Raw genomic sequence first — 115343 nt, forward strand, 5'->3', positions numbered from 1 at the left:
CGATTCCCCCGGGTCCCGGGCCACACGGCATCCGAGGGCGGCCTACGCTAGGACAACCCCCTCGATCAACGATGAACCCCTTTCGGCAGGTCACCGCCCCGCCTCCCACCCACAGCAGGAGAATCCCGGTGGAGCACTCCGCCCCCAGTGCCCCGGGCACCCTCGACGCCCTCGACCTCAAACTGCTCCACGCGCTCGAGATCGACGGACGGGCCCCGTTCAGCCGTATCGCCGAGGTCCTCGGAGTCTCCGACCAGACGGTGGCCCGGCGCTTCCGGCGGCTGCGTACGACGGCGAGCCTGCGGGTGCTGGGCATGACCGACGCGAGTGTGCTCGGCCGGACCAGCTGGATCGTGCGGCTGCGCTGCACCCCCGACGTGGCCGAGCAGCTCGCGAACGCCCTGGCCAGGCGCTCCGACACCTCGTACATCGACCTGGTCTCGGGCGGTACCGAGGTGGTGTGCTCGATGCGGCCCCGCAGCCAGCGGGAGCGGGACGAACTCCTCTTCGACCGCCTCCAGCGCACACCCCGGGTCGTCTCCGTCAGCGCCCACTGCCTGCTCCACCACTTCTACGGCGGCGCACTGGGCTGGCTGAACAAGAACCGGGCGCTGGAGCCGGCGCAGGAGGACGCGCTGCGTCCGCCCCGGACCGAGCCACCGGCGACGCCCGTACTCCTCGACGAGACCGACGAAGCGCTGCTCGCCCTGCTGCGGCGGGACGGCCGGGCCACGTTCGCCGAACTCCAGACCGGCACCGGCCAGTCGGAGTCCGTCGTCCGACGGCGACTGGAGCAGCTGCGGTCCACCGGTGCCCTGTACTTCGACGTGCAGATCGACAACGCGGCTCTCGGCCAGGGCGTCACCGCCCTGCTCTGGCTGACCGTGAAGCCGTCCGCCCTCGACTCGGTCGGACGGTCACTCGCGGAACACCCCGAGGTGAGCTTCGCCGCGGCGACCACGGGCCAGTCCAACATCGTCGCGGCCGTCAGCAACCGCAGCACGGGCACCCTGTACACGTACCTCACCGAGCGGATCGGCGTCCTCGACGGCGTCCACTCCGTCGAAACGACCCTGGCCCTCCGCCAGATCAAACAGCTCGCCTACGAACCGACCCGCTGAGCCGCCGAGCCAACAGCCGCCGGCCGAGAGCGAGTCAGCCTGCGGCCAGCCCCTCCCCCACCGACGCATACGCCGGCTTCCGCCCGAACTCCTCGTCCATCAGCGTCGCCGCCCCCTGCCCGGCGAACACCCCCGGCACCCACGAGTACTTGTCGCTGAACCCCCACACTGTGAACGACGTGCACCGCCGGGCGTTCAGACAGGCGTCCAGCAGCCCCCGGAAGTACGTCGCCTGCGCCGCCAGCTTCGCCTCCTCCACGGGCAGGATCATGCGTACGTCGACCTCCGTGAACGCCGTCTGCATGCCCAGCTTCTCGAAGCGCGCGAGGTTCTCGGTGACCTGGCCCGGGAAGCCGTACTGGATCGCCAAGTGCCCCTGGATGCCGAAGCCCTGTACCGGCACGCCCTCCGCCCGCAGCCTCTTCGCCAGGTCGTAGTAGGCCGTCGACTTCGCGTTGACGCCCTCGACGTTGTAGTCGTTCAGGAACAGCCTGGCCTTCGGGTCGGCCGCGTGGGCCCAGCGGAAGGCGTCCTCGATGTACGACGGACCCAGCTCACGCAGCCAGATCGAGTCGCGCAGCGAACCGTCCTCCTCGAAGACCTCGTTCACCACGTCCCACTGGTAGATCTTGCCCTTGTACCGCTTCACCTCCTTCGTGATGTGGGCCTTCAGAATCCCGCGCAGCTCCTCCGCCCCGATCGATCCGTCCGCCACCCCTGTCGTCAGCCAGCCCGGCAACTGGCTGTGCCACACCAGCGTGTGGCCCCGCACCGCCTGCCCGTGCGCCCGCGCGAAACGCACCAGGTCATCGGCCTTCCCCCAGTCGTACGTCCCCCGACTCGGCTCGACCGATTCCCACTTCATCACGTTCTCGGCGGTAACTGAATTGAACTCCCGTGCGACTTTTAGGCGATATGTCGTATCGTCAGTCAGCGCCGCCATGTCCACGGCAGTGCCGATGCGTACGCCGGTACCGGCCGCCAACGCCCGCAGCGGGACGGGGTCCGGGTGCGCCGACGCCGGCTGCGCACCCGCGCCGGTGATCAGAAGCGCCACGCCCACCAGCGCCACGGCGGAAACGGGCATGCGGAAGCTGTTCATGTGCGGTCCCTTCGCTCGGTGTACTACCTCTTCAGCGGATGCGGCGACTCTCCAACGGCCCCAGACAAGTCGGCGTCAGCCCACCCGTGTCGATCACCAGCCGCTGCACCACCACCGTCGGATCGACCACCCAGAACTTCAGCCGGTGCACCCCCGCCGCAGCCACCGCATGCCTGGTCGCCGTCACATTCACGTTGTCGGACGTGTGCCGTGCCCACTGCTTGTTCATCAGACCGTCGTCCGCGCCCGTGACGGCGTGGATGTCGACCTGCTGCGGCTCGCCCTCGTCGAACGAGACCGCGTAGCGCAGCCCGCCCGTCGGAAGCGTCGGATTGCGTGGCGACAGATACGCCCACACCGTCACCTCACCCGCCGACAGCAGACCGACCTCGTACTCCAGCCGCGCCGAACCCCCGCCCGGCGTCCGGCGCGGAGCCGTCACCGGCCAGGGCGTCATCCCCGCGCCCGTCCGCCCGATACGGTCCAGCCGCCGCCAACTCCCGACCGCCCGCGAGTGGTTGTCGGCGTCGATCGCCACATAACCCCCCGCCTCCACGAACCCCCGCAGCCCCCGCCGTTCCCTCCGAGACGGCTTCTCCACGACACACCCGACCGCCACCGACGCCCCCGCGCCCGACACCGTCAACGAGGCCTCCGTACGACCGTCCGGCACCCGCGCCCAGTCCACGGTCACCCCCAACCGCACCTGCTGCTCGACCCGCCCCCTCGGCCGGTCCACCACCAGCCACGACACCGACGACTCCACCCGGTACGCGAAGGGCGTACGCCCCCGGTTGAACACCTCGACGTACTGGTCGGGCCGCGTCTGAAACGGGCTGAACACCGGCAGCACGGCCTCCCGCTCCGCACCCCCCGGCCACCACTCCCCCGAGTCCTCCGCGCCGTCGACCGACACCCCCAACTCCCCGTCCACCGGCAGCTCCACGCGCCGCACGGCCGGGAACAGCACGTCCGGGAGTGCCACGTTGTCCTTCTCTGGCTGCTGCCAGGGCGCGTTGGGCCCGTACCGTTCCACATCGCCGTAGTCGATGTGCGGCTGGGTCTGGAAGCCCTCCCATTTGCCGCCGGCCACCGCATGGTTGAAGTGATCGGCGAGCGCGAAGTCCCGTTCCAGGCCGGCTTCCGCCTCCGCCGCGCGGTCGTTGGTCGCCGCGCGCCCCTGAGCCGCGTACAGGAGGTTCTTGAACTCGGCCTCGCGCAGGGCGTACAGGTTGGCGGTCGCCGCCACCTCGTACCCGACCAGCTCGTACCACGCGTCCTGCGCCGACGCGGGCAGCCGCCGCCCCACCCGCTCCGCCTCCCGCGCCAGCCCCCGCCACTCCTCCGTCGCCCGCTCCAACTCCCGGTGACCGAAGCGGAAAGGGGTCTCCTGGTCGTCGTACACGATCGCCGACTCGTCCTTCGTCGGGTCCTTCGCGGGGTTCAGGGTGATGCGGCGGTTGAGCAACTCGGGCTTGCGGCGGGCCTGGAGCTGCCCGTACTCGGCGAGCACCGACGCGATCGCCGCCGCGTGCTCGGCCCCGAAGTTCTGCCGGGCGTACCGCCGTTCCCACTCCTCCAGGGCCGACAGGTCCCAACGAGTGGGATTCCAGGCGTAGTTGAGGAAGAACTCGGTCGGGAGTTCGTTCCCCTTCAGGTCGCCGACGTTCGTCACCCACAGGCCGTGGTTCCCGTACGCGTGCGCCTGGTGGAGCTGGTCCCAGAGGTTCTGGAGGTTGGCCGTGTCCACCCACTTGTAGTTGCGGCCCACGCCGACGTAGTCAAAGTGGTAGTACAACCCATACCCACCGCTCCTCGCCGGTTCCGCCGGGTCGGGATGCTTGCGGATGTTGCCCCAGTTGTCGTCCGTGAGGACGACCGTGACGTCGCCCGGAACCCTCAACCCCCGGTCCCAGTACCGCTGGACCTCCTTGTACAGGGTCCACACCTGCGGGGTCTCCGACAGCGGCCTGCCCGTCACCTCCGCGATGATCCCTCTCTGCGTCTCGATGATCTCCCGCATCAGCTCGATGCCGTCGCCGTCCGGCAGGCTGGTGTCGCCGTTGCCGCGCATGCCGAGCGTGACGACGCCCTCGAAGTCCTCGTCGACCATGCGCTGGATTCCGTCGCGCCAATACGCCCTTACCGCCGCCGCGTTCCGCCGGTACGACCACTCCCCCGTGCCCCCGTACGGGTCCCGGCCCGGCGTCACCACGTTCCCCGCGCTGTCGCGCACCGCCGGTACCGCGTGCCGGTTCCACTCCTCGATGCCGCGCATCATCGGCGCCTCGTGGGACGTACCCATGACGATGCCGTACGCCTTCGCCCGAGCATGGTTCTCCGGGTCGTCCTCGGCGAACGCCCGGCCCCACACGGCCGGCCAGAGGTAGTTGGCCTTCAGACGCAGCAGCACCTCGAAGACCCGCTCGAAGAAGGCGGAGTTGAAGCCGCCGGGGTGGCCCGGCGCCTTCCCGGGGCCGAAGAACCTCGGCGCCCACGTCCCCAGCGCCGGGTTCTCGTCGTTGATGAAGATTCCCCGGTACTTCACGGCCGGGGTGCCCTGCGTGAACCTGCCCGGTAACACGTACACCGCGTCCCGGTGGACCGGCGGGACGTCGTCCCACCAGTACCAGGGCGAGACCCCGATGCCGTACGAGACGTCGTACGCCCCGAAGATCGTGCCGCGCGGGTCGCTGCCCGCGATGACGAACGCCCGGTCGACGCCGGGCATCGGGTGTTCCACGACGGTCTGGAGTGAGGTCTCCCAGCGCCCCGCGATGCCCGTGACGTCGAGCTTGCCGGTGCGGACCAGACCGTCGATCAGCGGACTGCGGCCTATCGTGCCGACGAGGATCACCTCTCGGGCGACGGTCGCGGCCGGACGTACACCTGTGACGCGTTCGATGTCGTCCCGCAGGTCGGCAGCCACTCGTACGACCCCGGGGTGGTCGTCCGTGCTGACCACGACCGGGGCGCCGACCAGCGCGAACGCCCCGCCGGTGAACGAGATGTACGCGCCGGCGTCCGTACGGCGAACGCCGGTCTCCCCCGCCCGCGCGACCCCCGACAACACCGGCACCGCGGCGATACCGGCCCCGAGAACGGCTCTACGGCTGACGGCCCCAGACATGACGTACCCACCCCTCCGCCGAATTTGGTCAGTGGCATGACAAATGGTGGGGTGAGTGCACGGAGTGAACAACGGGTCGTACGCGCCGAATAGTTTCGTAACAGCAAAGGGGCCCGCACGACCGAAGTCGTACGGGCCCCTCTGAAGAACTGCCCGAAGTACCGGGTCAGGCTGTCAAGCCAACAAGACCTACTTGTTGATCTTGATGACCTGGCCGGCGCCCACGGTCCGGCCACCCTCACGGATGGCGAACTTCAGGCCCTCTTCCATGGCGATGGGCTGAATGAGCTCGACGCTCATCTCGGTGTTGTCGCCCGGCATGACCATCTCGGTGCCCTCGGGGAGGGTCACGACGCCGGTCACGTCCGTGGTGCGGAAGTAGAACTGGGGGCGGTAGTTGTTGAAGAACGGCGTGTGACGGCCGCCCTCGTCCTTGGACAGGATGTAGGCCTGCGCCTCGAACGAGGTGTGCGGGGTGACCGAGCCGGGCTTGATGATGACCTGGCCGCGCTCGACGTCCTCGCGCTTGATGCCACGGAGGAGCAGACCGACGTTCTCGCCCGCCTGGCCCTCGTCGAGCAGCTTGCGGAACATCTCGATGCCGGTGACCGTGGTGGTGGTCTTCTCCTGCTTGATGCCGATGATGTCAACGGTCTCGTTGACCTTCAGGACACCACGCTCGATACGGCCGGTGACGACCGTACCGCGACCGGTGATCGTGAAGACGTCCTCGACGGGCATGAGGAACGGCTTGTCGACGTCACGCTCGGGGGTCGGGATCGCCTCGTCGACGGCGGCCATGAGGTCGAGAACCGACTGACCCCACTCGGCGTCGCCCTCGAGCGCCTTGAGCGCCGAGACCTTGACGACCGGCAGGTCGTCGCCCGGGAACTCGTACTCGGAGAGGAGCTCACGGACCTCGAGCTCGACGAGCTCCAGGATCTCCTCGTCGTCCACCATGTCGGCCTTGTTCAGGGCGACGACGATGTACGGCACGCCGACCTGGCGGGCCAGGAGCACGTGCTCCTTGGTCTGCGGCATCGGGCCGTCGGTGGCGGCCACGACCAGGATCGCGCCGTCCATCTGGGCGGCACCGGTGATCATGTTCTTGATGTAGTCCGCGTGACCCGGGCAGTCGACGTGGGCGTAGTGACGACCCTCCGTCTGGTACTCGACGTGCGCGATGGAGATGGTGATACCGCGCTGGCGCTCCTCAGGAGCCTTGTCGATCTGGTCGAAGGCCGAGGCCTCGTTCAGGTCGGGGTACTTGTCGTGCAGCACCTTGGTAATGGCGGCCGTGAGGGTCGTCTTACCGTGGTCGATGTGACCGATGGTGCCGATGTTGACGTGCGGCTTAGTCCGCTCGAACTTTGCCTTCGCCACTGGGGTCCTCCTGCGGAGTGGTTCTGGTACGCCTTACTCATCGGCGCCAGGTGATCTTTGCTGGGATGCCGCCCGCCGGGCTCTGCCCTCCCGGGTGAGCCCCGGCGGTCGGTGTCAAGCCTAAAGCGTGTAAACGGTGTGTGTTACTCGCCCTTGGCCTTCGCGATGATCTCCTCGGCGACGTTCCGGGGAACCTCGGCGTAGGAGTCGAACTGCATCGAGTAGCTTGCGCGACCCGAGGTCTTGCTGCGGAGGTCACCGACGTAGCCGAACATCTCCGAGAGGGGCACGAGGCCCTTCACGACGCGGGCACCGGCACGCTCCTCCATGGCCTGGATCTGACCACGGCGGGAGTTGATGTCGCCGATGACGTCACCCATGTAGTCCTCGGGCGTGGTGACCTCGACGGCCATCATCGGCTCCAGGAGCACAGGGCTGGCCTTGCGCGCGGCCTCCTTGAAGGCCTGCGAGCCGGCGATCTTGAACGCCAGTTCGGAGGAGTCGACCTCGTGGTAGGCGCCGTCGAGAAGAATGATGCGGACACCAGTCATCTCGTAACCGGCGAGGATGCCGAACTGCATGGCCTCCTGCGCACCGGCGTCGACCGAAGGGATGTACTCCTTCGGGATGCGACCACCGGTCACCTTGTTCACGAACTCGTACGACGCGTCGCCGCCCTCGATGGGCTCGATCGCGATCTGCACCTTGGCGAACTGACCGGTACCACCGGTCTGCTTCTTGTGGGTGTAGTCCACGCGCTCGACGGCCTTGCGGATCGTCTCGCGGTACGCGACCTGCGGCTTGCCGACGTTGGCCTCGACCTTGAACTCACGGCGCATACGGTCGACCAGCACCTCGAGGTGCAGCTCGCCCATACCACCGATGATGGTCTGGCCGGTCTCCTCGTCCGAGTGAACCTGGAAGGAGGGGTCCTCCTCCGCGAGACGCTGGATGGCTACACCCAGCTTCTCCTGGTCACCCTTGGACTTGGGCTCGATGGCGACCTGGATGACCGGCGCCGGGAAGTCCATGGACTCCAGGATCACCGGGGCCTTGTCGTCACACAGCGTCTCACCGGTCGTGGTCTGCTTCAGACCCATCACGGCGACGATGTCGCCGGCGCCCACCGACTCGATCTCCTCACGCTTGTTCGCGTGCATACGGTAGATCTTGCCGATGCGCTCCTTCCGGCCCTTGACGGAGTTGAGCACCGCCGAGCCGGACTCCAGGCGACCGGAGTAGATGCGTACGAAGGTGAGCTTGCCGAGGTGCGGGTCGCTCATGATCTTGAACGCGAGCGCGGACAGCGGCTCGTCCACGGACGGCTTGCGCTTGACGACCAGCTCGGGGTCCTTCACGTCGTGGCCTTCGATGGCCTCGACGTCGAGCGGGGTCGGCAGGTAGCGCACGACCGCGTCGAGCAGGGGCTGGACGCCCTTGTTCTTGAACGCGGTGCCACAGAACACCGGGGTGACCGTGACGCCCTTGGACTTGCCGGACGCGATGGTGACGCGACGGATCGCGGCGTACAGCTGCTCCTCGGTGGGCTCCTGGCCCTCCAGGAACAGCTCCATGATCTCGTCGTCGTTCTCCGCGACGGCCTCGACGAGCTTGCCGCGGTACTCCTCGGCAGCCTCGACGTGCGTGGCCGGGATGTCGACGACGTCGTACATCTCGCCCTTGGCCGCCTCGGCGGACCACACGAGCGCCTTCATGCGGACCAGGTCCACAACGCCCTTGAAGTCCATCTCGGCACCGATCGGAAGCTGCATGATCAGCGGAACCGCACCGAGGCGGTCCTTGATCATGTCGACGCAGCGGTGGAACTCCGCGCCGGTCCGGTCGAGCTTGTTGACGAAGCAGATGCGGGGCACGCCGTAGCGGTCGGCCTGACGCCACACCGTCTCGGACTGCGGCTCGACACCCGCGACACCGTCGAACACCGTGACGGCACCGTCGAGGACGCGGAGCGAACGCTCCACCTCGACCGTGAAGTCGACGTGCCCGGGGGTGTCGATGATGTTGATGGTGTAGTCGTCGTCCTCAAGCGGCCAGTGACAGGTGGTGGCAGCAGAGGTGATCGTGATGCCACGCTCCTGCTCCTGCTCCATCCAGTCCATGGTGGCGGCGCCGTCGTGGACTTCACCGATCTTGTAGCTGACGCCGGTGTAGAAGAGGATCCGCTCGGTGGTGGTCGTCTTACCCGCGTCGATGTGGGCCATGATCCCGATGTTGCGGACCCTGGCCAGGTCAAGTGAAGTGGTAGCCATAAGGCTTCGGTCTTCTCTCGGTCTCGATGGGGGTAGCGACTACCAGCGGTAGTGCGCGAAGGCCTTGTTGGACTCGGCCATCTTGTGGGTGTCCTCGCGCTTCTTCACGGCCGCACCGAGGCCGTTCGAGGCGTCGAGAAGCTCGTTGAGCAGACGCTCGGTCATGGTCTTCTCGCGACGGGCGCGGGAGTAACCGACCAGCCAGCGCAGCGCGAGCGTGTTGGCGCGACCGGGCTTGACCTCGATCGGAACCTGGTACGTCGCACCACCGACACGGCGGGACTTGACCTCGAGGGTCGGCTTGATGTTCTCCAGCGCGCGCTTCAGCGTGATGACCGGGTCGTTGCTGGTCTTCTCGCGCAGGCCCTCCATGGCGCCGTACACGATGCGCTCGGCGGTGGAGCGCTTGCCGTTCAGCAGCACCTTGTTGATCAGGGAGGTGACAAGAGGAGAACCGTAGACCGGGTCGATGATGACCGGGCGCTTCGGGGCGGGGCCCTTACGAGGCATTTTCTACTTCTCCTTCTTGGCGCCGTAGCGGCTGCGGGCCTGCTTGCGGTTCTTGACACCCTGGGTGTCAAGGGAGCCGCGGATGATCTTGTAGCGAACACCGGGCAGGTCCTTCACACGGCCACCACGCACGAGCACGATGGAGTGCTCCTGCAGGTTGTGTCCCTCACCCGGAATGTAAGCCGTGACCTCGATCCCGCTGGTCAGACGCACACGCGCGACCTTACGCAGGGCCGAGTTCGGCTTCTTCGGGGTGGTCGTGAACACACGCGTGCAGACGCCACGGCGCTGGGGCGAGCCCTCAAGCGCGGGCGTCTTGTTCTTCTCGACCTTGTCCTGCCGGCCCTTCCGGACCAGCTGCTGGATCGTAGGCACTACTTCTCCGGTTTCTGTGTGCCGATGGTGAAGCTAACCTGGAACATCGCCGACCCACGCGGTCGGGTGTGTCGAATACTGCAGACTCCCGCCGGCAAGGCGAAAAGGGCGCAGATTGCGGTGGCCGCTTACAGCTCCCCGTACGGTTCGAAGGCACGCACGAGGGCCAGGGCACACCCCAGGCACAAGGTCTGAGCGTACCTACCTCAACGACTTCGGTCAAAACAAATGGACGCCGGTACGACAGGCCGGGGTCCGGGCGGCGCCCGAGCCACCGTTTGTTTGCTTCTAGCAGCTTTGCATGCCTTACGGCGGCTTGCTGGCCAAGGTGGCTGATTCGCGCCCTTTACAGCCCGGTGGGCTTGCCCGTTCAGTACCTTGATCCGTCCGCTGCGACGATTCGGGGGCAGAGCGTGATGAGGACGGCGGCGCATTCACTGGACGACGGGGGCCTGGACGACCGGGTGCCCTTCCTGGCCCGTCTGGAACAGGAGGACCGCACGGCCCTCCTGTCCCTGGGCCGCGAACTGAATTTCGCCACCCGGGTGGCCCTGATACATCAGAGCGAGCCCTCCTCCCACGTCCTCTTCCTGGTCCAGGGCTGGACAAAGGTGACGGCCTCGGCCGCCAACGGCTACGAGGCCCTGCTCGCCCTGCGCGGCCCCGGCGACATAGTCGGCGAGTCGGCGGCGCTCACCGGCCGCCCCCGCTCGGCCACGGTGACCGCGCTGGAGGCGGTCCGGGCGGTGGCCGTCGAACACGAGCGCTTCAAGGACTTCCTGGCCCGTTCACCCGCTGTCTCCTTCGCCCTCCTGGGCCTCACCGCCGACCGCACCCGGGCCGCCGACCGCCGCCGCCTGGAGTTCGCGTCCATGAACGTGCGGGAACGCTTCGCGATCCTCCTCCTGGACCTCGCCCGCACCCACGGCCGCCGCACCCCCGAGGGCATCGAACTCTCGGTCCCCCTGAGCAAGCAGGAGCTGGCGGGCTCGGTGGGCGCGTCCAGGGAGATGGTCCAGCGCCTGCTGCGGGAACTGCGCGAGAAGGAGGCGGTGGAGACGGGGAGGCGGGCGCTGCTCATTCGGAGGCCGGACATCTTGCGGAGGATCGCGGCGTCCGACGGTTGAGTGTGCCTTCAGGTACGACGCTCACCTCAACTCCCTTATGTGTACCCCTACACACTCCGACTGCGTCATCCGCCCTCACACCGCACCGTCCCCAACCGCCACGCTGCTGCAAGCAACCCCCACATGCATGTCGAAGGGCGACCATGACCGACCCCGTGAGCCGCACGATCCTGCTGCTGGACATAGAGAGGTTCAGCGACCGGGACGACGTGGAGCAGGCCTACCTGCGGCGCATGCTGTACGACATCACCGACCGCGCACTCGAAAGCGCCGGCATCGACGAGACCCGCCGCCTGCGTGCCGACCGCGGGGACTCCGTGATGGAGCTGATCGACGCGAACGCCCCGGTCACCGCCCTGCTGCGGGCCCTGCTCGTGGAGGTCCCGGCCCAGCTGCGGACCGTCAACCGCATGGCGTCCAGCTCGGCCCAGATCCGGCTGCGCGGGGTCGTCGCCACCGGGTACGTGGCCGTGGACGAGCACGACGGCTGGGTCGGCACCGACCTGAACAACGCCTGCCGGCTGCTGGACGCCCAGCTGCTGCGGGCGGCGCTGCGCGAACGCCCCCACGACTTCGCGCTGATCGTCTCGGACTCCCTGTACGGGGGTGTCGTACGGCACAACCACCCCGGCATCCCGGCCGACGAGTTCCACCCGGTCGGGGTCGACACCAAGAACGGCCGGATGAGGGCCTGGCTGCACGGTCCGCTGCCCGGCGGATTCGAGGCGGCCCCGGCCGGTACGGCCGACCAGGACCACCGTGACACGGGGGTGGGGGAGGCGCCGGGCGGTTCGGGGGACCGCCCGGCGCCGCAGACCCCGCAGTCACCGGAGACGAAGGGGACGCCGGAACCGAGGGTCCCCGCGCAGGGCACCTCGCCCGCGCCGGAGAGCCGACCCGCCCCGGGCCCCGTCTTCAACTTCAACGGTGCCGTCAGCATCGGCGGCAGCGTCGTGGCCGGCGACCAGCACGGCGTCAGCGGCGGACAGGTCACCGGCGACGTCAACATGGGCGGCCGCAACGGGGGTGACGGCTCATGAGCACACCGGACGCACAGGATGCCGCAGACGACCCGGCCGCCTCCGACGACGGCAAGGACGGCAGAGACGGCGCCGCCAAGGAGGCGAAGGAGGCCGAGGGCGCCGAGGGATCCGAGGACCGCGAGCAGGCGCAGACCGCCTGGTCGGCCCGGCGCGACCTGATCGACCACAGCCCCCGGACGATGCGCTTCGGGGGCGATGCCCGCATAGGCGGCAGCGCGATCGCCGGCGACCAGCACGGTGTCAGTGGCGGGCAGGTCACCGGCGACGTGATCATGGGCACGAAGACGGAGATCCACCAGTGGTCGATATCCGGCTTCTCCGCTCCGTCCGCCGCCGCCTCCGCCTCCGGTGAGGTCCCGCAGACCACGCTCGACCGGCTCGCCGCCTCGTTCGTCGCCGCCGACGCGACCGTCGAGGACCTGCTCGCCCGGCTGCGCCGCGACCGCGTCCTCGTCCTGTCCGGCGCCCGCTTCACCGGCAGACGTACGGCCGCCCTGACCCTCCTGCACCGGCTCGGGGCGGCCCCCGTGCACACGCTCGACCGCGACACGGACCCGGGCACACTGGCGGAGAGAGCCACGGCGGCGGGGGAGACCGGCGAACGCCCCCAGGGCCGGCCCCGGGGCTACGTCCTCGCCGACCTGGCCACCCACCGAGGCCGCCCCCTCCGCGAGCACCATCTCCTCGCCGCCCGCGACCGGCTGGCCGCTCAGGACGCGTATCTCGTCGTCACCGTCGGCCACACCGCCGTGCTGGAGGACGTACCGGTCGCCGAATGGCATGCGCCGCCCGCGGCCGACGTACTCGCCGCACACCTCCGTACCCGTGTCTCCGACGAGGAGACGACGGCGAAGCTGCTCGAACTCCCGGACGTGACCGAGTTCCTGAGCCGCAGTCACCAGTTGCGCGAGGTCGCCGCCTTCGCCCAGCTGCTCGGGCGGCACGCGGCGGGCGAGGTCACCGAGGACGCCGTGGCGCAGTTCTCCCTCATATCCCTGGAGAACCAGGTCCAGGAGTGGTTCGAGGAGGACGAGGCGTCGATCCATCTGCGCGACAAGGCGTTCCTGGTCGCGCTGGCCGCGTTCGACGACGGCCCGTACGCCCTCACCGCCGAACTCAGCGATCTGCTCTACCGGTTCCTCCAGAAGACACAGAACCCGGTCGGCATCCCCGAGGTCCCCGTCTTCGGCACGCACATCGGCAAGCGGCTCCAACTCGCCCGCGCCGAGCGGTACGAGGACGACGAGCACACCGAGTGGGGTCCGGTGACCCAGCAGAAGGCCCGGTTCATCGACGACCGCGCCTCCCTGGTCCTCCTGCGCGAGGTCTGGACGGGCCACCCCTCCGCCCGACCCGCGCTGATCAGCTGGCTGCGTCAACTGGCCGACGACGGGCGCCCGTTGGTCCGCACCCGGGCCGCGTCCACGGTGGCCGTCCTGGCCCGCACGGACCTGCCCTCGGCGATGGCCCTGGTCATCGAGCCCTGGGCGACCTCCAACCGCTTCCGGCACCGGCTGGTGGCCGTCAACTCGCTCACCCTCGCGCATCTCATCGACACGCCGAACATCCCGCGCATCCTCGACGAGTGGTCCAGGCACGAGGACCGGCGGCTGCGCTGGGTGGCCGTACGGGCGTACGCGCTGATCGGCCCCGAACGCCCCGAGCAGGCCCTCGCCGCGCTGCGTACGGCGGCCCGCAGTCTGTACGACAACCTCGGCGACCGGGACGCCTTCGACCGCGAGATGGCCGACGAACTGCGGGAGGCCGTCGCCCTGTTGCTGCTCTCCGAGGCCGGTGACACCGTCCTCGCCGAACTGCGCACGCACCTGGACGACGACCGCCCGGTGCACGACCTGACCATCGGCGGCTTCGTCAGCGCCTGCCGCCGCACCCAGGACGACGAGCGGTACGGCCATCCGCTGGTCCTCGGCTGGTACGCGCGGTCGGTCACCGACCGCACGGCCGGCGCGCGGGGCGTCCCGTTCCTGTGGCGGGCGGCGCTGGGCGATCCGAACACGACCCGGTACGCCCTCGACGTGCTGCGCGAGTGGGTCCTGATCGCCGACCGCTCGACGACCACGGAATGGGCCCTCGCTCATCTGCTCCCGACCCTGGTCACCACCCAGGCGGAGTTCCAGCGCCTGGGCCATCTCCTGCGGACGATGCCGGGCGAGGACGGCGCGGCCCCGCCGGCAGTGGCGGCCCGCCTCCTCACGACACTCCCGCTCCGCTAGCAAGTCACATACCGCTCACGCTCACCGAGGAGCAACGCACGATGCCCGCCTTCCACCGCCCGCCCGAGTGGCAGCAGTCCGCGGACCGGCACACCCAGCTGATCGACCCGGTCCTCACCGTGCGGCAACTGTCGCGCTTCGAGCTCTCGTTGAAGTCGACGGTCCGTATCGACCACGCGCTCGTCTTCTCGACCGCCAAGGGCGGCTACGAGGCCTACCTCCCGCCCCGCCGTCCGACGCGCAGCGAGATCGCGGCCCGCCACTACACGGCGGTGTACGAGGTCGACATGGGCGTGCATCCGTTCTCCGGCACGCTCACGCTCCCCAGCGACAACGACGCGTTCGAGTTCTCGGCCGAGGTCGACGTGTCCTGGCAGGTCGTCGACCCGGAGCGGTTCGTGGGCAGCGGCCACCGGGACGTGCCGGGCCTGCTCATCGGCGAACTCCAGCGCGCGGCGCGGCCGGTGAGCCGGCGCTTCCCGATCGCGGAGAGCGCGGCGGCGGAGGGGGAGTTGCTCCAGGCGATCAACGTCCTGGGCCCGCTGGGCGCCCCGGCGGGCCTCCAGACCACCTGGACCCTGCGGCTGCGCCGCGACCAGGAGAACATCGACCACCAGCGCCGCCTCCAGGCGATCGACCACTCGGCGACCGAGCAGGTACGGGCGGCCGAGCGCGGCTCCGAGGTCGACGTGGAGGTGGACCGCCGCAACCGTCAGCAGGACGCCCTCCAGATCGAGCGCGCGATGTCGTACGGCACCCAGCAGCAGCACCTGGCCCTGCAACAACAGCGCTGGGACTACGAACAGGCGGCCCTTCAGAGCAGCCAGCAGCACCAGCTCGCCATCCAACAGGGCCACCAGGAACTGGAGATGCAGAGGATCGAGGCGGAGAAGATCGCCTTCTACCAGTGGCACCTCTCCCAGGGCGGCGTCCAGGCCTGGGCCCTGCACCTCGCCCAGCACCCCGAGGACTCCCGCCTGGTCATGACGAGCATGCGCGACGACCAACTCCGCATGATCCAGGCCCAGATGGACCTGGTGAAGGACCTTCTCCACGGCGACAACGCGGAGAAGTTCGAGCTGGAGGGCCCCAAGCAACTGGCCCTGCGCACAGTGAGCGACATCCTGACCCAACGCCTCCCGGGCGTCCCGCAGACACCGCCGTCGCTTCCGGGCGGGGAGGGGGCTCCGGGGGATCCGTACGGCGATCCGTACGGGGCGGGGTATGGGCAGGGGGTGCCTGGGGTGGCTGGGCAGCCGGGGTTCGTCCCTGGAGCAGCGGGCCAGGCGGGCCTCGTCGCCGGGCAACCGGGCTCCGCACCTGGCCCGCACGGACCTGTCCCCGGCCAACCGGGCTTCTTCCCGGGCCAGTCGGGGCCCGTCCCCGGGCAACCGGCTTCCGGCCCGGGCCAGTCGGGCCCCGTCCCTGGACAACAGGCCTCTGCCCCTGGCCAGTCGGCGGTCGCCCCCGGGCAACCAGGCTTCCCACCAGGTCAGTCGGGTCCCGTCTCCGGCCAGCCAGGGTTCGTCTCCGGCCCGCCGGGATCTGTGCCCGGGCAACCGGATCTCGTCTCCGGCCCGCCCGGACCCGTCCCCGGGCAGCCCGGCTCCATGTACGGGACCCCGGGTCGGCCTCCCAGCGACGCGACCCCGGCTCAGGCGCAGGCTGCCCAGCCGCCGGTGCCTCCGGGCGCCGCGCCGGCCGCCTCCGCCTGGGGCGCCCAGAGCCCGGCGAGCCCGTATCCGGGCGCTCCGCAGGCGCCTGCGGGCCAGGCTCCGATGCCGGGTGCCGGTGGGCCGTACGGGGCCGTTCCCTCGTACGGAGGCCCGGGCCCCGCCGATGTCCCCGGACCGCCCACGGCCGCCCCGTACGTCCCGCCGGGCGCCCCGTACCAGCAGCCGTACGCCGCACCCCAAGCCCCCGCCTGGCAACCGCCCCCCGGCTACGGCAGCACCCCGACCCTCCCCGAGCAGCAGAACGCGTCGGCGGACGAGGCCGGGGACGGAAGCGAGGAGGACAAGGCAGGCGGCGGCGCATGACCACGCTCGATCCGCGCCCCACGCCGACGCCGCTCCCGCCGGACCCGCCCGCCGACCCGACCCAGCTCTGCGAGCGCCTGCTCGCGGACCTCCGTACCGAGATCGCCCGTGCCGACAGCAAGGCGTCCGTCCTGGTCGCCGCGCTCGGGATGACCGCCGGTGTGTTCAGCGGGCTGCTCGCCGGGCGGAACTGGAACCCGGGTGCGCTCAGCACCTTCGGCACCGTCGTCTGGGGCGCCGGGGCCGGCTCCCTGGTGCTGTCGCTGTTCGCGCTGCTCCTCGCCGTCCTGCCCCGCCACCGCTCCGAACCGTGGACTCCGGGCCAGCCCCTCTCCTACTTCGCCGACATCCAACACGCCTTACGGCTCGGCCAGTTGGAGGCAGCGCTCGCCGACACCCAGCGCGATCCCACGGCCGCGCTCACCTCGGCGCTCACCGAGACGAGCCGTATCGCCACGCGCAAGCACCAGTGGATCCGTACCGGCCTGATCTCCTTCTGCACCGGCACGCTTCTCCTCCCCGCCTCGCTGCTCATCGGCTGATCACACCGGACACCGGACCGCTCAGTCACCGTCCCCGTACGTGAAGGAAGACCATGACCCAGCCACCCTCGTCACCACCGGAGTACCCCGAGCCCGCCGAGCAGCCCCTGTCCCCGCCGACGTACCCCGAGACCGCCGCCCACCAGCCTCCGGTCCCGCCGTCCTACCCCGAGACCGCCGCCCAGACCCCGCTCCCGCCGCAGTACCCCGAGACCGCGCCCCGACCTCCGGGCCCACGGGCACACCCCGAGACCGCCCCCCGGCCCCCGGGCCCGCCGACGTATCCCGGACAGGCAGCGGCGCAGCCGTCAGCCCCGCCCGCATACCCCGGGTCGGCAGCGGCCCACTCCTCGGCCCCGCCGCCGTACCCCGGGCAGTCCGCTCCCGCGTACCCGCAGGCGGCGCAGCAACCCCCGCCGTACCCGGACCCGGCCCAGCCGCCCCAGCACGCAGACGCAGCCCAACCGCCCTCGTACCCCGCAGCCGCTCCCCAGGCACCCGCATACCCCGAGTCCGCCCAACCCCCGGCCTACCCGGGCTCGCCCCTGAACCCGGCCCAGCCTCCACCCGCCTACCCGGGCGCGGCCCCCGCCCAGCCCCCGCCGTCCTACCCCCAGGCCGCCACCGCCCAGCCGCCGGTCCCCCCGCAGTACGCGCCCCCACAGCAACCCCCGACCACGACCCCAACCCCAACCCCTCCCACCGAGCACCCCCACCACATCCCCACCGATCCCCGACGCGTCCACATCTCCGCCCACCAGCGCCGTACCGACGGCACCGCCGTGGGGAACCTGCTCCTCTATCTCCCGAACTTCCTCTGTAGCCTCCTCGTCGTCAGCCTCTTCTCCCTCTTCTTCCAGGAACTCGCGTTCCTCGTCGTGATTCTCTGGCTGCTGAGCGGCGCACTCGTGTTCCACCGGCCCACCGAAAGCGCCCTCGCGCGCCGTTTGCTTCATCTGCGCTACCCCACTCCGCAAGAACGAGCCAAACTCGAACCGGTCTGGCGCGAGGTCACCGCCCGCGCGGGCGTCGAGGGCCGCAACTACGAACTCTGGGTCGAGGACAGCGACGGCCTGAACGCGGTCGCCGCCGCCGGCCACATCGTCGGCGTCACCCGCTTCGCCATGAACCAGCTGCCCAACGGCGAACTCGCCGCCGTCATGGCACACGAGCTGGGCCACCACGTCGGCGGCCACGCCTGGTCCGGTCTCCTCGGCTACTGGTACGCGCAGCCCGGCCGGATCGCCTGGCGGGTCCTGCGCGCCCTCTCCGTGATCGTCTTCAAGGTGTCCCGCGCCTTCTCCTGCTTCGGCGTCGCCTTCGTCGTGCTCGTCCTCGGCAGCATCGCCCTGGCGACCATCAGCACCCTGTACGGCCTGCCCCTGCTGATCCTCGGCGTGCCGTACGCCCTCGCCGCCGTTGGCCGCCGCGCCGAACTCCGCGCCGACGAGCACGCGGCCGCCCTCGGCTTCGCGCCGATGCTGGCCGCCGTACTCCACAAGCTGCACCAGGACGAGCAGGCGCAGACGGCGGCGCTCGCCGCGCTCAACGGCGGTGTGGCGCCGGAGGAGAGCCCGCTGAGCAAGCTGCTCTCGTCCCACCCGGACTACCACACCCGGCTGCACCACCTCCAGCCGTATCTCCAGCAGCAGCGCTGAGCACAGAACGAAGGGCGGTCACCTCCCATAATCCGGGTGACCGCCCTTCGGCATCCTCGGCACCTTCAGCGGCTCAGCGTTCCCGTGACCGCCGAGCCGCCGCCCGCGTCGCCCGCTCCGCCGCGAACACGTCCTCCAGCCTGAAGAGCAGGGCACGTCCGGCCCGGCCCGCGGCGGTGAGACGGCCGAGCTGCACCCATTTCCGGATGGTGGCGGGAGCGACCCCGATCTCCCGGGCGGCCAGCTCCCCGGTGATCAGGGTCGGCTGTCCGTCGTACCGCGTCCCCGTCGACGTACTCATCGGCCCGCCCCCATCGCGGAGCCCGCGGCGGCGACCCGCTCCCACTCCCCCTCCGGCCACCTGTGCCGGTGCCCCGGATCGTGGTGGCAGTCGCAGTCGGGGGCGGTGCAGCGGCAGGCGGGGTTGATGCAGAGGACCGACTGGCGGTCGGGGAAGGCCCGCAGGGAGACCGAGTCGCACCAGGGGCAGCGGCCGGACACACGTACGACGATCTCGCTGTCGCCCAGCGCACGGGCGCAGCGCCGGGCCAGCCGACGGGCCTCGTCGCGGACGTGCACGGCCAGTACCGGGTCCGTGGCGATCTCGTCGAGCAGGGCCCCGATCCGGCGCAACCGCTCCGGCACGGGAGCGCGGTCCGGCCGGGGCAGCCCGAGCCGGTCGTGTACGGCCTCCTCCAGTTCGACCACGCCGTCCGCGATGTCGCGGATGGTGTCGGAGATGTGCAGCCGCAACGGAGCCGTTCTGTGCCCGGGCACCGCCAGCCCATGGTGCTGCTGGAGCAGCAGCGCCTCCTCGCGCTCCTGGCGGAGACGTGCGCCGAGTTCGGCCGTGGGTGCGGGTGCCGTTCGGCTCCGGCGGCCGGGCGTACGGCCACGACCGGGGGCCAACTCCTCGTAGAGTTCCGGGAATTGCTGCGCCAGAACGCCGATCCACAGTGCGGCGTGCGCGGTCGGCCGCTCAGCCAACGGAACCTCCCGCACACCTCGACAGATTGCGAGCGCGCGCGCAATGATTTGCTCGTGCGTGCCATACGTCAAACGAACCTCGCATGCCCCCGACCTCTCCCCCGTACTCTTCTGTCACTTTGCTGCGAGCTTGTAATTCCGCGCGCGCAAGCAAGCTAAACTCGCGCCACCCCCGAAGGAAAGCGAGTAGCGCCATGACGACCCCCGAGCTCGACGCGTTCGCGGCATGGGTCGAAGAGCTGATGCGCCGGCGCGGCTACGACATCGACAGCCCACGCGGCGGCGGCAAGTCGCGCATCGCGGACGAGGCGGGCGTACACCGCGCGGCCGTGACCCGACTGCTGCACCGCCAGAGCATGCCGGACCTGGAGACGACGCGACGCCTCGCCCGCGTACTGGACGTCTCCGTCCGCGAGATGCTCATCCGCTCCGGCCGACTGACCGCCGAGGAACTCACCGACCCGCGCGCGCACTTGCCCTCCACCCCTCCCACCTCCGCACCGATCCGCCGGCTCACCGTGGACGAGGCCGCCGACCTCCTCGGCGTACCGACGAACCAGCGCGAGCGCTTCGCCCGAGCCGTGGAGCAGTTCCTGCCACCGACAGCGGACGCGGGGACACCGCTCGCCTCCCACTGACCCCCCGCCCCCTGCCTCTCCATGACCACCCTGCCTCACTAGTTGCGCGCGAGCAAGCAATCTGTCACAGTTGGCGCAGCAGCCGAACTGTGTCCGCACACCAGGGGCTCCTGACTCATCAGGAGCCCCTGTTCGCGTTCCCCGGACCGCCCGGTTGACCCAGTTGACCCAGATGCCCCAGTCGCCCAGCCGCCCGAGGTGATCCGGAATGACCTCAGCCGTACCTCCGCCCGACACCTTTCTCGAAGTCGAGGCGCTGGTCGTCGACATCCTCGAAGCCGACCCGGCCCTCTCCACCGCGCTCGTCGCGGTCGAGCCGCCCAGTGACTTCGACGGCACGGCCGCCGCCGTCCTCGTCAACCGGCGCGGTGGTGCCTGGATCGGCGATCTGCACGTCGACGAACCGCTGATCGAGCTGGAGGTGTACGGGCCGACCAAGGCCGCCGCGCACACCCTGGCCAACGCGGGCCGCCGCGCCGTACTCGCCGCGGCCGGACGGACGTACGGCACGAATCTGATCACCGACGTCGTCGAGGAGGACGGCCCGCGTTGGCTGCCCGACTACCTCTACCGGGCGGCCAATCGGTACGTGTGCGTCCTCAAGGTGTCCGTCAGCGTCTACTGACCCCTCTCCCCGGCACTCCCCCGGCGCTTCCTCCCACCTCTCATTTCCTGTCCCTTAGTTGAGGAGAACCAGCAATGGCAGGTAGCAACACCTCAGAGATCCGCATCGCGGGAACCGGCCGCCTCTACGTCGCCGTCGCCGGCACGGCCGTACCGACCGTCTTCTCCGACACCCCGGCCGCCGACTGGGGCGCCCGCTGGAAGGACCTGGGCTACACCTCCGGCGAGGGCGTCACCTTCAGCAAGAAGGACAAGCTGGAGGCCGTCGACAGCTGGCAGACGATCAGCCCGGTCCACTTCGTCTACTCCGACCGGGACCTGACGCTGAAGTTCTCGCTGCTCCAGTTCAACGAGGACACGCTGCCGTTCTTCATGGGCGGCGGCTCGGTCAAGCCCGTCGAGGGCTCCGCGGGCGGCTCGGGGGTCTTCGAGTACGAGATCGCGGACCGTGCGTACGCCGATGTCCGCGCGCTCGGGCTGGAGTTCACGGACGTACGGGCGAGCGACGGCTCGGTCGTGACGTACCGCTTCGGCATCCCGCGCGGCCAGGTCACGGCGTCCGACGACATCAAGCTCGGCCGCAAGGCCCCGGCCCAGCTCGGCATCACCTTCCAGGCCCTCGCCTCCGTCGAGGGGGAGGCCCTGGGCGGCTTCGTCATGAAGGACGCGGCGTACGCGGTCTGACCCACCCGATCCACCCGTTCCACCCCACCCGCCGGACACCGGGGGCGATCCCTCCGCGCCGCCGGTGTCCGGCCCATCACCCCACCCCACCGCCCCACCCCACTGCCTGACCGCCTCTGACAAGGAGTACGACCGAGATGGCCTCTTTCGACGTCAACGCAGCCCGCGCCCAGCGCCTCGAATCCTTCGGCCGCAGCTGGTCCTTCAACCTGGACGGCGACACCTTCACCCTGCCGACCGAGCTGACCCGGGCCACCGCCAAGGCCCTGCGCAAGCTCGACGACAACGACGTGGACGGGCTGCTCGCGCTGCTGCTGGGCGAGGAACAGTTCGCCCGGTTCGAACGGCACGAGGTCACCATGCAGGACATCGCCGCGATCCTGGAGGCGTACGGCAAGGAGACGGGCCTCGGCCTGGGGGAAGGCTGAGCCTCGGCGTGTTCGTCGACGAACACGCCGAGGCCCTGGAAGCCGACCTGCTCCGCTACTACGGCACCGACCTGCTCGACTGGCACCGCGGCCGGCTCTCCTCCCGTCGGCTCGCGGTGCTGGTCAAACACCTGCCGCGCGACTGCGCCCTCAACCGCGAACTCCACGGCGAGGCCGCCGAGTGGACGGTGACCGACCATCTGCTGGCCGCCACCGTGGACCATCTGGCCGCCGCCAACTGGATGTTCGCCTCCGTCAACTCGGCCGAGGACGCGGATCCGCCGGAGCTGCCGGTGCCGGTGCCCCGCCCCGACGACCCGAGGGTGGGGCGGCGGGACGAGGACGATCACGGGGACGAGGCCGGCAATGGGGACAGTGCGGGGGCGGCACCGTCACCGCCGACACCCTCCCAGGTCGCCCGCTTCTTCGGCTGACCCGGACCCACCGTCAGGAGGGCTCCTGAGGCGTCTCCTCCTGTACGGGAGGCGCCCCGGCCGGCCTGTCGTCGAGCGGGGGCACACTGGGCCGCCCCTTGCGCCGGACCACCTTGCGCCGGTCCCGTTCCGCACGGCGCTCCCGCACCTCACGGGCCGAGAGCAGGATCTCGGCCCGGGGATCGGGCGAGGCACCGGCGTCCGGGCCGGCCTCCGTTCCCGGTTCCCGGTCGGCCACGGCCCGCTCCCGCTCGCCCCGCTGCTCCACGCCGGTCACCGCGGGCGGGGGTTCGAGCAGTTGGACGTACGGCAGCGGAATGACCTCGCCCTCGCGTTCGCCCTCGGCCCTCTTCGACGGTCCCGTCCGCCGGGGCCGGCGCCCCGTACGCGCGTCCTCCTGGCCCTGGAGGTAGGCGGCGGTGATCCGGACCTCGTACTCGCGCCGTATCCCGGGAAGCTGCTCGGAGACGACGTCCGCCCAGCCGGCGCTGTAGGCGGTCAGTTCACGCCGGTCGAGTTCGGCGCGGGGCATCACGACGAGGTCTTCGGGGTCGTAGCCCAGCCGGAGGACGAGTTCGGTCACACGGGCGATCAGCTGGGCCAGGTCCTGGGACTGGTCGAGCCAGTCGATCACATGGTCACGCCGAACTCTGTTCGCTTCCCCGTCCACCCCACTGGCCTTGCCCTCGTGCGTCAAGTCCCTTCAGCAACACGGTAGTTCACCTGAGACCCGAAATCTAGACAACTTCTTCACCGCATCGACACGGCAGCCGGCCCGCAACGAAGGGAAGTTCCCATGACGCGAGATCTTGCACAACTGGACTCAGACCTGACGGGATTGCAGCGAACCACCATTCAAAACATCACACGCATTGACACCAACATATTCAGAATCTTCATCACCCAACAGTTGAATTACGCAGAATTCGGGAAACTCAAGAAGGCTTACGACGATTCCCAAACCGCCCAGAACGAAATATGGAAAAAAATCACCGGAAGCCTGACAGGAGTAGCCCTCAGCTTTACCGTACTCACCGCCGCACTCACCATTTTCAAGATCGACATCGCCCTGTTCAAGCTCGACGAACACGGGATCACCATCCTCGGCGTAACCCGAGAGTTCCCATGGAAGAAGCGGCTGGACAAACTCCAAAAAATTATCGAGTCGGACGCCCAGAAAAAGGATCGCGAAAATATGGAGGACATGGAGAAAACGGTCAAAGAAATCAAGAGAAGACTCGAAATCATCGGCGCTGCCAGCAGAGATCGACAAACCGACCCCACCAAGAAAACCGACCGCGGGATCGATACATCCAGGCCCCTCGTAAGGGGTGTGGTCACCGACGTGAAGATCCTGCGGGCCGCTCTCGACCAACTCGCCGCGGCATTCTAATAACGGAGCGAACATGTCACTGGCCTCAGCAGCGAACCGGTCAGCCAATTCTCTACAGCGATTCAAGAGCCAGGTCTCCGCTGCTGCCGCTGCCACACAGAGCATCGGCCGTGCGGCAGTGGCAGGTCAGAGCGGAATGACCAAACTCCGCTCCGCGGCCCAGGGCTCGACAACCGCCCTGAAGAACATGAAAACCGCGGCCGACCAGACCGAGAAGTCCCTCACCAAAACAGGCAAGGCAGGCCAGACCGCCGGTACCAACCTCGGCAAATACGAGTCCGGCGCCAACAAGGCCGCCAAGGGCCAGGACAAGATGAACAAGTCGATGAAGGGCAACTTCTTCGGCATGCTCATGAGCCTGCTCGCGCCGCTCATCCAGAAGGTCATCGACATGGCGACCCAGTCGAAGACCATGCAGAAGATCCTCAAGACGGCTTTCGAAGTCATCAAGTCCGTCATCAGCACGGTCATGAAGGCCATCGGACCCATCATGAAAACCGCGGCCGACCTGATAAAGAAGATCTGGGACGGGATAAAAACGGCGATCTCCGCCGTCGTGCAGGCCGTGGCCACGGTCATCCGGACGTACTTCAACATCTGGAAGACCATCATCACCACCGTCCTCAACGCGATCAAAAGTGTCGTCAGCGGTGTGTGGAACGGCATCAAGGCCGTGATCACACCCGTCGTCAACTGGGTCAAGTCGGTGATCCCGAACGCCTTCCAGGCCGTCAAGGACAAGCTCACCAGCGCCTGGAACGGGCTCAAGGACATCGCGGGCCGCGCCTTCGACGGCATCAAGAACGCCGTGAAGGCACCGATCAACGCGGTCATCGGGCTCATCAACTCCGCGATCGGCAAGCTCAACAGCATCAAGGTGACGATCCCGGGCTGGGTGCCCTTCGTCGGCGGCAAGACCTTCGGCCTCAGCCTGCCGAAGATCCCCACGCTCGCGACCGGCGGTGTCGTCCTGCCCCGTTCCGGTGGCGTACCGGCGATCCTCGCCGAGGGCGGAGAGGCGGAGGCCGTGCTGCCGCTGAGCAAGCTGGACCGCATGCTCAGGACAGCTGCCGCGCAGGGCCGCATCGGCGGCGACGGAGCCACCGGCACGGGCGGGGCCCTGCGGATCGAGAACTACTACGCGGCCTCCTCCAGTGACCCCCAGCGGACCGCCGACGCGCTGATGTTCCTGGCCAAGGCACGCGGGTGGCGGGGATGAGTGCCGCCGCGGCGACAGCGGGCGTGACGCCGGCCGACCTGCTCGCCCCGGTCTTGCCCGCGCTGCGTGCCTTCCGGACACAGACGGCGCAAGGCACCGGCGCCATACGGCAGTTCGTCGGCCAGATCAGGAGCGCCGCCACGGCCACCGACGGCTTCCACACCGCCGTCACCGGCAGCAGCCCGGCGGTGAGCCAGGTCAAATCGGCCGCCGAAGCCGCCGCCCTCTCCGTCACCAGGACCGGTCAGTCGGCCGCGACCGCCGCGACCGGCGTGAAGTCGCTCGGCGACAGGGCCAGGGGTGCCACCAGGGCTGTCGGCATGCTCAAGTCCGGACTCGCCACGGTGGCGACGCTCATCGTCGGCCTCGTCGGCCCCATGGCCGTCATAGGCGACCTGATGGGGGCCTTCGGCCTCGCCATGACCATCGGCGCCGGGGTGGTGATGGTCATCAACCTCCTCACCCGCGCCAACCCGATCGGCTTCGTCGCGGGCCTGCTCCTGCCCGTCGCCGGATGGCTGATCGACCTCGCCGTGAACTCCGAGGCCGGACAACGGATCATCGAGCAGCTCGCGACGCTCGTACTGAAGTACGTCGAGGGCTACCTCGCCGTCATCACCCCGATCCTCCAGTTCATCGGCACGCTGGTGAGCACGTACTTCGGCGCGATCCTCACCATCGTCACGACCGTCCTCTCCGTCGTCGGCGCGGTCGTCGGCACCGGCTTCGCCGTGCTGCACGCGCTCACCACCGGAAACGTGGAGGCGCTGCGCGAGAAGGTGGACGCCGTGTGGCGCGGCTTCCAGGGGGTCCTGGAGTCCGCCGTCGGCTGGATCACCCGGACGATCCCGGACATGTTCCAGCGGATCAAGGGCGCGATGTCGAGCACGCTCGGCGGGATCGGGAAGTTCGTCAGTACGGGCGTGGAGATGGTCGCGGGCCTGGTCAAGGCCCCGATCAACGGCCTGATCGCCTTCGCCAACTGGATCATCGACGGCCTCAACTCACTCAGCGTCAACATCCTCGGCAAGACGTTCGGCATCAACATCCCCAAGATCCCGATGCTCGCCGAGGGCGGTGTCGCCGTACCCGGGATCACCCGCCGCACGGGCAAGGTGCTGCCGCTCACCGCCCTGGAGCGGCAGCGGGCCCTCGCCGGCAGGACCAAAGCCCCCTCGTCCTCGCCGTACCGGATGGCCGAGTTCCGCGAGTCCGAGGGCGCGGGCCCCCGGGCCACCGCCGAGGACCTGCTGTTCCTCTCCTCGGCCCACGCATACCCGTGAATGTCCCCGACAGTGAGGTGACTGCCCCCATGGCCCAGACGCCGGCCCAGACAACCGCGTACCCCGACTCCACCACGGACCCGGACCCGCCCCCCGGCTCCCTCATCACCCGCGAAGGCCAGATCCAGTGGGCCGGCCTGCTGCTGGGCCCCGGCACGGCGTACGAGATCGACCGCGGCGGACTCACCGGCTGGGAGGACCTCCCGGACTTCGACACCGGCGACGCCGACCACCCCACCGCCCACGGCGCCTGGGCGGGCGCCCGCTACGCCAAGCCCCGCAGGATCGGCGGCACGGTGTGGACCGTACCGGCGACGGTGGGCAGCCCCCAGTCCGCACTGACCGCGACCCGCGTCCTGCGCCAGGCCCTGCTGCTCGCCGACGAGGAGCGCTGGCTCGCGGTCCGGCTGCACGGCGAGACCCTGGCCGTCCGGGCCCGGGTCAGCCAGCGCGTCCTGGCCGCCGACCGGGTGTACGCGACCCAGGGTGTGTCCCGGGCGGCCGTGCAGTGGTACGCCACCGACCCGCGCCGCTACCTGGTCGCCGAGCAGACCGCGGTCACCGGGCCGCCGCAGCCGGAGAGCGGGCTGACCTGGCCGCTGACCTGGCCGCTGTACTGGGGCCAGACCGTCTCCACCGGCGATGTCGTCGCCGCGAACGACGGCTCCGCGCCCACCCACCCGGTGATCACCTTCAGCGGGCCGTGCGTCAACCCCACGGTGACCGACCGCACGACCGACCGCCGGCTGCGCTACACGATCCGCCTCGCGGCGGGCGACCAGCTCGTCGTCGACACCGGCGCCGGCACGGTCACCCTCAACGGCACCGCCTCCCGCCGGCACACCGCCGCCCCGGACAGCGGCCCGGAGGAACTGTTCACGTTCGCCCCCGGCCGTGCCCAACTGGCCTTCCGCCCGGACGACTTCGACTCCGGCGCCCAGATGTCGGTGCGCTGGCGCAGCGCGGAGTGGTGACCCCACCGGGCTCCCGCACTCTCCCGACTCCCGCCATCCACAGAAGGACTTGGTATGAACGCACGCTCCGCCTGGCTGTCCCCGAACGGCCAGACACGGGAGGACACCCGCGTCGTCCAGACCGGCGCGGTCACCCCCGCCACCAACATCCGGGGCCGCTCCGGCGTCTTCCCGGGCTCGTCCGACGGGGCCTTCCGGATCACGGGCTTCGCGCTGACCGGCACCTCCGGCGGTATGACCGCCACCGTAGGAGTCGGCCGGGGTGTGGTGCAGGCCGAGGACGACCGGGGCGCCTACCCGGTGGCCGTCACCGAGCCGGTCACCCTCACGTTCGGCGGCGGTACGGACCAGAGCCGCCGGGATCTCGTCGTCCTGCGGATCTACGACGACCAGTACGACGCGTCCGGCCGCACCGAAGCCGTCGTCGAGGTCATCCCCGGCACCCCCACCGCCACCGACCCGGCCCCGCCGGCGACCCCCGCCGCCGCTCTGCCCCTGTACACCGTCCTGGTCCCGGCGAACGCGAGCGCGGGCAACGGCGGGATCATCTGGGCCTCCACCGCCACCGTCACCGACCTGCGCACCAGTGTCGTGGCCGTCGGCGGCATCCTCCCGACGGAGAACGACTCCCGCACCGGCGCCTACCCCGGCCAGTACCGCGACACGGCCACCGCCCTGCAACGCTGGAACGGCACGGTCTGGATCCCGTACCCCCGGGAGACGGGCGGCATCGCCCCGGGCGGCGCCCTCACCAACGGCAGTTACGCCGGCCAGTACCGGGACGGCCCCAACGGCCAGCTCCAGCGCTGGAACGGCACGGCCTGGCTGCCCGCCGTGCCGGGCCCGGCGTTCGTCAACTCGTTCAACGCCGGGTACACCTCCTCGACGACGTACACGGCCGCGCTCACCGGTACGCCCGTCTCGGCACTGACGCTCAGCTTCACCGCTCCGCCGTCCGGCGCGGTCCTCCTCGGCCTCGGCTCGCGGATGGAAACCCCCGGCAGTACGACGGCGTCCGCGTATCTGACCCCCCAGGTCACCCTGGGGACCACCGTCATCTGGACGGCGGTGGACCAGTACGCCGCGGTGTACTCGGGTTCCCCCGGCGCCTCGGTGGCGACCACCGTCCGGCTGGGATCACTGACCGCCGGAGCCACCTACACGGTCACGGCGATGCACAGGTCCACCGCCTCGGGAGTCAACTGCTGGTTCGCCAACGCGTTTCTGCGCGTCGACCCGCTGGCCTGAACACCCCACCGCGACACAGGAGTTGACCGCCGTATGGCGACCATCACCACCCCGTACCGCGCGATCTTCTGCGACCTGCGCACCGACCGCACCATCGACATCCTGCCCGTACGGGACGTCACCGTCGACGACTACATCGGCAAGGCCGGATCGTTCTCCGGCACCATCCCCGTCCCCACCGCGGCCCTCGCCGCCCGGGTCCGGCGTATCGAGGAGGGCCGCACGGCGGTCTACCTGGAGCGCGGCAGCGACCTGTGGTGGGGCGGGATCATCTGGACGAGCACCCTACAGAGCGACGAACGCGGCGTCCTCACCCTCGGCATCCAGGCGGCGACCTTCGACTCGTACGCGGGCCGCCGCCGTATCCGCGCCGACCTCACCTACACGGACACCGAGCAGCTGACGCTCGCCCGGAACCTGTGGCGGCACATGCAGACGTCGCTCCCGGGCGGCGACATCCGTGTCACCTACGGCACCGAGACCTCCTCGGCGACCCGGACCGTCTCCTACCGCGACGGCGACGAGATCGTCTACTCCGAGGCGCTCGACGCGCTCGCCTCGATGGACAACGGCTTCGAGCACCACATCGCCGTCTACCGCGACCCGGCCACCGGCGAACGGATCCGCCGGCTGCGCCTGGGCAGCCCGATGATCCGCACCGGAACGACCGACCTGGTGATGGACCGTCCGGGCACGATCCTGTCGTACTCCTTCCCGCGCGACGCCACCCGCGGCGGCACCACCGCCCGCGCGCGCGGGGCCTCCGTCAACGACAACCAGGCCGAGGAGTCCCGCCCGCTGTACGCCGACGCCCCGCCGGCCACGGCCCTGATCGACGCCGGCTATCCGCTCATCGACCTGACCTCGGACCACAACACGGTCACCGACGTCGACACACTGCGCTCCCTGGCCACCGCCGAACTCGCCACGGCCGCCGGAGCGGTCGTGATCCCCGAGATCACCGTCCGCCTCGACGACCTGGTGCCGCCCGCGCTGCTCGGCCGGACCGCCCGGATCCGCATCACCGACGAGTGGTGGCCCGAGGGCCTGGACGTCCGCTACCGGATCATCGGCGTCAAGGTCAGCCCGGCGCAGCGCGGCCGTCCCGACACCGCCGAGCTCTATCTGGAGGAACCCTGATGCCCCAGCTGCCCGAGGACATCATCGACCGGCTCACCGCGATGGAACGCCGGATCCAGCAGCTGTCCACGGCCGTCAACTCCCGGCCCGCGCTCAACAGGGTGTCCGGCGGCGGGGTGGAGATCACCGACGGCGGCTGGCTCCACGTACTGCCGCGCTCGGGTGGCCCGGCCGTCTTCTCCGTCGGCGCCGGAGGCCTGGCACGCCCCTGGCTGACCATGCTGCCCCCGCAGGACACGACGGTCACCCGCTGGCCGCAGACCACCGCGACCGCCTGGACGACGATCGCGGTGTCGTCCAACCCGGTGTGGCAGCCCAGGATGCGCCTCCGCCTGGCGACCAGGATCGCCACGGGCACCACCGGTACGGTCCGCGTGCTCGTGGCCGGCACCCCGTGGGGCCCCGAGGTCGCCGCGGGCGCGGACTTCGACCACACCGCCGCCGTCGACGCCGACTTCGGCACGCTGCTCACGGTGGAGATCCAGGCGCTGGTGACGAGCGCCTCCGGCACGGTCTACGCCCAGCCGCAGCTCATGTACGGCTGCGGGGACTGAACGCCGAAGGGCGGCCACCCCGAAACCGGGATGACCGCCCTTCGTGCAAGCAACTACCAACTACCGCTTACTGGTTGTACGGACCGTAGTCGTAGTCCTCCAGCGGAACGGCCTGGCCGGAGCCGGTGCCGAACGGCGAGTAGTCGATGTCGTCGTAGCCGACGGCCGAGTACATCGCGGCCTTCGCTTCCTCGGTCGGCTCCACCCGGATGTTGCGGTAACGGGACAGACCCGTACCGGCCGGGATGAGCTTACCGATGATGACGTTCTCCTTGAGGCCGATGAGGCTGTCGGACTTGGCGTTGATCGCCGCATCCGTCAGGACTCGGGTCGTCTCCTGGAAGGAGGCGGCCGACAGCCAGGACTCCGTCGCCAGCGAGGCCTTGGTGATACCCATCAGCTGCGGACGGCCGGAGGCCGGGTGGCCGCCTTCCTGGACCACACGACGGTTCTCGGTCTCGAACTTGCCACGCTCGACCAGCTCGCCGGGCAGCAGCTCGGCGTCGCCGGACTCGATGATCGTCACGCGGCGGAGCATCTGCCGGATGATGATCTCGATGTGCTTGTCGTGGATCGACACGCCCTGCGAGTTGTAGACCTTCTGGACCTCGCCGACCAGGTGGACCTGGACCGCGCGCTGACCGAGGATCCGCAGCACGTCGTGCGGGTTGGTGGCACCGAAGGTGAGCTTCTGGCCCACCTCGACGTGGTCACCCTCACGCACCATGACCTTGGCGCGCTTCGAGATCGGGAACGCCGTCTCGTCGCTGCCGTCGTCCGGGGTGATGACGATCTTCTTGGTCTTCTCGGTCTCCTCGATACGGACGCGGCCGGCCGCCTCCGAGATCGGGGCGACACCCTTGGGCGTACGAGCCTCGAAGAGCTCGACGACACGGGGCAGACCCTGGGTGATGTCGTCACCGGCCACACCACCGGTGTGGAAGGTACGCATCGTCAGCTGGGTACCGGGCTCACCGATGGACTGGGCGGCGATGATGCCGACCGCCTCACCGATGTCGACCAGCTTGCCGGTGGCCAGCGAGCGGCCATAGCACATGGCGCAGGTGCCGACGGCGGACTCGCAGGTCAGGACCGAGCGGGTCTTGACCTCCTCGACGCCGTGCTTGACCAGCTCGTCGATGAGGACGTCACCGAGGTCGGTGTTGGCCGGGGCCAGCACACGTCCGTCGATGGTGATGTCCTCGGCCAGCGCACGGGCGTACACCGACGTCTCGACGTTCTCGGTCTTGCGCAGCACGCCGGCCTCGTCGCGCTCGGCGATGGCCAGCTTGAGGCCACGGTCGGTGCCGCAGTCCTCCTCGCGGATGATGACGTCCTGCGAGACGTCCACCAGACGACGGGTGAGGTAACCCGAGTCGGCGGTACGCAGGGCGGTGTCGGCGAGACCCTTACGGGCACCGTGGGTGGAGATGAAGTACTCCAGCACGGACAGGCCCTCACGGAACGACGCCTTGATGGGACGAGGAATCGTCTCGTTCTTGGCGTTCGACACCAGACCACGCATACCGGCGATCTGCCGCATCTGCATCATGTTTCCTCGGGCACCCGAGTCAACCATCATGAAGATGGGGTTCGTCTTGGGGAAGTTCGCGTTCATCGCCTCGGCGACCTCGTTGGTCGCCTTGGTCCAGATCGCGATGAGCTCCTGCGTGCGCTCGTCCTTGGTGATCAGACCGCGCTCGTACTGCTTCTGGACCTTCTCGTCCAGCGCCTCGTAGCCCTTGACGATCTCCTTCTTCGCCTCGGGAACGACGACGTCGGAGATGGCCACGGTGACACCGGAGCGGGTCGCCCAGAAGAAGCCGGCCGCCTTCAGGTTGTCGAGCGTCGCCGCCACGATGACCTTGGGGTAGCGCTCGGCGAGGTCGTTGACGATCTCGGAGAGCTGCTTCTTGCCGACCGAGTAGTCGACGAACGGGTAGTCCTCGGGCAGCAGCTCGTTGAAGAGCGCGCGGCCCAGCGTGGTGCGCAGACGGAACGAGTCCCCCTGCTGCCACTCGGGCTCGCCCTCCTCGCGGGCCGGCGGGGTCCAGCCGCGCGGCGGGATGGTGCCCACCGGGAAGCGGATGTCGACGGCCGACTGAAGCGCCAGCTCACCGGCGTCGAACGCCATGATCGCCTCGGCCGAGGAGCCGAACGCGCGGCCCTCGCCCTTGACGTCACGCAGTTCACCGTCGGTGGTGAGGAAGAACAGACCAAGGACCATGTCCTGGGTCGGCATCGTCACCGGACGGCCGTCGGCGGGCTTGAGGATGTTGTTCGAGGACAGCATCAGGATGCGGGCCTCGGCCTGCGCCTCCGCGGAGAGCGGCAGGTGGACGGCCATCTGGTCACCGTCGAAGTCCGCGTTGAACGCGGTGCAGACGAGCGGGTGGATCTGGATGGCCTTGCCCTCGACCAGCTGCGGCTCGAAGGCCTGGATGCCGAGGCGGTGCAGCGTGGGCGCACGGTTCAGCAGAACCGGGTGCTCCGCGATGACCTCTTCCAGCACGTCGTACACGACGGTCCGGCCACGCTCGACCATGCGCTTCGCGGACTTGATGTTCTGCGCGTGGTTGAGGTCGACCAGCCGCTTCATGACGAACGGCTTGAACAGCTCCAGCGCCATGGCCTTCGGCAGACCGCACTGGTGCAGCTTCAGCTGCGGACCGACGACGATCACGGAACGCGCGGAGTAGTCCACACGCTTGCCGAGCAGGTTCTGACGGAATCGACCCTGCTTGCCCTTGAGCATGTCGCTCAGGGACTTCAGCGGGCGGTTACCGGGACCGGTGACCGGACGGCCACGACGACCGTTGTCGAACAGCGCGTCAACGGCCTCCTGAAGCATGCGCTTCTCGTTGTTCACGATGATCTCGGGAGCACCGAGGTCGAGAAGCCGCTTCAGACGGTTGTTCCGGTTGATCACACGGCGGTACAGGTCGTTCAGGTCGGAGGTCGCGAAGCGGCCACCGTCCAGCTGCACCATCGGGCGAAGGTCCGGCGGGATGACCGGGACACAGTCGAGAACCATGCCCTTGGGGCTGTTGGAGGTCTGAAGGAACGCAGACACGACCTTCAGCCGCTTCAGGGCGCGGGTCTTCTTCTGGCCCTTGCCGGTACGGATGATCTCGCGGAGGCGCTCGGCCTCCTCCTCCAGGTCGAAGGACTCCAGGCGCTTCTGTAGCGCCGCGGCACCCATCGAACCGTCGAAGTAGGTCCCGAAGCGGTCGCGCAGCTCGCGGTAGAGCAGCTCGTCGCCCTCCAGGTCCTGGACCTTGAGGTTCTTGAACCGGGTCCACACCTCGTCGAGGCGGTCGATCTCGCGCTGCGAGCGGTCCCGCAGCTGCTTCATCTCCCGCTCGGCACCTTCGCGCACCTTGCGGCGTACGTCGGCCTTGGCGCCCTCGGCCTCCAGCTCGCCCAGGTCGCTTTCCAGCTTCTTGGCGCGGGCTTCGAGGTCGGAGTCACGCCGGTTCTCGATCTGCTGCCGCTCGACCGAGACGTGCGCCTCCAGCGAGGGCAGGTCACGGGTACGGCGCTCGTCGTCGACGTACGTGATCATGTACGCCGCGAAGTAGATGACCTTTTCCAGGTCCTTCGGGGCGAGGTCGAGCAGGTAGCCCAGACGCGACGGAACGCCCTTGAAGTACCAGATGTGGGTGACGGGAGCGGCCAGCTCGATGTGGCCCATCCGCTCACGGCGCACCTTGGCGCGAGTGACCTCGACGCCACAGCGCTCACAGATGATGCCCTTGAAGCGGACACGCTTGTACTTGCCGCAGTAGCACTCCCAGTCCCGGGTCGGACCGAAGATCTTCTCGCAGAAGAGTCCGTCCTTTTCGGGCTTGAGCGTGCGGTAGTTGATCGTCTCGGGCTTCTTGACCTCGCCGTGGCTCCACTGACGGATGTCGTCAGCGGTGGCCAGACCGATCCGGAGCTCGTCGAAGAAGTTGACGTCGAGCACTATGCGTCAATCCCTCTCAGGGTTGTAAGTCATGGGGTCTGATACGGGGGTCCTGGGGCCGGAGGCCTTCATGGTGAAGGCCTCCGAACTCCCGTCAGACCTCTTCGACGCTGCTCGGCTCACGCCGGGACAGGTCGATGCCGAGCTCCTCCGCCGCGCGGAAGACGTCCTCGTCGGTGTCACGCATTTCGATGGACATACCGTCGCTGGACAGCACCTCCACGTTGAGGCAGAGAGACTGCATCTCCTTGATGAGCACCTTGAAGGACTCGGGGATGCCGGGCTCGGGGATGTTCTCGCCCTTGACGATGGCCTCGTAGACCTTCACGCGGCCGGTGACGTCGTCGGACTTGATGGTCAGCAGCTCCTGGAGGGCGTAAGCGGCGCCATAAGCCTCCAGCGCCCACACCTCCATCTCACCGAATCGCTGGCCACCGAACTGGGCCTTACCACCCAGCGGCTGCTGGGTGATCATCGAGTACGGACCGGTCGAACGCGCGTGCAGCTTGTCGTCGACCAGGTGGTGGAGCTTGAGGATGTACATGTAGCCGACCGAGATCGGCTCCGGGAACGGCTCGCCGGAGCGGCCGTCGAACAGCGGTGCCTTGCCGGTCGGGAGCACCATGCGCTCGCCGTCGCGGTTCGGGATCGTGTGGTTGAGCAGACCGGCCAGCTCGTCCTCACGCGCACCGTCGAAGACGGGGGTGGCGACGTTCGTGCCGGGGGCGACCACGTCGGCCTCGATGGCCTGGAGGCGCTGCGCCCAGTCGTCCGCGAGCCCGGAGACGTCCCAGCCGCGGCTGGCGAGCCAGCCGAGGTGGATCTCCAGCACCTGTCCCGGGTTCATTCGGGACGGCACACCCAGCGGGTTGAGGATGATGTCGACCGGGGTCCCGTCCTCGAGGAACGGCATGTCCTCGATGGGCAGGATCTTGGAAATAACACCCTTGTTGCCGTGACGGCCGGCGAGCTTGTCACCATCGGTGATCTTGCGCTTCTGCGCAACATACACACGGACCAGCTGGTTGACGCCGGGCGGCAGCTCGTCGCCCTCCTCACGGTCGAAGACGCGGACGCCGATGACCTTGCCGATCTCGCCGTGCGGCACCTTCAGCGAGGTGTCACGGACCTCGCGCGCCTTCTCACCGAAGATCGCGCGGAGCAGACGCTCCTCGGGGGTCAGCTCGGTCTCACCCTTGGGCGTGACCTTGCCGACGAGGATGTCACCGGCGACGACCTCGGCACCGATACGGATGATGCCGCGCTCGTCGAGGTCGGCGAGGACCTCCTCGGAGACGTTCGGGATGTCCCGGGTGATCTCCTCGGGGCCGAGCTTGGTGTCACGGGCGTCGACCTCGTGCTCCTCGATGTGGATCGAGGAGAGGACGTCGTCCTGCACGAGGCGCTGCGACAGGATGATCGCGTCCTCGTAGTTGTGACCCTCCCACGGCATGAAGGCGACGAGCAGGTTCTTGCCCAGCGCCATCTCGCCTTCCTGGGTGGCCGGCCCGTCGGCGAGAACCTGGTTCTCGACGATCCGGTCGCCCTCGTCCACGACAACCTTCTGGTTGACCGAGGTGCCCTGGTTGGAGCGCGAGAACTTCGCGACGCGGTACGTGGTGTACGTACCGTCGTCGTTGGCGACGGTGATGTAGTCCGCGGAGACCTCCTGGACGACACCCGCCTTCTCGGCCTTGATGACGTCGCCGGCGTCGACGGCGCAGCGGTACTCCATGCCCGTACCGACGAGGGGGGCCTCGGCGGTGATCAGCGGCACGGCCTGGCGCATCATGTTCGCGCCCATGAGGGCACGGTTGGCGTCGTCGTGCTCCAGGAAGGGGATCATCGCGGTCGCGACGGACACCATCTGGCGCGGGGAGACGTCCATGTAGTCGACGTCGTCGCCGGGGATGTAGTCGATCTCGCCGCCACGGCGGCGGACGAGAACGCGGGACTCCTCGAAACGCATGTCCTCGGAGAGGATCGCGTTCGCCTGGGCGATCACGAAGCGGTCTTCTTCGTCGGCGGTCAGGTAGTCGACGTCGTCGGTGACGACACCCTCGACGACCTTGCGGTACGGGGTCTCGACGAACCCGAACGCGTTGACCCGGCCGTAGGAGGCGAGCGAGCCGATCAGACCGATGTTCGGGCCTTCGGGGGTCTCGATCGGACACATGCGGCCGTAGTGCGAGGGGTGCACGTCACGGACCTCGAAGCCGGCCCGCTCACGGGAGAGACCACCCGGGCCGAGCGCCGACAGACGGCGCTTGTGGGTGAGACCCGACAGCGGGTTGTTCTGGTCCATGAACTGCGACAGCTGGCTGGTGCCGAAGAACTCCTTGATGGAGGCGACGACCGGCCGGATGTTGATCAGGGTCTGCGGCGTGATCGCCTCGACGTCCTGGGTCGTCATGCGCTCACGCACGACGCGCTCCATACGCGCCAGACCCGTACGGACCTGGTTCTGGATGAGCTCGCCGACGTTGCGCAGACGACGGTTGCCGAAGTGGTCGATGTCGTCGGTCTCGACGACGATCGACGTGCCGTTGTCGCCAACGGTCTCGGTCTCACCGGCGTGCAGCTTCACCAGGTACTTGATCGTCGAGATGATGTCCTCGACGGTCAGCACACCGGCGTCCAGCGGGGCCTCGCCGCCCAGCTTCTTGTTGACCTTGTAACGGCCGACCTTGGCGAGGTCGTAGCGCTTCGGGTTGAAGTAGAGGTTCTCCAGAAGCGTCTGCGCGGCCTCACGGGTCGGCGGCTCGCCCGGACGGAGCTTGCGGTAGATGTCGAGCAGCGCGTCGTCCTGGCCCTGGGTGTGGTCCTTCTCCAGGGTGGCGCGCATCGACTCGTACTCGCCGAACTCCTCAAGGATCTGCTCGGTCGTCCAACCGAGAGCCTTCAGCAGAACGGTCACGGACTGCTTGCGCTTGCGGTCGATGCGGACACCGACCATGTCGCGCTTGTCGATCTCCATCTCCAGCCAGGCACCCCGGGAGGGGATCACCTTGGAGGAGAAGATGTCCTTGTCGGACGTCTTGTCGATGGAGGAGTCGAAGTAGACACCCGGCGAACGGACCAGCTGCGACACCACGACACGCTCGGTGCCGTTGATGACGAAGGTGCCCTTGTTGGTCATGAGCGGGAAGTCGCCCATGAAGACCGTCTGGGACTTGATCTCGCCGGTCTCGTTGTTGGTGAACTCGGCCGTGACGAAGAGGGGCGCGGAGTACGTGAAGTCGCGCTCCTTGCACTCGTCGATCGAGTTCTTCGGAGGCTCGAAACGGTGGTCGCGGAACGTCAGGGACATCGACCCGGAGAAGTCCTCGATCGGGGAGATCTCCTCGAAGATCTCCTCCAGACCGGACTTGGTGGGGACGTCCTGTCCGCTGTCCAGAGCCGCCTCGACACGAGCCTTCCACGCGGCGTTACCGAGCAGCCAGTCGAAGCTCTCGGTTTGCAGCGCAAGGAGGTTCGGAACCTCGAGGGGCTCCTTGATCTTTGCAAAAGAGATGCGCAGCGGGGCAGTGCTGGCGCCGTTGTTCGTATTCGCGGAGGCAGTGCGCGAGGCGGCCAAGAGGGGGTCCTTCCGAGGGCTCGGACTCACTACGCGCGTACCGGCCCCTCACCGGGACACAGAGACAGGCGCTCCACTGACCAGCCGTAAAAGGCCAGGTCGGAGAAGGTCCGATCGTCGGTGCTCAAGCGAGGGCATGCCCCTGGTGACGGGCAGGAGGCAGCTAACAGGCAGCGCAAAGGGTCAGTGTAGCCACTAGGCTCACTGATGTCCAGTGCGGGTTTTTGAAGACCCTCGTTGCTCTCAACCCCTGCTGCAAGCCACGCCCTCGATGCACATCGATCCTGCCCTCTTCGCCACCGATCCATGCCTCGGATTCGGATCGATGTGGCGACGCGTCCTGAGAATTGCGCGCTACGTGCAGTTCGTCAAGGCCTCCATGCCCCGGACCCGGTGCTGCCATCGTCACGTACGGGACGTCACCAGGGGCGTTCGGAGGCACGACGAAGATCACCTTACTCGCCGTCACCGAGCCTGCAAGGCAGCCACGACCCGACCCCTCGAACGCCGAAGAGCGACCACCCAGATGGATGATCGCTCTTCACTGCGTCAGCGTTACAGGGCTCTCAGGAACCCCACGTCAGCTGCCACGAGAGCCCTCAGCGGGCTCCCAAGGGTGTTACTTGACCTCGACGCCCGCGCCGGCGGCCTTGAGGGACTCGGCAGCCTTCTCGGCGGCCTCCTTGGTGACCTTCTCGAGAACGGGCTTCGGGGCGCCGTCCACGAGGTCCTTGGCCTCCTTCAGACCCAGGGAGGTCAGCTCACGCACGACCTTGATGACCTGGATCTTCTTCTCGCCGGCACCCGTGAGGATGACGTCGAACTCGTCCTGCTCCTCAGCGACCTCGGCGGCGGCGGCCGGGCCGGCCGGGCCCGCGACGGCGACGGCCGCGGCGGCGGTGACGTCGAACTTCTCCTCGAAGGCCTTCACGAACTCGGAGAGCTCGATGAGGGTGAGGGACTCGAACTGCTCGAGCAGCTCTTCCTGGGACAGCTTCGTCGCCATGATGGGCGATCCTTCCAGTCAATTCGGCAGGTGCCGATTACGTGTCGGCGGGCGTACGTTCGGCCCGCGTCGACCACCGCGTCAGGCGGCGGTCAAAGTGCGAGCCGAGTTACTCGGCACCGCCCTGCTCGGCGAGCTTGACGCGAAGCGCCTCCGCGGTGCGGACGAACTTCGACGGCAGCGCCTGGAAGAGCGAGGCAGCCTGAGACTGCTTGCCCTTGAAAGCACCGGCCAGCTTGCTGAGCAGAACCTCGCGGGACTCGAGGTCCGCAAGCTTCTTGATCTCGTCGGCGGACAGCGCCTTACCGTCAAGGACACCGCCCTTGATGACGAGGTTCGGGTTGTCCTTGGCGAAGTCACGAAGACCCTTCGCCGACGTCACCGGGTCACCGGTGATGAAGGCAACCGCCGTCGGACCGTTGAACAGGTCGTCGAGCGTCGAGATCCCGGCCTCGTTGGCCGCGATCTTGGTCAGCGTGTTCTTCACCACGGCGTACTGGGCGTCTTCACCGAGCGAACGACGCAGCGTCTTGAGCTGCGCGACGGTGAGACCCCGGTACTCGGTCAGCACAGCGGCGTTCGAGCTGCGGAACTGGTCCGCCAGCTCGGCTACCGCGGCAGCCTTGTCGGGCCTTGCCATAAGCGTGGCCTCCTTCCGGGTGATGAGGACCGCTCAGAAGGAGACTGGGAAAACGAAACGCCCCGGCGCAGGCGCACGGGGCGTGAACTCGACCGAACGAATTCCGTGAGCGGATTCCGTCCAGGAGCACTTCCACAGTCACCTACGCGGGTCGTCCGCAGTTCAGCGGATCCTTCGGCCACCGAGCCCTCGAACGAGGACACAGCAACGACCAGCGGTCTTTGGCTTCAAGAGGAGAGTACGCGAGGGCCTAACGGCCAAGCAAATCGCGCCCCGACAGGGGCGCGGGGAACTGCGCGACAAGCCCCCACCGGACCGGCAGCCAACAACCAAACCCGCTCAGGCGCCCTTCAACATCTCAGCCAGGTCAGCAACATCCTTGGCAGCCGGCGCAGCAATACTCACCGGCTTGTTGAAGTCGTCAAAAGTGATCGTCATGTCGAGCGGACCCTTGTCCGCCGCCCCCCGCATCCGGAACTGCTTCGTCAGCTCGTCCTCACCGACCCACAGATCCATCGTGAACTTCTCGATCCCCAGCTTCTCGTACTGCTCAAGGCTCTTCTCGCGCGTCTCACGAGTCGCCTTGGTCTCCTTCTTGAGGGAGTCCCGGAACTCGTCGAGGGTGACCGTGCCCGCGTAGTGGGTGGTCTTCACCCCGTCCACGGTCTCCGTGCCGACCTCCTTCACGTCCTTGGACCCGGTGAGGAAGGTGGACTCCTGGGCGGGGTTCTTGTCGGCCTGTCCGGCCGCCCCCAGCGACTCGCCGGCACCGGCACCCAGCGCGGACAGGTCGAACTTGATCCAGCTCTTGCCGTCCATCTCGGCGGCGGCCGCCGCGCCCCCGCCTATGAACATCGCCTTGTCGACGAGACGTATCTCGGCGGTGCCGTCCGCGCCCTGGTCGAGGGCCGTGATCTTCATGCTCATGGCCACGTCGGGCTTGAGCCGCATCTTGGCGTCGGCCTTGACGCGCCCTTCCTCGGGCGTGCGGCCGGTCATCCGATAGCTGAGGGAGGTGATGTCCTCCACGTTCTTCGCCGCCTTGGCGACAGCAGCCGCCGGCGTCATCTTCGGCGACTCCTCCGAAGCCCCCTCGGAACAGGCGACAGCACCGGTGCCGAGCAGCAGCACGGCGAGCCCGACGCGCACGGAAGAAGAAGCACTCACGATTCCCCCCAAGGAACTTTGTGAACACACGGTCGATTCACAGAAACGACCGTGAGCCTAACCCGGTGAGGCGGATGAGGCTCCTGAATTCCCCAACAGGTCCTTGAAGTCCGCGGTGTCCTTGCCCGCCGGAGCCGCCACCTCCGCCTTCACGCCGTACGCGCTGTAGTACGCCGTCGACGACATCCGCCCGCTCGACAGCTCACCCTGCTCGACCTTCTTGACCAGCAGATTCCGCTCGTTGACCCAGATGTCGACCGTCTCGGTGCTGACCCCGGCCTGGACGAGCTGCTCCTTGAGCGCGGAGTCGGCGAGCGCGGCCACGTCCACCGTGCCCGAGTAGTGCGTCGTACGTTCACCGCGCACTGTTTCCGTCCCGGCCCTGCGGGCGTCACCGGAGGCCAGCAGGAGCTTCACCGGCTGCACGGGGGCGGTGTTGCGCAGTTGGTCCTTCAGATACGTCCCGGAGCCGCCGGGCAGGTCCGCCAGGTCGTCGTAGTCGTACCGGATCCAGTGCTTGCCCCGCATCTGGGCGGCGAACTTGTCGCCGACCTTGGCGTAATAGGCGTCGGGCAGCAGCCGGGCCTCCATGGAGGAGCTGTTGAGGGCCCGCATGGTGTCGGCCAGCTCACCGCCGGTGTAGGTGATGCTGAGCTTGCCGACCGGCTCGCCGGCCCAGCCGAGGACACCGGCCGTCCGCATGGAGAGCAGGTCGCCCATCACGGAGGACGAGCTGACGCGGGCGGAACCGGCCAGGTCGGTGGCCTTCTCTACGGCGTGCAGCGCGGCGGCCGTACGGGCGTCCGGGCCGGCCGTGCCCCGGGTCTGCTCGGCGTCCCCGTCGTCGGGGTCACCGGAGAAACTGCACGCCGACATGGCCACGCCCACCACCACGAGCGCGGCGGTCACCGCGACCGGCCTGACCGTCCGCCGTACGCCTCGTATCCCCCGTGCACCGCTGTGCCTCATCCGCACCCCTACCCCCTAGTACACCCCGTGATCTTCACGCTAACCCGTCCCTACGACAACGGGCCCCGCACCTCGAAAGGTTGCGGGGCCCGTCGTACAGAACGCGTACGCGCGGCTACCGGGGTGAGCGGAGGGCTCAGACGGCGGCCGGGTCCTCCTCGACGAGGAGGTTGCGGGTGCGGTTGGGGTCGAGCGGAACGCCGGGGCCGATCGTGGTGCTGATCGCGGCCTTCTTGATGTAACGACCCTTGGCGGCGGACGGCTTGAGACGGAGGATCTCCTCCAGCGCCGCGCCGTAGTTCTCCACCAGCTTGGTGTCGTCGAACGACGTCTTGCCGATGATGAAGTGCAGGTTCGAGTGCTTGTCGACGCGGAACTCGATCTTGCCGCCCTTGATCTCGGTCACGGCCTTGGCCACGTCCGGGGTCACGGTGCCCGTCTTCGGGTTCGGCATCAGACCACGCGGGCCGAGGACGCGGCCGAGGCGGCCGACCTTGCCCATGAGGTCCGGGGTGGCGACGACGGCGTCGAAGTCCAGCCGGCCCTTCGCCACCTCGTCGATGAGTTCGTCGGAACCGACGATGTCGGCGCCAGCGGCGGTCGCGGCCTCGGCACGGTCACCGGTCGCGAAGACCAGGACCCGGGCGGTCTTACCGGTGCCGTGCGGGAGGTTCACGGTGCCACGGACCATCTGGTCGGCCTTGCGCGGGTCTACACCCAGGCGGAAGGCGACCTCGACGGTGCCGTCGAACTTGCTCGTGGAGGTCTCCTTGGCGAGACGCACGGCTTCGAGCGGGGCGTAGAGCTTGTCCCGGTCGACCTTGGCGTCCGCAGCGCGGAGAGACTTGCTGCGCTTGCTCACTACTGCTCCTGATGTTGTTCTGAGGAGTCGTGGGGTAACGGGCCGAGCAGGCCCTGCCACGTACTACTGAAGACTTACGGGGTGGGGCTCAGCCCTCGACCGTGATGCCCATGGAACGGGCGGTGCCGGCGATGATCTTCGACGCGGCGTCCAGGTCGTTGGCGTTCAGGTCGGGAAGCTTGGTCGTGGCGATCTCACGGACCTGCGCCTCGGTGATCTTGGCGACCTTGGTCTTGTGCGGCTCGCCGGAGCCCTTCTCGACACCCGCGGCCTTGAGGATCATCTTCGCGGCCGGCGGCGTCTTGGTGATGAAGGTGAAGGAGCGGTCCTCGTAGACCGTGATCTCCACCGGGATCACCCAGCCACGCTGCGACTCGGTCGCGGCGTTGTACGCCTTGCAGAACTCCATGATGTTGACGCCGTGCTGACCGAGCGCGGGGCCGACCGGCGGGGCGGGGTTCGCCGCACCGGCGTTGATCTGGAGCTTGATAAGCCCCGTGACCTTCTTCTTCTTGGGAGGCATTCCGGGTCCTCTATCTTCGTTGGTCTTCGCTGTGCCCGACAGAAGCCAGGCAACCGCACCACGATAAGGGACACCGTGGCGAGGCGTGAAACCGAGCAGGTCAGGCCAGCTCCGGGAGAGCCGACCTGACCTGGACGGAAGCTGGTGACGTGCTAGTTCTTCTGGATCTGGTCGAACGACAGCTCGACCGGGGTCTCGCGGCCGAAGATCTCGACGAGGCCCTTGACCTTCTTCGAGTCGGCGTTGATCTCGTTGATGGTCGCCTGAAGCGTCGCGAACGGGCCGTCGGTGACGGTGACCGAGTCGCCGACCTCGAAGTCCAGCACCTGCACTTCGAGCTTGCGGGCCGGAGCGGGCCTGCCCTCGGCCTCGGCGGCCTCACGAGCGGCCTTCTCCTCGGCCTCCGGCGCGAGCATCTTGACGATCTCGTCCAGGGTCAGCGGGTACGGGTCGTACGCGTTGCCCACGAAGCCGGTGACACCGGGGGTGTTGCGGACGACGCCCCAGGACTCGTTCGTCAGGTCCATGCGGACGAGAACGTAGCCGGGAAGCTTGTTCTGGCGGACCGTCTTGCGCTCGCCGTTCTTGATCTGGGCAACCTCTTCCTGTGGCACCTCGGCCTGGAAGATGAAGTCCTCGACGTTGAGCGAGACGGCACGCTGTTCGAGGTTGGTCTTCACACGGTTCTCGTAACCGGCGTACGTGTGGATGACGTACCACTCGCCGGGGAGCGTGCGCAGTTCCTCGCGGAGGGCCTCGACGGGGTCGACGGGCTCGGCCTCTTCTTCGGCTTCCTCAGCCGCGGCCTCGTCGTCGGTCTCGTCCTCGACCTCGGTGGCGTCGCCGTCCTCATCGTCCTCGATGTGGATGGCGTCTTCCTCGGCGGGCTCCCCCACGGCGGCGTCGGCAGCGTCGACCTCGTCCTCGACCTCATCGGCGCCCTCGACGATGTCCAGCTCGTCATCCACGGACTCGTCCGGCACGATGGCGTCGTTCAGGTTCGGGTCAGACACGGTGGCTGCTTCTTCCTGGATACATGTGGGTGGAACATGCGAAAGGGGCGCCGCACCCGGCGCCCTTCGCTCTTGGCTCAGCCGAAGACGTACTTGGCGGCTTTGTCGAGGCCAAAGTCAATCACAGTCACCAGGCCGATCATGACGATCACAAAGACGATCACCACGGTCGTGTACGTCGTCAGCTGGTTACGCGTAGGCCAGACGACCTTGCGGAGTTCCGCGACGATCTGGCGGTAGAAGACCGCGAGACGCTTCAGCGGACCCTTCTTGGCACGCTTGCCGCCCTTGCGAGTCTTCTTGTCCGACTCGGGCGCCTCGTCCTGGGCATCAGGCATGTCGATGGAGCCCACGGCGTCCGCCATTCATCCTCACCTGTTCCCGGGTCGTGGCCGTGCCGCGCCCGGTCTGAGCCGCACGGCGATGCATTGCAGTACGTACATGCGCACACAGCCTGGTGACAGGCGTGTGTAGCAGGGCCGGAGGGACTTGAACCCCCAACCGCTGGTTTTGGAGACCAGTGCTCTACCAATTGAGCTACGACCCTTTGTGGTTACTCCAACGTACCGTACTCGTCCGGAAGCTCGGTGTGCACCGGATGAGCGCGGGCCGGTGAAGGCCAACGAGGTGAGAGTGTACGTGCTCCAGCGGCGATCGTCGAACAGAAAGCGCCCGCTGGGGCGTTGCCGACGGAAGATCGCCCAGCCCAGCCCCCGGATCCGGACGCTTGTTCAGCCTTCCGCCCCGCCCGGCACGTGTTCTTCTCCCCTTGGGTGATCCACTCCGGTATCCGGTCTGACCAATACGTGAAACCCGTGTGCCGTGGAGGTTTCCGGTCTGAAACGATGGGCACCATGAGCGCTGCAACCCCTTCCACCGAGCGCCGGGTCTCCGCCCGAGTCGGCGCGATCTCCGAGTCCGCCACCCTCGCCGTGGACGCCAAGGCCAAGGCCCTGAAGGCCGCCGGGCGCCCGGTGATCGGCTTCGGCGCCGGTGAACCGGACTTCCCGACCCCGGACTACATCGTCCAGGCCGCCGTAGAGGCCTGCTCGAACCCGAAGTACCACCGCTACACGCCGGCCGGTGGTCTCCCCGAGCTGAAGGCCGCGATCGTCGCCAAGACGCTCCGCGACTCGAACTACGAGGTGGACGCCTCCCAGGTCCTGATCACCAACGGCGGCAAGCAGGCCATCTACAACGCCTTCGCCGCGATCCTCGACCCGGGCGACGAGGTCATCGTCCCGGCCCCGTACTGGACGACGTACCCCGAGTCGATCCGTCTCGCCGGCGGTGTCCCGGTCGAGGTCGTCGCGGACGAGACCACCGGCTACCGGGTCAGCGTGGAGCAGCTGGAGGCGGCCCGCACCGAGCGGACGAAGGTCGTCCTGTTCGTCTCCCCCTCCAACCCCACCGGCGCGGTCTACAGCGCCGAGGACACCGAGGCGATCGGCCGCTGGGCCGTGGAGCACGGCCTGTGGGTCCTGACGGACGAGATCTACGAGCACCTCGTCTACGGCGACGCGAAGTTCACCTCGCTCCCCGCGATCCTCCCCGAGCTGCGCGACAAGTGCATCGTCGTCAACGGCGTCGCGAAGACGTACGCCATGACGGGCTGGCGGGTCGGCTGGATCATCGGCCCGAAGGACGTCGTCAAGGCGGCGACGAACCTCCAGTCGCACGCCACCTCGAACGTCTCCAACGTGGCGCAGATCGCCGCCCTCGCCGCCGTCTCCGGGAACCTGGACGCCGTCGCGGAGATGCGGGTGGCCTTCGACCGCCGCCGCCACACCATCGTGCGCATGCTCAACGAGATCGACGGCGTGGTCTGCCCGGAGCCCGAGGGCGCCTTCTACGTCTACCCATCGGTGAAGGCCCTCCTGGGCAAGGAGATCCGCGGCAAGCGCCCGCAGGACTCGGTCGAGCTGGCCGCGCTGATCCTGGACGAGGTCGAGGTGGCCGTCGTACCGGGTGAGGCGTTCGGCACACCGGGCTATCTGCGTCTGTCGTACGCCCTGGGCGACGAGGACCTCGTCGAGGGCATCAGCCGCGTACAGAAGCTGCTGGCCGAGGCGACGGACTGAGGGTTCTGACAGTTCTGATGAGAAGGCCGCTTCCCTTGGAGAGGCGGCCTTCTTTTCGTTCCCCGGTACGGGCATCAGTGCGAGCAAGACCACGTTCAGGGAAAGCGCTACCGATAGGAGCCGGACGTACGGCAGGATCCTGGAATGGAGCACGTACGTGATGTCTCTGAACTGCCGAAAGCCCATCTGCACCTGCACTTCACCGGGTCGATGCGTTCCGCGACCCTGCTGGAACTGGCCGACAAGTACGGTGTGCGGCTGCCCGAGGCGCTGACCGACGCCCTCACCAGCGGGGAGCCGCCGAAGCTCCGGGCGACCGACGAGCGGGGCTGGTTCCGCTTCCAGCGGCTCTACGACGCGGCCCGGTCCTGTCTGCGCGAGCCCGAGGACATCCAGCGGCTGGTCCGCGAGGCCGCCGAGGAGGACGCGAAGGACGGCTCGGGCTGGCTGGAGATCCAGGTCGACCCGACCTCGTACGCCCCTCGCCTGGGCGGTCTCATCCCGGCGCTGGAGGTCATCCTGGACGCGGTGGAGACCGCGGGCCGGGAGACCGGGATCGGGATGCGGGTCCTGGTGGCCGCGAACCGCATGAAGCACCCCCTGGACGCGCGCACACTGGCCCGGCTGGCCGTGCGGTACGCGGACCGGGGGGTCGTGGGCTTCGGGCTCTCGAACGACGAACGGCGGGGCATGGCCCGGGACTTCGACCGGGCGTTCGCCATCGCGCGCGAGGGCGGCCTGCTGTCGGCCCCGCACGGCGGCGAGCTGACGGGCCCGGCGTCGGTCCGTGACTGCCTGGACGACCTGCACGCGTCCCGGATCGGCCACGGAGTGCGGGCGGCGGAGGACCCGCGTCTGCTGAAGCGCCTCGCGGACCGCCAGATCACCTGCGAGGTCTGCCCGGCGTCGAACGTCGCCCTGGGCGTGTACGAGAAGCCCGAGGACGTGCCGCTGCGCAAGCTCTTCGAGGCGGGCGTGCCACTGGCGCTGGGCGCCGACGATCCGCTCCTCTTCGGCTCCCGCCTGGCGGCCCAGTACGAGATCGCACGCCAGTACCACGCGTTCACGGACGCGGAACTGGCCGAACTGGCCCGGCAGTCGGTACGGGCTTCGGCGGCGCCGGAGGGCGTACGGGCGAAGCTCCTGGCGGGGATCGACGACTGGCTGGCCAACTGAGGGACACCCTCAGAGGCTGACGCCGACCGTCACCGGTTCGTTGACGAGGGTGACCCCGAAGGCGTCCCGGACCCCGGCGACGACCTCGCGGGCGAGGGCGAGCAGGTCCTCGGTGGTGGCCTGGCCCCGGTTGGTGAGGGCCAGGGTGTGCTTGGTGGAGATACGGGCGGGTCCGGTGCCGTACCCCTTGGTGAAGCCGGCCTTGTCGATCAGCCAGGCCGCCGACGTCTTGGTGCAGCCCTCCTCCGCCGGGTAGGCGGGCGGTACGGCGTCGGCGCCGAGCCGCTCCGCCACGCGCGCGTGGAAGGCGGCGAACTCGGCGGGCGTGAGGATCGGGTTGGTGAAGAAGGACCCGGCGGACCAGGTGTCGTGGTCCTCGGGGTCCAGGACCATGCCCTTGCCCGCGCGGAGCTTCAGCACGGTCTCGCGGGCCGCGTCCAGGGGTACCCGCTCGCCGGGCTCGACGCCGAGGGCACGGGCCGTCTCGGCGTACTTCAGGGGCGCCGACAGCCCGTCCGCGTCCTCCAGGGCGAAGCGGACGCGCAGGACGACATGGCGCTCGGGGTCGGCCTTGAAGCGGCTGTGGCGGTACGAGAAGGCGCAGTCGGCGCCCGTGAGGGTGACCGTCTCGCGGGCGATCCGGTCGTAGGCGACGACCTCGGTGATCGTCGAGGACACCTCCTGGCCGTACGCCCCCACGTTCTGGATCGGCGTCGCACCCGCGGAGCCGGGAATCCCCGCGAGGCACTCGATCCCGGCGAGCCCCGCCTCGACCGTGCGTGCGACGGCATCGGTCCACACCTCGCCGGCGGCCAGCTCCAGCCCCGTGCCGTCGAGGTCGAAGCCGGTCGTGGCGATCCGCAGAGCCGTCCCCGCGAACCCCTTGTCGCCGATGACCAGGTTGGAGCCGCCGCCGATGACCAGGAGCGGGGTCCCGGAGTCGTCGGCCTCGCGGACGGCGGCGATCACCTCGGCGTCGGTCGTCGCCGTGATCAGCCGGTCCGCGGGGCCGCCGAGCCGGAAGGTGGTCAGCGGGGCGAGGGGAGCGTCGTGGATTTCCTGCACGCGCCCAAGACTACGAGACCCCACTGACAGTGCCCGCCTGCCGTGCTCAGCCCAGCTGAACGACGGCCCGGGACATGCCCAGCACCTTCTGCCCCGCGCACACGGCGAGGAGGTCGACGCGGACCTTGTTGTCGTCGAGCTTGGCGCCGACCTTGCCGCTGACCTCGATCGTTGCGCCCTTGTCGTCGTTGGGGACGACGACCGGCTTGGTGAAGCGGACGCCGTACTCGACGACCGCGCCCGGGTCGCCGACCCAGTCGGTGACGACGCGGATCGCCTCGGCCATGGTGAACATGCCGTGCGCGATGACGTCGGGCAGACCGACCTCGACCGCGAACTTCTCGTTCCAGTGGATGGGGTTGAAGTCCCCGGAGGCGCCCGCGTACTGGACGAGGGTGGCGCGGGTCACGGGGAAGGTCTGGGCGGGCAGTTCGGTGCCGACCTCGACCTCGTCGTAAGCGATCTGCGTCGCCATCAGGCCTCGCCCTCCTCGGGGGCCGCCGCGCGAGCGACGAGCTTGGTCCAGGCGGTCACGACGTGCTCGCCCGCCTCGTCGTGGACCTCGCCGCGGATGTCGATGATCTCGTTGCCGGCCATGGACTTGATGGTCTCGATGGTCGAGGTGACGGTGAGCCGGTCGCCCGCGCGGACGGGGCGGACGTAGGCGAACTTCTGGTCGCCGTGCACCACTCGGCTGTAGTCCAGGCCGAGCCGCGGGTCCGCCACGACGTCTCCCGCCGCCTTGAAGGTGATGGCGAACACAAAGGTCGGCGGGGCGATCACATCGGGATGGCCGAAGGCCTTGGCGGCCTCGGGATCCGTGTACACGGGGTTGGTGTCACCCACCGCCACCGCGAACTCGCGAATCTTCTCCCGGCCGACCTCATAGGGCTCGGTGGGCGGATAGGACCGCCCCACGAAGGACTGGTCGAGCGCCATGGACTCGGCACCTCCTGAGTGATGTCCTGAGCGACGTTCTGAGTGATGCAACGACGCGAGGCCGCCCCCCAACCAACAGGGGACGGCCTCGACGTACGAGCCTGATTTAACTATCGCGTTTCGCGGTGCGCGGTGTGCGCATTGCAACGCGGGCAGTGCTTCTTCATCTCCAGTCGGTCCGGGTTGTTACGCCGGTTCTTCTTGGTGATGTAGTTCCGCTCCTTGCACTCCACGCAGGCCAGCGTGATCTTCGGGCGGACGTCGGTGGCAGCCACAGGAGTGCTCCTTGACGAACGGATGGGACGATGAACGCATAAAAGAGTAGCCGATCGAAGGACCGACCCCGCAATCGGCTACTGTCAGTAGCGGTGACCGGACTTGAACCGGTGACACAGCGATTATGAGCCGCTTGCTCTACCGACTGAGCTACACCGCTGCGATGCGATCGGACCCCGCCTTGCGACGGGGACCTACCACACCAGAGCCCCAATACGGAATCGAACCGTAGACCTTCTCCTTACCATGGAGACGCTCTACCGACTGAGCTATTGGGGCGAGCGATGAAGACATTACACGCTCGGCTGCCGTTCACCCAAATCCGTTTCGCGGCCGCCGTCCCGCCCTGTTCCGGCCCTCGTTCAGCGCTCCGCCCGCACGCCGAAATCCCCTCCCCCAGGAGCCCCGAGGCCCCCCTCCCGCAACCGCTCGCACACCCCCTCGCCAGGGATCTTTCCCATCCGGCGGACCACACCGGTACGACTATTCCGCTCCTCCGCAACACGGACGGATGCCCGCCCTAGGCTCGACTCACTCTGCGTGATCTTGTGTCCTCTCTTGCGCGCAGCCGCCCCCGAGCACAGGAGCGCGATGCCCGACAGCCAGCCGCAGCCGCCCCACTCCTCGTCGCCCGCTTCCTCGGGCGATCCGGCGGCGCTCCTCCTCTGCGGCGCGCGTCTCACCGACGGCCGGACCGTGGACGTACGGCTGGGCGGCGGTCGTATCGAGGCGGTCGGCACGGTCGGCAGCCTCAGCGCGTACGCCACTCGCGTGGACCTCAGCGGCTACCTCCTCCTGCCGGCCCCCGCCGAGCCGCACGCCCACGGCGACACGGCCCTGTCCGCCGATGCCGACGGCCCGGTCTCGTACGACCCGCAGGACGTCCAGCGCCGGGCCACGGAGGCCGCGCTGCTGCAACTCGGGCACGGCGCCACGGCATCGCGCTCGCACGTGCGGATCGGCGACGTACCGGGACTTGGCGCGCTGGCCGCCGTACTACAGGCGCGGCGGGCGTTGCGCGGCCTCGCCGAGCTGACGGCGGTGGCCATGCCTCGGGTGCTGACCGGCGCCGCCGGGGCGGACGGTCTTGCGATGCTGCGGGACGCGGTGAAGATGGGCGCGTCGGTGGTGGGCGGCTGCCCGGACCGCGACCCCGATCCGACCGGCTATGTCGAGGCGGTCCTGGAGGTCGCCTCCGAGCACGGCTGCCCGGTCGATCTGCACACGGACGGTGACGACCCGGCCCGGCTGGCCCGCCTCGCCGCGATGGCGGGCGGTCTGCGTCCCGGTGTGATGATCGGCCCCTGCGGCGGCCTCGGTCGGCTGCCCGCCGAGGTGGCCTCGCGAGCCGCGGACCAGCTGGCGGCGGCGGGCGTGACGGTGGCGTGCCTCCCGCAGGGCGGCTGCGGGGGCGCCGAGCGCCGTGCGACGGCTCCGGTACGACTGCTGCGGGCGGCCGGGGTCCGGGTTGCGGCGGGCAGCGGCGCGCTGCGGGACGTGGCGAACCCGGTGGGCCGCGGGGACCCCCTGGAGGCGGCGTACCTGCTCGCCTCCCGTCACGGTCTGCGCCCGGAGGAGGCGTACGACACCGTGAGCACGTCTGCGCGGGCCGTGCTCGGCCTGCCGGAAGTCCGCGTGGAGGCGGGCTTCCCGGCGGAACTCCTGGCGGTCCGGGGCGACCGCCTGGCCGGCGCGCTGTCCCTGGCCTACAGCCGAATCGTGGTGCACAGGGGGCGCGTTGTGGCACGGACGAGCGCGGTACGGGAGTACTGCAACACCCCGGCAGCGGCGCCCCTGGATCTGCCGAGGCAGGGGCGTACGGAGTTGTCGTGAGGTGAGTGCGGGCCCCTGTGGGAGCTGTGCGGCGAACGGGGCGGTCCGGGCGTACGGTCGAAGGCATGCGCATTGTCATAGCTGGAGGTCATGGTCAGATCGCGCTGCGGCTGGAGCGTCTGCTCGCCGCGCGCGGTGACGAGGTCGCGGGCATCGTCCGCCGCCCCGAACAGGGCGACGATCTGCGGGCGGCCGGCGCGGAACCCGTCGTGTGCGACCTGGAGTCGGCGTCGGTGGAGGAGGTCGCGGAGCTGCTGCGGGGCGCCGACGCGGCGGTCTTCGCGGCGGGCGCGGGCCCGGGCAGCGGCACGGCCCGCAAGGACACGGTGGACCGGGGCGCGGCGGTGCTGTTCGCGGACGCGGCGGTCCGGGCGGGGGTACGCAGGCACCTGGTCGTGTCGTCGATGGGCGCCGACCCGGCCCACCCGGGCGACGACGTCTTCGACGTCTACCAGCGCGCGAAGGGCGAGGCGGACGCCTACGTCAGCGGCCTGGACGCGCTCGACTGGACGATCCTGCGCCCCGGCGCCCTGACGAACGACGCCGGCACGGGCCGCGTACGCCTGGAGGCGGACACGGGACGCGGCGCGATCCCCCGCGACGACGTGGCCGCAGTCCTCACGGAACTCCTGGACACCCCGGCGACGGCGGGCCTGACCCTGGAGCTGATCAGCGGCTCGATGCCGGTCTCGGTGGCGGTGAAGTCGGTGGCGGGCAACTGAGAAGTGGGCGACGGGCCGGAAGATCTGAAGATCAGAAGAGGGGCAGCTGGCCGGGGAATTCGGGGACGACGTACCCGTCCAACGAGGGCTGGGCCGCCCCGAGTTCCGCCTGCCGCCGAGACCCGGGGCACGAGACGAGTTCACCGCTCCCCCGGGCCCCCGGCGGATCGTGCCGCGCGAACCTCCCGGCGACGACAGCGATCTCCCGCCGGCACTCGGGACAGTGCCGACGACGGGACGACGACGCGAACGACGACCGTGACATCGATGACATGGGGCCACTCTCCCTCATGACCCAGGCCCGCGCCGACAACGAAAAGGCCCTCTTTTCTCTACGTTCCCGCAGAGAAAAGAGGGCCTTCAACGTGGCGGCGCCAGGGTTCGAACCTGGGTAGGCTGAGCCGGCAGATTTACAGTCTGCTCCCTTTGGCCGCTCGGGCACACCGCCAAGGTTTGCTGCCCTTCGAACCGCTTTTCGGCGGTGCTCCGTGGCAACGACGTAAACGATACCCGATGCACAGGGGTGCTTCGCCACTCGATTGAGCGGCGCTCGGGGGGTAAGGGGTGGCTAGGCTTATGCGGATGCGGCCCGGGACGTACGCCGGGCTCGGCTGCTGCCCCCACGCATGCCGAATCGCAACCCACAGATCCCGACAAGCACCCCATACAAGGAGCCACAGGACATGGCCGACTCCAGTTTCGACATCGTCTCGAAGGTCGAGCGGCAGGAGGTCGACAACGCCCTCAACCAGGCCGCCAAGGAGATCTCCCAGCGCTACGACTTCAAGGGCGTGGGTGCCTCGATCTCGTGGTCCGGCGAGAAGATCCTCATGGAGGCGAACTCCGAGGAGCGGGTCAAAGCGGTCCTCGATGTGTTCGAGACCAAGCTGATCAAGCGCGGCATCTCGCTGAAGGCCCTGGACGCCGGTGAGCCGCAGCTCTCCGGCAAGGAGTACAAGCTCTTCGCCTCGATCGAGGAGGGCATCTCCCAGGACAACGCGAAGAAGGTCGCGAAGATCATCCGTGACGAGGGCCCCAAGGGCGTGAAGGCCCAGGTCCAGGGCGACGAGCTGCGCGTCAGCTCGAAGAGCCGCGACGACCTTCAGGCCGTGCAGGCACTGCTCAAGGGCAAGGACTTCGACTTCGCGCTTCAGTTCGTGAACTACCGGTAGTCCATGAGCGGTTGATGAACTGACGAGTTGACGAGGGGTGGGCGCTGCACGGCGCCCACCCCTCCCTTACTGCCGGCTGCGGACCAGGTGCGCGCTCAGTCGCGCGAGTTGCCGAACAGGATGCGGTACGCGACCAGCAGCACGAGCGAGCCGCCGATCGCCGCCGCCCACGTGGTGCCGTCGTAGAAGTCCTTACTGATGGGGTGGTCGAGGAAGCGCGCCGAGATCCAGCCACCGATGAACGCGCCCGCGACGCCGATGACCGTCGTGCCGATGAAGCCGCCCGGGTCGCGCCCCGGCAGCAGGAACTTGGCGATGGCCCCGGCCAACAGCCCCAGGATGATCCAGCCGATAATGCTCATGCCGTGAACCTGCCCCTCTGTGCTGTGCTCGAACTGTCCCGGCACTGTGACTTCGTCGACCTCTGGTGGCGTGATCCCGCCGGTCGGCTTCGCCGGGCTGGTGCCGGTGCGTTCGTGTTGGTGCGTTGTTGGTGTCGCGTTGCTGTACACGACGTCAACGCGCTGCCCGGCGGTTGCACCGGTCAGTAGGGTGCGGCTCATGACACAGCCCGGTGCGGAATCGTCCGCCGAACTGCGACGCACCCTTGGCGTCGGGGACGCCGTGGTCATCGGGCTCGGTTCGATGATCGGGGCAGGCGTCTTCGCAGCCCTGGGACCCGCAGCACGCGCGGCCGGGTCCGGGCTGCTGCTCGGGCTCGGCGCGGCGGCCGTGGTCGCCTACTGCAACGCCATGTCGTCCGCCCGGCTGGCCGCCCGCTACCCCGCCTCGGGCGGCACCTACGTGTACGGGCGTGAGCGGCTCGGCGACTTCTGGGGCTATCTCGCGGGCTGGTCGTTCGTCGTCGGGAAAACGGCCTCCTGTGCGGCGATGGCGCTCACCGTGGGCGCGTACGTCTGGCCGGGGCAGGCGCACGCGGTGGCGGTCGCGGCCGTGGTGGCGCTGACCGCGGTGAACTACCGCGGCGTCCAGAAGGCCGCCTGGCTGACGCGGACGATCGTGGCGGTGGTCCTGGCTGTCCTCGCTTCCGTCGTGGTGGTGTGCCTGGGCTCGGACGCCGCCGACGCCGGCCGGCTGGACGTCGGGGCGTCCGGTGGTGTGGGCGGAGTGCTTGAGGCGGCCGGGCTGCTGTTCTTCGCGTTCGCCGGGTACGCCCGGATCGCGACCCTCGGCGAGGAGGTCCGGGATCCCGCGCGCACCATCCCCCGCGCGATCCCCTCGGCGCTGGGCATCACGCTGGTGGTGTACACAGCGGTGGCGGTGGCTGTCCTTTCCGTGCTGGGGTCGAGCGGTCTCGGCCAGGCGACCGCCCCACTGGCCGACGCGGTCCGGGCGGCGGGTGTACCGGGGCTGGTTCCTGTCGTACGGGCCGGTGCCGCCGTGGCCGCGCTCGGCTCGCTGCTCGCCCTGATCCTGGGTGTCTCACGGACGACGCTGGCCATGGCCCGTGACCGTCATCTGCCCGGTGCCCTGGCCGCCGTGCATCCGCGCTTCCAGGTGCCTCACCGGGCCGAGTTGGCCGTGGGTGCGGTGGTCGCGGTGCTGGCCGCGACGGTGGACGTACGGGGTGCTGTCGGCTTCTCCTCCTTCGGGGTGCTGGCGTACTACGCGGTGGCCAACGCCTCCGCCTGGACACTGAGTTCGGCGCCGGCGTCGCGGGTGGTGCCGGCGCTGGGGCTTCTCGGTTGCGTGACGCTGGCGTTCGCGCTTCCGGGGGTGTCGGTGGTCGTGGGCACGGGTGTGCTGGGTCTGGGGGCGGTCGTGTACGGCGTGCGGCGGCGGTGGTGGCCGGCTTCGGGGTCGTCGGCCTGACCTCACCGCTGACGGAACTCGGGTCGGTTACTCGGTTACGGAGCCTGGACCGGCGGTGTCGCTGTCGCCGTGCGTATGCGGAGGTCGGGCCAGGGCTCCAGATCCATGTCGGCGTTGAGTTCCTCGTACCAGCCCGTGCCGTCGAGCCAGGCCCGCAGCCACTCCGCGAGGCCCGGGGCGTCGGTGTACCACGCGTGGTCGGCGTCGTCGGCGTTCGGCTCGAAGAGCAGGACGGCGCCTTCGGGCGTACGGCAGTCCACACACGCGTACATTCCGCAGCCCCAGTGGGATATCGGCAGGATGCCCTCGGGCCAGGGCCAGTCCGGGTCCTTGCGGGCCTCCTCGCGGTTGGCGAGGTACTGGGCGACGACGGCCGGCTCGCCTGCGGGCGCACTGTCGAGCAGGGGCAACAGGCCGTATTCCGGGCCGAATCCGCCGTCTCCTATCCGGAGATAGAGCGCGGCCAAGAGCGGTGGCAGGGGGAAGCCGAGGGCGGTCTCGGCGCGGTCGAGCGTGGCCGTGTCCACGGGGGCGGGAAGTGAAGGCCAGCCCCACGGCCGGGTGTTGCGGGCCTCGGCCGCCACCCGTGTCAGCAACTGCTCGATCTCGGTCATGGATTCATGATGCAGGCCGCCACTGACAATCGGGCGGGCCTGTGGACAACCGGCGGGCCGGGACGGGAGCCCACCGGCAGCCTGTGGAAAACGGTCGGGCAGGTGCCGACCGTTTCCCCTCCTCCGGCCGGACTACCAGCGCGAGCTGAACGGCTGGTCCGTCGGCACGATTTCGCGGCCGAGCGGCATCAGGGAGACCGGGATGAGCTTGAAGTTGGCGAAGCCGAACGGGATACCGATGATCGTGATGCACAGCAGAACACCGGTGACGACATGGGCCAGCGCGAGCCACCAGCCCGCGAGGACCAGCCACAGCACGTTGCCGATGCAGGAGGGGGCACCCGCGTCGCGACGCTCGACCGTCGTACGGCCGAAGGGCCAGAGGGCGTACACGCCGATACGGAAAGCGGCGATGCCGAACGGAATGCCGATGACCGTGATGCAGAGCAGCGCGCCCGCCAGCACATAGCCGAGGAACAGCCAGAAGCCGCTCAGGACGAGCCAGATGATGTTGAGGATTGTCTTCACTGGGGGCGACCTGCCATCTTTTCGAGCCGGGCGATGCGCTCCGCCATCGGCGGGTGCGTGGAGAACATCTTGGAGAGTCCCTGGCCTGGGCGGAAGGGGTTCGCGATCATCATGTGGCTCGCGGTCTCGATCCGCGGCTCAGGGGGCAACGGGAGTTGTTTCGTGCCCACTTCCAGTTTGCGCAGGGCGCTCGCGAGGGCCAGCGGGTCGCCGGTGAGCTGGGCGCCCGACGCGTCGGCCTCGTACTCTCTGGAGCGGCTGATGGCCAGTTGGATCAGGGTGGCCGCGAGCGGGCCCAGGATCATGATCAACAGCATGCCGAGGATGCCGGGACCGTCGTCGTCGTTCGAGCGGCCGATCGGGATCAGCCAGGCGAAGTTGACCAGGAACATGATCACGGAGGCCAGGGCGCCCGCGACCGACGAGATGAGGATGTCGCGGTTGTAGACATGGCTCAGCTCATGGCCGATGACGCCGCGCAGCTCACGTTCGTCCAGGATCCGCAGGATGCCCTCGGTGCAGCACACGGCCGCGTTGCGCGGGTTGCGGCCCGTCGCGAACGCGTTCGGTGCCTCGGTCGGCGAGATGTACAGGCGCGGCATGGGCTGGCGGGCCTGGGTGGAGAGGTCGCGGACCATGCGGTACAGGGCCGGGGCCTCGAATTCGCTCACCGGGCGGGCGCGCATCGCGCGTAGAGCCAGCTTGTCGCTGTTCCAGTACGCGTACGCGTTCGTACCGATCGCGATGAAGAGTGCGATCACGAGGCCCGTACGGCCGAAGAAGCTGCCGATGACGATGATGAGTGCGGACAGTCCCCCGAGGAGTACGGCTGTCCTGAGCCCGTTGTGCCGGCGGTGCACGGTACGCCCTCCAAGTGGTGCGGCAGGGGAACCCTGGTGTCAGGTCCAGTGGACCCTTCTGTACTGGTCAACGCCAGGCGAGGGTTCGCAGTTCCCTTGCGTGCGCGCAGGCGCGCGTGGGCCGTTCGGGTGAGGGGCCACGCGCGCGTGCGGTCGCGGCGGGTCAGAAGAGTCCGGTGTCGGCGAAGCGCAGTACCAGTTGGGGTGCGCCGGAGAGGGCGATGCCGAGGACGGCTGTCAGGGCGATCGCGGCCGTGAGGGGGGCCGGGGCGCGGTGGCGTTCCTCGGCTCCCTCTGGGGTGCGGAAGAGCAGGGCCGTCCACTGGAGGTAGTAGAAGAGGGCGATCACCACGTTGACGGCCATGATGACGGCCAGCCAGCCGAGTCCGGCGTCAACGGCTGCGGAGAAGACGGTGACCTTCGCGAAGAGGCCGACGATGCCCGGCGGCAGTCCGGCGAGGCACAACAGGAAGAAGCCCAGGACGAGCGCTGCCACGGGGCGGGTGGCGTACAGGCCGCGGTAGTCGCTGACGCGGTTCAGGGGCTTCGTACGGGCCACCAGGGCCGCAACCGCGAAGGCGCCGAGGTTCACGGCGGCGTACATGAGGGCGTACGCGACGGTGGAGCCGATCGACTTCTGGGGGTCGTCGGAGTACGCGGCGGCGGCGATCGGGACCAGGAGGTAGCCGGCCTGGCCGACGGAGGACCAGGCGAGGAGGCGTACCGCGCTGTACGCGCGCGTGGCCTGCTGGCGCAGGGCGCCGACGTTGCCGACGGTCATGGTGAGTGCGGCCAGGGCTGCCAGTGCGGGGCCCCAGACGTCGGCGTACGACGGGAAGGCGACGACGGTGACGAGGATCAGGCCGGAGAAGCCGACGGCCTTGCCGACGACCGACAGATAGGCGGCGATCGGCAGGGGCGCCCCCACGTAGGTGTCGGGTACCCAGAAGTGGAAGGGCACGGCGGCCGTCTTGAAGGCGAAGCCGATGAGGGTGAGGACGACGCCCGCCTGGGCGAGGGTGTGGAGTTGTGGGTCGACGTCCTGGATGCGGTCGGCGATCTCGGTGAGGTAGAGGGTGCCGGTGGACGCGTACACGAAGCTGATGCCCATGAGGCTGACCGCGGTGGCGGTCACGGAGGACAGGAAGAACTTCAGGGCCGCTTCGGAGGACTTGCGGTCGCCGTGCCGGATGCCGACGAGGGCGAAGGCGGGCAGGGAGGCGACCTCCAGGGCGACGATCAGGGTCGCGAGGTCGCGGGAGGCGGGCAGGAGAGCCGCTCCGGCGGCGGAGGACAGCAGCAGGAACCAGTACTCCCCTTCGGGGAGTCCTCGGTCGGCGTCCTTGAGGGCGGTGACCGAGAGGAGGGCGGCGAGCAGCGCACCGCCCAGCACCAGGAACTGGATGACGAGGGTGAAGCGGTCCGCCGTGTAGCTACAGACGTCCGTGCTGCCGGTGAGACAGAAGGTGGCGCGGTCGCCGTCCAGGAGGGGCAGCAGGAGGAGCGCGGAGGCAGTCAGACCTGCGACCGAGGTCCAGCCGAGGACCGCCTTCTTGTTGCCGCCGATGAACAGGTCCGCGACCAGCACGGCGAGCCCCACGACGGCCGCGAGGGTGGGCGGTGCGATGGCGAGCCAGTCGACGGACTGGACGACGGACTGAGCCGTGGACTGGGCCAGGGCGCTCATCGGGGGCCTCCGGAAAGGAGCTGCTGCACGGCCGGGTCGGTCAGCCCGAGGAGGGCCTTCGGCCACAGTCCGGCGACGACGGTGAGGGCGACGAGCGGGGTCCAGGCCGCGAATTCGTACGTCTGTACGTCGGCGAGCTGGGGGGCGTCCGGTTGTGGGGCGGCGCCCATGCAGACGCGGCGTACGACGACGAGCATGTACGCGGCGGTGAGCAGGGTGCCGAACGCGGCGATCGCCGTGAAGGTGAGGAAGGCGGGGCGGCTGAGGTCGTCGGCGGGGTCGAAGGCGCCGAACAGGGCCAGCATCTCGCCCCAGAACCCGGCGAGGCCGGGAAGTCCGAGCGAGGCGACGGCGGCGAAGGCCACGAGGCCGCCGAGGCGCGGGGCGCGGCCGTAGAGGGCGGCGCCGGTGCGGTCGGCGAGGGTGTCGAGGTCGGAGGTGCCCGTGCGGTCCTTCAGCGCGCCGACCAGGAAGAAGAGGAGGCCGGTGATGAGGCCGTGGGCGATGTTGGCGAAGAGCGCGCCGTTGACGCCGGTCGGGGTCATGGTCGAGATGCCGAGGAGCACGAAGCCCATGTGGCCGACGGAGGAGTAGGCGATGAGCCGCTTGAGGTCGCCCTTCGCGCCCTGCCGGGCGAGGGCCAGGCAGGCCAGGGAGCCGTAGATGATCCCGACGACGGCGAAGGCGGCGAGGTAGGGCGCGAAGGTCCGGAATCCGTCGGGTGTGATCGGCAACAGGATGCGCACGAACCCGTACGTGCCCATCTTGAGCAGGACGCCCGCCAGCAGGACCGAGCCGACGGTCGGGGCGGCGGTGTGGGCGTCCGGCAGCCAGCTGTGCAGCGGCCACATCGGCGTCTTGACCGCGAGTCCGATCCCGATCGCCAAAGCGGCGGTGACCTGCACGGATGTGCTCAGTCCAGGGCCGTTGTCAGTGGTGAGTGCCATGATGTCGAACGTGCCCGCCTTGATCCCGATCAGGAGCAGGCCCAGCAGCATGACGACGGATCCGAGCAGGGTGTAGAGGATGAACTTCCAGGCCGCCCGGGTCCGTTGCTCGCCGCCCCAGCGGGCGATGAGGAAGTACATCGGGATGAGCACCATCTCGAAGGCGAGAAAGAACAGCAGCAGGTCGAGGACGGCGAAGGTCGCGAGGGTGCCGGACTCCAGGACGAGCAGGAGTGCGACGAAGGCCTTCGGGGAGGGGCCTGCGGGGAGCTTGAAGTAGGAGTAGAGCGCGCAGAGGAAGGTCAGGAGCGCGGTCAGGACCAGAAGGGGGAGGGAAATGCCGTCGACGCCGAGGTGGATCCGCACGTCGAGTGCGGGAATCCAGCTGATGTCGGTCGTGGCCTGCATCTTCGACGGATGGTCATGGTCGAAGCCGAGCGCGAGGACGATCGCGGCGATGAGCACCGCACCGGTGACGGTCACGCCGTGCCGCAGCACGGCCTGCTCCGGCGACTTCCCCTTCAGCCCGGGCGGGGCCGGCAGGAGAGCGGCGACGGCCCCGATGAGCGGGCCCACGACGAGGAATGCCAGAAGGAACTGCATCACTGACTCGTTGATATCGATCACGCCTGCTCACGCTCCCGTGGCGACGAGGAGGACGGCGACCACCAGGACGACGGTGCCGGCGAGCAGCGCGCTCACATAGGTCTGTACGTTGCCGGTCTGGGCGCGCCGTACGGCGGCACCCAGCAGGCGGGGCACGGCGCTCGCGCCGCGTACGTAGGTGTCGACGACCTCTCGGTCGAGGAACCGGACGAGGGTGGCGCCGGCCTGTACCGGGCGGACGAACAGCACCGTGTACAGGGCGTCCAGGTGGAAGCCGACGGCCGCGTGGCGGTGCAGCGGGCCGAGCAGGAGTCGGCCTGGGTCCGCCGGGTCGGGTGCGCCGGCCATGTCTCCGTAGGCGGGGGTGTGGGTGGCGATGGCCTCGGCCTCGACCAGGCCGCCGTCCGCGTCCGGATGGGCCGCGACAGCGCCCAGGGGGACTCGGGCCGCCAGAGCGGTGGTGTGGCGCCAGGCTCCGTAGGTGACGATGCCGCCGACCAGGGCCACTCCCGTGCCGAGGACGGACGTGGTGAGGGTCGGGGTCAGGTCGTGGCCGTCGAACCAGTCGGGCAGCCTGCCGTAGGCGAACCCGCCCAGGGCGAGGGAGGGGATCGCGAGCACCCAGAGCACGGCGGTCATCGCGACGGGCTGCCTGCCGTGGTCGGGGGCTTCGGCGCCCTTGCCCCGGAAGGCGAGCAGCCACAGGCGGGTCGCGTAGGCGGCGGTGAGCAGGGCCGAGACCAGACCGGCGACGAGGACGATCCAGCCTGCGGCATCCGGGATGCCCTCGGCGTGGCCGGTGGAGACGTGTTCGGCGGCGCCGAGGACGGACTCCTTGGAGAAGAAGCCGCTGAAGGGCGGGATCGCGGCGAGGGCGAGGAGCGCCACGGTCATCGTCCAGTAGGCGTCGGGGACGCGGGCGCGCAGGTTGCCCATGCGGGACATGGCGGCCAGTGAGTTGGTGCCGGCGGCGTGGATGATCACGCCGGCCGCGAGGAACAGCAGCGCCTTGAAGGCGCCGTGGGTGAGGAGGTGGAAGACGGCGGCACCGCGGTCGCCGACGGCGAGGGCGCCGGTCATGTAGCCGAGCTGGCCGATCGTCGAGTAGGCGAGGACGCGCTTGATGTCGTCCTGGGCGAGGGCGGCGAGGGCGGAGCCGGCCATCGTGACGGCGGCCATGACGGCGAGGACGACCAGTGCGGCCGAGGAGGCCGCGAAGACCGGGAGGAGCCGGGCGACGAAGTAGACACCGGCGGCGACCATCGTCGCGGCGTGGATCAGCGCGGAGACGGGAGTGGGGCCCGCCATCGCGTCGGGGAGCCAGGTGTGCAGCGGGAACTGCGCCGACTTTCCCGCCACGCCGGCCAGGAGCAGCAGGGCGACCAGTGTGGGGTGGTCGAGGCCGCCGGTCGCGACGGTGCCGAGGATCTTCGTGATCCGGAAGGACCCGGCGTCGGTGGCGAGCGCGAACAGGCCGATCAGGAAGGGGACATCACCGAGTTTGGTGACGAGGAAGGCCTTGAGGGAGGCGGCGCGGGCCTCCGGGGTCTCCCAGTAGTGGCCGACCAGGAAGTACGAGCAGATGCCCATGATCTCCCAGCCGACCAGCAGCACCATCAGGTCGCCGGAGTAGACGACGAGCAGCATCGCGGAGGTGAAGAGGGAGACGAGAGCGGCGTACGAGGGGTAGCGCGGATCGTCGCGCAGATAGCCCGTCGAGTAGATCTGCACACAGGTCGCGACCAGGCCGACCAGGACGGCGACGAGGGCGGCGAAGCCGTCGATGTACAGGGCGAGTTCGACGGGGACCGAGCCGGTGGGTGTCAGCTCGGTGGCGGCGTCGACGGCCCGGTCGCCGCCCTGGCGTACGGCGACGACCACGGCGAGGGCGAGCGCCGTGAGGGTGGGCAGTACGGCGAGGGGGCGTACGAAGCCGGGGGCCGTGCGGCCCAGGAGCAGACCGGCCGCGGCGCCCAGGAACGGAAGGAGGGGGACGAGGACGGCGAGGGTGGTCGTGGTCACGCGGTGGCCTCAGCCTTCTCGTCTTCCGATGCCGTGCCGTCCGTGCTGTCCGTGGCGTCCGTGCCGGTGGCTTCGTCGGGGCCGTGCGGCTCGGCTGTGTCGCGGAGCTTGTCGATGTCGGCGGTGCCCCGGTTGCGGTGGACGGCGAGGACGATCGCCAGGCCGATGCCGATCTCGGCGGCCGCGATGGCGATGGTGAACAGGGTGAGGGCCTGGCCGGAGTGCAGGGTCTCGCGGGCGGTCCTGCTGAGCCAGACGTCGAAGGCGACCAGGTTGAGGTTGACGGCGTTGAGCATCAGCTCGACGGACATCAGGACCAGGATCGCGTTGCGGCGGGCGAGGACGCCGTAGAGGCCCGTGGAGAAAAGGAGGGCGGCGAGTACGGCGGGATAGGCGAGGTGCATCAGTGGGCACCGTCCTGCTCAGCCGGGTTGTTTCGCCCGATCGGGTGATTCCGGGAATCCGGGACAGAGGGGGAACTACCGGTCACGGCTCGGGAGTTCACAGGGGGAGAGCTCGACTCCGCCTTCGTCTTGCGGGACAGGACGATCGCCCCGACCAGGGCCGCGAGGAGAAGGACGGAGAGGGCCTCGAAGGGCAGGACCCAGTTCTGGAAGAGGCTCGCACCGGTGACGGCGGTGGAGCCGGCGGCGGCTCCGTCCAGGTCGATCCAGGTCGTGCGGAAGGCGTCGACGACGACCCAGACCAGGGCGGCGGCCGAGGAGAGGGCCACGGCGAGGGCGGCCCAGCGGTTGCCGGAGTCGGCGTCCGGGGAGCGTCCGATGGGGGCCCTGGTGAGCATCAGACCGAAGAGAAGGAGGACGACGACGGAACCGACATAGATGAGGACCTGTACCCAGGCGATGAACTCGGCTGTGAGGAGGAGGTATTCGACGGCGAGGCCGCCGAGGGTCACCACCAGCCACAGGGCGGCGTGCACCAGCTGCCGGGTGGTGACGGTGACGAGCGCGGCGCCGAAGGTGACCAGGCCGACGAGGAGGAAGGCGATCTCGACGCCGGTCGGGGAGAGGAAGCCGTGGGTTTCGGAGGCGGCGGTCGTGGTGCGTGCTGCCGTCGCGGCGGCTGCGGCAAGGCTCACGAGTTCCCCTCCTGCGGTTCGGTCTGCTGGGGTTCGGTCTCCTGCGGTTCGGGCTGGGTGGCCGCCAGCTTCTCCGCCGCTTTGCGGGCCGCCGCGATCTCCTTCGGTTCCTCGGCCGCGGGGTCGAGGGCGGGCGGGGCCGGGACCGTCCACATCCACTCGCGGAGCTTGTCGCGCTCGTGGGTGAGTTCGTGGATGTCGGTCTCGGCGTACTCGAACTCCGGGGACCAGAAGAGGGCGTCGAAGGGGCACACCTCGATGCAGATACCGCAGTACATGCAGAGGGAGAAGTCGATGGCGAAACGGTCGAGGACGTTGCGGCTGCGCTCGCGGCCACCGGGAGCGGCGGCCGGGACGGTCTCCTTGTGGGAGTCGATGTAGATGCACCAGTCCGGGCACTCGCGGGCGCACAGCATGCAGACCGTGCAGTTCTCCTCGAAGAGGCCGATGACTCCGCGGCTGCGGGGCGGGAGGTCGGGCTGGGCGTCCGGGTACTGCGCGGTGACGGTCTTCTTCGTCATCGTGCGCAGGGTGACGGCCAGGCCCTTGGCCAGGCCTGAGCCAGGGATGGGGGCCACTAGGAGATCACCACCTTGACGATGCCGGTGAGGGCGATCTGAGCGAGGGAAAGGGGGACGAGGAGGGTCCAGGCGAGCTTCTGGAGCTGGTCCTCGCGCAGGCGCGGGTAGGTGACGCGCAGCCAGATGACGACGAAGGCGAGGACGGCTGTCTTGAGGAGGGTCCAGACCCAGCCGAGGCCGTCGGCGGACCAGGGGCCGTGCCAGCCGCCCAGGAAGAGGACGGTGGTGAGGCCGCACAGGACGACGATCCCGGCGTACTCGGCGAGGAGGAAGAGAGCGAAGCGAAGGCCGGTGTACTCGGTGTAGGCCCCGAAGATGATCTCCGAGTCGGCCACCGGCATGTCGAAGGGGGGCCGCTGGAGTTCGGCGAGGCCGGCGACGAAGAAGACGATCGCGCCGACGATCTGCCAGGGCAGCCACCACCACTCGAAGGCGTCGACGATGCCGGGGAGCGAGACCGTGCCGGCGGCCATCGCGACCGAGGCGGCGGTCAGCAGCATCGGGAGTTCGTAGGCGAGGAGTTGGGCGGCGGTGCGTAGGCCGCCGAGGAGGGAGAACTTGTTGGCCGACGCCCAGCCGGCCATCAGCGAGCCGAGGACGCCGACGCCCATGACGGCGAGGACGAAGAAGATGCCCGCGTCGACGACCTCGCCGACGGCGCCCTCGCCCGGGCCGATCGGAATGGCGAGGAGGACGAGGAGGTACGGGAGGAGGGCCACGGCCGGGGCCAGTTGGAAGATACGGCGGTCGGCTCCGGCCGGGACGATGTCTTCCTTCTGGGCGAACTTGACGCCGTCGGCGACGAGTTGGGCCCAGCCGTGGAAGCCACCGGCGTACATCGGGCCGAGGCGGCCCTGCATATGGGCCATCACCTTGTGCTCGGTCTGACCGACGATCAGGGGGAAGGTGAGGAAGACGACGAAGACGATCAGGAGTCGCAGGGCGACGTCGAGCGCGTCGTTCACTGCGAGCCTCCTGGGGGGTTCTCGGGGGTGCCCTTTTCGGGGGCGGGGTCGCCCGGGGCCGGGGTTTCCGGTGCAGGAGCCTCGGTCGGTTCGGGGGCCTCGGTCGGTTCAGGGGCTTTCGGCGTGGGCTCGTCGAAGGCGGGGCGGGCGTGGTGCCAGGGGGCGTCCGCCGTGGGGGGTGGCTTGGGTGCCTCTGTCGGCGGGGGCTCGGGAGCGGCGGCCTCGGTCGGCGGTGTCTGGGGGCGCTGCGACGCCGAGCCCTGGCTTGCGCTGCGCGACCGGCGGGGGGTGGCCGGCGGGGCGGCCTCCGTGGGGGTGCCCTCCGTTGCCGGGGGCGAGCCCGCCGGGGTCTGGCCCGCCGGGGCTGCCGGGGACGGGTCTGCCGGGAGCTGGCTTGCCGGACCCGCCGGGGGCTGGCCCGCCGGGGCTTGGCTTGCTGAGCCTTCCGAGGTCGTGCGGGTGCGGCGTGGCGGGCGGTCGGCGGGCGTGCGGCCGGCGGCTGCTCGGGTCGGGCGGGTCGGGGCCGGGGGGAGTTGGCCCTTCAGGGGGCCCCATTCGTTGGGGTCGGGGACGCCCGGTGGGAGCATCTGGCGGCGCTTGGGGCCGCCGTGCTCCGACTCCCCCGGTTCCTTGGCGCCCGGCCAGGCCTTGGCTACGCGGGCCGCCAGGACGAAGTCCTTGCGGAGGGGGTGGCCCTCGAAGGTCTCCGGGAGAAGGAGGTGGTCCAGGCCCGGGTGGCCCTCGAAACGTACGCCGAACATTTCGTGGGTCTCGCGCTCGTGCCAGGCGGCGCCAGCGTAGACGTCCACGAGGGAGGGGAGTACGGGGGACTCGTGCGGGACTGTCGTGCGTACGAGGAGGCGGCGGACCGGGGAGAGGGCGACCACGTGGGCTGCGACGCGGAAGCCGGTGCCCGGTTCGTCGACCGCGCTGAGCCAGTCGAAGTAGGTGCAGGAGAGACGGTCGCGCGCTGTCTCCAGGGCCGCCGTCCAGGAGGTCGGGGGTACGTCGACGGTCAGGACGTCGTAGGACTCCTCGGCGGTGGCCTCCGTACCGAAGAGGTCCTCGGTGGGGGCGGGCAGCCAGCCGGTTGCCGTCATCTCTTCGACTCCCCTGCGGCCGGCGGCTGCACCAGGGGGCTCTGGAGTGCGGCCGGGGACGGGCGGGTCGATCGGGCGGACGCGTACCGCTCGCCCAGGGACTCGCGGGCGATCTTCTCCTGAAGTTTGAGGATGCCCTGGAGGAGGGCCTCGGGGCGGGGCGGGCAGCCGGGGACGTAGACGTCGACCGGGATGATCTGGTCGACGCCCTTGGTCACGGAGTAGGAGTCCCAGTAGGGGCCGCCGCAGTTGCTGCACGCGCCGAAGGAGATGACGTACTTCGGCTCGGGCATCTGTTCGTAGAGGCGGCGTACCGCCGGGGCCATCTTGTCCGTGACCGTGCCCGAGACCACCATCAGGTCGGCCTGGCGGGGGCCTGGGGCGAAGGGGATCACGCCGAGGCGGATGAAGTCGTGGCGGGCCATGGACGCGGCGATGAACTCGATGGCGCAGCAGGCGAGGCCGAAGTTGAAGACCCAGAGCGAGTAGCGGCGGCCCCAGTTCAGGACCACCTTCATCGGTTCGGGGGCCAGGCGGGCGAGGGCGCCCAGCCGTTTCGGCTCCGGCAGCAGCACGGGAACCGATTCCCGTGAATTCGTTTCTGGCGTCACGTCCATGTCAGGACGCCCTTCTTGTATGCGTAGAGCAGGCCAACGGCCAGGAAGCCGAGGAAGATGAACATCTCGACGAGGGTGGTCGCGCCGTAGCCCGGGGCGGCGAAGACGGTGGCCCAGGGGAACAGGAAGATCGAGTCGACGGCGAAGATGACGTAGAGGAAGGCGTAGACGTAGTAGCGGACCTGGGTGTGGGCCCAGCCCTCGCCGACGGGGTCGACACCGCACTCGTACGTCATGAGCTTCTCGGGGGTCGGGACCACGGGGCGCAGCAGGCGGCCGGCCCCGAAGGCGACCGCGACGAAGAGCACCCCGACGACGGCGAGCAGGCCGACGACGGAGTAGGAGCGGAAGTACTCCGACGCCACGACGTACTGCGTGTGCTCCGTCGTGGCGGTGGCGGTCGGTACCTGCACGTCCGTCCCTCGCTCCCTGGCGTTCGGCGATCTGTACGGACGGGAGTCTAGGGCCTGCTAAAGAGACCGTAAGCAGCCCGTCACACATGGCCATGCCCGAAGTGATGTGCAAGGTGGGGTTTTCCCCCGGGTCGGCGGGCGGTCCGCCTCATGGCGCCGGGGCGCGGCGGCGGGCAGGCTGGCGAACATGACCGCACGTATCACCGCCACCAGCGCGGAAACCGAGGGCGACCGACTGCCCCCTGTCCGTTTCGCCCTCGCCCCGCACACCTGGAAGGAGATCGCCCATCTCCTGGCCAACCTGCCGATGGCGTTGTTCGGTTTTGTGTATGTGGTGACCGTGGTGTCCGTGGGTTCCTTCCTCGCGCTCACGGTGATCGGCCTTCCGATCCTCGCCGGCGGGCTGATGGGCGCGCGCCTGCTGGGCCGGTTCGAGCGGGCGCGGGCCAGGGCGCTGCTCGGGGTACGGGTGGACGAGCCGAGTCCGCTGCCGTTGCGCGGCGGGCGGGGCGCCCGGGGCCAGGAGCTCGGGTTCTTCGGGCAGTTGTGGATGGCGTTGAAGGACCCGGTCGGCTGGCGGACCATCCTGTACGACTTCGTGCGGCTCCCGTGGGCCGTTCTCACCTTCACTGTCGTGCTCGTGTCGTTGTTCGTGCTGTGGCCGGTGCTGCCGTTCGTTGCGCGGGGGCTCACCAACGTGGACCGGGCGATGGTGCGCGGGCTGCTGTCGCCCTCCGACGAGCTGGAACGCCGTATCGCCGAACTGGAGTCCGACCGGGGGGTCGTGGTCGACACGGCCGCCGCCGATCTGCGGCGGATCGAGCGCGATCTGCACGACGGGGCGCAGGCCCGGCTCGTGAACCTCGCGATGGGGCTCGGGCTGGCCAAGGAGAAGCTGCTGGAGGGCCAGGCCGACGAACATGTGGCAGCGATGGTCGAGGAGGCGCACGGCGAGGTGAAGCTCGCGCTTCAGGAGCTGCGCGATCTGGCGCGCGGGATCCATCCGGCGGTGCTGACGGACCGGGGGCTGGATGCCGCGCTGTCTTCGGTGGCATCACGGTGCACGGTGCCGGTGCAGGTCACGGCCGATCTGCCGGCCAGGCCGGCCGCCGCCATCGAGGGCATCGCCTACTTCACGGTCTCCGAGCTGCTCCAGAACATCAGCAAGCACAGTGGGGCGCGGAACGCCTCCGTCGACGTGTGGCGCACCGAGGACCGGCTGCTGATCCAGGTCTGGGACGACGGCCGGGGCGGGGCGCGGCTGGACGGCGGTACGGGGATGGCGGGGCTCGCGGACCGGCTGGGCGCGGTGGACGGGCTGTTCGTCATCGAGTCGCCCGAGGGCGGGCCCACGACGGTCACGGCCGAGTTGCCCTGGCGGGAGCGGATCGAGCAGTCGTAGGCAGGGCTTCCTTTTCAGGGTCTTGGTAGGGAAAACCCCCGGGGGAAGACGCCTACGTGCTCCATGGTCCGTGGGGGTCGGGGCGAGCAGGCTGATGGCAGGCGAACAGGGCAGCGGCGGGCGCGCCGACTGGGACTCGTAGGACTAGTAGGACGGACTGGGGCGATGGCCATGGAGTACGGACAGGGGTACGGGCAGCAGGGCGGGCCCGGGGCCGGATTCCACGGGACGGGCGACGGGGTTGCCGGAGGCTTCGGGGAGTGGGGGCGGGGAATGGCGGAGGATCAGGAGCCTGGGCGGGGGCGGCGGTTTCGGTTGCCGGCCGCGTTGCGGGCGCCCGTCGAGGCGCGCAGCTGGCGTGAGTTCGCGTATGTGCTGCTGAGCCTGCCGGTCAGCGTGCTGGTGTTCACGTACGCCGTCACCATGGCCTCCACCGGTGCGGGGCTGCTGATCACCTTCCTCGGGATTCCGGTGCTGGCCGTGGGCCTGGCGGGGTGCCGGGGGTTCGGGGTGCTGGAACGGAAGATGGCGCGGGCGCTGATCGGCGCCGACGTTGCCGAACCGGAGCCGGTGCGGACCCGCAAGTCGGGGGCGGCGGCCTGGATGGGGGGCGTGCTCAAGAGCGGTACCTCGTGGCGGCATCTGCTGTTCTCGGTGCTGCATCTGCCTTGGGCGATGTTCTCGTTCCTGGTCGCGGTGATCTTTTGGGTCTATGGGTGGGCGCTGCTCACGTATCCGCTGTGGTTCTGGGTTTTTCCGATGTACGGCGGGCAGGACGGCCTTCAGCTGTACGGCGACGAGACTCACCGGATCTACCTCGACAACCCGTTCGAGGTCACCGTGACCGCGCTGGTCGGGCTGTTGTTCACCATGGCCACGCCCTGGATCGTGCGGGCGCTGACCCTGGTCGACCGGGTCATGGTGCAGGGGCTGCTCGGGCCGTCGCGGCTGGCGACGCGGGTCGTCGAGCTGGAGTCCGACCGGGGGGTCGTGGTCGACACGGCCGCCGCCGATCTGCGGCGGATCGAGCGGGATCTGCATGACGGGGCGCAGGCGCGGCTGGTGGCTCTGGCCATGGATCTGGGGCTCGCGAAGGAGAAGCTCACGGAGGATCCGCAGGCTGCGGCTCGGATGGTGGACGAGGCGCACGGTGAGGTGAAGACGGCCTTGCAGGAGCTGCGGGATCTGGCGCGGGGGATTCATCCGGCGGTGCTGACGGATCGGGGGCTGGACGCTGCTCTGTCGGCGGTGGCTTCTCGGTGTGCGGTGCCTGTGCAGGTGGAGGTGGATCTGGTGGAGCGGCCTGCTGCGGCGATCGAGGGGATCGCTTACTTCACGGTGTCGGAGCTGTTGCAGAACGTGAGCAAGCATGCGTCGGCCGCGTCGGCGTCGGTGGATGTGTGGCGGGTGGAGAACCGGTTGATGTTGCAGGTGGTGGATGACGGGGTGGGGGGTGCGGATGCCTCCGGCGGGTCGGGGTTGGCGGGGTTGGCGGGGCGGCTTGATGCGGTGGATGGGATTTTGGTGGTGGATTCTCCGGTGGGGGGGCCTACTCGGGTTACTGCGGAGTTGCCTTGGCGGGGGTGAGCGGTGGTGCGGGGGCGGTTTTTTTCGCCCCCGCCGCCCCTACCCGTCCCATCCCGTTCCTGGGGGCTGCGCCCCCAGACCCCCCTTCGCGCTGAACGCGCTCGTCCTCAAACGCCGGACGGGCTGGATGGGGCCGGCGTTCGAGGGCAACCGTGCTGAGCCCACCCTTTTCCCCGCCCACCCACCTGCCACCACCCACTCAGCCCGTCCGGCGCTTGAGGACGAGCGCGTTCAGCGCGATGCGGGGGTTCGGGGGCGGCAGCCCCCGAGGATGGGAACGGGTAAGGGCGGCGGGGGCGAGACAACTGCCCGAGCCGTGCAGGAAACCCCTCGACATCTTCCCCCTCCTCGTCCGAATACTGGGATGCTGGAGCCTGGTGTTCGGACGGGGTATGGGGGGGCCGGGGAATCGTGGAGGACAGGGTGCGGGTCGTCATCGCCGAGGATTCAGTGCTGCTTCGGGAGGGCCTGACCCGGTTGTTGACCGACCGTGGGCATGACGTCGTCGCCGGTGTGGGTGACGGGGTCGCGCTGATCAAGACCATTACCGAGCTGGCCGCACAGGACGAGCTCCCGGACGTCGTCGTCGCGGATGTGCGGATGCCGCCCACGCATACCGACGAAGGGGTCCGTGCCGCCGTACAGCTGCGGAAGTCGCATCCGGAACTCGGTGTGCTCGTGCTGTCGCAGTACGTCGAGGAGCGGTACGCGACCGAGCTGCTCGCCGGGTCCAGCCGGGGCGTCGGGTATCTGCTGAAGGACCGGGTCGCCGAGGTGCGGGAGTTCGTGGACGCGGTGGTGCGGGTGGCCCAGGGGGGTACCGCTCTCGATCCCGAGGTCGTGGCCCAGTTGCTGGGGCGCAGCCGTAAGCAGGACGTGCTTGCCGGGCTCACGCCCCGGGAGCGGGAGGTGCTGGGGCTGATGGCCGAGGGGCGGACCAATTCGGCCATCGCGCGGCAGCTCGTCGTGAGTGACGGTGCCGTCGAGAAGCACGTCAGCAATATTTTTCTGAAGCTGGGGCTTTCGCCGAGCGACGGTGATCACCGGCGGGTTCTGGCCGTTCTGACCTACCTCAACTCCTAGCAGTCTGACACCCCGTCAGGGACCGGCCGCACCCGGCAACAGGCGCTCGGTCCGCGGCAGAACCGGAGACCCGGCCGGGAGCGTCTACCGAGTCAGCGCTGCGGGGCAGGAAATCATGACAAGTCAGGGCGCCGAACCGTCTCAAAATGGCGTCCATCATGCGATCGGTCCAGGGAAGGCGACCCTTACCGACGTACTGTTGATCCTGGGAAGGTCCGCGGGAGGGCCGCCCCAGGCCGCCGCCTCGAAGGAGGTCCAGTTCAGTGACCAGCCAGGTCAGCAGTCCAGCGGACAGTTCAGCGAACGGTTCAGCGAACGGGTCAGCGGAGAAGGCCGACTCAGACGTCGGAGCCGTCGGATCCGTCGTGGGAGAGCAGCGCAGTCCGGCCGGTGTGAAGGACGTACGGCGACTCGATCGGGTGATTATTCGGTTCGCGGGGGACTCCGGGGACGGAATGCAGCTCACGGGGGACCGTTTCACCTCCGAGACCGCGTCCTTCGGGAACGATCTGTCCACTCTGCCGAACTTCCCCGCCGAGATCCGAGCGCCCGCAGGAACACTGCCGGGCGTTTCTTCGTTCCAACTGCATTTCGCCGACCACGACATCCTCACGCCCGGTGACGCGCCCAATGTGCTCGTCGCGATGAACCCGGCCGCGCTGAAGGCGAACATCGCCGATGTGCCGCGCGGCGCCGAGATCATCGTCAACACGGACGAGTTCACCAAGCGGGCCATGCAGAAGGTCGGGTATCCGGTCTCCCCATTGGAGGACGGCTCGCTTGACGGGTACAGCCTGCATCCCGTGCCGTTGACCACTCTCACCGTCGAGGCGCTCAAGGAGTTCGCGCTCTCCCGCAAGGAGGCCGAGCGCAGCAAGAACATGTTCGCGCTGGGGCTGTTGAGCTGGATGTACCACCGGCCGACCGAGGGCACCGAGAAGTTCCTGGCCGCCAAGTTCGCCAAGAAGCCCGAGATCGCCGCCGCCAACCTCGCCGCGTTCAGGGCCGGTTGGAACTTCGGGGAGACCACTGAGGATTTCGCGGTGAGTTACGAGGTCGCGCCGGCCTCCACCGCGTTCCCCACCGGGACCTATCGCAACATCTCCGGGAACCTGGCTCTGTCGTACGGGCTCATCGCGGCCGGCCAACAGGCCGATCTGCCGCTGTACTTGGGGTCGTACCCGATCACGCCCGCCTCGGACATCCTGCACGAGCTGAGCCGGCACAAGAACTTCGGGGTCCGGACCTTCCAGGCCGAGGACGAGATCGCGGGTATCGGGGCCGCGTTGGGCGCCGCCTTCGGCGGGGCGCTGGCCGTCACCACCACCTCCGGGCCGGGGGTGGCGCTGAAGTCCGAGACCATCGGGCTGGCCGTTTCGATGGAACTGCCCTTGCTGGTCATCGACATCCAGCGCGGCGGGCCCTCCACCGGGCTGCCGACCAAGACCGAGCAGGCCGACCTGTTGCAGGCCATGTTCGGGCGCAACGGCGAGGCCCCGGTCCCGATCGTGGCCCCGTGCACGCCCGCCGACTGCTTCGACGCGGCGATCGAGGCCGCCCGGATCGCGCTCACCTACCGCACTCCCGTCTTCCTGCTCTCCGACGGGTATCTCGCCAACGGCTCGGAGCCCTGGCGCATCCCCGAGGTCGACGAACTGCCCGATCTGCGGGTGCAGTTCGCCCAGGGACCCAACCACACCCTCGACGACGGCACCGAGGTCTTCTGGCCCTACAAGCGGGACCCGCAGACCCTCGCCCGGCCGTGGGCGATCCCCGGCACCCCCGGGCTCGAACACCGGATCGGTGGCATCGAGAAGCAGGACGGCACGGGCAACATCTCGTACGACCCGGCCAACCACGACCTGATGGTCCGTACCCGCCAGGCCAAGATCGACGGCATCGACGTACCGGATCTCGTTGTCGACGAGCCGTCGGGCGCTGCCAACACCCTTGTGCTGGGCTGGGGTTCCACCTACGGGCCGATCACGGCGGCCGTACGGCGGCTGCGGGCGGCCGGGCAGCCGATCGCGCAGGCCCATCTGCGCCACCTCAACCCCTTCCCGCGCAACCTCGGTGAGGTGTTGAGGCGTTACGACCGGGTCGTGATCCCCGAGATGAACCTCGGCCAGCTCGCCACGCTGATCCGGGCGAAGTACCTGGTGGACGCCCACTCGTACAACCAGGTCAACGGTATGCCGTTCAAGGCCGAACAGCTCGCCACGGCTCTCAAGGAGGCCATCGATGGCTGAGACGTCCACGGAAGGCTCCGGTACCGGCACGATCGAGGCACTCACTCTGGTGCCCAAGGCCGAGGCCAGGCAGTCCATGAAGGACTTCAAGTCCGATCAGGAAGTGCGCTGGTGCCCCGGCTGCGGGGACTACGCGGTCCTCGCCGCCGTACAGGGCTTCATGCCCGAGCTGGGGCTGGCGAAGGAGAACATCGTCTTCGTGTCCGGGATCGGGTGCTCCTCCCGCTTCCCGTACTACATGAACACCTACGGGATGCATTCGATCCACGGGCGCGCTCCCGCCATCGCCACCGGCCTCGCCACCAGCCGACGCGATCTGTCCGTCTGGGTGGTCACCGGTGACGGCGACGCGCTCTCCATCGGCGGCAACCATCTGATCCACGCCCTGCGGCGCAACGTCAACCTCAAGATCCTGCTCTTCAACAACCGGATCTACGGGCTGACCAAGGGCCAGTACTCGCCCACCAGCGAGGTCGGCAAGATCACCAAGTCGACGCCGATGGGCTCGCTGGACGCGCCCTTCAACCCGGTGTCGCTGGCGATCGGCGCCGAGGCGTCCTTCGTGGCCCGGACCGTCGACTCCGACCGCAAGCACCTCACGGGCGTGCTGCGCGAGGCCGCCGCCCACCCCGGGACCGCGCTCGTCGAGATCTACCAGAACTGCAACATCTTCAACGACGGCGCCTTCGAGGTCCTCAAGGACAAGCAGCAGGCCGAGGAGGCGGTGATCCGGCTGGAGCACGGGCAGCCGATCCGCTTCGGCACCGACCACGCCAAGGGTGTCGTACGGGACCGGGCGACCGGCGATCTGAAGGTGGTCGCCGTCACCGCCGACAACGAGGCCGACGTGCTCGTGCACGACGCGCACTCCGCGTCCCCGACCACCGCGTTCGCGCTCTCCCGGCTCGCCGACCCGGACACCCTGCACCACACGCCCATCGGCGTCTTCCGCTCGGTCGACCGGCCCGTGTACGACACACAGATGGCCGAGCAGCTGGACACCGCGATCGTCCAGAACGGCAAGGGCGACCTCGGCGCACTGCTCACGGGCAGCGACACCTGGACCGTCGCCGGCTGACCTGTTCGCGAGCGACTACGAGGCCCGGGTCTTTGCGGCCCGGGCCTCGTCGTACGCCTCGCGGGCCCGGGCCACGTCCGGCATGCGGTCCTTCGTCCAGCCGGCCAGGGCGCTGACCTGGGCGGCGGCCTCGCGGCCGAGGTCGGTGAGCGAGTAGTCGACGCGGGGCGGGATGACCGGCTTCGCGTCCCGGTGGACCATGCCGTCGCGCTCCAGCGTCTGGAGGGTCTGTGTCAGCATCTTCTCGCTGACGCCGTCGATGGCCCGGCGCAGCTCGCTGAAGCGGTACGAGCGCTCCATCAGCTCCATGAGGACGAGCACACCCCAGCGGCTGGTGACGTGCTCCATGACCAGGCGGTACGGGCACCTGCCCTCGGCGTCGACCGCCGTGTACTTGCCCCTGACTTCGGCCTCGCCGCTCACTGCCGCACTTACTGCCATGTAAGTACCTTACTTGAAAGTGGGTACTTTCCAAGAGTTAGCGCTTCTCCTAGGGTTAGTGCCAGCCCGCATCCCACAAGGAGATTCACATCATGAGCATCGTCGTCACCGGAGCCACCGGCCACCTCGGTCGTCACGTCGTCGAGCAGCTGCTGGAGAAGGTTCCGGCCGACCAGATCACCGCCGTCGTACGCGACGCGGAGAAGGCGTCCGGCTTCGCGGCCCGCGGCGTGAAGATCGCCGTCGCCGACTACAACGAGCCCGAGACCTTCGACGGTGTCATAGCCGCCGGCGACAAGGTGCTGCTCATCTCCGGCAACGAGTTCGACAAGGGCCGTGTCGGCCAGCACAAGGTCGTCCTGGAGGCCGCCAAGGCCGCGGGCGCCGCGCTGCTCGCGTACACCAGCGCCCCCGGCACTCTGACCGCCGCGCTCGCCGACGACCACAAGGGCACCGAGGCAGCGATCCTCGAGTCCGGCGTCCCCTACTCGCTGCTGCGCAACGGCTGGTACAACGAGAACTACACCGAGCAGCTCGCCGTCGCCCTGGAGCACGGCGTCACGCAGGCCGCCGGCGAGGGCAAGGTCGCCTCGGCCGCGCGTGCCGACTACGCCGCCGCCGCTGTCGCGGTGCTGACCGGCGAGGGTCACGAGAACTCGACGTACGAGCTGAGCGGCGACACCGCCTGGAGCTTCGCCGAGTACGCGGCCGAGATCTCCAAGCAGTCCGGCAAGGACGTCCCCTACAACGCGGTCTCGGTCGAGGTCTTCACCGGCATCCTGGTCGGCGCCGGTCTGCCCGAGGGCCTCGCCGCGATCCTCGCGGGCGTGGACGCGTCCATCGAGCAGGGCCAGCTGGCCGGCACCCCGGGCGACCTGTCCCGCCTGACCGGCAGCCCGACCACGCCGATCGCCGAGTCGATCGCCGCCGCGCTCAAGGCCTGACGTCACCCACACCCCCTGGACCCCTCAGGGGCACGCACTCCCCCGTAGCACCCCTGAGGACACCACCCCCGGCTGTCATGACCGTATCGCGATACGAGCATGACAGCCGGGGGTGCTCGGCGTTACCGTCAGGGACGCGCACGTCCATATGACGATGTGCTGATACGAGGGGGAGGCACCGGTGGCCGGGAAGCCCACGAGCGAGCAGCGCACGGGTCTGCTGAACGGCTTCGCGGCATACGGGATGTGGGGCCTCGTTCCGCTCTTCTGGCCGCTGCTGAAGCCGGCCGGGGCGGTCGAGATCCTGGCCCACCGGATGGTGTGGTCCCTCGCAGTCGTCGGTATCGCGCTGCTGGTGCTGCGCCGCTGGGCCTGGGCGGGCGAGCTGCTGAGGCAACCGCGCCGACTGGCACTGATAGCTGTCGCGGCGGCGCTCATCACGGTCAACTGGGGCGTCTACATCTGGGCCGTGAACACCGGGCACGTGGTCGAGGCCTCGCTCGGCTACTTCATCAACCCGCTGGTCACCATCGCCATGGGCGTGATCCTGCTGAAGGAGCGGCTGCGGCCGGTGCAGTGGACGGCGGTCGGCGTCTGTCTCGCCGCCGTGCTCGTCCTGACGGTCGGATACGGCCGGCCGCCCTGGATCTCCCTCTGTCTGGCCTTCTCGTTCGCCACGTACGGCCTGGTCAAGAAGAAGGTCAACCTGGGCGGGGTCGAATCCCTGGCCGCCGAGACCGCGGTCCAGTTCCTGCCCGCGCTGGCCTACCTGCTGTGGCTGGGCGGACAGGGCGAGGCGACCTTCGGTCAGGAGGGCCCCGGGCACGCGGCCCTGCTCGCGGCGACCGGCATCGTCACCGCCCTCCCGCTGGTCTGCTTCGGCGCGGCGGCGATCCGGGTGCCCCTGTCGACCCTGGGCCTGCTCCAGTACCTGGCCCCCGTCTTCCAGTTCCTCCTCGGCATCCTCTACTTCCACGAGGCCATGCCCCCGGAACGCTGGGCCGGCTTCGCCCTGGTGTGGCTGGCGCTCGCCCTGTTGACGTGGGACGCGCTGCGGGCGGCTCGGCGGGGGGCGCGGGCACTCAGGGCGGGGGCCGAGGCGATCCCCGCTCCCCGGCCGGCGGAGGCCGCGCAGGACGTACGCGGTTGAACACGCGGGACGTCCGCCTGAACACGCAGGACGTCCGCCGCTGAAGCGGGGCGTTGTCAGTGCGGCACGTTATAAGTGGTTTCCATGACGCTGACGCCCGGATCCACCCAATCCGCCCCCGTCCCCACGCCCACCCCCGTCCACTGGAAGCTGGTCGTCGACTGCGCGGAGCCGCACGCGCAGGCCGGTTTCTGGGGTGCCGCGCTCGCGTACACCGTCGAGGACCACAGTGCGCTGGTCGAGCGGCTGCTGAGCATCGGTGCCGTGCCGGACGAGCTGACCGTCGAGGTGGACGGCCGACACGCCTGGCGGGACCTGGCGGCCGTACGGCATCCCGGTGATCCGTACGAGGAGGAGAGCGGGACCGGGCTCGGGCGGCGGCTGCTGTTCCAGCGCGTGCCGGAGCAGAAGACGGGTAAGAACCGGCTCCACCTCGATCTGCACCCGGGCCCGGACCTGCGCACGCCCGAGGTCGAGCGGCTGACGGAGCTGGGGGCGAGAGTCCTGCGGGAGGTGCGGGAGATGGGCGGTGAGTGGGTGGTGATGGCGGACCCGGAGGGGAACGAGTTCTGCGTCCACTGAACCGAACACACCGGGCGCGTTAGTCATGTCCATGTTCATCCGGTATGCGAACTCGCTGTCCAGATAGCGCTCTTGACGAACAGTTGGCCAGAGCTTCACCATCCAGGCACCTATCCGCTGTGGAATCCCTGTGATTCCCAAGGAATTCGGAGCCCCCCACATGAAGCTCTCGGTTCCCGGACGCGCCACAGCCACCGCTGTGGCCGTCACCGTGCTCGCCACCACCGCGCTCCTCACCACGAGCACGGCGGCCGGCGCGACACCCGCACCCGACTCGTCCGTGAAGCTCGCCGCCGCGCCCGACCTGCCGCTGGCCAACGTCAAGGCGCATCTGACCCAGTTGCAGTCCATAGCCACCGCCAACGGCGGCAACCGGGCGCACGGCAGAACCGGCTACCGTGCCTCGCTCGACTATGTGAAGGCCAAGCTGGACGCGGCCGGATTCACCACGACCATCCAGCAGTTCACCGCGTCCAGCCGTACCGGCTACAACCTGATCGCCGACTGGCCCGGCGGCGACCCCGAGCAGGTGATCATGGCGGGCTCGCACCTCGACAGCGTCACCTCCGGCGCCGGCATCAACGACAACGGCAGTGGTTCGGCCGCCGTCCTGGAGATCGCGCTCGCGGTCTCCCGCGCCCAGTACCAGCCCACGAAGCATCTGCGTTTCGCCTGGTGGGGAGCGGAGGAGCTGGGGCTGGTCGGGTCCCGGTACTACGTCAACAACCTCTCCACCGCGAACCGCGCGCGCATCGACGGCTATCTGAACTTCGACATGATCGGCTCGCCCAACCCCGGCTACTTCGTCTACGACGACGACCCGACCATCGAACAGACCTTCAAGGACTACTACGCGGGCCTCGGCATCGCGACCGAGATCGAGACCGAGGGCGACGGCCGCTCCGACCACGCGCCCTTCAAGAACGTGGGCGTCCCGGTCGGCGGTCTGTTCAGCGGCGCCGACTACATCAAGACGGCGGCGCAGGCGGCCAAGTGGGGCGGTACGTCGGGCCAGGCGTTCGACCGCTGCTACCACTCGTCCTGCGACACGACGGCCAACATCAACGACACCGCCCTCGACCGCAACAGTGACGCGGCGGCGTACGCGGTGTGGGAGCTGTCGGAGTAACGCACGCGGTCCGTTGGTCCAACTCCCCCGTACCGCACCGGCGATGGCATCGGCGGCACCCTACGGATGCCAAGATCGGTCAGTAGATCATCGGTCGGTACGGGGGAAGAGGGTGACAAGTTGAGCCTCCCGATCGCGGAGATCGCCGCCGCCGTACGGGCGCGGGAGGTGACCGCCGTCGAGGCCGTCACCTCCGCGCTCGCCCGGATCGCCGCCGTGGACGCGGAGTTGTGTGCGTTCAGGGAGGTCTGGGGCGAGGCGGCGGTTCGCCGGGCGCGCGAGGTCGATGTCCGGGTCGCGGCGGGTGAGCGGCTGCCGCTCGCGGGCGTTCCGCTCGCGGTGAAGGGGCGGTACGGGGAGCGGGCGGCGGACGCGGTACGGCTGATCGCCGCCGGGTGTGTGCCGGTGGGCGCCACGTCCGTACCTGCGCCCGGAACCCCCTGGCAGACCTGGGGACTTGGGGCCGGTGGACGGACGGTCAACCCGTGGCGGGCGGACCGGGTGCCGGGCGGTTCGTCGGCGGGGGCCGGGGCGGCTGTGGCAGCGGGCCTGGTCCCTCTCGCGACGGGCGCGGACGGCGCCGGGTCCATACGCATCCCGGCCGCCTGGTGCGGGGTGTTCGGCCTCAAGTCGACGAACGGGCGTCTGCCGCATCCCGACCGGACGGGGCTGAGCGCGGTGGGGGCGGTGGCTCGGCGGGCGGTCGACCTGGGGGCGTACTGGCGGTGCGTGGCGGAGGAGGGGGACGAGGAGTGCGAGTCCGTGCGGCGGCCCCTCACCGCTCTCTGGTCCGACTCCCTCGGCTTCGCCCGCTCCGATCCCGGGCCGGCCCTCGTCGCGCACGGGGCCGCGCTGCGGCTCGACGGTGCCGGGGTCGTACGGCTGTTGCCGCCGGACGATGCTGTCGTACGCCTCGACGATCCGGGGCCGGCTTGGCTGGCGCTGCGGGCGCCGGGTGCGGGTGGGGGTGGCGGTGGGGCTAGGGGTGCGAATACGGGCGGCGGCGATACGGCGGCGGCGCACCGGCTGCGTGCCGCCAACGACCGGCGGCTCGCGGAGCTGTTCAGCCGGGCCGACCTGCTGCTGACCCCCACGACGCCGAACCCGCCACACGGCCACGAGGGTCCGGGCGACCGGTACTCGACCGCGCTCACCTGGGCGTTCAACCTCAGCGGGCACCCGGCGGCGAGCATCCCGGCGGGTTTCGGCCCGGACGGCTGCCCGGTCGGACTCCAGGTCGTGGCCCGGCACGGCGAGGAGCAGGTACTGCTGCGGGTCATGGCGGAGGCGGAGGAACAAGCGGGCCTGGCCGGCTGTTGATGCACAGGCCAGTCATTAATGCACACGCATGTACTGTGCGCATTGACTCACCGTGCGCGCCACACCTGCCGTACGCCAACCGCACCGGGGGCCCACCATGAACCGCAGCTTCCTCTTCCTCCTGGGCAGCAGCCGCACCGACGGCAACACCGAGGCGCTCGCCCGCCGGGCCGCCGAACAACTGCCCGCCGAGGTCGAGCAGCGCTGGCTGAGTCTCGCCGAGCATCCACTGCCCGACTTCGAGGATCTGCGCCATGACGCGGACCACGTCCGGCCCACCGGAAACAACACGGCCCTCCTGCTCGACGCGACGCTCGCGGCCACGGACATCGTGATCGTCTCGCCGCTGTACTGGTACTCGGTGTCCGCCCCCGTCAAGCGCTATCTCGACTACTGGTCGGGCTGGCTGCGCACTCCCGGCCTGGACTTCAAGGCCACCCTCGCCGGACGCACGCTCTGGGGCGTCACCGTCCTCGCCGACCCGGACCCGGCGTTCGCCGACCCGCTGGTCGGTACGCTCCGCAACTCGGCCGCGTACATGGGGATGCGGTTCGGCGGGGTGCTGCTCGGCAACGGGAGCAAGCCCGGTGACGTACTGAAGGACACCGACGCGCTCACCCGCGCGAAGACGTTCTTCGCATAGTCCGGCCGGTTCGGCCCATTCGGGCGACTCGGCCCGTTCGGGCGAGGGGAGTTCAGGCGGTGATGTCCTTCGTCGTGAACCGCGCCCAGGCCGCCGAGCCGAACACCGCCGCGTACACGGCCTGGATGCCGAGGTTCTTCACCAGGTCGTCCCAGTAGACCGGTTCGCGCATGAGGTCGGCGAAGGACAGCCAGTAGTGGGAGAAGAAGTACGGCTGGAGCGCGTGCAGTTGGGGTATCTGGTCGAGGATCTGGACGGTGATGAGCAGTCCGACGGTCGTCGCCATCGCCGCGATGCCGCTGCTCGTCAGGGTGGAGATGAACAGGCCGAGCGCCGCCACCCCGATCAGTGACGCGGCGACGACCAGCGCGATCAGCAGCGCCCGCCCCAGTCCCTCCGTGAAGCTGATGCTCGTACCGGAGATCGTCATCAGATCGCCGAGCGGGAAGAGCAGGGCGCCGACCGTGAGCGCCGACAGTGCCACCACCAGCGTCGCGACCAGGCAGAACGTCAGCGTGGTCGCGTACTTGGTGAGGAGCAGGCGGGTGCGGCCGGCCGGGGCGACCAGCAGATAGCGGAGGGTGCCCGCGCTTGCCTCGCCGGCTATCGCGTCGCCCGCGATGACGCCGATGGCCATCGGGAGGAAGAAGGGGAGGGTTGCGGCCAGGGCCGTGAACACCAGGAAGAGGCCGTTGTTGGTGATCTGCGAGATGAAGGCGGGGCCTCCGCCGCCGCCCCCGCCCGGGCCACCGCCGACGCCGGACGAACCGTCGCCGGTCTCGATCTTGATTGCGATGCCGATGAGGATTGGTACCGCCGCCAGTACGCCCAGGAGGGCGAGGGTGCGCCAGCGGCGGAAGGTGGTGAGGAGTTCGTTGCCGAAGAGGGTGCCTCGGACGGTTGTTCGACGGCTGGCGGTTTGTCGTGGCTGGTCGCGCCGTTCCTCGCGCCCCTTTGGGGCACCTGCCTGAACCTCAGCCTGCGACATCGAAGCCCTCCCCCGTCAGCGCCATGAACGCGTCCTCCAGGGACGCCCGTTCGACGCCGAAGCCTCGGACGCGGACGCCCGCGCCGACCAACGCGGCGTTGACGTCGGCGAGTTCGCGGTCCGGAGGTTCTGCGGTCACCTGGTCCTCGGTGATGACGACGTCCGAGGCGCCCTGCTCCTTCAGCACGCGGGCCGCGTCCGCCGTGTCCGGGGTCGTCACGACGAGGCGTCCGCGGGTCCCGGCGGCCAACTCCGCCACCGAGCCCTGGGTGATCAGCCGGCCCTGTGCCATGACGGCCGCGTGCGTACAGACCTGCTCGATCTCGTCGAGGAGGTGGGAGGAGAGGAAGACGGTGGTGCCGTCGGAGGCCAACTCCCTTACCAGGGAACGGATTTCGCGCATGCCCTGTGGATCGAGCCCGTTGGTCGGCTCGTCGAGGACGAGCAGGCGGCGCGGCTGGAGCAGCGCCGCCGCGAGACCGAGCCGCTGCTTCATGCCCAGCGAGTACGCCTTCGCCTTCTTGCCGGCGGCGGCCGTGAGGCCCACCCGGTCCAGGGCGTGCGCGACGCGCGTACGCCGGGTGCGCGGATCGGCGGTCGGGTCTGCGGCGTCGTACCGGACGAGGTTGTCGCGGCCCGAGAGGAAGCCGTACAGCGCGGGTCCTTCGATGAGCGCGCCGACATGCGGCAGCACGGCGCGGGTGGCACGGGGCATCGGCCGCCCCAGCACCCGCGCCGTGCCCGACGTCGGCTCGATCAGGCCCATCAGCATGCGGATGGTGGTCGTCTTGCCGGAGCCGTTCGGCCCGAGGAAACCGAAGACGCTGCCCGCCGGGACGGTGAGGTCGAGAGCGTCGACGGCGAGCTGTCCACCGCGGTAGCGCTTGGTGAGGGCACGGGTGACGATGACCGCGCCATCGTCACCCCGGTGCACCTCTTCCGGCTCTCCCCGCTCCGCGGTGGACGCTTCCTCCATGGGCTCCCCCGGCTCCCTCGGTCGTCTACTCGTACAACAGGGATTCGCGTCCGGAGGTTCCCGAACGGGAGTTACGCGAGTTACCGGTCCGCGTTCGCCGCCTTCACGAGCGCGTCCTTCGTGACGGCGCCGACGTAGAGCTTGCCGTCGTCCGTCATCAGGGCGTTGATCAGGCGGGTCTTGAAGACCGTGCCGGAGCCGAAGTCGCCGGAGACCTTGTCGCCGAAGGAGTCGAGGAAGCCGCCGAACGCGCCGGCGTCCGGGGAGTCACCGGCCGACGGCAGGCCGCTCTCGGCGCCCGAGTCGAAGGCGGCGATGGAGTTCCAGCCCTCGCCGATGATCTTGACGCCATCGCCGCCGTCCTCGGCCCCGTGCGCCCACCCGTGGCCCTCGGTTCCCGAGACGTCGCCGTCGAGTTCCTTGCCGAACTCCTTGCCGAAGTCCTCGTCGGCCTTGGCCGAGCCCTCCTCGGTGACCTTCGTGCCCTTGGGCGGGGTGAAGTCGAAGGTCGAGGCGGCGGGCTTGGCGAAGTCGACGTCGACGAAGCCGGCGTCCACGACGGCCGCGCCGCCGCTCGCCGGGGTGAGCGTGAACTTCAGCGGCGTACCGGTCTTCGAGTCGACCGCGATACTGATCGCCCCGACCGTGGACCCGGACGCCTTCGGCTTGATGACCAGCTTGTACGCGTCGCGGCCGGCGACCTGGGCGGTGCCGTCGACGGTCACGGAAGTCGTGTCGTCGGCCGCCTTCAGGGCCTCCTCGGCGAACTCCTTGGGCGTGGCGGGCACGTCGTCGGGCAGGGCCTGGCCCTTGCCGTCGGCCTTGTCCTTGCCGCTCTCGGATGCGGGGGCCGTCGCGTGGTACGCCTCGTTCGACGAACTGTCGTACGCCCACACCTCGTCGCCGTTGTGGATGACGCTGTACTCGGCGGCCTTCTCCAGCAGCGACACCTTCTGCTTGTCGGGGCCGTCGACGGCGACCCGGACCGTGTGCGTGCCGGAGGCCAGTTCGAGGAGCTTGGCGCTCGGATCGGCGGCCGACCCCGAATCGCCGGAACCCCCGCCGAGGCCGCCCGAGAGCAGGCCGCTCTCCAGACCGCCGAGGTCGGGCAGCCCCAGGTCCGTGCTGATCTTCACCGTGCCGGACAGCTGCTGGGTGTCCGACGCGGCGATCTTCTCGATGAGTTCCTGCGCGCTGATCTTCGGTAGATCGGGGTCACCGGAGCCGGCGAACGCCGGTACCAGCCCGATCGTCGCGGCCGTCAGACCGATCACCACGGCCGGGGCGGCGTACCGCGCGGCCTTGCGGCGCCGCGAGGGCACGTCCTCGGCCTCGGTCTCGATCTCGGCCTCGATCCGGTTGCCGGACTTGGCCTCTTCGTACGGTGCCATGTGTGCCTTACCTCCGTCGTCGGCGGCGGCTGTCAGTCCCACACCTGTCCACCCTGAGCCGCCATTCTCACCCGAACCGGTGAGGAGTGGTGCTTTCCATCTCACCAAATCGACGAAGGGGAATCGTCAGACCTTGGTCTCAACTCCGCGTACTGCTACGGGATGACATGAGGAGGCGGTGCTTCCCCCGACCCGTAGGGGTCGTGTGGTGGTGGTATCCGGGGAAGCCCCGCCTCGATGCCGATCGTCCGGCGACTCCGTGGCTCAGTTCCGCAGGAACACGTAGTCCGCCTGGTAGGGGACGCCCACGATGGTGCCGGGCGAGCAGGAACCGGCCGGTGCGACGCCGCCCACGGTGTTCAGCCGCAGGATCTCGGTCGTACGGGCGAGCAGCCCGCGGTGCTTGCCGGACTGCGTGGCCCTGAGGTCCAGTTCGGGGATGTTCCTGTCGCCGTTCGGGGTCTTGGAGATCAGCGACCCGGTGACCGCGCTGCGGTCGGGGGCGATCCACTGCGGCGTACCGGAGTTGGGCTTCACGAAGGTGTGCGCGATGTTCCCGCCGAGTACGGCGCTGACATCGCGCTGCGCGAAGGCGTACCCGCCGCCCTCGGCCGGCTTGCACTGGTAGATCTGCTTGCCCTTGACGACGGACGCCTGGAAGTTGTCGAGGGCGTCCCGGAAGTCGAAGGAGGCGACGGTGACCTTGTGGAGCTGGCCACGGACGGCTCCGCCCGGGAACTCGGCGGTGTGCAGATTGGCGTAGAAGGCGCCGGGGTCGGACTTGAGCTTCGCGAGCAGGGCGGCGTCATTGACCTTGACAGTCCCTGTGACGGTACGTCCCTTGCCACCACCGCTGCCCTTGCCGAGCAACCCGGTGAAGTCGATCTTGACGCCACCGTTCGTGCCCTTGGCGCCCTGGTGGATGTGGAGGAGGGTCGGCTTGCCGGTACCGCGCCAGGCCACGGCGACGGACACCTTGTCGCCCTTGACCTTGACGAACTCGACGGCGGCCCCGTCCCGGTCCCCGACGGCGGGCCCGCCGGCCACGGGCACCTCGTTGGCACCCCGAAGACTGGCGGCGAGAACGGTGCCACCGCTTCCGGCGCCGACACCCTGGGTGACGATGCCCACGTGGTCGGCGTGGGCGTTGCGATCACCACCGCGATCTCCGTTCGCGGCCACCGCCGGAAGAACGGCGGCGGCGATACCGGCAGCGGCGACCACCGAGACCCCGGAAACGATCAGGCTTTTACGTCCCATGATTCTTTTTCTCCCCGTATCGCAGCTGACGCCCCCTGCGTCAGCTTCTGGAACCAATACGGGAAGAGGTCTCGGTTTGGACTTAGTCCAGCCATGTGACGCGCGCCACATGTTTTTAGCCCGTCCGGCGTTTGAGGACGAGCGCGTCCAGCGCGAAAGGGGGGTCTGGGGGCACAGCCCCCAGAAGGATGGGAACGGGTAGGGGCGGCGGGGGCGAAAACCCTACCCAGCCCGATGCACCACCGCGTCACACATCTCCCCCAACGCCACCTTCGCATCGCACTCCGCCAACGGCACCAACGCAGCCCGCGCCTCCTCAGCGAACCGCACCGTGTCCCGCCGAGCCTGAGCCAACGCAGGATGCACCCGCAGCCGAGCCAACGCCTCCGCATGCCGCGCGTCGTCACTCAGATCGGAGTCCAGCAGCTCGCACAGCGCGACATCCTCGGCCAGCCCCATCCGAGCCACCCGCTCGCGCAACCGCAGCACGGGCATCGTGGGAATGCCCTCCCGCAGATCCGTCCCGGGCGTCTTCCCGGACTCGTGGGAGTCGGACGCGATGTCCAGCACGTCGTCCGCGAGCTGGAAGGCGACCCCGAGCCGCTCCCCGTACTGGGTGAGCACGTCCACGACACTGTCGTCGGCGCCGGACATCATCGCCCCGAACCGGCAGGCCACGGCCACCAGCGACCCGGTCTTCCCGCCCAGTACGTCCAGGTAGTGCTCGACCGGGTCCCGCCCGTCGGACGGCCCCGCCGTCTCCAGGATCTGCCCGGTCACCAGCCGCTCGAACGCCTCCGCCTGCACCCGCACCGCCTCGGGCCCGAGGTCGGCGAGGATGTGCGAGGCGCGCGCGAAGAGAAAGTCGCCGGTCAGGACCGCGACGGAGTTCCCCCAGCGCGTGTTGGCGCTGGGCACCCCGCGCCGCACCTCGGCCTCGTCCATGACGTCGTCGTGGTACAGCGTCGCGAGGTGGGTCAGCTCCACCACCACCGCCGACGGCACGATCCCCGGCGCGTACCGGTCCCCGAACTGCGAGGCGAGCATCACGAGCAACGGCCGGAACCGCTTCCCGCCGGCCCGTACGAGGTGCTGCGCGGCCTCCGTGATGAAGGGCACCTCGCTCTTGGTGGCTTCGAGCAACCCTTCCTCGACAGCCGCCAATCCGGCCTGGACATCGGCTTCGAGAGCCTGGTCCCGCACGCTCAGCCCGAACGGCCCGACGACGGTCACGAGGGATCTCCTGTCTGCTGGTGTCTACTGGCGGTCACACGGTGTGCCGATAGGTCGCTGCCATCACTCAAGTCAGCGTATCCGGTCACGTTTCGATCACCACGAGCGCCCGCCCGTCCAGGCCAGGCGGTATCGGATCACGACCGGAATGTTTTTGATCAGCCCATAAGTATGGACATTCATAAACATCCCGCGCCCCACCCGTCACACCAGTGATCGCACCCGCGCATACGCCACCACCTCCCCGACGGCACCCGCCGTACCCGTCGCTACGACAACGACGCGCATCGCACGAGAGGTTCCACCCTCCCGGCAGACACGCCCACAAGAAGCCTAAAAACCCTAAAAACCCCTATTCACCCCACTCGCCTCGCTCAGGCCACAACTACCCCCACCCCGTGATTCAAGTCACTCCAAATTCCAGCCCCCGCCACCCTCTCCCCCGCAAACTCCCCGTTCGCAAAAGGCAAGTTACTTCCCACCCACTCCACACCTCCGCCCGTTTTGTCCCCAACGGGCGCCCCAAATGACCAAGTCCTGCGTTTCCGCCCCTTGTTCCACCCGTGTGCTCTCGCATACGTTCTCGCCACGCCGGGCGGATCGCCGAATCCTGCCACCGCCCGCAGAGCACCATCCCACCCACCCACACGTGACTCACGCAGGCAGGAGCGGGGGACCCAGGTAAGCCGCCGGTCCGGGCACGACGCCGGAGCGGCTAGGGGTGAAGTCGCGCGCCGACACAGGCGCCCGGCCGGGCATCTCCCGCCCAAACCCGACAGCTCACCTCGTAGGCGTCGGAGAGGACTCACCATGCCCGCACGAGGTCAGCACCAGCGCGCGAGAACCACCCGCCGCCCGCTCACGCTCCCGCGCACACTCGCCATCACCGGAACGGCCGCCGTAGCCCTGGCCTTTCCCTTCCTGACCGCGACAACGGCATCAGCCGCACCGTCGTCCGCCGTGTCCGTGTCGTCGGCGACGAACTACGCGAACAACCTGGACGGCTGGATCCGCGAATCGCTCGACATCATGGCGCAGAACGGAATCCCGGGAACGTACAACGGCATCTACCGCAACATCATCCGCGAGTCGTCGGGCAACCCGAACGCCATCAACCTCTGGGACTCGAACGCGGCAGCCGGCACCCCCTCCAAGGGCCTCCTCCAGGTCATCGACCCGACCTTCGCCGCCTACCACGTCGCCGGCACCTCGTACGACCCCTACGACCCGATCGCGAACATCACAGCGGCCTGCAACTACGCGGCTGCGCGATACGGCTCGATAGACAACGTGTACGGCGCCTACTAGGCCGGCCCGCCCTCACCGCCACGCCCCGTCCGCGCTCCAGTTCCCGTCCCCGTCCCCGGTTCCGGCTCCGAACAGCCGCTCCAGCACGACCGCGATCCCGTCGTCCTCGTTCGAGAGGGTGACCTCGTCCGCCACCGCCTTGAGTTCGGGATGGGCGTTGGCCATGGCCACCCCATGGGCCGCCCAGTCGAACATGGGGATGTCATTGGGCATGTCGCCGAAGGCGATGGTGGCGGACGAGGCCAGCCCGAGGTACTCGGCGGCGAGCGCGAGCCCCGTCGCCTTGGTGATGCCGCATGGCTGGAGTTCGACGGTGCCGGGCCCCGACATGGTGACGGTCGCGAGCGAACCGACCGCTCCACGCGCCGCCGACGCCAACTCGTCGTCGGACAGGGACGGGTGACGCAGCAGCACCTTGCTGATGGGCGCGGCCCACAGGTCGTCCCGGTGCGGCACCCGTACGGCGGGCAGCGTCGGGTGCGGCATCAGATACCCGGGTTCGATGAGCGTCAGCCCGTCGACACCGTCCTGGTCCACGGCGGCGTACACCTGCCCGACCTCCGCCTCGATCTTGCCGAGCGCGGTCTCCGCCAGCTCCTGGTCCAGGGTCACCGACCAGAGCAGACGGTCCGCGCCGGCGTCGTACAACTGCGCGCCCTGTCCGCACACCGCGAGCCCCCCGGCCCCGAGGTCGTCGAGCAGCGGCCGGACTCTCGGCGCAGGCCGTCCCGTCACCACCAGATGCCGGGCGCCGGCGGCCGTGGCACGCGCCAACGCGGTCCGCGACCGGTCGGAGAGCGTGTCATCGGCACGCAGGAGCGTTCCGTCCAGGTCCGTGGCGATAAGTGCGTATGAGGTGGGAGCGGCCATGATCCAGAGAATACGGATCGTTCGGCACATCGGTCTCCGCCCGAACCGGACGACGTTCGGCATCCCGGCAGCAACAGCCTCCCAGCCTGCCCCAACTCCCGCCCCGGGAAGGCCCGAACGGCATGAGATCGCGGTCCGCCGCCGTTGTCGCCCGCCCCCGTCCGCGCCCTATCCGTGCGCGGCCGCCAGATGCCCCACCAGCCTCGGTGACGCGAACTCCGTACCGCACACGAACCGCATCACCGGCCCGTACGAAGCTGCCGCCGGCAACCCCGTGAAGTACAGCCCCGGTACGGAGGAGACATACCCGGCACCGAGCCTCGGCGTGCCCCGGCTCACCGCCAGCTCCGTACGCAGTTCGTGACCGAGGAAGTCCATCGCGGCGATGTCGACGCGGTAGCCGGTCGCGGATATGACGTGGTCGGCCGACAACTCCCGGGTGCGGCCGCCGAGATCCTCCACGGTCAGCACCGGCCGCCCGCCGCCGGAGCCCCCGGTCTCCCCTGCGCCTCCCGTTGCCCGTACGATCCGCGCGACCTCGCTGACCTCCACCTTCCCCTCGAACCGGTCGCGCAGCCACCACGCCCCGAGCGGTCCGAGGACCCGGCGGACCAGATAGTGGCGGGCCTGGGCCGGGAGATGGCGGTAGGGATGCGGGTAGTAGGTGAGGGCCCAGAGCGACCACGCGTTGCCGAACGGCGACTCGGGCCGCAGCCTGGGCTGCCGCCACGGGGGCGCGCCGAAGGCGACGCGACCCCGCCCCCGCGACACCACCCGTACCCGCGCCCCCGCCTCCGCCGCCAGCGCCGCCGTCTCCAGCGCGGACTGGCCCGCACCGACGACGATCAGCTCCCGGCCCGCGAACCGGCCCAGATCATGGTGCTGCGAACTGTGGGACACCGGACCCGTGGGCGAGGGCCCGTCCGGCGCGGCGCCGGCCAGCTCCGGGGGCAGATGCGCGAGCCCCGACAGCCCGGTCGCCACCACGACCGCCCGCGCGGTGAACAACTCGCCCGAGTCCAGCTTGAGTTCGAAGCCACCGCCGCTGCCGCTGCCCGCGCCCTTGTGCTGCCGCCGGTCCACGGACACCACCCGCACCCGCTCCAACTCGGGTACGAGCCGCTGCTGGAACCACTCGCCGTACGCGATGAAGGTCTCCACCGGGACGATGTCCTCGTCCGTGACCAGTCGGCGTATCCCCGCCGCGTCGCAGTAGTCGACCAGGTTGTGGCCCCGCTGCGGGGCGTCGATGCTGGAGGCCGCCGGCGTCGACTTCAGGAGCATTCCGGCGGGCATGTGGTCCCGCCAGCTCACCATGGGCTCGCCGAACACTCTCACCGGAATGCCACGCGCCCGCAGATGCGCGGCGGTTGACAGACCGAACGGTCCCGCGCCGATTACCGCTACCGGATGATTCACGAAGTCCCCTCCCCAGGACGCTGCTTCGCCACTTCGCGCTGTTCTGCTGCTCTACTGCTCTGCTGCTGCCCAACCGGTCAGCAGGTTGTCGCCACTACGCCTTGCCGCCACGGCGGCCGGCCCGCCACAGCTGGTACAGATGCTTCGCGCCCGGCCGTACGAAGCGGGCGAGCATCGTGAGGAACGGCAGCGGGTCGTCACCCGCGAGCCAGGCCAGTTCCGTCCCGCTCGCCCGGGTCGGTGCGTGCGGCGTCGTGTAGCCGCTGCGCCGATAGGCGAGGAGGGCGGGCAGGTCGATGTTCTCCACGATGTACCGGTGCCCGGCGCGCTGTTCCCCCTCCGGAACGGTGCGCCCGGTCAGATCGAGATGCATGGCCCGCACGACGTCCACCCCCGACTCGCTCTCGAAGAGCCGGAACTGGGCGCCCATCCGCGGGTTGAAGTCGAGAAGCTTGTACTGTCCGTCGCGCCGGTCGAAGCGCAGGTCGAGATCGATGATTCCGGTGAAGCCGATCTGTTTGATGAAACGTGCGGCGAGGTCCGCGAGTTCCGGATTGTCGACGACGTACGCATTTGCCGTCATTCCCGCGTGCGGCGGCCAGGAACGGACCTTCACGCCCGTGAACAACGCGCGCGGATTCGAGTCCGCGTCGAAGTAGGCGTGCACGATCCAGTCCTCGGCCTCCTCCCGGGGCAGATACTCCTGAAGGATCACACCGGGACGCTCACCCCAGTCGCGGGCCAGGGACAGCAGCGCCTCCCGGCTCGCGATGCGCGTAGTGCCGTTGACGGCGGGCCGGGCGCGCCGCACGAACGCCTCCCGGTTCTTGGCCACCAACGGGAACCGGGCCGTCCGCGCGAACCGCTCGATGTCCTCGTACGACTGCGGGAACGCGGCGGCCGGAGTCGGTATGCCGTGCTCCACGCACAACTCGTGCAGCCCCTGCTTGCTGGCGAGCCGCCGCGGCAGCGCCGCCTCCACGCGCGGGAAGAGAAAGGCGTCCCCCAACTCCTCCTGCCGCTCGGCGATCAGTACGGCCGCCTCCTCGTCCGTGGGAACGAGGAGAGCGGGACGCCCGATCCGTCGCCCGATCCGCAGCAACCCCTCGACGAGCCGCTCCGGTTCCTCGGTCCCGGTGGTCGGCCAGACGAACGCACGCCGCAGATAACGCGACGAGGCCGCGGGCGTGTAGCGGTCCTCGGTGATCGCGTACATCGGAACGCCCAGCCGTCCCAGACTGCGGATGGCCCCGACGCCTCCGTGGTGCAGCGGATAGTCACCGAACTTCACGATCAGCGCCGGTACGGCATGGTCGGCCGAAAACGGCACAGTGCTGCTCCTGGCCACGGGTCCCCCCACGTGTCCCCCCTACGGACCGGACCCACCCCGTCCGTGTCCCCCCAAAGGACGCTAAGCCGGAATCACCCACTCCGGACAAGGCTTATCCGGACATTACGAACTCTTTAGACACTGGGGACACTGCCCCGAGCCCGCAACTCACCCGTAACCTGTGGCGCGACCACATGGCCACACGGCACGACACACGAGAGCGAGGCAGCACCCCATGCCCCCCTTCGATGTCCCCGAGGGCGACCCCTTCGGCCCGCACAACCTCCCGTACGGCGTGTTCACCCCGACCGGCTCCACGGACCGCCGGGTCGGCGTCAGGCTCGGCGACCACGTCCTGGACGCGGGCGCCGCCGCCGCCGCGCTCGGCTCCCCCTATGTCTCCGTACTGGCCCGCCCGACCCTCAACCCCCTTCTCGCCGCAGGCCGTACGACCTGGTCCGACATCCGGCGCGCCCTCACCGCCTGGGTCACCGTCCCGTCCCACCAGGAGACCGTCGCCCCGTTCCTCCACCCCCTCTCCTCGGTGAGCCTGCACCTCCCCTTCGAGGTCGCGGACTACGTCGACTTCTACGCCTCCGAGAACCACGCCCGGAACGTCGGCCAGATCTTCCGCCCCGACGCCGCGGACTCCCTGACCCCCAACTGGAAGCACCTGCCGATCGGTTACCACGGCCGCTCGGGCACGGTCGTCGTCTCCGGCACGGAGGTCGTACGTCCGTCGGGCCAGCGCAAGGCCCCCACCGACCCGGCCCCGCTCTTCGGCCCGTCGGTCCGCCTGGACATCGAGGCGGAGGTCGGCTTCGTGGTGGGCACACCGTCACCCATGGGCAGCGCCGTGCCCCTGTCCGCCTTCCGGGACCACGTCTTCGGCCTCTGCCTGCTGAACGACTGGTCCGCCCGCGACATCCAGGCCTGGGAGTACGTCCCGCTGGGCCCGTTCCTGGGCAAGTCCTTCGCCACGTCCGTCTCGGCGTGGATCACCCCGCTGGACGCCCTGGAGGACGCCCGGGTCTCCCCGCCCTCCCGCACCCACGCCCCGCTCCCCTACCTCGACGACGCCGAGGACGAGCCCGGCGGCTACGACCTGCGTATCTCCGTCGCCGTGAACGGCCACACCATCTCCGAGCCCCCCTTCTCCACGATGTACTGGACGGCCGCACAGCAACTCGCCCACATGACCGTCAACGGCGCGTCCCTGCGCACCGGCGACCTCTACGGCTCGGGCACGGTCAGCGGCCCCACCGAACGGGAACGCGGCTCCCTCCTCGAACTCACCTGGAACGGCACCGCCCCCATCGACCTCCCCACCGGCAAGCGCACCTTCCTGGAGGACGGCGACGAGGTCACCCTCACCGCCTGGGCCCCCGGTCCGGGCGGCACCCGCGTGGGCCTGGGCGAGGTGACGGGCAGGATCACTCCGGCAGGCTGAGCGCAGCGCCCGGAGCAGCGGGGCCGGAGAAGCGGGCGGGGCAAGCGATTCGGCGCCGCACGGGAAGGGGCCCCGAACGCGCCCCGGCCTCGCCCCGCGCTCCCCCTCTCCGTCCAGCCCCTACATCCAGTCCTCCGGCTCGGGCTCCATCTCCATCTCGGGCCAGTCGTCCGGCCCCAACTGCTCGGCCCGCGCCCCGGATCCCGCACCCCGGCCGCTGTCACTGCCCGAAGAGCCTGATCTGAAGCCGGACTTGGAGCCGGACCTGGAGCCGGACGCCGAGACGGTCTCCGGGACCTGTGGAGCGACCGCGGACACCTCAGGCGCCTCGCCCAGTGCCGAAAGCGCCCCCAACACGCCCTCCCCGTACGTGGCGAGCTTCTTCTCGCCCACCCCGCTGATTCCGCCCAGGTCCGCCACGGACCGGGGCCAGACGCTGACGATCTCCCGGAGCGTGGCGTCATGGAAGATGACGTACGCCGGAACGCCCTGCTCGCGAGCCTGTTCGGCGCGCCAGGCCCGCAGGGCCTCGAACGCCGGCTGTAGTTCCTCGGGCAACGCGACAGCCGCCGCCTTCGCCTTCTTCTCACTCCGGCCGCCGGAGGCCGTGCGCGAAGTCGCCGCCTTCTTCGGCTCCTTGCGCAGCGGCACCTCCCGCTCGCGCCCCAGCACGGCACCGCTCGTCTCGGTCAGCACCAGCGTGCCGTACTCGCCCTCGACCGCGAGCAGCCCCTGGGCCAGCAACTGCCGTACGACACCGCGCCATTCGCCCTCGGACAGTTCCTCTCCGATGCCGAACACGGAGAGCTGGTCGTGGTCGAACTGGATCACCTTCGCCGTGCGCCGCCCGAGCAGGATGTCGACGATCTGCACCGCGCCGAACTTCTGCCGCCGCTCACGATCCAGCCGCCAGACCGTGGACAACACCTTCTGTGCGGCGACCGTACCGTCCCAGCTCTCCGGCGGGGTCAGGCAGGTGTCGCAGTTGCCGCAGCCGCCCGGCACCGGGTCCTGGCCGAAGTAGACGAGCAGTTGCCCGCGCCGGCACTGCACCGTCTCGCACAGCGCCAACATCGCGTCCAGGTGCGCCTGCGCACGGCGGCGGAACGCCTCGTCGCCCTCGCTGCCCTGGATCATCTTGCGCTGTTGTATGACGTCGTTCAGTCCGTAGGCCATCCAGGCCGTGGACGGCAGTCCGTCACGGCCGGCGCGGCCCGTCTCCTGGTAGTAGCCCTCGACCGACTTGGGCAGGTCGAGGTGGGCGACGAACCGGACGTCCGGCTTGTCGATGCCCATCCCGAAGGCGATGGTCGCCACCACGACGAGGCCGTCCTCGCGCAGGAAGCGCGACTGGTTCGCCGCACGGGTGCCCGAGTCCAGGCCCGCGTGGTACGGCACCGCCCGGACGCCGTGGGCGGCGAGGAACTCCGCCGTGCGCTCCACGGAGTTGCGCGAGAGGCAGTAGACGATGCCGGCGTCGCCGTCGTGCTCCTCCTTCAGGAAGGTCAGCAGCTGCTTCTTGGGGTCGGCCTTGGGCACGATGCGGTACTGGATGTTGGGCCGGTCGAAGCTCGCCACGAAGTGCCGGGCGTCCGGCATGCCGAGCCGCTGGGTGATCTCCTGGTGCGTCGCGTGCGTGGCCGTCGCCGTGAGCGCGATCCTCGGGACGTCCGGCCAGCGCTCGCCCAGCAGCGACAGCGCCAGGTAGTCGGGCCGGAAATCGTGGCCCCACGACGAGACACAGTGCGCCTCGTCGATGGCGAAGACGGCGATCTTCCCCCGGGAGAGCAGGTCCAGGGTCGAATCCAGTCGCAGCCGCTCCGGAGCCAGATACAGGAGGTCCAGCTCACCGGCCAGGAACTCGGCCTCCACCACCCGCCGCTCGCCGAAGTCCTGCGTGGAGTTCATGAACCCGGCCCGCACACCGAGCGCCCGCAGCGCGTCCACCTGGTCCTGCATCAGCGCGATGAGCGGCGAGACGACGATCCCCGTACCCGGTCTGACCAGGGACGGAATCTGGTAACAGAGCGACTTGCCGCCACCGGTCGGCATGAGGACGACGGCGTCGCCGCCCGCCACCACATGATCGATGACCGCCGCCTGCTCGCCGCGGAAGGAGTCGTACCCGAAGACCCGGTGCAGCGTGGCCAGCGCTTCGCTGTCCCCCGCCCCGGCCGCCGATCCGACGACCGTGCCCGGACCCTCGCCCGCTTCCGTCATCACACCCGACCCGCCCATCACGCTCATCGCGCTCATCGTCGTGTCCCCCGTACGTCGCGCCTCGACCACTGCGTCCACCATAGGGGCCCGCACCGACAGCCCCGGAGTTATCCACAGGCTGTCCCGCCACACCTGCGGCCCGTGTCACCGGCGCCCTCGGCCGTACCGGGGTGTTCAGCCCAATGGCCGCTTCGCGTGGCGGCCCCGAACACCCCGGGACATGCTGCTCGGGCGGGACGAGGGGGAGGCCCGTACAACGGACCGGCGCCCCGCGCGCCCTCGGACCGGCGCCCTCCGGAGCGCCTCTCCCGCTCAAGGAGTCCCCACATGCCCCGCAGCCGGCTCAAGGTCACCGTCGCCCTCGCCACGGCCGCCGCGTCCCTCTCCCTGGCCGTCGCCCCCGCGCACTCCGCGCCGAGCGATCCCGTCGACCCCGCGGTCTGGACCGAGCTGGCCAAGACGCTCGAAGGCACGGCGAAGTACCAGTACGCCCCGTTCGCCGTCACGGACGGCTACAGGCCCGCCTTCTGCTCGGCCAGCCCGACGCTCGGCGGGATGGGCCACCACTACATCAACGAGAAGCTCTACGGTTCACTCGATCCGGCGAAACCGGCCGCTCTGCTGTACGAGGACCGGGTCAACGAGGACTGGATGGACGAGGCGTCCGACACGAGCTGGCTCGACGACATGGACGCGCTGGACGGAAGCGCCCCCACAGTGAGCGCCGCCCCCGAGTCACGCAGGCTGATCGCCGTCGAGTGGATCGTGGTGGACAAGGACCAGGATCTGACGACCGACGACGACCGCCCCAGCCTGTTCGGTGTCCCCTTCGACGGACCGATGCTCGGCCACGAGCCCGGTATGCCGATCCACTACGACCTGCACGCCTGGGTCTGGAAGAAGAACCCCAACGGCATGTTCGCCCGCTGGAACCCCACGGTGAGCTGCCCGGCCGCCTGACGGACCCCGGACACGCGCCGGCCCCGCTCTCACAAGGAGACCGGGGCCGGCACATTCCACAGAACTCGCTGCTCAGCGCACGAAGACGCCCGCCTGGTTGGCCAGGTCGAGGAAGTACTGCGGCGCCACACCCAGCACCACGGTGACCGCCACCCCCACGCCGATCGCCGTCATGGTCAGCGGCGACGGCACGGCGACGGTGGGTCCTTCGGGCCGGGGCTCGCTGAAGAACATCAGCACGATCACCCGGATGTAGAAGAACGCGGCGATCGCGGACGAGATCACACCGACCACGACCAGCGCGCCCGCGCCGCCCTCCGCCGCCGCCTTGAACACGGCGAACTTCCCGGCGAACCCGGAGGTCAGCGGGATACCGGCGAAGGCCAGCAGGTACACCGCGAACACGGCGGCCACCAGCGGCGACCGGCGTCCCAGCCCCGCCCACTTGGACAGATGGGTCGCCTCTCCCCCGGCGTCCCGCACCAGCGTGACCACGGCGAACGCCCCGATCGTCACGAACGAGTACGCGGCCAGATAGAAGAGCACGGACGAGATCCCGTCCGGTGTCATGGCGATGACACCGGCGAGGATGAACCCGGCGTGCGCGATGGACGAGTACGCCAGCAGCCGCTTGATGTCGGTCTGGGTGATCGCGACGATCGCGCCGCCCAGCATGGTGACGACCGTGACGCCCCACATGACCGGCCGCCAGTCCCAGCTCAGGCCCGGCAGGACGACGTACAGCAGCCGCAGCAGCGCGCCGAAGGCGGCCACCTTGGTCGCCGCCGCCATGAAGCCCGTCACCGGTGTGGGAGCGCCCTGGTACACGTCGGGGGTCCACATGTGGAACGGGACGGCGCCCACCTTGAAGAGCAGGCCCATGACGATCATCGCGGCGCCGATGAGCAGCAGTACGTCGTTGCCCATGGTGTCGGCGAGGGCCGGGTTGACGTCCTGGACGGTGCCGTCGACGACCTGGGCGATCGTCCCGTACGACATGGAGCCCGAGTAGCCGTACAGCAGGGCGATGCCGAAGAGGGTGAACGCGGAGGCGAAGGCGCCGAGCAGGAAGTACTTGACCGCGGCCTCCTGCGACATGAGCCGCTTGCGGCGGGCCAGGGCGCACAGCAGGTACAGCGGGAGCGAGAAGACCTCCAGGGCCACGAACAGGGTCAGCAGGTCGTTGGCCGCGGGGAAGATCAGCATGCCGGCGACCGCGAAGAGCAGCAGCGGGAACACCTCGGTCGTGGTGAACCCGGCCTTCACCGCGGCCTTCTCGCTGTCGCTGCCCGGTACGGACGCGGCCTGCGCCACGAACGAGTCGACGCGGTTGCCGTGGGCCTCCGGGTCGAGCCGCCGTTCGGCGAAGGTGAACAGCCCGACCAGTCCCGCGAGCAGGATCGTGCCCTGGAGGAACAGCGCGGGCCCGTCGACGGCGATGGCGCCCATCGCCGCGATACCGGCCTTGGTGGTGCCGTACCCGCTCGCCGCGAGCCCCACGACCGCGGCGAAGGCCGCGGTGAGAGCGACGACGGACACGAACAACTGCACGTAGTAGCGGGACTTGCGGGGCACGAAGGCCTCGACCAGGATCCCGACGATCGCCGCGCCGATGACGATCAGGGTGGGCGACAATTGCCCGTATTCGATCTTCGGCGCGTCGATCTTGGAGATCGGGTCGGCCGCCGTTGTCCACAGGCTGTGGACGGCTGATGCGCTCACTTGGCCGCCTCCACCTCGGGCTGGGGGTCCTTCTTCTGGACGTCGGACATGGTCTGCTTGACTGCCGGGTTGACGATGTCCGTCAAGGGCTTCGGGTAGACGCCCAGGAAGATCAGCAGCACGATCAGCGGCGTCACGACCACAAGCTCACGCACCCTGAGGTCCGGCATCTTGGCGACCTCCGCCTTCACCGGGCCCGTCATCGTCCTCTGGTAGAGGACGAGGGTGTAGAGCGCGGCGAGGACGATGCCGAAGGTGGCGATGATCCCGACCGCCGGGTAGCGCGCGAACGTGCCCACCAGGACCAGGAACTCACTCACGAAGGGCGCGAGGCCCGGCAGCGACAGGGTCGCGAGGCCACCGATCAGGAACGTGCCGGCGAGCACCGGAGCGACCTTCTGGACGCCCCCGTAGTCGGCGATGAGCCGCGAGCCGCGCCGCGAGATCAGGAAGCCGGCCACCAGCATCAGCGCGGCCGTCGAGATCCCGTGGTTGACCATGTACAGCGTCGCGCCCGACTGGCCCTGGCTGGTCATCGCGAAGATGCCCAGGATGATGAACCCGAAGTGCGAGATCGACGCGTACGCGACCAGCCGCTTGATGTCCCGCTGCCCGACCGCGAGCAGCGCCCCGTAGATGATGCTGATCAGCGCCAGTACGAGGATGGCGGGCGTCGCCCACTTCGACGCCTCCGGGAACAGCTGGAGGCAGAAGCGGAGCATCGCGAAGGTGCCCACCTTGTCGACGACCGCCGTGATCAGCACGGCGACCGGCGCGGTGGCCTCGCCCATGGCGTTGGGCAGCCAGGTGTGCAGCGGCCACAGGGGCGCCTTCACCGCGAAGGCGAAGAAGAACCCGAGGAACAGCCAGCGTTCGGTGTTCGTCGCCATGTCCAGCGAGCCGTTGGCCCGCGCGGCAGCGATCTCCGTGAGCGAGAAGTTCCCGGCCACCACGTAGAGGCCGATCACCGCCGCCAGCATGATCAGACCGCCGACGAGGTTGTAGAGCAGGAACTTCACGGCCGCGTACGAGCGTTGGGTGGACGCCGTTTCCTCGCCGTGCTCGTGGGCACGGTCGCCGAAGCCGCCGATGAGGAAGTACATCGGGATGAGCATGGCTTCGAAGAAGATGTAGAAGAGGAAGACGTCGGTGGCCTCGAAGGAGATGATCACCATCGCCTCGACGGCCAGGATCAGCGCGAAGAAGCCCTGGGTGGGCCGCCAGCGCGTGTTCCCGGTCTCCAGGGGGTCGGCGTCGTGCCAGCCGGCCAGGATCACGAACGGGATCAGCAGTGCGGTGAGCGCGATGAGCGCCACGGCGATGCCGTCCACGCCCAGCTCGTACCGCACCCCGAAGTCCTTGATCCAGGCGCGGGACTCGGTGAGCTGGTAGCGGTCGCCGTCCGGGTCGAAGCGGACCAGGACGATCGCGGCGAGCACCAGCGTGGCGAGCGAGACGATCAGCGCCAGCCACTTGGCGGCGGTGCGCCGCGCGGCCGGTACGGCCGCCGTGGCGATCGCCCCGAGGGCCGGGAGCGCCGCCGTCGCTGTCAGGAGGGGAAAGGACATCGGTATCAGACCGCCCTCATCAGCAGGGTCGCGGCGATGAGGATCGCCGCACCGCCGAACATCGAGACCGCGTACGACCGCGCGTAACCGTTCTGCAGCTTGCGGAGCCGTCCGGACAGGCCGCCCATGGAGGCCGCCGTACCGTTGACGACCCCGTCGACCAGGGTGTGGTCGACGTACACGAGGGAGCGTGTGAGGTGCTCTCCGCCGCGTACGAGGACGACGTGGTTGAAGTCGTCCTGGAGGAGGTCGCGCCGGGCGGCCCGGGTGAGCAGTGACCCGCGCGGGGCGAGGACCGGGACGGGACGGCGCCCGTACTGGGCGTACGCGAGGCCGGCGCCGATGACGAGCACGACCATGGTGGACAGCGTGACCGTCGTGGCGCTGATCGGCGGGTGTCCGTGCGCGTGCTCGGTGACGGGCTCCAGCCAGTGCAGGAAGCGGTCGCCGATGCTGAAGAACCCGCCCGCGAAGACCGACCCGAAGGCGAGCACGATCATGGGGATCGTCATGGACTTCGGGGACTCGTGCGGATGCGGCTCGTGGCCGTGCTCGTCGGGCTGCCAGCGCTTCTCGCCGAAGAACGTCATCAGCATCACGCGCGTCATGTAGAACGCGGTGATGGCCGCACCGAGCAGGGCCACGCTGCCGAGGATCCAGCCCTCGGTGCCGCCCTTGGCGAACGCCGCCTCGATGATCTTGTCCTTGGAGAAGAAGCCGGACAGCCCCGGGAAGCCGATGATGGCGAGGTACCCGAGACCGAAGGTCACGAAGGTGACCGGCATGTACTTCCTGAGGCCGCCGTACTTGCGCATGTCGACCTCGTCGTTCATGCCGTGCATGACCGAGCCGGCGCCGAGGAAGAGCCCGGCCTTGAAGAAGCCGTGGGTCACCAGGTGCATGATCGCGAAGACGTAGCCGATGGGGCCGAGGCCGGCCGCGAGGATCATGTAGCCGATCTGCGACATGGTCGAGCCGGCCAGCGCCTTCTTGATGTCGTCCTTCGCGCAACCGACGATCGCACCGAAGAGGAGCGTGACGGCGCCGACCACGGTGACCACCAACTGGGCGTCGGGCGCCGCGTTGAAGATCTCCCCGGAGCGGACGATCAGATACACGCCCGCAGTCACCATCGTCGCCGCGTGGATGAGGGCCGAGACCGGGGTCGGGCCCTCCATCGCGTCCCCGAGCCAGGACTGAAGCGGTACCTGGGCGGACTTGCCGCAGGCCGCGAGGAGCAGCATCAGGGCGATGGCGGTGAGCTTGCCCTCGCTGGTCTCACCGGTGGCTTCGAGGACCGGCCCGAAGGCGAAGGTGCCGAAGGTGGTGAACATCAGCATGATGGCGATCGACAGGCCCATGTCGCCGACGCGGTTGACCAGGAAGGCCTTCTTCGCGGCGGTCGCGGCACTGGGCTTGTGCTGCCAGAAGCCGATGAGGAGGTACGAGGCGAGGCCGACACCCTCCCAGCCGACGTACAGCAGCAGGTAGTTGTCGGCGAGGACGAGCAGCAGCATCGCCGCGAGGAACAGGTTGAGATAGCCGAAGAAGCGGCGGCGCCGCTCGTCGTGCTCCATGTACCCGATCGAGTACACGTGGATCAGTGAGCCGACGCCGGTGATCAGAAGGACGAACGTCATCGACAGCTGGTCGAGCTGGAAGGCGACGTCGGCCTGGAAGCCCTCGACGGGGATCCAGCTGTACAGGTACTGCGTCAGGGCGCGGTGCTCGGCGTCCTTGCCCAGCATGTCGGCGAAGAGGACCACGCCGATCACGAAGGAGGAGGCCGCGAGAGCCGTGCCGATCCAGTGGCCGACGGCGTCGAGCCGCCGACCGCCGCACAGCAGTACGGCCGCTCCGAGCAGAGGCGCCGCCACCAGCAGCGCGATCAGATTCTCCACGATTCAGCGACCCCTTACAGCTTCATCAGGCTGGCGTCGTCGACCGAGGCCGAGTGGCGGGAACGGAACAGCGACACGATGATCGCGAGCCCGACGACGACCTCCGCGGCGGCGACGACCATCGTGAAGAAGGCGATGACCTGGCCGTCGAGATTGCCGTGCATCCGGGAGAAGGCGACGAACGCGAGGTTGCAGGCGTTGAGCATCAGCTCGACGCACATGAAGACGACGATCGCGTTGCGCCTGATCAGCACGCCGGTGGCGCCGATCGTGAACAACAGGGCGGCGAGATAGAGGTAGTTGACCGGGTTCACTTCGACGCCTCCCCACTGTTCGAGCCCTTGCCCGGGCCGCTGTTGGTACGCTCCAGGCGGTCCTCGGAGCGCTGCTCCAGGGCCTTGAGGTCGCTGATGGCCTCGGCGGACACATCGCGGATCTGGCCGCGCTGACGCAGCGTCTGCATGACCGACAGCTCGGCGGGGGTGCCGTCGGGCAGCAGGCCCGGGATGTCCACCGCGTTGTGCCGGGCGTAGACGCCGGGGGCGGGCAGCGGCGGCAGGTGCTTGCCGTCCCGTACGCGCTCTTCGGCCATCTCGCGCTGGGTCTTGGCGCGCTCGGTGCGCTCGCGGTGCGTGAGGACCATGGCGCCGACGGCGGCCGTGATCAGCAGGGCGCCGGTGATCTCGAAGGCGAACACGTACTTCGTGAAGATGAGGCCGGCGAGGCCCTCCACGTTGCCGTTCGCGTTGGCCTGGCCGAGGCCGGTGAACTCCGTCAGGGAGGCGTTCCCGACACCCGCGACGAGAAGGATGCCGAAGCCGAGCCCGCACACCAGGGCCAGCCAGCGCTGGCCCTTGATGGTCTCCTTGAGGGAGTCCGCGGCGGTGACACCGACGAGCATGACCACGAAGAGGAACAGCATCATGATCGCGCCGGTGTAGACGACGATCTGGACGACGCCCAGGAAGTAGGCGCCGTTGGCGAGGTAGAACACCGCCAGGATGATCATGGTTCCGGCGAGACAGAGCGCGCTGTGCACGGCCCTCTTCATGAAGACGGTGCACAGGGCGCCGGCCACTGCGACGGTACCGAGCACCCAGAACTGAAAAGCCTCACCAGTGGAGGTGGAGTAGGCGGCGAGCTGTGCGCTCATGCCCCCACCCCCTCTTCCTCGGGCTTCTCGCCCTTGGAGACGGCCACTTGACGCACCGTGCCGGGTGCGGCCTCGGTGACCAGCCCCTGGTAGTAGTCCTGTTCGTCGGTGCCCGGGAAGATCGAGTGGGGCGAGTCGACCATGCCCTCCTCGAGTCCGGCGAGCAGCTGTTCCTTGGTGTAGATGAGGTTGGCGCGGCTGCTGTCGGCCAGCTCGAACTCGTTGGTCATCGTCAACGCGCGCGTGGGGCACGCCTCGATGCACAGGCCACACAGGATGCAGCGGGCGTAGTTGATCTGGTAGACCGCGCCGTACCGCTCGCCCGGGGAGTAGCGCTCCTCGTCGGTGTTGTCGGCGCCCTCCACATAGATGGCGTCCGCGGGGCAGGCCCAGGCGCACAGTTCGCAGCCGACGCACTTCTCCAGGCCGTCCGGATGGCGGTTGAGCTGGTGCCGTCCGTGGAACCGTGGGGCGGTGGTCTTCTGCTGCTCGGGGTACTGCTCGGTCAGCCGCTTCTTGAACATGGCCTTGAAGGTCACGCCGAAGCCGGCCACGGGGTTCTGGAAACCGGGCTTGGTCTCCTTGGGTTCCTCAGCCATCGGACGCCTCCTTTCCATCCAGAGATCCGTCACTGCCAGTATCCGGTCCACCACTGACAATCAACTCGCGCTCGCGGCGCGGGCGCCTGCGGGGCACCGTCTGTGCCTCCTGTCCCGGCAGTGGCGGTACGGGGAATCCGCCCGCCATCGGGTCGAAGGCGACGGGCTCGTCGTCGGCCGTCTGCGGTGCTTTGCCCCGGTCGCGGAACATGTCGGCCACGAAGGAGAGCAGGAGCAGGACGAGGACACCGCCGCCGACGTAGAGGGCGATGTCGGCGAAGTCGTAGTTCTCGTTGCGCAGGGTCCGTACGGTCGCGACGAGCATCAGCCAGACCAGCGAGACCGGGATGAGGACCTTCCAGCCGAGCTTCATCAGCTGGTCGTAGCGGACGCGTGGGAGGGTGCCGCGCAGCCAGATGAAGAAGAACAGCAGCAGCTGCACCTTGAGGACGAACCAGGCCATCGGCCACCAGCCGTGGTTGGCGCCCTCCCAGAAGGTGCTGATGGGCCAGGGGGCCCGCCAGCCGCCCAGGAAGAGCGTCACCGACACGGCCGAGACGGTCACCATGTTGACGTACTCGGCGAGCATGAACATCGCGAACTTGATGGACGAGTACTCGGTGTTGAAGCCGCCGACCAGGTCGCCCTCGGACTCCGGCATGTCGAAGGGGGCGCGGTTGGTCTCGCCGACCATCGTGATGATGTAGATGACGAAGGAGACCGGCAGCAGGACGATGTACCAGCGGTCGTGCTGCTGTTCGACGATGGTCGAGGTCGACATCGACCCGGAGTAGAGGAACACCGAGGCGAACGCGGCACCCATGGCGATCTCGTACGAGATCATCTGCGCGCAGGACCGCAGCCCGCCCAGCAGGGGGTAGGTGGATCCGGAGCTCCAGCCCGCGAGCACGATGCCGTAGATGCCGACCGAGGCGACCGCGAGGACGTAGAGCATCGCGATCGGCAGGTCGGTGAGCTGCATCGTCGTACGGGTGCCGAAGATCGACACCTCGTTGCCGGCCGGTCCGAAGGGGATGACCGCGATCGCCATGAAGGCCGGGATGGCCGCGACGATCGGCGCGAGGATGTAGACGACCTTGTCCGCACGCTTGACGATCAGGTCTTCCTTGAGCATCAGTTTGATGCCGTCGGCAAGCGACTGGAGCATGCCCCAGGGGCCGTGCCGGTTCGGGCCGATGCGCAGCTGCATCCAGGCGACGACCTTGCGTTCCCACACGATGGAGAACAGCACGGTGATCATCAGGAAGGCGAAGCAGAAGACCGCCTTGACGACGACCAGCCACCAGGGGTCGGTGCCGAACATGGAGAGGTCTTCAGCGGCGAGGTACGGGCTGCTCATGCCTCCACCTCCTTGGGGGCCTCGGAGGCGAGCGTCGCCGGGCCGATGCGGACGAGTGCGCCGGGCAGCGCCCCGGTGTCGGAGGCGACGCCGCCTCCGGTGGAGTTCAGGGGCAGCCAGACCACGCGGTCGGGCATCTCGGTGACCTGGAGGGGCAGTTCGACCGTCCCGGTGGCACCCGTCACGGCGAGCAGGTCGCCGTCCTTCACACCGGCTTCGGCGGCCGTGGGTGCGGACACGCGCGCGTGGGCGGCATGCCGGGTCCCGGCGAGCGCGTCGTCGCCCTCCTGGAGACGCCCCTGGTCGAGCAGCAGCCGGTGCCCCGCGAGCACCGCTTCTCCGGCGGCCGGGCGCGGCAACTGGGCGCCGATCTCCAGGGGGTTGGTGGCCCGCGCCCCGTCCCAGGCCCCGAGCCGGTCCAGTTCCTGCCGCGCGGTCCGCAGGTCCGGCAGGCCCAGGTGTACGTCCATGGCGTCGGCCAGCATCTGGAGCACACGCGCGTCGGGCGGTGCGAGACGGCGGGTCATCTGGTCGGGCTTGAGCGCGGCGTCGAAGAGACGGGCCCGGCCCTCCCAGTTGAGGAAGGTGCCCGCCTTCTCGGCGACCGCGGCGACCGGGAGTACGACGTCGGCGTGCTCGGTGACCTCGCTGGGCCGCAGTTCCAGCGACACCAGGAAGCCCACCTCGTGCAGGGCGTCACGCGCGCGTGCCGGATCGGGCAGGTCGGCGACCTCGACGCCGGCGACCACCAGGGCCCGCAACTCGCCCGCAGCGGCGGCCTCGACGATCTGGCCGGTGTCACGGCCGAAGCGGTGCGGCAGCTCGGCCACACCCCAGGCGACGGCGACCTCGTCCCGCGCGCGCGGGTCGGTCGCCGGACGTCCGCCCGGCAGCAGCGAGGGCAGCGCACCCACCTCGACGGCGCCGCGCTCCCCGGCCCGGCGCGGGATCCACACCAGCTGGGCGCCGGTCGTGGAGGCGGCCCGTACGGCGGCGGTGAGCCCACCCGCCACTGCGGCCAGCCGCTCCCCTACGACGATCACCGCGCCCTCGGTGCGCAGCGCCTCGGCGGCCTTCGCCCCGCTCTCCTCCAGTCCGAACCCGCTGCCGAGCGCGTCCAGCCACTCGGTCTCGGTGCCGGGGGCGGCGGGCAGCAGCGTGCCGCCGGCCTTCTCCAGGCCGCGGGTGGCGTGCGTGGCGAGCGAGTAGACCTTCTGCCCGTGTCCCCGCCAGGCCTTGCGCAACCGCAGGAAGACGCCGGGCGCCTCCTCCTCGGACTCGAACCCGACCAGGAGGACCGCGGGTGCCTTCTCCAGGGAGGTGTACGTGACACCCGTACCGTCGAGGTCGCGTCCGCGTCCGGCGACCCGGGCGGCGAGGAAGTCGGCCTCCTCGGCGCTGTGCACGCGCGCGCGGAAGTCGATGTCGTTGGTGTCGAGGGCCACGCGCGCGAACTTGCTGTACGCGTAGGCGTCCTCGACGGTGAGCCGGCCACCGGTGAGAACGCCCGCACGGCCGCGGGCCGCGAGGAGTCCCTGGGCCGCCGCCTCCAGCGCCTCGGGCCAGGAGGCGGGCTCCAGGACGCCGGCGGCGTTGCGTACGAGGGGGGTCTGGAGCCGGTCGGGCTTCTGCGCGTACCGGAAGCCGAAGCGTCCCTTGTCGCAGATCCACTCCTCGTTGACCTCGGGCTCGTTGGCCGCGAGGCGCCGCATGACCTTGCCGCGCCGGTGGTCGGTGCGGGTGGCGCAGCCGCCGGAGCAGTGCTCGCACACGCTCGGCGACGACACCAGGTCGAAGGGGCGGGAGCGGAAGCGATACGCCGCCGAGGTCAGCGCGCCGACCGGGCAGATCTGGATCGTGTTCCCGGAGAAGTACGACTCGAAGGGGTCGCCCTCGCCGGTGCCGACCTGCTGGAGCGCGCCGCGCTCGATCAGCTCGATCATCGGGTCGCCCGCGATCTGGTTGGAGAAGCGGGTGCAGCGGGCGCACAGCACACAGCGTTCGCGGTCGAGCAGCACCTGCGTGGAGATCGGGACCGGCTTCTCGTAGGTCCGCTTCTTGCCCTCGAAGCGGGACTCCGACTGGCCGTGCGACATGGCCTGGTTCTGGAGAGGGCACTCGCCGCCCTTGTCGCAGACCGGGCAGTCCAGCGGGTGGTTGATGAGCAGCAGCTCCATCACACCGTGCTGGGCCTTCTCGGCCACGGGCGAGGTGAGGTGAGTCTTCACCACCATCCCGTCCGTACAGGTGATCGTGCAGGACGCCATGGGCTTGCGCTGGCCCTCGACCTCGACGATGCACTGGCGGCAGGCGCCGGCCGGGTCGAGGAGGGGGTGGTCGCAGAAGCGCGGGATCTCGATGCCGAGCTGTTCGGCGGCGCGGATCACCAGGGTGCCCTTGGGCACGCTGATGTCGATGCCGTCGATCCTCAGCGAGACGAGATCTTCCGGCGGGACCGCCGCGTCGCCTCCTCCGGAGGGGGCGCTCGTGGTCACCGTCATGCGTTCACCTCCGTGCGGTCGGCCCAGGCCGTCGACTTGGCCGGGTCGAAGGGGCAGCCCCGGCCCGTGATGTGGTCCTCGTACTCCTCGCGGAAGTACTTGAGGGAGGAGAAGATCGGCGAGGCGGCGCCGTCGCCGAGGGCGCAGAAGGACTTGCCGTTGATGTTGTCGGCGATGTCGTTCAGCTTGTCGAGGTCGGACATGGCGCCCTTGCCGGCCTCGATGTCGCGCAGCAACTGCACGAGCCAGTACGTCCCTTCGCGGCAGGGCGTGCACTTGCCGCAGGACTCGTGGGCGTAGAACTCGGTCCAGCGGGTGACGGCGCGGACGACGCAGGTGGTCTCGTCGAAGCACTGGAGTGCTTTCGTGCCGAGCATGGAACCCGCGGCGCCCACTCCTTCGTAGTCAAGAGGGACGTCGAGGTGCTCGTCGGTGAACATCGGTGTCGAGGAGCCGCCCGGTGTCCAGAACTTCAGCCGGTGGCCGGCGCGCATCCCGCCGCTCATGTCGAGGAGTTGACGGAGCGTGATGCCGAGCGGGGCCTCGTACTGGCCCGGGTTGGTGACATGGCCGCTGAGCGAGTAGAGCGTGAAGCCCGGGGACTTCTCGCTGCCCATCGAGCGGAACCATTCTTTTCCTTTTTGGAGAATCGCGGGAACCGACGCGATCGACTCGACGTTGTTCACAACAGTTGGGCAGGCATAGAGCCCCGCGACGGCAGGAAAGGGGGGACGGAGCCGCGGTTGACCCCGGCGGCCTTCGAGCGAGTCGAGCAGTGCGGTCTCTTCACCACAGATGTACGCGCCCGCGCCCGCGTGCACGGTGAGTTCGAGGTCGAGTCCGCTGCCCAGCACGTTCTTGCCGAGATAGCCCGCCGCGTAGGCCTCACGTACGGCCTCGTGCAACCGCCGCAGCACTGGTACGACTTCACCGCGCAGATAGATGAAGGCATGCGAAGACCTGATGGCATAACACGCGATCACAATGCCCTCGATGAGGCTATGCGGGTTCGCGAAGAGGAGCGGGATGTCCTTGCAGGTTCCCGGCTCCGATTCGTCGGCGTTGACAACTAGATAGTGTGGTTTTCCATCACCCTGAGGAATGAACTGCCATTTCATTCCCGTAGGGAATCCCGCACCGCCGCGGCCACGCAGACCCGACTCCTTGACGTACGCGATCAGGTCGTCCGGTGTCATCGCGAGGGCCTTGCGGAGTCCCTCGTAACCCTCGTGCCTTCGGTAGACGTCCAGCGTCCAGGACCTGTCCTCGTCCCAGAAGGCCGACAGCACGGGTGCGAGCAGCTTCTCGGGGCTGGTCTCGTTGATCTCGGGTGCCAATGTCATCACTCCCCCTCCTCGGTGACGGGCCCCGCCGGGTGGGAGGGGTCGGACGCCGCCGTGTCCTGCGGCGCGTCGTGCGAACTGAGGTGCTCGGCGGGCGACGGGTCGTGCGGCCGCGTGCCCTTGGGAGCGCCGCCCCGGGGGTGGACCACGCGCGCGGGGCTCTCGCCCTTGGCCAGCCGGAGCCCGGTCAGCGAGGCGGGGCCGGCGCTGCCACTCGCCTCGACGGCCCCGTCCCGGGTGTCGGGGAAGCCCGCCAGGATGCGGGCGGTGTCCTTGAAGGTGCACAGGGGGGCACCGCGCGTGGGCTCGACCTGGGCGCCCGCGCGCAGGTCGTCGACGAGGCGCTTGGCGCTGGCCGGGGTCTGGTTGTCGAAGAACTCCCAGTTGACCATCACCACGGGTGCGAAGTCGCAGGCCGCGTTGCACTCGATGTGCTCCAGGGTGACCTTGCCGTCCTCGGTCGTCCCACCGTTGGCGACGCCTAGGTGCTCCTGGAGGGTCTCGAAGATGGCGTCGCCGCCCAGCACCGCGCAGAGGGTGTTGGTGCAGACGCCCACCTGGTAGTCGCCGGAGGGTCCCCGGCGGTACATGGAGTAGAAGGTGGCGACCGCGGTGACCTCGGCCGTGGTCAGGCCCAGTACGTCCGCGCAGAACCGCATCCCGGTGCGCGTGACATGGCCCTCCTCCGACTGCACGAGATGCAGCAACGGCAGCAGGGCGGACCTGGAGTCCGGGTAGCGGGCGATGACCTCGCGGGCGTCCGCTTCGAGCCGGGCTCGAACGTCGTCCGGGTAATCGGGCGCGGGCAGTTGGGGCATGCCCAGGCTGACGCCCTCGGGGGTGGTGGTCACCGGTCGACGCCTCCCATCACGGGGTCGATGGACGCGACGGCGACGATGACGTCGGCGACCTGGCCGCCCTCGCACATCGCCGCCATGGCCTGCAGATTGGTGAAGGACGGGTCCCGGAAGTGGACCCGGAAGGGGCGGGTGCCTCCGTCGGAGACGGCGTGCACCCCGAGTTCGCCCTTGGGTGACTCGACCGCCGCGTAGGCCTGTCCCGGCGGGACGCGGAAACCCTCGGTCACCAGCTTGAAGTGGTGGATCAGGGCCTCCATGGAGGTGCCCATGATCTTCTTGATGTGGTCCAGGGAGTTACCCAGACCGTCCGGTCCCAGGGCAAGCTGGGCGGGCCAGGCGATCTTCTTGTCGGTGACCATGACCGGGCCGGGCTGTAGCCGGTCCAGGCACTGCTCGACGATCCTGAGCGACTGCCGCATCTCCTCCAGGCGGATCAGGAAGCGGCCGTAGGAGTCGCAGGAGTCGGCGGTGGGGACGTCGAAGTCGAACGTCTCGTAGCCGCAGTACGGCTGGCTCTTGCGCAGGTCGTGCGGGAGGCCGGTGGAGCGCAGGATCGGGCCGGTGGCGCCGAGGGCCATGCAGCCGGACAGATCGAGGTAGCCGACGTCCTGCATCCGGGCCTTGAAGATGGGGTTCCCGGTGGCGAGCTTGTCGTACTCGGGAAGGTTCTTCTTCATCTTCTTCACGAACTCGCGGATGTGGTCCACCGCGCCGGGCGGCAGGTCCTGGGCGAGTCCGCCGGGGCGGATGTACGCGTGGTTCATCCGCAGGCCCGTGATGAGCTCGTAGATGTCGAGAATCATTTCACGATCACGGAATCCGTAGATCATGATCGTGGTGGCGCCGAGTTCCATACCGCCGGTGGCGATGCACACCAGGTGCGAGGACAGCCGGTTCAGCTCCATCAGGAGCACGCGGATGAGGGTCGCTCGGTCCGGGATCTGGTCCTCGATGCCGAGGAGCTTCTCGACGGCGAGACAGTAGGCGGTCTCGTTGAAGAAGGACGTCAGGTAGTCCATGCGCGTGACGAAGGTGGTGCCCTGCGTCCACGTGCGGAACTCGAGGTTCTTCTCGATGCCGGTGTGCAGATAGCCGATGCCGCAGCGAGCCTCGGTGACCGTCTCGCCGTCGATCTCCAGGATCAGGCGGAGCACACCGTGGGTGGAGGGGTGCTGCGGGCCCATGTTGACGACGATGCGCTCGTCGTCGGCACGGGCCGCAGACTGGACGACCTCGTCCCAGTCGCCACCGGTGACCGTGTATACGGTGCCCTCGGTGGTCTCGCGCGGAGTTGCGTGCTGCGTGCTCATGTGTACGACCTCCGCTGGTCCGGAGCCGGGATCTGGGCGCCCTTGTACTCGACGGGGATGCCGCCGAGGGGGTAGTCCTTGCGCTGCGGGTGGCCCTGCCAGTCGTCCGGCATCATGATCCGCGTCAGGGCCGGGTGACCGTCGAAGACGATCCCGAAGAAGTCGTACGTCTCGCGCTCGTGCCAGTCGTTCGTCGGATAGACGGAGACCAGGGACGGGACGTGCGGGTCGCTGTCCGGGGCGCTGACCTCGACGCGGATCAGCCGGTTGTGGGTGATCGAGCGCAGGTGGTAGACGGCGTGCAGCTCGCGGCCCTTGTCCTTCAGATAGTGGACCCCGCTCACGCCCGTGCAGAGTTCGAAGCGCAGGGCGGGGTCGTCGCGCAGGGTCTGGGCGACACGGAGCAGGTACGCGCGTTCGACGTGGAACGTCAGCTCGCCGCGGTCGACGACCGTCTTCTCGATCACGTTCTCCGGGACCAGTCCCTGTTCCTCCAGGGCGCCCTCGAGTTCGTCGGCGACCTCGTCGAACCAGCCCCCGTAGGGCCTCGCCGAGGCTCCCGGGAGGCGGACGGAGCGGACCAGGCCGCCATAGCCCGAGGTGTCGCCGCCGTTGGTGGCACCGAACATGCCGCGCTGGACGCGGATCTCCTCGCCGCCGTCTCCACGCTGGCCGGGGAGGTTGGAGGCGGCGAGATCCTTCTCGGGGTTGACCCCGTTGCTCGCCCCGCCTGCTCCGGTGCCGTTCGCGTCACTCATCGCAGCAGCCCCTTCATCTCGATCGTGGGGAGTGCCTTGAGCGCGGCCTCCTCCGCCTCGCGGGCGGCTTCCTCGGCGTTCACGCCGAGCTTGGAGGTCTGGATCTTCTGGTGGAGCTTGAGGATCGCGTCGATCAGCATCTCGGGCCGTGGCGGGCAGCCGGGCAGATAGATGTCGACCGGGACGATGTGGTCGACGCCCTGGACGATCGCGTAGTTGTTGAACATGCCGCCCGAGGAGGCGCAGACCCCCATGGAGATCACCCACTTGGGGTTGGGCATCTGGTCGTAGACCTGCCGCAGTACCGGCGCCATCTTCTGGCTGACCCGGCCGGCCACGATCATCAGGTCCGCCTGGCGGGGTGAGCCGCGGAAGACCTCCATGCCGAAGCGCGCGAGGTCGTAGCGGCCGGCGCCGGTGGTCATCATCTCGATGGCGCAGCAGGCGAGTCCGAACGTGGCGGGGAAGACGGACGCCTTGCGTACCCAGCCCGCGGCCTGCTCGACGGTGGTCAGCAGGAATCCGCTCGGCAGTTTTTCTTCGAGTCCCATGTCTTAGAGGCCCCTCAGTCCCATTCCAGGCCGCCGCGCCGCCATACGTACGCGTACGCCACGAAGACGGTGAGCACGAAGAGCAGCATCTCCACGAGCCCGAAAACACCCAGGGCGTCGAAGGTGACGGCCCAGGGGTAGAGGAAGACGATCTCGATGTCGAAGACGATGAAGAGCATCGCCGTCAGGTAGTACTTGATGGGGAATCGCCCACCGCCGGCCGGCGTGGGTGTCGGCTCGATCCCGCATTCATAGGCTTCGAGTTTGGCCCGGTTGTAACGCTTCGGGCCGATGAGCGAAGCCATGATCACGGAGAAGATCGCAAAGCCTGCCCCGAGGGCTCCCAGTACGAGGATGGGCGCATACGCGTTCACCGCTCCTCGCTCCTCTCAGTCGGCACTGACTGCTGGCGATTGCATCGGGCCGGCGTCCCCGCCCCGTCCGCCCCGCGATCCCCGCCCGTCCCGGCGAAGATCGAGAACATGTGAAGCAGGTCACAAGCCCAACTGCCCCGCATCCTATGCCCGCCGGTCTGTGATCTGCGACACGGGGTATTGCCGAACCTTTGTGATCTCCACCACCTGACGAAGGATCATGAAGTCGGATGAGCGGTGATCTTCACACTCGAAGCGTCCACGTGATCACCAGAGGTGACATTTTTGCCGGTTACCGCTGGTCACGAGCGGCATCTCAATATCAAGAGAGTTCCCCTGCATGCAAATTGGAGATGGACGGGACGGCTTGATAGTGGAGCGCGTTCACACATCGGAGGGGGGCGAGTGGCGAATGTGGACGCCCTCATGCACGTGCACGCGTTCACGAGCGGCGGGGGTCGGCGATTCCCTCGCGGGACGCACCCCGACCGGTGACCGTTCCGTGACCTGTGCCACACCCGTGAAGGCCTGTGAAGATCGGGGGTTGGCCACGGACCGCAACCGATGGTAAGCAGCGGGCAATTCGGGCGTACCGATGAAAGTGCATGATCACAGGCATGATCGCTGGTGTCCGCAATGCCCGTTACGGCGTCAATAAAGAGTGACACTCGGGGAATTTGGGCGCTCCATTGAACAACTGTGGCGCAGCACACGTTTCTTGAAGGTATGGAGGAGCCCCTGGTACCGCTAGTACCCATGTCCCACACCGCTACCGCTCACATACGAAGCCACCGGAAGCCCCGGCGTGCCGGCAACTCGTCGTTGGCCATGCGCGCAGGAGTCGCCGGTGGCGTTCTCAGCACCCTGGCAGTGGCTGGTGCGTCCAGTGCGGCGAGCGCCGCCGAGCAGCCTGCGACGCAGACACTCGAACTGCCCACCCTCACGGCCGACCTGGCCGCTCAGATCGCCGAGTCCGCGGACGCCACGCAGCTGGCCGCCGCGAACTACGAGCTCCAGGCCGAGCGTGACGCCGCAGCCGCCAAGGCGGCCCAGGAGGCCAGGAAGGACCTCGCGGAGGCCAAGCAGAAGGCGGAGGCCAAGAAGAAGGCCGAGGCCGCCCGCAAGGCGGCCGCAGAGGCCGCTGTGTCCCGCTCCGCCGAGCGCGCCACGCTGGCGGCATCCGACACCGCCTCCGAGGCGTCACAGGTGGTGACCGCCCCCGCGAGCGGCAGCGTCGCGACCGTCATCGACTTCCTCAAGGCGCAGCTGGGCGACGCCTACGTCATGGGCGCCACGGGTCCCAACGCGTGGGACTGCTCCTCCCTCGTCCAGGCCGCGTTCAAGCAGGTCGGCGTGGATCTCCCCCGGGTCTCGCAGGACCAGTCGATGCAGGGCACCGAGGTCTCCCTGTCGAACATCCAGGTCGGCGACATCCTGTACTGGGGTGCGAAGGGTTCGGCGTACCACGTCGGGGTGTACGTCGGTAACGGCCAGTACCTGGACGCGGCGAACCCGTCCAAGGGCGTTGTCATTCAGGACCTTTCGGGCTACCCGGCGACGGGTGCGGTGCGCGTTCTCTGAGCGAGCGGTGGACGAGGGTCGCTGCCGCTGGTCGGCCGCGGCCCTTCTCCGTTGCCTGTCTCCGTCCCCTGCGGGGGACGGCTGTGTGAGGCTGATGCCCCAGTACTTCCTGAGTACTCCACACAGCAGAGGGAGAGACAGCGATGCCTCGTGTCTTCGTACAGGGCAGGCCCGTCGACTCGTATCCGCGGCTCACGCCCGAGGCGCGGCGTGGTGCCGTGCGGCGGATCACCGAAGTCGGCGAAGAGGTGCTTCACAAGCCGTGCCGGGACGTGACCGAGTTCGGGCCCGAACTCGCGGCCCTCATCGACGACATGTTCCTGACCATGTATGTCGCCGACGGAGCCGGGCTCGCGGCCAACCAAGTGGGCGTCGATCTGCGGCTGTTCGTGTACGACTGCCCCGACGACGACGGTGTCCGCCATGTCGGGCACATCGTCAACCCCGTGCTGGAGCCGCTCGACGCCGGCGACCGGCGCCTCCTCGACGAGGGCGAGGGGTGCCTGTCCGTGCCGGGGGCCATGATGGACGTACCCCGCCCGGACCGTGCCGTCGTGCGCGGGTTCGATCAGGACGGGAACCCTCTGGTCGTCGAGGGGACGGGGTACTTCGCCCGGTGCCTGGAGCACGAGACCGACCATGTGAACGGGCACGTGTATCTCGACCGGCTCTCCAAGCGGGAGCGGAAGGACGCGCTGCGGCAGGCGGCGGACCGTCGCGAGGCGGTGTTCGCGCGACGGGCCGCCAAACAGCAGGCCCTCACCTCCTGAGCCTGGGAGGGCCTCACCTGCTGAAGGAAACCTTGCCGGTCACGCCTTCGGCGCCACCTTGCTGAGGCCGTTGATGATGCGGTCCATCGCGTCGCCGCCCGTCGGGTCGGTCAGGTTGGCCAGCATCTTCAGGGTGAACTTCATCAACAAGGGGTGGGTCAGGCCGCGTTCGGCCGCGATCTTCATGACCTTCGGGTTGCCGATGAGCTTCACGAAGGCGCGGCCGAGCGTGTAGTAGCCGCCGTAGGTGTCCTTGAGCACGCGCGGGTAGCGCTGGAGCGCGATCTCCCGCTGGGCCGGTGTGGCCCGCGCGTGGGCCTGGACGATGACGTCGGCGGCGATCTGGCCGGACTCCATGGCGTAGGCGATGCCCTCGCCGTTGAAGGGGTTCACCAGGCCGCCGGCGTCGCCGACGAGCAGCAGGCCCTTCGTGTAGTGGGGCTGGCGGTTGAAGGCCATGGGGAGGGCGGCGCCGCGGATCGGGCCGGTCATGTTGTCGGGGGTGTAGCCCCAGTCCTCCGGCATTGACGCGCACCAGGCCTTCAGGACCTCGCGCCAGTCGAGTTCCTTGAAGGAGTCCGAGGTGTTCAGGACGCCCAGGCCTACGTTCGACGTGCCGTCGCCCATGCCGAAGATCCAGCCGTAGCCGGGCAGCAGGCGGTCCTCGGCGCCTCGGCGGTCCCAGAGTTCCAGCCAGGACTCCAGGTAGTCGTCCTCGTGGCGGGGAGACGTGAAGTACGTCCGGACGGCGACGCCCATCGGGCGGTCCTCCCGGCGGTGCAGGCCCATCGCCAGGGAGAGGCGGGTGGAGTTGCCGTCGGCGGCGACCACGAGCGGGGCGTGGAAGGTGACCTCGCGTTTGTCCTCGCCGAGTTTCGCGTGCACGCCCGTGATGCGGCCGGTGCGGTCGTCGGTGATCGGGGCGCCGACGTTGCAGCGCTCGTACAGGCGTGCGCCCGCCTTCTGGGCCTGGCGGGCG

General features: G+C 69.2%; 105 protein-coding genes, 4 tRNA genes and 1 riboswitch (1 of these 110 only partly in view). Of the genes, 41 read left to right on the forward strand and 68 right to left on the reverse strand.

Annotated features, from left to right (window positions below; genetic code table 11):
- The first annotated feature begins 128 nt into the window (after nucleotides 1-128).
- Entirely contained in the window at nucleotides 129-1121 is a 993-nt protein-coding gene (locus OG787_RS17985) for an Lrp/AsnC family transcriptional regulator (protein WP_369030550.1), read from the forward strand.
- Nucleotides 1122-1155: 34 nt separating this feature from the next.
- On the opposite strand, the gene OG787_RS17990 is transcribed toward OG787_RS17985, so the two are convergent.
- From OG787_RS17990 to rpsL, 6 genes are all read right to left on the reverse strand, one after another.
- Nucleotides 1156-2223: an endo-1,4-beta-xylanase gene (locus OG787_RS17990; RefSeq protein WP_405535728.1), complete on the reverse strand. Its 1068-nt coding sequence runs from the start codon at nucleotides 2221-2223 to the stop codon at nucleotides 1156-1158.
- A gap of 31 nt (nucleotides 2224-2254) precedes the next feature.
- Nucleotides 2255-5353: a glycosyl hydrolase 115 family protein gene (locus OG787_RS17995; protein WP_405535729.1), complete on the reverse strand. Its 3099-nt coding sequence runs from the start codon at nucleotides 5351-5353 to the stop codon at nucleotides 2255-2257.
- A gap of 189 nt (nucleotides 5354-5542) precedes the next feature.
- On the reverse strand, nucleotides 5543-6736 hold the full coding sequence (gene tuf, locus OG787_RS18000) for an elongation factor Tu (RefSeq protein ID WP_235475526.1): 1194 nt from the start codon (nucleotides 6734-6736) through the stop codon (nucleotides 5543-5545).
- A 143-nt stretch (nucleotides 6737-6879) separates the two neighbouring features.
- Complete coding sequence (gene fusA, locus OG787_RS18005) at nucleotides 6880-9006, reverse strand: elongation factor G (RefSeq protein WP_369030547.1); 2127 nt, start codon at nucleotides 9004-9006, stop codon at nucleotides 6880-6882.
- A gap of 39 nt (nucleotides 9007-9045) precedes the next feature.
- Nucleotides 9046-9516 (reverse strand): 30S ribosomal protein S7, encoded by a 471-nt coding sequence (rpsG, locus tag OG787_RS18010; RefSeq protein WP_005481264.1) that lies wholly within the window; start codon nucleotides 9514-9516, stop codon nucleotides 9046-9048.
- A gap of 3 nt (nucleotides 9517-9519) precedes the next feature.
- Nucleotides 9520-9891, reverse strand: coding sequence for a 30S ribosomal protein S12 (gene rpsL, locus OG787_RS18015; protein ID WP_003948652.1), 372 nt, complete (start codon nucleotides 9889-9891; stop codon nucleotides 9520-9522).
- Nucleotides 9892-10307: 416 nt separating this feature from the next.
- Between rpsL and OG787_RS18020 the strand changes: the two genes are divergently transcribed.
- The 6 genes from OG787_RS18020 to OG787_RS18045 all read left to right on the forward strand — a co-directional run bounded on the left by OG787_RS18020 (nucleotide 10308) and on the right by OG787_RS18045 (nucleotide 18534).
- Entirely contained in the window at nucleotides 10308-11018 is a 711-nt protein-coding gene (locus OG787_RS18020; RefSeq protein ID WP_369030693.1) for a Crp/Fnr family transcriptional regulator, read from the forward strand.
- A 143-nt stretch (nucleotides 11019-11161) separates the two neighbouring features.
- A complete protein-coding gene (locus OG787_RS18025) occupies nucleotides 11162-12058 on the forward strand; it encodes a hypothetical protein (protein WP_405535730.1) in 897 nt (298 codons plus the stop codon).
- Entirely contained in the window at nucleotides 12055-14295 is a 2241-nt protein-coding gene (locus OG787_RS18030; protein ID WP_405535731.1) for a hypothetical protein, read from the forward strand. The genes OG787_RS18025 and OG787_RS18030 overlap by 4 nt, the downstream gene beginning before the upstream one ends.
- Nucleotides 14296-14336: 41 nt before the next feature.
- Nucleotides 14337-16334: a hypothetical protein gene (locus OG787_RS18035; protein WP_405535732.1), complete on the forward strand. Its 1998-nt coding sequence runs from the start codon at nucleotides 14337-14339 to the stop codon at nucleotides 16332-16334.
- The gene (locus tag OG787_RS18040; RefSeq protein WP_405535733.1) at nucleotides 16331-16876 is read left to right on the forward strand and encodes a Pycsar system effector family protein; all 546 of its coding nucleotides are present in this window, start codon (nucleotides 16331-16333) and stop codon (nucleotides 16874-16876) included. The genes OG787_RS18035 and OG787_RS18040 overlap by 4 nt, the downstream gene beginning before the upstream one ends.
- Nucleotides 16877-16929: 53 nt before the next feature.
- Entirely contained in the window at nucleotides 16930-18534 is a 1605-nt protein-coding gene (locus OG787_RS18045; protein ID WP_405535734.1) for a M48 family metalloprotease, read from the forward strand.
- 73 nt (nucleotides 18535-18607) lie between these two features.
- Here OG787_RS18045 and OG787_RS18050 read toward each other — a convergent pair whose 3' ends face one another.
- Nucleotides 18608-18835, reverse strand: a complete 228-nt coding sequence (locus OG787_RS18050; RefSeq protein ID WP_369030541.1) for a hypothetical protein — start codon at nucleotides 18833-18835, stop codon at nucleotides 18608-18610.
- Nucleotides 18832-19521, reverse strand: a complete 690-nt coding sequence (locus OG787_RS18055; protein WP_369030540.1) for a hypothetical protein — start codon at nucleotides 19519-19521, stop codon at nucleotides 18832-18834. The genes OG787_RS18050 and OG787_RS18055 overlap by 4 nt, the downstream gene beginning before the upstream one ends.
- A 194-nt stretch (nucleotides 19522-19715) precedes the next feature.
- Between OG787_RS18055 and OG787_RS18060 the strand changes: the two genes are divergently transcribed.
- From OG787_RS18060 to OG787_RS18080, 5 genes are all read left to right on the forward strand, one after another.
- Nucleotides 19716-20159: a helix-turn-helix domain-containing protein gene (locus OG787_RS18060; RefSeq protein ID WP_405535735.1), complete on the forward strand. Its 444-nt coding sequence runs from the start codon at nucleotides 19716-19718 to the stop codon at nucleotides 20157-20159.
- Nucleotides 20160-20367: 208 nt separating this feature from the next.
- The gene (locus tag OG787_RS18065; protein ID WP_369030538.1) at nucleotides 20368-20784 is read left to right on the forward strand and encodes a hypothetical protein; all 417 of its coding nucleotides are present in this window, start codon (nucleotides 20368-20370) and stop codon (nucleotides 20782-20784) included.
- Nucleotides 20785-20858: 74 nt separating this feature from the next.
- Nucleotides 20859-21467, forward strand: coding sequence for a phage tail protein (locus OG787_RS18070; RefSeq protein ID WP_369030537.1), 609 nt, complete (start codon nucleotides 20859-20861; stop codon nucleotides 21465-21467).
- Nucleotides 21468-21604: 137 nt separating this feature from the next.
- Entirely contained in the window at nucleotides 21605-21895 is a 291-nt protein-coding gene (locus OG787_RS18075; protein ID WP_369030536.1) for a hypothetical protein, read from the forward strand.
- A gap of 8 nt (nucleotides 21896-21903) precedes the next feature.
- The gene (locus tag OG787_RS18080) at nucleotides 21904-22329 is read left to right on the forward strand and encodes a hypothetical protein (RefSeq protein WP_405535736.1); all 426 of its coding nucleotides are present in this window, start codon (nucleotides 21904-21906) and stop codon (nucleotides 22327-22329) included.
- A 13-nt stretch (nucleotides 22330-22342) separates the two neighbouring features.
- On the opposite strand, the gene OG787_RS18085 is transcribed toward OG787_RS18080, so the two are convergent.
- A complete protein-coding gene (locus tag OG787_RS18085; protein WP_405535737.1) occupies nucleotides 22343-23026 on the reverse strand; it encodes a hypothetical protein in 684 nt (227 codons plus the stop codon).
- A 99-nt stretch (nucleotides 23027-23125) separates the two neighbouring features.
- On the opposite strand from OG787_RS18085, the gene OG787_RS18090 reads away from it, so the two are divergent.
- The 7 genes from OG787_RS18090 to OG787_RS18120 are packed head-to-tail and all read left to right on the forward strand — an operon-like array spanning nucleotide 23126 to nucleotide 30140.
- Nucleotides 23126-23722, forward strand: coding sequence for a hypothetical protein (locus tag OG787_RS18090; protein WP_405535738.1), 597 nt, complete (start codon nucleotides 23126-23128; stop codon nucleotides 23720-23722).
- A gap of 13 nt (nucleotides 23723-23735) precedes the next feature.
- Nucleotides 23736-24941, forward strand: coding sequence for a phage tail protein (locus OG787_RS18095; protein WP_405535739.1), 1206 nt, complete (start codon nucleotides 23736-23738; stop codon nucleotides 24939-24941).
- Complete coding sequence (locus OG787_RS18100) at nucleotides 24938-26224, forward strand: tape-measure protein (RefSeq protein ID WP_405535740.1); 1287 nt, start codon at nucleotides 24938-24940, stop codon at nucleotides 26222-26224. Before OG787_RS18095 ends, OG787_RS18100 begins: the two co-directional genes overlap by 4 nt.
- 29 nt (nucleotides 26225-26253) lie before the next feature.
- Nucleotides 26254-27198, forward strand: coding sequence for a phage distal tail protein (locus tag OG787_RS18105; protein WP_405535741.1), 945 nt, complete (start codon nucleotides 26254-26256; stop codon nucleotides 27196-27198).
- 54 nt (nucleotides 27199-27252) lie between these two features.
- The gene (locus tag OG787_RS18110; RefSeq protein WP_405535742.1) at nucleotides 27253-28446 is read left to right on the forward strand and encodes a hypothetical protein; all 1194 of its coding nucleotides are present in this window, start codon (nucleotides 27253-27255) and stop codon (nucleotides 28444-28446) included.
- Between the two features lie 33 nt (nucleotides 28447-28479).
- On the forward strand, nucleotides 28480-29586 hold the full coding sequence (locus tag OG787_RS18115; RefSeq protein ID WP_405535743.1) for a hypothetical protein: 1107 nt from the start codon (nucleotides 28480-28482) through the stop codon (nucleotides 29584-29586).
- Nucleotides 29586-30140, forward strand: a complete 555-nt coding sequence (locus tag OG787_RS18120; RefSeq protein WP_369036430.1) for a hypothetical protein — start codon at nucleotides 29586-29588, stop codon at nucleotides 30138-30140. The genes OG787_RS18115 and OG787_RS18120 overlap by 1 nt, the downstream gene beginning before the upstream one ends.
- 67 nt (nucleotides 30141-30207) lie before the next feature.
- Here the strand turns inward: OG787_RS18120 and OG787_RS18125 are convergent, their stop codons facing one another.
- From OG787_RS18125 to OG787_RS18175, 11 genes are all read right to left on the reverse strand, one after another.
- On the reverse strand, nucleotides 30208-34107 hold the full coding sequence (locus OG787_RS18125) for a DNA-directed RNA polymerase subunit beta' (RefSeq protein ID WP_369036429.1): 3900 nt from the start codon (nucleotides 34105-34107) through the stop codon (nucleotides 30208-30210).
- Between the two features lie 94 nt (nucleotides 34108-34201).
- A complete protein-coding gene (gene rpoB, locus OG787_RS18130) occupies nucleotides 34202-37684 on the reverse strand; it encodes a DNA-directed RNA polymerase subunit beta (protein ID WP_369036428.1) in 3483 nt (1160 codons plus the stop codon).
- Between the two features lie 619 nt (nucleotides 37685-38303).
- On the reverse strand, nucleotides 38304-38690 hold the full coding sequence (rplL, locus tag OG787_RS18135) for a 50S ribosomal protein L7/L12 (RefSeq protein ID WP_369036427.1): 387 nt from the start codon (nucleotides 38688-38690) through the stop codon (nucleotides 38304-38306).
- A gap of 109 nt (nucleotides 38691-38799) precedes the next feature.
- Nucleotides 38800-39330, reverse strand: a complete 531-nt coding sequence (gene rplJ / locus OG787_RS18140) for a 50S ribosomal protein L10 (protein WP_164319068.1) — start codon at nucleotides 39328-39330, stop codon at nucleotides 38800-38802.
- A gap of 339 nt (nucleotides 39331-39669) precedes the next feature.
- Nucleotides 39670-40497: a DUF1396 domain-containing protein gene (locus tag OG787_RS18145; RefSeq protein WP_369036426.1), complete on the reverse strand. Its 828-nt coding sequence runs from the start codon at nucleotides 40495-40497 to the stop codon at nucleotides 39670-39672.
- Between the two features lie 57 nt (nucleotides 40498-40554).
- Nucleotides 40555-41466, reverse strand: a complete 912-nt coding sequence (locus OG787_RS18150) for a hypothetical protein (protein WP_405535744.1) — start codon at nucleotides 41464-41466, stop codon at nucleotides 40555-40557.
- 136 nt (nucleotides 41467-41602) lie between these two features.
- Nucleotides 41603-42328 (reverse strand): 50S ribosomal protein L1, encoded by a 726-nt coding sequence (gene rplA / locus OG787_RS18155; RefSeq protein ID WP_369036424.1) that lies wholly within the window; start codon nucleotides 42326-42328, stop codon nucleotides 41603-41605.
- An 88-nt stretch (nucleotides 42329-42416) separates the two neighbouring features.
- Nucleotides 42417-42851 (reverse strand): 50S ribosomal protein L11, encoded by a 435-nt coding sequence (gene rplK / locus OG787_RS18160; RefSeq protein WP_020132675.1) that lies wholly within the window; start codon nucleotides 42849-42851, stop codon nucleotides 42417-42419.
- Nucleotides 42852-43003: 152 nt separating this feature from the next.
- Nucleotides 43004-43864: a transcription termination/antitermination protein NusG gene (gene nusG, locus OG787_RS18165; RefSeq protein ID WP_369036423.1), complete on the reverse strand. Its 861-nt coding sequence runs from the start codon at nucleotides 43862-43864 to the stop codon at nucleotides 43004-43006.
- Between the two features lie 77 nt (nucleotides 43865-43941).
- Nucleotides 43942-44229 carry a preprotein translocase subunit SecE gene (gene secE, locus OG787_RS18170; RefSeq protein ID WP_327695295.1) on the reverse strand — a complete coding sequence of 96 codons (288 nt, stop codon included), beginning with the start codon at nucleotides 44227-44229 and terminating at the stop codon, nucleotides 43942-43944.
- 109 nt (nucleotides 44230-44338) lie between these two features.
- Nucleotides 44339-44411 (reverse strand) — tRNA-Trp (locus OG787_RS18175).
- Between the two features lie 307 nt (nucleotides 44412-44718).
- Here OG787_RS18175 and OG787_RS18180 point away from each other — a divergent pair.
- Both OG787_RS18180 and OG787_RS18185 read left to right on the forward strand, forming a co-directional pair.
- On the forward strand, nucleotides 44719-45945 hold the full coding sequence (locus OG787_RS18180) for a pyridoxal phosphate-dependent aminotransferase (protein WP_235475562.1): 1227 nt from the start codon (nucleotides 44719-44721) through the stop codon (nucleotides 45943-45945).
- 144 nt (nucleotides 45946-46089) lie between these two features.
- Nucleotides 46090-47121 carry an adenosine deaminase gene (locus tag OG787_RS18185; protein WP_369036422.1) on the forward strand — a complete coding sequence of 344 codons (1032 nt, stop codon included), beginning with the start codon at nucleotides 46090-46092 and terminating at the stop codon, nucleotides 47119-47121.
- Between the two features lie 9 nt (nucleotides 47122-47130).
- Here OG787_RS18185 and OG787_RS18190 read toward each other — a convergent pair whose 3' ends face one another.
- The 6 genes from OG787_RS18190 to OG787_RS18215 all read right to left on the reverse strand — a co-directional run bounded on the left by OG787_RS18190 (nucleotide 47131) and on the right by OG787_RS18215 (nucleotide 49680).
- Nucleotides 47131-48216 carry a UDP-N-acetylmuramate dehydrogenase gene (locus OG787_RS18190; RefSeq protein ID WP_405540519.1) on the reverse strand — a complete coding sequence of 362 codons (1086 nt, stop codon included), beginning with the start codon at nucleotides 48214-48216 and terminating at the stop codon, nucleotides 47131-47133.
- Between the two features lie 16 nt (nucleotides 48217-48232).
- The gene (locus tag OG787_RS18195; protein ID WP_405535745.1) at nucleotides 48233-48661 is read right to left on the reverse strand and encodes a MaoC family dehydratase; all 429 of its coding nucleotides are present in this window, start codon (nucleotides 48659-48661) and stop codon (nucleotides 48233-48235) included.
- Complete coding sequence (locus tag OG787_RS18200; protein WP_369036420.1) at nucleotides 48661-49125, reverse strand: MaoC family dehydratase N-terminal domain-containing protein; 465 nt, start codon at nucleotides 49123-49125, stop codon at nucleotides 48661-48663. Before OG787_RS18200 ends, OG787_RS18195 begins: the two co-directional genes overlap by 1 nt.
- A gap of 110 nt (nucleotides 49126-49235) precedes the next feature.
- On the reverse strand, nucleotides 49236-49400 hold the full coding sequence (rpmG, locus tag OG787_RS18205) for a 50S ribosomal protein L33 (protein ID WP_003948671.1): 165 nt from the start codon (nucleotides 49398-49400) through the stop codon (nucleotides 49236-49238).
- A gap of 88 nt (nucleotides 49401-49488) precedes the next feature.
- Nucleotides 49489-49561: transfer RNA gene (locus OG787_RS18210), tRNA-Met, on the reverse strand.
- Between the two features lie 46 nt (nucleotides 49562-49607).
- Nucleotides 49608-49680: transfer RNA gene (locus tag OG787_RS18215), tRNA-Thr, on the reverse strand.
- Between the two features lie 312 nt (nucleotides 49681-49992).
- Here OG787_RS18215 and OG787_RS18220 point away from each other — a divergent pair.
- Nucleotides 49993-51234: an amidohydrolase family protein gene (locus tag OG787_RS18220; protein ID WP_369036419.1), complete on the forward strand. Its 1242-nt coding sequence runs from the start codon at nucleotides 49993-49995 to the stop codon at nucleotides 51232-51234.
- Between the two features lie 65 nt (nucleotides 51235-51299).
- Entirely contained in the window at nucleotides 51300-51956 is a 657-nt protein-coding gene (locus tag OG787_RS18225; protein ID WP_369036418.1) for an SDR family oxidoreductase, read from the forward strand.
- Between the two features lie 31 nt (nucleotides 51957-51987).
- Here the strand turns inward: OG787_RS18225 and OG787_RS18230 are convergent, their stop codons facing one another.
- Together OG787_RS18230 and OG787_RS18235 are read right to left on the reverse strand one after the other, a co-directional pair.
- Nucleotides 51988-52230, reverse strand: coding sequence for a hypothetical protein (locus OG787_RS18230; protein WP_369036417.1), 243 nt, complete (start codon nucleotides 52228-52230; stop codon nucleotides 51988-51990).
- Between the two features lie 92 nt (nucleotides 52231-52322).
- A tRNA-Tyr gene (locus OG787_RS18235) sits at nucleotides 52323-52404 on the reverse strand.
- A gap of 235 nt (nucleotides 52405-52639) precedes the next feature.
- Here OG787_RS18235 and OG787_RS18240 point away from each other — a divergent pair.
- Nucleotides 52640-53128 carry a YajQ family cyclic di-GMP-binding protein gene (locus OG787_RS18240; RefSeq protein WP_235475569.1) on the forward strand — a complete coding sequence of 163 codons (489 nt, stop codon included), beginning with the start codon at nucleotides 52640-52642 and terminating at the stop codon, nucleotides 53126-53128.
- A 95-nt stretch (nucleotides 53129-53223) separates the two neighbouring features.
- Here the strand turns inward: OG787_RS18240 and OG787_RS18245 are convergent, their stop codons facing one another.
- Nucleotides 53224-53490, reverse strand: a complete 267-nt coding sequence (locus OG787_RS18245; protein ID WP_235479946.1) for a GlsB/YeaQ/YmgE family stress response membrane protein — start codon at nucleotides 53488-53490, stop codon at nucleotides 53224-53226.
- 199 nt (nucleotides 53491-53689) lie between these two features.
- Between OG787_RS18245 and OG787_RS18250 the strand changes: the two genes are divergently transcribed.
- Nucleotides 53690-54961, forward strand: coding sequence for an APC family permease (locus OG787_RS18250; RefSeq protein WP_405535746.1), 1272 nt, complete (start codon nucleotides 53690-53692; stop codon nucleotides 54959-54961).
- A 35-nt stretch (nucleotides 54962-54996) separates the two neighbouring features.
- On the opposite strand, the gene OG787_RS18255 is transcribed toward OG787_RS18250, so the two are convergent.
- The 13 genes from OG787_RS18255 to OG787_RS18315 form a co-directional block, all read right to left on the reverse strand.
- Nucleotides 54997-55575: an SMI1/KNR4 family protein gene (locus OG787_RS18255; RefSeq protein WP_369036415.1), complete on the reverse strand. Its 579-nt coding sequence runs from the start codon at nucleotides 55573-55575 to the stop codon at nucleotides 54997-54999.
- A gap of 132 nt (nucleotides 55576-55707) precedes the next feature.
- Nucleotides 55708-56103, reverse strand: coding sequence for a YccF domain-containing protein (locus OG787_RS18260; RefSeq protein ID WP_369036414.1), 396 nt, complete (start codon nucleotides 56101-56103; stop codon nucleotides 55708-55710).
- Nucleotides 56100-56963, reverse strand: a complete 864-nt coding sequence (htpX, locus tag OG787_RS18265; protein ID WP_369036413.1) for a zinc metalloprotease HtpX — start codon at nucleotides 56961-56963, stop codon at nucleotides 56100-56102. Before htpX ends, OG787_RS18260 begins: the two co-directional genes overlap by 4 nt.
- A 163-nt stretch (nucleotides 56964-57126) precedes the next feature.
- The gene (locus OG787_RS18270) at nucleotides 57127-58650 is read right to left on the reverse strand and encodes an NADH-quinone oxidoreductase subunit N (protein WP_405535747.1); all 1524 of its coding nucleotides are present in this window, start codon (nucleotides 58648-58650) and stop codon (nucleotides 57127-57129) included.
- Nucleotides 58647-60224 carry an NADH-quinone oxidoreductase subunit M gene (locus OG787_RS18275; RefSeq protein WP_405535748.1) on the reverse strand — a complete coding sequence of 526 codons (1578 nt, stop codon included), beginning with the start codon at nucleotides 60222-60224 and terminating at the stop codon, nucleotides 58647-58649. The genes OG787_RS18270 and OG787_RS18275 overlap by 4 nt, the downstream gene beginning before the upstream one ends.
- A gap of 6 nt (nucleotides 60225-60230) precedes the next feature.
- Entirely contained in the window at nucleotides 60231-62225 is a 1995-nt protein-coding gene (locus tag OG787_RS18280) for an NADH-quinone oxidoreductase subunit L (RefSeq protein ID WP_405535749.1), read from the reverse strand.
- Nucleotides 62222-62629, reverse strand: coding sequence for an NADH-quinone oxidoreductase subunit NuoK (nuoK, locus tag OG787_RS18285; protein ID WP_405535750.1), 408 nt, complete (start codon nucleotides 62627-62629; stop codon nucleotides 62222-62224). The genes OG787_RS18280 and nuoK (OG787_RS18285) overlap by 4 nt, the downstream gene beginning before the upstream one ends.
- Nucleotides 62629-63324, reverse strand: coding sequence for an NADH-quinone oxidoreductase subunit J (locus OG787_RS18290; RefSeq protein ID WP_405535751.1), 696 nt, complete (start codon nucleotides 63322-63324; stop codon nucleotides 62629-62631). Before OG787_RS18290 ends, nuoK (OG787_RS18285) begins: the two co-directional genes overlap by 1 nt.
- A complete protein-coding gene (locus OG787_RS18295; RefSeq protein ID WP_369036407.1) occupies nucleotides 63321-63902 on the reverse strand; it encodes an NADH-quinone oxidoreductase subunit I in 582 nt (193 codons plus the stop codon). The genes OG787_RS18290 and OG787_RS18295 overlap by 4 nt, the downstream gene beginning before the upstream one ends.
- The gene (locus OG787_RS18300) at nucleotides 63902-64870 is read right to left on the reverse strand and encodes an NADH-quinone oxidoreductase subunit H (RefSeq protein WP_369036405.1); all 969 of its coding nucleotides are present in this window, start codon (nucleotides 64868-64870) and stop codon (nucleotides 63902-63904) included. The genes OG787_RS18295 and OG787_RS18300 overlap by 1 nt, the downstream gene beginning before the upstream one ends.
- The gene (locus OG787_RS18305; protein WP_405535752.1) at nucleotides 64867-65970 is read right to left on the reverse strand and encodes an NADH-quinone oxidoreductase subunit C; all 1104 of its coding nucleotides are present in this window, start codon (nucleotides 65968-65970) and stop codon (nucleotides 64867-64869) included. Before OG787_RS18305 ends, OG787_RS18300 begins: the two co-directional genes overlap by 4 nt.
- Entirely contained in the window at nucleotides 65967-66587 is a 621-nt protein-coding gene (locus OG787_RS18310; protein WP_369036403.1) for an NADH-quinone oxidoreductase subunit B, read from the reverse strand. The genes OG787_RS18305 and OG787_RS18310 overlap by 4 nt, the downstream gene beginning before the upstream one ends.
- Nucleotides 66578-67000 (reverse strand): NADH-quinone oxidoreductase subunit A, encoded by a 423-nt coding sequence (locus OG787_RS18315; protein ID WP_369036402.1) that lies wholly within the window; start codon nucleotides 66998-67000, stop codon nucleotides 66578-66580. The genes OG787_RS18310 and OG787_RS18315 overlap by 10 nt, the downstream gene beginning before the upstream one ends.
- A gap of 187 nt (nucleotides 67001-67187) precedes the next feature.
- Between OG787_RS18315 and OG787_RS18320 the strand changes: the two genes are divergently transcribed.
- Together OG787_RS18320 and OG787_RS18325 are read left to right on the forward strand one after the other, a co-directional pair.
- Entirely contained in the window at nucleotides 67188-68402 is a 1215-nt protein-coding gene (locus OG787_RS18320; RefSeq protein ID WP_405535753.1) for a sensor histidine kinase, read from the forward strand.
- Between the two features lie 165 nt (nucleotides 68403-68567).
- On the forward strand, nucleotides 68568-69989 hold the full coding sequence (locus OG787_RS18325) for a sensor histidine kinase (RefSeq protein ID WP_405535754.1): 1422 nt from the start codon (nucleotides 68568-68570) through the stop codon (nucleotides 69987-69989).
- Between the two features lie 199 nt (nucleotides 69990-70188).
- Here OG787_RS18325 and OG787_RS18330 read toward each other — a convergent pair whose 3' ends face one another.
- A complete protein-coding gene (locus tag OG787_RS18330) occupies nucleotides 70189-70326 on the reverse strand; it encodes a hypothetical protein (protein ID WP_369033550.1) in 138 nt (45 codons plus the stop codon).
- A gap of 86 nt (nucleotides 70327-70412) precedes the next feature.
- Between OG787_RS18330 and OG787_RS18335 the strand changes: the two genes are divergently transcribed.
- The 3 genes from OG787_RS18335 to OG787_RS18345 all read left to right on the forward strand — a co-directional run bounded on the left by OG787_RS18335 (nucleotide 70413) and on the right by OG787_RS18345 (nucleotide 74399).
- Nucleotides 70413-71072 (forward strand): response regulator transcription factor, encoded by a 660-nt coding sequence (locus OG787_RS18335; RefSeq protein ID WP_330290511.1) that lies wholly within the window; start codon nucleotides 70413-70415, stop codon nucleotides 71070-71072.
- Between the two features lie 263 nt (nucleotides 71073-71335).
- The gene (locus tag OG787_RS18340) at nucleotides 71336-73321 is read left to right on the forward strand and encodes a 2-oxoacid:acceptor oxidoreductase subunit alpha (RefSeq protein WP_405535755.1); all 1986 of its coding nucleotides are present in this window, start codon (nucleotides 71336-71338) and stop codon (nucleotides 73319-73321) included.
- Entirely contained in the window at nucleotides 73314-74399 is a 1086-nt protein-coding gene (locus OG787_RS18345; RefSeq protein WP_405535756.1) for a 2-oxoacid:ferredoxin oxidoreductase subunit beta, read from the forward strand. Before OG787_RS18340 ends, OG787_RS18345 begins: the two co-directional genes overlap by 8 nt.
- A 15-nt stretch (nucleotides 74400-74414) precedes the next feature.
- Here the strand turns inward: OG787_RS18345 and OG787_RS18350 are convergent, their stop codons facing one another.
- Nucleotides 74415-74840, reverse strand: coding sequence for a winged helix-turn-helix transcriptional regulator (locus OG787_RS18350; protein WP_405535757.1), 426 nt, complete (start codon nucleotides 74838-74840; stop codon nucleotides 74415-74417).
- Between the two features lie 92 nt (nucleotides 74841-74932).
- On the opposite strand from OG787_RS18350, the gene OG787_RS18355 reads away from it, so the two are divergent.
- From OG787_RS18355 to OG787_RS18380, 6 genes are all read left to right on the forward strand, one after another.
- A complete protein-coding gene (locus tag OG787_RS18355) occupies nucleotides 74933-75784 on the forward strand; it encodes an NAD(P)H-binding protein (protein ID WP_405535758.1) in 852 nt (283 codons plus the stop codon).
- 181 nt (nucleotides 75785-75965) lie between these two features.
- Nucleotides 75966-76934 carry an EamA family transporter RarD gene (rarD, locus tag OG787_RS18360; protein WP_369033555.1) on the forward strand — a complete coding sequence of 323 codons (969 nt, stop codon included), beginning with the start codon at nucleotides 75966-75968 and terminating at the stop codon, nucleotides 76932-76934.
- Nucleotides 76935-77018: 84 nt separating this feature from the next.
- Complete coding sequence (locus tag OG787_RS18365; RefSeq protein ID WP_369033556.1) at nucleotides 77019-77516, forward strand: VOC family protein; 498 nt, start codon at nucleotides 77019-77021, stop codon at nucleotides 77514-77516.
- Nucleotides 77517-77676: 160 nt separating this feature from the next.
- Entirely contained in the window at nucleotides 77677-78645 is a 969-nt protein-coding gene (locus OG787_RS18370) for a M28 family metallopeptidase (protein ID WP_405535759.1), read from the forward strand.
- Nucleotides 78646-78711: 66 nt separating this feature from the next.
- Nucleotides 78712-79965, forward strand: a complete 1254-nt coding sequence (locus OG787_RS18375; RefSeq protein WP_405535760.1) for an amidase — start codon at nucleotides 78712-78714, stop codon at nucleotides 79963-79965.
- A 97-nt stretch (nucleotides 79966-80062) separates the two neighbouring features.
- Complete coding sequence (locus OG787_RS18380) at nucleotides 80063-80608, forward strand: flavodoxin family protein (RefSeq protein WP_369033559.1); 546 nt, start codon at nucleotides 80063-80065, stop codon at nucleotides 80606-80608.
- A gap of 52 nt (nucleotides 80609-80660) precedes the next feature.
- Here OG787_RS18380 and OG787_RS18385 read toward each other — a convergent pair whose 3' ends face one another.
- The 5 genes from OG787_RS18385 to OG787_RS18405 form a co-directional block, all read right to left on the reverse strand.
- On the reverse strand, nucleotides 80661-81596 hold the full coding sequence (locus OG787_RS18385) for an ABC transporter permease (RefSeq protein ID WP_405535761.1): 936 nt from the start codon (nucleotides 81594-81596) through the stop codon (nucleotides 80661-80663).
- Nucleotides 81583-82572, reverse strand: coding sequence for an ATP-binding cassette domain-containing protein (locus OG787_RS18390; RefSeq protein WP_405535762.1), 990 nt, complete (start codon nucleotides 82570-82572; stop codon nucleotides 81583-81585). Before OG787_RS18390 ends, OG787_RS18385 begins: the two co-directional genes overlap by 14 nt.
- A gap of 80 nt (nucleotides 82573-82652) precedes the next feature.
- Nucleotides 82653-83963 (reverse strand): LolA family protein, encoded by a 1311-nt coding sequence (locus OG787_RS18395; RefSeq protein ID WP_405535763.1) that lies wholly within the window; start codon nucleotides 83961-83963, stop codon nucleotides 82653-82655.
- Between the two features lie 264 nt (nucleotides 83964-84227).
- Nucleotides 84228-85223, reverse strand: coding sequence for a CHRD domain-containing protein (locus tag OG787_RS18400; RefSeq protein ID WP_369033563.1), 996 nt, complete (start codon nucleotides 85221-85223; stop codon nucleotides 84228-84230).
- Between the two features lie 222 nt (nucleotides 85224-85445).
- On the reverse strand, nucleotides 85446-86456 hold the full coding sequence (locus OG787_RS18405; protein WP_369033564.1) for a polyprenyl synthetase family protein: 1011 nt from the start codon (nucleotides 86454-86456) through the stop codon (nucleotides 85446-85448).
- A gap of 640 nt (nucleotides 86457-87096) precedes the next feature.
- Nucleotides 87097-87263: riboswitch (cyclic di-AMP (ydaO/yuaA leader) on the forward strand.
- 3 nt (nucleotides 87264-87266) lie between these two features.
- Between OG787_RS18405 and OG787_RS18410 the strand changes: the two genes are divergently transcribed.
- On the forward strand, nucleotides 87267-87764 hold the full coding sequence (locus OG787_RS18410; protein WP_405535764.1) for a transglycosylase SLT domain-containing protein: 498 nt from the start codon (nucleotides 87267-87269) through the stop codon (nucleotides 87762-87764).
- A 12-nt stretch (nucleotides 87765-87776) separates the two neighbouring features.
- Here OG787_RS18410 and OG787_RS18415 read toward each other — a convergent pair whose 3' ends face one another.
- From OG787_RS18415 to OG787_RS18425, 3 genes are all read right to left on the reverse strand, one after another.
- Nucleotides 87777-88634, reverse strand: a complete 858-nt coding sequence (locus OG787_RS18415) for an HAD family hydrolase (RefSeq protein WP_369033566.1) — start codon at nucleotides 88632-88634, stop codon at nucleotides 87777-87779.
- 168 nt (nucleotides 88635-88802) lie between these two features.
- Complete coding sequence (locus tag OG787_RS18420; RefSeq protein WP_369033567.1) at nucleotides 88803-90053, reverse strand: FAD-dependent oxidoreductase; 1251 nt, start codon at nucleotides 90051-90053, stop codon at nucleotides 88803-88805.
- A 94-nt stretch (nucleotides 90054-90147) separates the two neighbouring features.
- Entirely contained in the window at nucleotides 90148-91383 is a 1236-nt protein-coding gene (locus OG787_RS18425) for an ATP-grasp domain-containing protein (protein WP_369033568.1), read from the reverse strand.
- 235 nt (nucleotides 91384-91618) lie between these two features.
- Between OG787_RS18425 and fahA the strand changes: the two genes are divergently transcribed.
- Nucleotides 91619-92833, forward strand: coding sequence for a fumarylacetoacetase (gene fahA, locus OG787_RS18430; RefSeq protein WP_405535765.1), 1215 nt, complete (start codon nucleotides 91619-91621; stop codon nucleotides 92831-92833).
- 120 nt (nucleotides 92834-92953) lie between these two features.
- On the opposite strand, the gene recQ is transcribed toward fahA, so the two are convergent.
- On the reverse strand, nucleotides 92954-95071 hold the full coding sequence (gene recQ / locus OG787_RS18435; RefSeq protein ID WP_405540522.1) for a DNA helicase RecQ: 2118 nt from the start codon (nucleotides 95069-95071) through the stop codon (nucleotides 92954-92956).
- A 309-nt stretch (nucleotides 95072-95380) separates the two neighbouring features.
- On the opposite strand from recQ, the gene OG787_RS18440 reads away from it, so the two are divergent.
- On the forward strand, nucleotides 95381-96013 hold the full coding sequence (locus OG787_RS18440; protein WP_405535766.1) for a hypothetical protein: 633 nt from the start codon (nucleotides 95381-95383) through the stop codon (nucleotides 96011-96013).
- Between the two features lie 72 nt (nucleotides 96014-96085).
- On the opposite strand, the gene nuoN is transcribed toward OG787_RS18440, so the two are convergent.
- From nuoN to OG787_RS18510, 14 genes are read right to left on the reverse strand one after another with little or no spacing between them, the layout of a single operon-like run.
- On the reverse strand, nucleotides 96086-97735 hold the full coding sequence (gene nuoN, locus OG787_RS18445) for an NADH-quinone oxidoreductase subunit NuoN (protein ID WP_405535767.1): 1650 nt from the start codon (nucleotides 97733-97735) through the stop codon (nucleotides 96086-96088).
- Nucleotides 97732-99303: an NADH-quinone oxidoreductase subunit M gene (locus tag OG787_RS18450; RefSeq protein WP_369033572.1), complete on the reverse strand. Its 1572-nt coding sequence runs from the start codon at nucleotides 99301-99303 to the stop codon at nucleotides 97732-97734. The genes nuoN and OG787_RS18450 overlap by 4 nt, the downstream gene beginning before the upstream one ends.
- Before the next feature lie 5 nt (nucleotides 99304-99308).
- On the reverse strand, nucleotides 99309-101204 hold the full coding sequence (nuoL, locus tag OG787_RS18455) for an NADH-quinone oxidoreductase subunit L (protein WP_405535768.1): 1896 nt from the start codon (nucleotides 101202-101204) through the stop codon (nucleotides 99309-99311).
- 14 nt (nucleotides 101205-101218) lie between these two features.
- On the reverse strand, nucleotides 101219-101518 hold the full coding sequence (gene nuoK / locus OG787_RS18460; protein WP_037929353.1) for an NADH-quinone oxidoreductase subunit NuoK: 300 nt from the start codon (nucleotides 101516-101518) through the stop codon (nucleotides 101219-101221).
- The gene (locus tag OG787_RS18465; RefSeq protein ID WP_369033574.1) at nucleotides 101515-102357 is read right to left on the reverse strand and encodes an NADH-quinone oxidoreductase subunit J; all 843 of its coding nucleotides are present in this window, start codon (nucleotides 102355-102357) and stop codon (nucleotides 101515-101517) included. Before OG787_RS18465 ends, nuoK (OG787_RS18460) begins: the two co-directional genes overlap by 4 nt.
- On the reverse strand, nucleotides 102354-102956 hold the full coding sequence (nuoI, locus tag OG787_RS18470; RefSeq protein WP_369033575.1) for an NADH-quinone oxidoreductase subunit NuoI: 603 nt from the start codon (nucleotides 102954-102956) through the stop codon (nucleotides 102354-102356). The genes OG787_RS18465 and nuoI overlap by 4 nt, the downstream gene beginning before the upstream one ends.
- Complete coding sequence (nuoH, locus tag OG787_RS18475) at nucleotides 102949-104316, reverse strand: NADH-quinone oxidoreductase subunit NuoH (RefSeq protein WP_405535769.1); 1368 nt, start codon at nucleotides 104314-104316, stop codon at nucleotides 102949-102951. Before nuoH ends, nuoI begins: the two co-directional genes overlap by 8 nt.
- A complete protein-coding gene (locus OG787_RS18480; protein ID WP_369033577.1) occupies nucleotides 104313-106817 on the reverse strand; it encodes an NADH-quinone oxidoreductase subunit G in 2505 nt (834 codons plus the stop codon). Before OG787_RS18480 ends, nuoH begins: the two co-directional genes overlap by 4 nt.
- Entirely contained in the window at nucleotides 106814-108163 is a 1350-nt protein-coding gene (gene nuoF / locus OG787_RS18485) for an NADH-quinone oxidoreductase subunit NuoF (protein WP_369033578.1), read from the reverse strand. Before nuoF ends, OG787_RS18480 begins: the two co-directional genes overlap by 4 nt.
- On the reverse strand, nucleotides 108160-108978 hold the full coding sequence (nuoE, locus tag OG787_RS18490) for an NADH-quinone oxidoreductase subunit NuoE (RefSeq protein ID WP_369033630.1): 819 nt from the start codon (nucleotides 108976-108978) through the stop codon (nucleotides 108160-108162). Before nuoE ends, nuoF begins: the two co-directional genes overlap by 4 nt.
- 29 nt (nucleotides 108979-109007) lie before the next feature.
- Nucleotides 109008-110330, reverse strand: a complete 1323-nt coding sequence (locus tag OG787_RS18495; RefSeq protein ID WP_369033579.1) for an NADH-quinone oxidoreductase subunit D — start codon at nucleotides 110328-110330, stop codon at nucleotides 109008-109010.
- Nucleotides 110327-111088, reverse strand: a complete 762-nt coding sequence (locus tag OG787_RS18500) for an NADH-quinone oxidoreductase subunit C (RefSeq protein WP_369033580.1) — start codon at nucleotides 111086-111088, stop codon at nucleotides 110327-110329. Before OG787_RS18500 ends, OG787_RS18495 begins: the two co-directional genes overlap by 4 nt.
- Nucleotides 111085-111639 (reverse strand): NADH-quinone oxidoreductase subunit B family protein, encoded by a 555-nt coding sequence (locus OG787_RS18505; RefSeq protein WP_053743379.1) that lies wholly within the window; start codon nucleotides 111637-111639, stop codon nucleotides 111085-111087. The genes OG787_RS18500 and OG787_RS18505 overlap by 4 nt, the downstream gene beginning before the upstream one ends.
- Nucleotides 111640-111653: 14 nt before the next feature.
- Nucleotides 111654-112013, reverse strand: coding sequence for an NADH-quinone oxidoreductase subunit A (locus OG787_RS18510; protein WP_005476348.1), 360 nt, complete (start codon nucleotides 112011-112013; stop codon nucleotides 111654-111656).
- A gap of 726 nt (nucleotides 112014-112739) precedes the next feature.
- Here OG787_RS18510 and OG787_RS18515 point away from each other — a divergent pair.
- Both OG787_RS18515 and def read left to right on the forward strand, forming a co-directional pair.
- Nucleotides 112740-113594, forward strand: coding sequence for a C40 family peptidase (locus OG787_RS18515; protein WP_369033581.1), 855 nt, complete (start codon nucleotides 112740-112742; stop codon nucleotides 113592-113594).
- A gap of 143 nt (nucleotides 113595-113737) precedes the next feature.
- Nucleotides 113738-114364, forward strand: a complete 627-nt coding sequence (gene def, locus OG787_RS18520; RefSeq protein WP_405535770.1) for a peptide deformylase — start codon at nucleotides 113738-113740, stop codon at nucleotides 114362-114364.
- 39 nt (nucleotides 114365-114403) lie between these two features.
- Here def and OG787_RS18525 read toward each other — a convergent pair whose 3' ends face one another.
- Nucleotides 114404-115343: the 3' portion of a geranylgeranyl reductase family protein gene (locus OG787_RS18525; protein ID WP_189151773.1), read on the reverse strand. Its footprint extends 344 nt past the window's final position; 940 of the gene's 1284 nt are visible here — the last part of the coding sequence; its start codon lies off the right edge, out of view; it ends in the stop codon at nucleotides 114404-114406.

It is taken from the genome of Streptomyces sp. NBC_00075 (assembly GCF_045041225.1).
Lineage (GTDB): Bacteria > Actinomycetota > Actinomycetes > Streptomycetales > Streptomycetaceae > Streptomyces > Streptomyces adonidis.

Coding starts and splice junctions, on each gene's coding strand:
- recQ (WP_405540522.1), bottom strand. CDS start 95,071: ATGGGCGGGTCGGGTGTGATGACGGAAGCGGGCGAGGGTCCGGGCACG.
- OG787_RS18060 (WP_405535735.1), top strand. CDS start 19,716: ATGACGACCCCCGAGCTCGACGCGTTCGCGGCATGGGTCGAAGAGCTG.
- OG787_RS18375 (WP_405535760.1), top strand. CDS start 78,712: ATGCCAAGATCGGTCAGTAGATCATCGGTCGGTACGGGGGAAGAGGGT.
- OG787_RS18415 (WP_369033566.1), bottom strand. CDS start 88,634: ATGGCCGCTCCCACCTCATACGCACTTATCGCCACGGACCTGGACGGA.
- nuoI (WP_369033575.1), bottom strand. CDS start 102,956: ATGGCTGAGGAACCCAAGGAGACCAAGCCCGGTTTCCAGAACCCCGTG.
- OG787_RS18050 (WP_369030541.1), bottom strand. CDS start 18,835: ATGAGTACGTCGACGGGGACGCGGTACGACGGACAGCCGACCCTGATC.
- OG787_RS18100 (WP_405535740.1), top strand. CDS start 24,938: ATGAGTGCCGCCGCGGCGACAGCGGGCGTGACGCCGGCCGACCTGCTC.
- OG787_RS18345 (WP_405535756.1), top strand. CDS start 73,314: ATGGCTGAGACGTCCACGGAAGGCTCCGGTACCGGCACGATCGAGGCA.
- OG787_RS18365 (WP_369033556.1), top strand. CDS start 77,019: ATGACGCTGACGCCCGGATCCACCCAATCCGCCCCCGTCCCCACGCCC.
- OG787_RS18450 (WP_369033572.1), bottom strand. CDS start 99,303: ATGTCCTTTCCCCTCCTGACAGCGACGGCGGCGCTCCCGGCCCTCGGG.
- OG787_RS18325 (WP_405535754.1), top strand. CDS start 68,568: ATGGCCATGGAGTACGGACAGGGGTACGGGCAGCAGGGCGGGCCCGGG.
- fusA (WP_369030547.1), bottom strand. CDS start 9,006: ATGGCTACCACTTCACTTGACCTGGCCAGGGTCCGCAACATCGGGATC.
- OG787_RS18120 (WP_369036430.1), top strand. CDS start 29,586: ATGCCCCAGCTGCCCGAGGACATCATCGACCGGCTCACCGCGATGGAA.
- OG787_RS18410 (WP_405535764.1), top strand. CDS start 87,267: ATGCCCGCACGAGGTCAGCACCAGCGCGCGAGAACCACCCGCCGCCCG.
- OG787_RS18230 (WP_369036417.1), bottom strand. CDS start 52,230: ATGTCATCGATGTCACGGTCGTCGTTCGCGTCGTCGTCCCGTCGTCGG.
- OG787_RS18305 (WP_405535752.1), bottom strand. CDS start 65,970: ATGACGGCAACCGGCTGGCTGCCCGCCCCCACCGAGGACCTCTTCGGT.
- OG787_RS18030 (WP_405535731.1), top strand. CDS start 12,055: ATGAGCACACCGGACGCACAGGATGCCGCAGACGACCCGGCCGCCTCC.
- OG787_RS18220 (WP_369036419.1), top strand. CDS start 49,993: ATGCCCGACAGCCAGCCGCAGCCGCCCCACTCCTCGTCGCCCGCTTCC.
- OG787_RS18020 (WP_369030693.1), top strand. CDS start 10,308: ATGAGGACGGCGGCGCATTCACTGGACGACGGGGGCCTGGACGACCGG.
- OG787_RS18350 (WP_405535757.1), bottom strand. CDS start 74,840: ATGGCAGTAAGTGCGGCAGTGAGCGGCGAGGCCGAAGTCAGGGGCAAG.
- nuoK (WP_405535750.1), bottom strand. CDS start 62,629: ATGCACCTCGCCTATCCCGCCGTACTCGCCGCCCTCCTTTTCTCCACG.
- rplL (WP_369036427.1), bottom strand. CDS start 38,690: ATGGCGACGAAGCTGTCCCAGGAAGAGCTGCTCGAGCAGTTCGAGTCC.
- OG787_RS18150 (WP_405535744.1), bottom strand. CDS start 41,466: ATGAGGCACAGCGGTGCACGGGGGATACGAGGCGTACGGCGGACGGTC.
- OG787_RS18330 (WP_369033550.1), bottom strand. CDS start 70,326: ATGTCGAGGGGTTTCCTGCACGGCTCGGGCAGTTGTCTCGCCCCCGCC.
- OG787_RS17995 (WP_405535729.1), bottom strand. CDS start 5,353: ATGTCTGGGGCCGTCAGCCGTAGAGCCGTTCTCGGGGCCGGTATCGCC.
- OG787_RS18195 (WP_405535745.1), bottom strand. CDS start 48,661: ATGGCGACGCAGATCGCTTACGACGAGGTCGAGGTCGGCACCGAACTG.
- OG787_RS18075 (WP_369030536.1), top strand. CDS start 21,605: ATGGCCTCTTTCGACGTCAACGCAGCCCGCGCCCAGCGCCTCGAATCC.
- OG787_RS18320 (WP_405535753.1), top strand. CDS start 67,188: ATGACCGCACGTATCACCGCCACCAGCGCGGAAACCGAGGGCGACCGA.
- OG787_RS18380 (WP_369033559.1), top strand. CDS start 80,063: ATGAACCGCAGCTTCCTCTTCCTCCTGGGCAGCAGCCGCACCGACGGC.
- OG787_RS18310 (WP_369036403.1), bottom strand. CDS start 66,587: ATGGACGTGACGCCAGAAACGAATTCACGGGAATCGGTTCCCGTGCTG.
- OG787_RS18465 (WP_369033574.1), bottom strand. CDS start 102,357: ATGAGCGCACAGCTCGCCGCCTACTCCACCTCCACTGGTGAGGCTTTT.
- OG787_RS18250 (WP_405535746.1), top strand. CDS start 53,690: ATGACACAGCCCGGTGCGGAATCGTCCGCCGAACTGCGACGCACCCTT.
- rplJ (WP_164319068.1), bottom strand. CDS start 39,330: ATGGCAAGGCCCGACAAGGCTGCCGCGGTAGCCGAGCTGGCGGACCAG.
- OG787_RS18065 (WP_369030538.1), top strand. CDS start 20,368: ATGACCTCAGCCGTACCTCCGCCCGACACCTTTCTCGAAGTCGAGGCG.
- OG787_RS18115 (WP_405535743.1), top strand. CDS start 28,480: ATGGCGACCATCACCACCCCGTACCGCGCGATCTTCTGCGACCTGCGC.
- OG787_RS18200 (WP_369036420.1), bottom strand. CDS start 49,125: ATGGCGCTCGACCAGTCCTTCGTGGGGCGGTCCTATCCGCCCACCGAG.
- OG787_RS18035 (WP_405535732.1), top strand. CDS start 14,337: ATGCCCGCCTTCCACCGCCCGCCCGAGTGGCAGCAGTCCGCGGACCGG.
- OG787_RS18090 (WP_405535738.1), top strand. CDS start 23,126: ATGACGCGAGATCTTGCACAACTGGACTCAGACCTGACGGGATTGCAG.
- OG787_RS18110 (WP_405535742.1), top strand. CDS start 27,253: ATGAACGCACGCTCCGCCTGGCTGTCCCCGAACGGCCAGACACGGGAG.
- OG787_RS18180 (WP_235475562.1), top strand. CDS start 44,719: ATGAGCGCTGCAACCCCTTCCACCGAGCGCCGGGTCTCCGCCCGAGTC.
- OG787_RS18045 (WP_405535734.1), top strand. CDS start 16,930: ATGACCCAGCCACCCTCGTCACCACCGGAGTACCCCGAGCCCGCCGAG.
- OG787_RS18040 (WP_405535733.1), top strand. CDS start 16,331: ATGACCACGCTCGATCCGCGCCCCACGCCGACGCCGCTCCCGCCGGAC.
- OG787_RS18385 (WP_405535761.1), bottom strand. CDS start 81,596: ATGTCGCAGGCTGAGGTTCAGGCAGGTGCCCCAAAGGGGCGCGAGGAA.
- OG787_RS18480 (WP_369033577.1), bottom strand. CDS start 106,817: ATGACGGTGACCACGAGCGCCCCCTCCGGAGGAGGCGACGCGGCGGTC.
- OG787_RS18500 (WP_369033580.1), bottom strand. CDS start 111,088: ATGAGTGACGCGAACGGCACCGGAGCAGGCGGGGCGAGCAACGGGGTC.
- OG787_RS18400 (WP_369033563.1), bottom strand. CDS start 85,223: ATGGGACGTAAAAGCCTGATCGTTTCCGGGGTCTCGGTGGTCGCCGCT.
- OG787_RS18225 (WP_369036418.1), top strand. CDS start 51,300: ATGCGCATTGTCATAGCTGGAGGTCATGGTCAGATCGCGCTGCGGCTG.
- OG787_RS18395 (WP_405535763.1), bottom strand. CDS start 83,963: ATGGCACCGTACGAAGAGGCCAAGTCCGGCAACCGGATCGAGGCCGAG.
- OG787_RS18270 (WP_405535747.1), bottom strand. CDS start 58,650: ATGAGCGCCCTGGCCCAGTCCACGGCTCAGTCCGTCGTCCAGTCCGTC.
- OG787_RS18185 (WP_369036422.1), top strand. CDS start 46,090: ATGGAGCACGTACGTGATGTCTCTGAACTGCCGAAAGCCCATCTGCAC.
- OG787_RS18025 (WP_405535730.1), top strand. CDS start 11,162: ATGACCGACCCCGTGAGCCGCACGATCCTGCTGCTGGACATAGAGAGG.
- OG787_RS18245 (WP_235479946.1), bottom strand. CDS start 53,490: ATGAGCATTATCGGCTGGATCATCCTGGGGCTGTTGGCCGGGGCCATC.
- def (WP_405535770.1), top strand. CDS start 113,738: ATGCCTCGTGTCTTCGTACAGGGCAGGCCCGTCGACTCGTATCCGCGG.
- secE (WP_327695295.1), bottom strand. CDS start 44,229: ATGGCGGACGCCGTGGGCTCCATCGACATGCCTGATGCCCAGGACGAG.
- OG787_RS18255 (WP_369036415.1), bottom strand. CDS start 55,575: ATGACCGAGATCGAGCAGTTGCTGACACGGGTGGCGGCCGAGGCCCGC.
- OG787_RS18390 (WP_405535762.1), bottom strand. CDS start 82,572: ATGGAGGAAGCGTCCACCGCGGAGCGGGGAGAGCCGGAAGAGGTGCAC.
- nuoE (WP_369033630.1), bottom strand. CDS start 108,978: ATGCCCCAACTGCCCGCGCCCGATTACCCGGACGACGTTCGAGCCCGG.
- OG787_RS18240 (WP_235475569.1), top strand. CDS start 52,640: ATGGCCGACTCCAGTTTCGACATCGTCTCGAAGGTCGAGCGGCAGGAG.
- OG787_RS17990 (WP_405535728.1), bottom strand. CDS start 2,223: ATGAACAGCTTCCGCATGCCCGTTTCCGCCGTGGCGCTGGTGGGCGTG.
- OG787_RS18070 (WP_369030537.1), top strand. CDS start 20,859: ATGGCAGGTAGCAACACCTCAGAGATCCGCATCGCGGGAACCGGCCGC.
- OG787_RS18515 (WP_369033581.1), top strand. CDS start 112,740: ATGGAGGAGCCCCTGGTACCGCTAGTACCCATGTCCCACACCGCTACC.
- OG787_RS18370 (WP_405535759.1), top strand. CDS start 77,677: ATGAAGCTCTCGGTTCCCGGACGCGCCACAGCCACCGCTGTGGCCGTC.
- OG787_RS18505 (WP_053743379.1), bottom strand. CDS start 111,639: ATGGGACTCGAAGAAAAACTGCCGAGCGGATTCCTGCTGACCACCGTC.
- nuoH (WP_405535769.1), bottom strand. CDS start 104,316: ATGAGCAGCCCGTACCTCGCCGCTGAAGACCTCTCCATGTTCGGCACC.
- OG787_RS18105 (WP_405535741.1), top strand. CDS start 26,254: ATGGCCCAGACGCCGGCCCAGACAACCGCGTACCCCGACTCCACCACG.
- OG787_RS18095 (WP_405535739.1), top strand. CDS start 23,736: ATGTCACTGGCCTCAGCAGCGAACCGGTCAGCCAATTCTCTACAGCGA.
- rpsG (WP_005481264.1), bottom strand. CDS start 9,516: ATGCCTCGTAAGGGCCCCGCCCCGAAGCGCCCGGTCATCATCGACCCG.
- rplK (WP_020132675.1), bottom strand. CDS start 42,851: ATGCCTCCCAAGAAGAAGAAGGTCACGGGGCTTATCAAGCTCCAGATC.
- OG787_RS18495 (WP_369033579.1), bottom strand. CDS start 110,330: ATGAGCACGCAGCACGCAACTCCGCGCGAGACCACCGAGGGCACCGTA.
- fahA (WP_405535765.1), top strand. CDS start 91,619: ATGCCCCCCTTCGATGTCCCCGAGGGCGACCCCTTCGGCCCGCACAAC.
- OG787_RS18440 (WP_405535766.1), top strand. CDS start 95,381: ATGCCCCGCAGCCGGCTCAAGGTCACCGTCGCCCTCGCCACGGCCGCC.
- OG787_RS18355 (WP_405535758.1), top strand. CDS start 74,933: ATGAGCATCGTCGTCACCGGAGCCACCGGCCACCTCGGTCGTCACGTC.